Here is a 113,452-nt window from a genome sequence, read left to right as displayed (position 1 = left end):
CTGGGTGAAGACAACGGCCTCGATGTGCTGGCCCAGATGCGTATCCAGGCACCCTGGATGCGGGTGGTGATTGTCACCGCGCACTCAGCCGTTGACACGGCGGTGGATGCGATCCAGGCCGGTGCCGCCGACTATCTGGTCAAACCGTGCAGCCCGGATCAATTGCGGCTGGCAACCGCCAAGCAACTGGAAGTGCGGCAATTGTCGGCGCGCCTGGAAGCCCTGGAAGGTGAAGTGCGCAAGCCCATGGATGGTCTGGACTCCCACAGCCCGGCCATGAAAGTGGTACTCGAAACCGCCCGCCAGGTTGCCACGACCGATGCCAATATTCTGATTCTTGGTGAATCCGGTACCGGCAAAGGCGAACTGTCCCAAGCCATTCACGGCTGGAGCAAACGCGCGAAGAAATCCTGCGTCACGATCAACTGCCCGTCGCTGACCGCCGACCTCATGGAAAGCGAGCTCTTCGGCCACAGCCGCGGCGCTTTCACCGGTGCCAGCGAAAGCACCTTGGGCCGAGTCAACCAGGCTGACGGCGGGACGCTGTTTCTCGACGAGATCGGCGACTTTCCTCTGACATTGCAGCCGAAGTTGCTGCGTTTTATTCAGGACAAGGAATATGAGCGCGTCGGTGATCCGGTGACCCGCCGCGCCGATGTGCGCATCCTTGCGGCCACCAACCGCAACCTTGAGGACATGGTCCGCGACGGTCGTTTCCGTGAAGACCTGCTCTATCGCCTGAATGTCATTACCTTGCACCTGCCGCCACTACGCGAACGCCGCGAAGATATTCTCAACCTCGCCGATCGTTTCCTGGCGCGCTTCGTCAAGGAATACGCCCGTCCCGCGCGCGCCTTCAGCGACGAGGCCCGGGAAGCGCTGCTGAGCTATCGCTGGCCCGGCAACATCCGTGAGCTGCGCAACGTGATCGAGCGGGCGAGCATCATCTGTCCGCAGGAGCGGGTCGAGATCAGTCATCTGGGCATGGCCGAAACCCCGGTCAACAATGCACCGCGCATCGGCGCGGCACTGAGCCTGGATGAGCTGGAAAAGGCCCACATCGGCGCGGTCCTTGCCACCGCCGACACGCTGGATCAAGCGGCCAAAATCCTGGGCATCGACGCCTCGACGCTGTACCGCAAACGCAAGCAGTACAACTTGTGAGCAATAACCGATGAAACTGGCGATGAAATTGCGGACCCGGCTTTTCCTGAGCATCTCCGCACTGATCACCGTCGCGTTGCTTGGGCTCTTGCTCGGGCTGGTCAGCGTGATGCAGATGGCCGGCAGCCAGGAAGTGCTCATCCGCAACAACTTCGTCACTCTGGACCTGGGGCTCAAGCTGCGTCAGACCCTGGGTGATCAACTGATCATCATGCTCAGCGAGAAACCTGACTCCGCCGCTTTCGCCGCCTCGAAGCAGCATTACTTCGAACTGCTGGAGGAAGGCATCGCCCAGGAACCGGCGGAGACCGGCAGCGAGTACGGCTTCAGAAAAGCCAAGGCCGACTACGAGCGCTTTATCCAGGCTTATGAAACGTCCCCGGACCCGTCGAATGTGCTCAGCAGCCACGACAATCTGACGGAAAAATTCAACGCGCTACGCAATGGCCTGATCGCCGAGCACAAGCGCGCACTGGATAACATTAACGATACCGAGCGCCAGGCCCGAGAGCGGGCACTGCTGATTGCCGGGTTGCTTGGCCTGGTGGGGCTGGCGGTGCTGATCATCGGCTTCGTGACCGCGCAGGCCATCGCCCGGCGCTTCGGGGAGCCCATCGAGGCATTGGCCAAGGCGGCGGACAATATCGGCCAAGGCAATTTCGATGTCACCCTGCCGATCTCTTCTGCGGTGGAGATGAACCAGCTGACCCGGCGTTTCGGGATCATGGCCCAAGCGCTGCGTGAACATCAGGCCACCAACGTTGATGAACTGCTGGCCGGGCAGCAGCGTTTGCAGGCCGTACTCGACAGCATCGACGACGGACTGCTGATGATCGACCGTCAGGGCCATTTGGAACACCTTAATCCCGTGGCCCAGCGCCAATTGGGCTGGGAGTCCGATCGCCTGGGTCAAGGGTTGGGTGCGGCGCTGGAGCGCCCCGAACTCGATGAGCAGCTGCATCTGGTGCTGCGCGGCGGCACGCTGGAACGGGCGCCGGAAGACCTGAGTATCGAAGTCGACGGCGAGTCGCGACTGCTGACCTATAGCCTGACCCCGGTCAGCCATACCCAGGGCCATATTCTCGGTGCCGTGATGGTGCTGCATGACGTCACGGAACAGCGGGCCTTCGAACGGGTGCGCAGCGAATTTGTATTGCGCGCCTCCCATGAATTACGCACACCGGTCACCGGCATGCACATGGCATTCGGATTGTTCCGTGAGCGCGCACACTTTGCCCCGGATTCCCGGGAAGCCGACCTGCTCGATACCGTGAATGAAGAGATGCAGCGGCTGATGCAGTTGATCAATGACCTGCTGAACTTCTCCCGCTACCAGAATGGCTTGCAGAAACTCAGCCTGGCACCGTGTTCCATCGAGACTTTGCTGGAACAGGCCCAGGCACGCTTTGCCACACCGGCCCAAGAGAAGGAAATCAGTCTGCTGGTGGAAGTGCAGGGGCCATTGCCGCGGTTGCAGGCCGACCAGCCACAATTGGACCGGGTACTCGACAACCTGCTCGACAACGCCTTGCGTCACACCGGTTCCGGCGGACGGATACGCTTGCAGGCCCGGCGCCATGGCGACCGGGTCATTATCAGTGTCGAGGACAATGGCGAAGGCATTGCCTACGGTCAGCAGGGGCGGATCTTCGAGCCGTTCGTGCAGGTTGGACGCAAGAAGGGCGGGGCCGGACTCGGCCTGGCATTGTGCAAGGAAATCGTGCAATTGCATGGCGGGCGGATGGGCGTCTATTCACGGCCGGGGCAGGGTACTCAGTTCTACATGGCACTGACCGTTTAGGTCACCGTCACGCTTCGTCATCCAGGCGCCGGCCGGCCAGACGCCGCCCCCGGGTAATCAGTTCAATGAACTGCACTGCGCTCAGCGCGCGGGCGAACAGCCAGCCCTGGCCGAACTTCACGCCTTCACTGCTCAGGAACTCGGCCTGGGCCTCATGTTCAATGCCTTCGGCAATCACCTTCAGGTGCAGTGACTGGGCCATGTGAATGATGTGCGGGGCCACACCGCTGCTGGCGGCGTCATGACCCAACGCATCAATGAACGCCTTGTCGATTTTCAGGCAATCCACCGGCAGGGTTTGCAAATAAGCGAGACTGCAATAGCCGGTACCAAAGTCGTCGATCAACACCTGGTGCCCGACATCCCTCAGCGATTGCAGGTTTTCCCGGGCTACCACCACATCGACCAGCCCGCGCTCGGTGACCTCAAAGGCAATTTGCCGCGCGGCGACGCGGTGCAGGGTCAGCAGCCGCGCCATCACCTGGCCGATCCGCGGAACCATCACGTCACACGCCGCGAGATTGACCGAGATGTACAGTTGCGGATTGGCACGCAGCAACTGTCCGAGCTGCTCGAGCAGGCGTTGCAGGACGAAGTCTGTCATCTGGCGAATTTGCCCGGTGTTCTCCGCCATCGGAATGAACAGGTCAGGACTGGTCAGGGTGCCGTCTGGTCTGCGCCAGCGCAGCAGCGCTTCAGCCCCGACACAGTTGCGGCTATCGAGGTCGAAGATCGGTTGATACAGCACCTGCAACTCGCCACGGCGAATCGCGCCGGCCAGTTCGGCGTCCAGCGACTGCCGCTGGCGCACCAGCAGAAACACCAGGAACCCAACGCACGTGCCCAGCGCGATGCTGGCCGGCAGCAACCACCACCAGACCGTCGGGATATGCATGCCGCTGCGCGGGCTGATCAACACCAATTGATACTCCGGGTTGTCGGTGGGCATGCGGTAAATCAGGCGTGTCTGGGTGATTTGTAGCGCATCGCGGTTTTTCGGTGGCCAGACCTTGGCCGGCGGCCAAACCTGAGAAACACCCAGCACCGGAATCGCCCGGGCGCCATGGTCAAGGACCACCAGCAGGCTGCTGCCCGGCGACAGGTCGACCATATCGGTCAAATGCCCGCGAGAGGTCGCGACCCGGAAATTCCCGCGCCCGAGCATCAGTGCGGCGCGGTTTTCATCGGGTTCGGTGGTGGTGTTGAGCCAATAGCTGTAAGTCGGGCCTTTGATGTCTGGTGACCGACTCAGCGACAGCCCTTCCTGACGAGGGCGATTGGAGCAGATTCGCGAGGAGTCCATGTAGGCGGCTTCGTAGACGAAGCGATAATTGAACGAAACCTGTTGCAAGGTTGCGATCATTTCAGCATCGCAACCGCGCAACGGTTGCGCTTCAAGATCGTCAAGGCTTTCACGCAGTTGCCCGAAGAGCTGTTCCAGGCGGGCGAGAAAGCGTTCACCCTGAGCATTCATTTCTTCGCTTTCGTTTTGCTCGACCTGGTGTATGGCGACGAACAGGCTGCCGGCCATCAATAACGTTGCGCTCAGGGCAGTAGACATCAGCCCCAGGAACCAGGGGCGATGGAACCAACTACGGAAGGTCTCTCGAGCAGCAGTCATTGTGGAATATCCGAAGGATTACCAATGAGTTATAGCTGCTGATTGGGAAAACGCCCGGACCGTCGGGCGGGCGTCATTATTTTGTCTGATTCAACACCAAAAGAATTGCTGCAGTTTGCGCATCCGGAGTGCCATCGAAGCGCGCCGGGCGAAAATGCATCTGGAATGCCGCTATCACATGTCGTGTCGCGACATCGAGCTCGCCGGTTTGTGGCGAGGCATAACCCAGGTGGGCCAATTGCGCCTGAAACCAGCTGATGCTCGGCAACTGTTCGGCGAACTGCATTTGCTGGCGCGCCACCGACTGTTCGTTCGGCCAAATGCCCAAGCCTTCGGCGGCCAGACGCTTCCAGGGGAACAGCGGCCCCGGGTCCAGCTTGCGAAACGGTGCAATATCGCTATGGCCAACGATGTCGCGCGGCCTTATGCCATGACGCTTGCTGATGTCCTTGAGCAACACGATCAACGACTGGACCTGATCCTCGGTGTAGGGATACCACACGCGTCCAGTCGGGGTGTCCTTGAACCCTGGATTGACGATTTCGATACCGATGGAACTGGAATTCAGCCAGGTCCGGCCATTCCACTCGCTCTCCCCGGCGTGCCAGGCCCGCACATTTTCATCCATCAGCTTATAGATGGTGGCGCCCTTGTCGTCGCCGATCAGGTAATGGCTGCTGACTTCACCGTGGGTCAGCAATTGCAACGAACGCTCCAGCGAGGCATTGGTGTAATGCACCACCACAAATTGCACGCGGCTATCGTAATTGGCCGATGGGTGGCTGGTGTCATAACGGGGACCGCTGGTACAGCCGGCCAGCATTATCAGTGACACGATCAGAGCAAAATATTTCATGGCGGAAGGCAGTACACACAAGACAATAATGCAACAGTGTAACGTAATGCCTTGCGGACTGACGGCAATCGCATCGAATTAAACAAAATAGAACAAATGATACTCAGCCCGGTTCCACCCGGTTTCGGCCTGCATTTTTTGCGCGATACAGTGCCTGATCGGCTCTTTTAAGCGCTTGATCGCCATGCTCACCCGACCTGAACGCCGTCATTCCGATAGACACGGTGATGGTCACCGGCTCTCCCTTGAAGTGGAACGGGCAGGCCTCAATGGAGGCACGCAAGCTTTCCAGCAACTTCAGTCCCGCCGCCGGCACTGTGGCTGGCATCAACAGTACAAACTCTTCGCCGCCAAACCGGGCAATGAAATCCGTCCCGCGCAGACGCTTGCGCAACACGCTGGCGATGATTTTCAACACTTTGTCACCTGCCAGGTGCCCGTAGTTATCGTTGATGCGCTTGAAATGATCGAGGTCGAGCATGGCCAGCAGCAGCGTGTTGCCATGTTGCTGCCATTGTTTGACTTCATGATCCAGGCGCTCGCTCCAGGCCGCGCGGTTGGGCAGCCCGGTCAACGGGTCGACCAATGCCTTCTGACGTTGCTCTTCAAGGTGCTCGCGGTAACCCTGGGCCTCCTGCTCCATATGGGCGACGCGCTCGGCCAGGCTGTGCAGGCGCGCGCCGACCTCTTGCTCGCGCTCATCGCGCTGTTTCTGGTGCTGGTCCATGGTACCCAGCAAGCCTTCGAGATGGTTTTCCAGGACGTGCTTGAGATCTTCCAGGTCCGCGGCTTCCTGCATGCTGCTTTGCAAGCCATCGACCTGTTCGCGGATCTGCGTGTCCATCTGCCGCGCGGCCGACCGATTGTCGGCGTGTCCTGCGGTGGCGGCCTGCAAGTTGCTCTGGAACGATTCGAGGCGCTCGTTCAGTCGTTGCAGATAGGCTTCGAACTCATGCTGGCCGCTGTCGGTAATGGCCAGCATCAACGTGGCGAAATCGTCGAGGATCGGCAGCAATTCGTACCAGTTCAGACCGTTCTTCAGACGATCGCGCATGGATTCGGCTTGCGGGCGATGACGCTCGGGCAATGTCAGGTCGTCGAGCAGCCCCAGCAGCGTGTCTTCGATGTGACTGGCCACCGAGCTGTAGGAGGGCTCGGGGGAGTCCGGGAGTGCGTAGAGAATGTCGTGTTCGGATGGCGCCTGATCGACGACGGCCACATCCACTGTCGGAGTCGGAGGTAAGGGCACGTTATCTGGCGATGCTTGCGCGGTCAGCTCGTCAGGGTTTGTTTCCCACTCAGGGGGCGCCGCGACGGTTTCCGGGGTCGGTTGCTCGGCCGATTCGATTTCTGCCACGACTGCCGGAGCAGGCGCAGCCACGGCTGGCTCGGTCGGTGCGCAGGTGTCTTCAGCTCGCTCAGCAGCGGGCACCTCGCAGATTGCCGGCTCTACCACGACCGGGGTCGACTCGATAATCGCCGCAGGGTTCTCAGCTACAGGGGCAGCCGGCGCTGATACCAACTGCGAGGCTGAGGCCTGGACAGGAGAAGTAGCCGTTGTGGCCACCATCTCCTCCGCTTCACGACCGCCGAACAACCGCTGCAGCAAGCCCGGCCGACCGTGCTCCGTCGGGGTCTCCAGCTGGTTCAAGGCCTTGCCTTGCAAGCCACTCAGCTCGCTGAGCAACAACGGTATCTCACGTGCCTGACTGACCCGCGCATCCAGTTGCCTGGCGAAAGTCTTGAGTGGCCGGCTCACATCCCGTGGCAGCGGCAATGTTTGCAACTGAGTGACCAGCGCATTCAGGGCGGCACTGGTCTGGTTGATCCGGGTTTCCCGACGCTGCTCGGAGTCGAGCACGGCTTTTTCCAGGCGTGGAATCAGGGCGGCCAGGCCGGCGTCCATGTCATCGGTGCGCACGACCTCACGCATTTCCTTCATGCATTGGTCAACTGCGCGGTCAGTCCCTTCCGCCGCCAGGGTACTGCGCACCAGCCCACGGCGCAGCAAGTCGAGCCGCGCGTCCCAGCGACGTTCGAGCTTTTCCTGTTGTTCGATGCTTTTGAGGTATTTCTCTTTCCAGCGCTGTGCTTCGTCGCTCATTCATGGGATCCGCGAAGGGCAGGACTCAACGCGGGCAATGCATCGGCCGTGAGCGAACCCGGCAGACGAATTTCTACCGCGACCGGCAGGTGATCGGAAATGGGCTGTGCCAACACCTCGACTTTTTCCAGGGTCAGGCTCGGGCTCAGCAGGATATGGTCCAGGCAGCGCTGTGGGCGCCAGCTGGGAAATGTCGCCTCCATTTGCGGCGCAAGCAGACCGAGATCGCGCAACGCGGAGTTTTGCAGAAGGTCACTGGCATGGGTGTTCATGTCGCCCATCAGTACCTGGTGTTTGTATTCGCCAATCAACTCGCGGATGTAGGCCAGTTGCAGGCTGCGCGCCCGGGCGCCCAACGCCAGGTGCATCATCACCACTACCAGCGCTTCCGGGCCTTCGCCGAACCTTACCAGAATGGCTCCGCGCCCCTTTGGCCCCGGCAACGGATGATCTTCAATGGCCCACGGGCGCAATCGGCTGAGCACGCCATTGCTGTGCTGGGCCAGGCGACCGAGATTGCGATTGAGTTGTTGATACCAGTAGGGAAAGGCGCCGAGCTGGGCCAGGTGTTCGACTTGATTGACGTAGCCTGATCGCAGGCTGCCGCCATCGGCTTCCTGCAAGGCGACCAGATCGAAGTCGCCCAGCAGATTGCCGATTTTCTGCAGATTGTCGGCTCGCCCGGTGTGCGGCAACAGATGCTGCCAGCCCCGGGTCAGGTAATGCCGATAGCGCTCGGTACTGATGCCGACCTGGATATTGAAACTGAGCAAGCGCAGACGACTGTCTGCGGGCAGGCCCGTGGACTCCAGATGATGCTCGTTGACCCGCGGATCATGCAGGCCAACGATGCGTTCAGTACCCCATCGGCGCATGGCAGTGACTGCCCTTAGTTGACGGCAGCCTTGTTAGCCGCTCGCTCTTTGTCGATCAGTTTGTCGGCCAGTTGCAGGGCCTGTTCGGCACCGCCGGCGGAGCCCACGTCAAAGCGGTACTTGCCGTTGACGATCATGGTTGGAACGCCGGAGATTTCGTACTTCTTCGCCAGCTCTTTAGCCTTATTGATCTGGCCCTTGATGGCGAACGAATCGAAGGTGGCCAGGAACTTGTCCTTGTCCACGCCTTGGGTAGCGAGGAAGTCGGCCATGTCATCCTTGTCGGTCAGTTTCTTGTGTTCTTTCTGAATCGCGTTGAATACCGCGGCGTGAACGTTGTGCTCGACACCCATGGCTTCAAGGGTCAGGAACATCTGGCCGTGAGCATCCCACGCGCCACCGAACATGGCTGGGATGCGCACGAAGTTCACGTCCGTAGGCAGCTTCTCGACCCACGGATTGATCACCGGCTCGAAGGCGTAGCAATGCGGGCAGCCGTACCAGAACAGCTCAACCACTTCGATCTTGCCAGGCACGGCGACCGGAACCGGATTGCTCAGCTCGACAAAAGGTGCGGCGGGGGCTTCAGCGGCCTGGGCAGTCATGCCGAACAGGCTGGCAGCGGCAAAAACGGCGCTGATGATCAGATTACGCATGCTTTACTCCTGGACAAATTTTATCGCCTCGCGCGACTTGTTTTCAGACAGATCCTGACGGGCTTGAGTTCTGTAGTGTAACGGCAGCGGCCACAAAAAAGGGCGGCCAAAGCCACCCTTTTTATACTCGTTGCAACGGATTAATCGAGCGTTAACATTGCAGGCGATAAGCACCCAGTCCAACGCCCGAACCGCCGGCCTTAGTGCAGGCCTTGAATGTAGCTGGAGACCGCGGCGATGTCTTCGTCGCTCAGCCGCTTGGCGATGGTCTGCATGGTTTTGGCATCGCCATCGTTGGTGCGGCCACCGTCTTCCTTGCGGAAATCGGTCAGTTGCTTGGCGACGTATTGAGCGTGCTGGCCACCCAGGTGCGGGAAGCCGGCAGCCGCGTTACCTGCGCCATTTGGCGAGTGGCAGCCGGTGCAGGCTGGCAGGCCCTTGGCCATGTCACCGCCACGGAACAAATTCTCGCCGCGCTTGACCAGCTTCTCGTCGGCGGCCCCGACGCTGCCTTTCTGGCTGGCGAAGTAGGCGGCGATGTCCGCCAGATCCTGATCGCTCAGGTTGGTCAGCAGGCCGGTCATTTCCAGTACGGTGCGCTTGCCCGACTTGATGTCGAGCAATTGCTTGGTCAGGTAGCGTTCACCCTGACCCGCCAGTTTCGGAAAATTTGGCGCCATGCTGTTGCCATCCGGACCGTGGCAGGCGCCACATACGGCGGCTTTTGCCTGGCCAGCTGCTTTGTCACCAGGTTTTACTGGCTCACCTGCAGCATGGGCCATGCCGGAGATGCCCACGGTCAACAGCAGACTCACGATCAATTTGTTCATCAGCTAATCCAACTACGGCTAAGGGTTAAGAGTTATGGACCGGGCTTACTCGCTCATCCAAAGGATGATGGCTTGGTAATCCTCGGCACTGCAGTCCATGCACAAACCACGCGGCGGCATCGCCTTGAAACCCTGGGTCACGTGTTGCACCAGCGTCTCCATACCTTTCGCCAACCTCGGCGTCCAAGCTTCCTGATCGCCTTTTTTCGGCGCCATGGGGAGTTGGCCGGAATGACAGGCACCACAAACACGGTTGTACACAGCTTCCGGATCCTGTGTAGCCTGAGCGCTGTAAAGCGGCATCAAGACACCGGCAGCTAGCAGCCATTTCGTCATAAAACGACCTTTCAGGGTTGAGAGCGAGCTGCGTTCTAGTGCGCAATCAAGGTCTGTCGCTCTCGTGAACTTCATCCTACGCTGGGACAAAGCGCACACAAAATCTGCGGCATTATATACTGGCGTCACTGAAACGGAAGCGACACTGCTTGCCGCGCCCATTCCTGGCGCCGCCCACATCGGAAATCCCATGCAACTCAAGAATCCCATCCTCGGTCTGTGCCAACAGTCCACCTTCATGCTCAGCGCCGCCAAAGTCGACCAATGTCCGGATGACGAGGGCTTCGAAGTCGCCTTCGCCGGGCGTTCCAACGCCGGCAAGTCGAGTGCCTTGAACACCCTGACTCATGCCAGCCTGGCGCGCACCTCGAAAACCCCGGGGCGCACACAGCTGTTGAACTTCTTCAAGCTAGACGATGAACGCCGTCTGGTCGACCTGCCGGGCTACGGTTATGCAAAAGTACCGATCCCGCTCAAGCAACACTGGCAGCGTCACCTGGAGGCGTACCTGGGTGGGCGCGAGAGTTTGAAAGGTCTGATCCTGATGATGGACATCCGCCATCCGATGACCGATTTCGACCTGCTGATGCTCGACTGGGCCGTGGCTGCCGGCATGCCGATGCACATTCTGCTGACCAAAGCGGACAAGCTGACCTATGGCGCAGCCAAGAACACGCTGCTCAAGGTTCAGGCGGAAATCCGCAAGGGCTGGGGCGATCTCGTGACAATTCAGCTGTTCTCGGCCCCAAAACGTATGGGCCTGGAAGATGCCTACACAGTGCTGGCAGGCTGGATGGAACTGGCGGACAAGGGTGCCGAGGTAGAAGCCCAGTAAGCCACGAAAACTGTCTGGGACGTCCCCCAGGCAGTTTTCTGCGGGCAAAAAAAACCCCGGACTTCTATGGGGAGGGGGAAGTTCCGGGGTTCAAGCTCTAGACCGCTAGGGCGGGGTCCAGATATCTGCCAACACTTAACACAACATAGGAGCATCGAAGGGCTTCACCAGCCATTCAGTAACTCTGAGTGGTGGTTCGCAAGATTAGTTCAGATTTTTTTCAAATGGCTTTGGAATAACTCTGATAATTTTCCGGACCATGCGATTTGCGCCCTTCTGCCGCGGCACTATGCCGCAGCAGAACACGACATTTTTCTGTAGGAGCGAGCTTGCTCGCGATGGAGTGTCAGACACATCGATTTCGACTGAGATTCCATCGCGAGCAAGCTCGCTCCTACAGGAAGGCTCAGTGAGCCTCATCCCAGTTATTTCCAACACCCACTTCGACCAGCAACGGCACATCCAGTTTCGCGGCTTCGCTCATGTGCACGCGAATTTCATCGCGAACCTGGTCGACCAGGTCTTCTCGCACCTCAAGCACCAGTTCATCGTGCACCTGCAAGATGACTTTGGCGTCAAGGCCAGACGCGGTCAGCCAGTTATCCACCGCGACCATGGCTTTCTTGATGATGTCCGCAGCGGTGCCTTGCATCGGGGCGTTGATCGCCGTGCGTTCGGCGGCGGCACGTTCCTGCGGCTTGTTGGAATTGATATCCGGCAGGTACAGGCGACGGCCGAAGAACGTCTCGACATAACCTTGCTCGGCGGCCTGGGCGCGCGTGCGGTCCATGTACTGGCGAACGCCGGGGTATCGGGCGAAGTACGTATCGATGTAGGCCTTGGCGGTCTTGGTGTCGACGCCGATGTCCTTGCCGAGCTTCTGCGCACCCATGCCATAGATCAGGCCGAAGTTGATCGCCTTGGCGCTACGGCGCTGGTCGGAGGTCACGTCGGCCAGTTCGACCTTGAACACTTCCGCGGCGGTCGCGGTGTGCACGTCAAGATTGTGGCGGAAGGCGTTCATCAGCCCTTCATCCCGGGACAGATGCGCCATGATCCGTAACTCGATCTGCGAGTAGTCCGCCGCCAGCAGCTTGTAACCGGTCGGGGCCACGAAGGCCTGGCGGATGCGACGCCCTTCGGCGGTGCGCACGGGAATGTTCTGCAGATTTGGATCGCTGGAGGACAGGCGCCCGGTGGATGCCACAGCCTGATGATACGAGGTATGGATCCGCCCGGTACGCGGGTTGATCTGCTCCGGCAGTCGATCGGTGTAGGTGCTTTTCAGCTTGCTCATGGTGCGGTATTCCATGAGCACCTTGGGCAATCGATAGTCGTCTTCCGCCAGTTTGGCCAGCACTTCTTCGGCAGTGGACGGCTGGCCCTTGGCGGTTTTCTTCAATACCGGCAGGCCAAGCTTCTCGTAAAGGATCACGCCAAGTTGCTTGGGCGAACCGAGGTTGAATTCCTCGCCGGCAATCTCGAAGGCCTCACGCTCCAGCGCTACCATCTTGTCGCCCAGTTCGATGCTTTGCACGCCCAGCAAGGCGGCGTCGACGAATGCGCCTTGGCGCTCGATACGCGCCAGCACCGGCACCAACGGAATTTCAATGTCAGTCAGTACGCTGGCCAGGCTCGGAATGGCCGAGAGCTTTTCGAACAGGGTCTGGTGCAGACGCAAGGTGATATCCGCATCTTCGGCGGCGTAAGGCCCGGCCTGCTCCAGGGCGATCTGATCGAACGTCAGCTGTTTCACGCCTTTGCCGGCGATGTCCTGGAAGCTCACCGTGGTGTGGTCCAGATACTTCTGCGCGAGGCTGTCCATGTCATGGCGCGTGGCCGTGGAGTTGAGCACGTAGGACTCAAGCATGGTGTCGAAGGCGATGCCGCGCACGGTGATGCCGTTGTCCTGATCACCGCCGATGGCGCAGTTGGCCAGGATGTTCATGTCGAACTTGGCGTGCTGGCCGACCTTGAGCTTGTTCGGGTCTTCCAGAATCGGCTTGAGCGCGCGCAGGACCGTGTCACGATCCAGCTGCTGCGGCACGCCGATGTAGGAATGGGTCAACGGGATGTAGGCCGCTTCGTTAGCCTGAACCGCGAACGACAGGCCCACCAGTTGTGCCTGCTGCGCGTCGATGCCGGTGGTTTCGGTGTCGAAGGCAAACAGCTTGGCGTTGTTCAGTTTTTCCAGCCAGGCATTGAACCGCGCCTGATCGAGAATGGTTTCATAGGCGGCTTCAGCAGGGGCGGCCGGTGCTTCGGCCTCTGATTCGCTGAACAGATCGGCGGCCGGCGCAGGCTCGGCGGCAGCGCTCAGTTCCAGGCGTTTGGCGTCGCGATCAAGGTCGTTCAGCCAACTCTTGAACTCCAGCAGGCTGTACAACTCGTAGAGTTTCGCCTGATCTTCCTCGCCCATTTGCAAGTCGTCGAGGCCAATATCCAGCGGCACGTCAACCTTGATGGTCGCCAGTTGATACGAAAGGAAGGCCATTTCCTTGTGCTCTTCGAGCTTGGCCGGCAAGGTCTTGGCGCCGCGAATCGGCAGGGTCGGCACGATGTCAAGCTTTGCATAGAGCTCGGTCAGGCCGCCGTTCACACCGACCAGCAGGCCTGAAGCCGTCTTCGGGCCGATACCCGGAACGCCCGGAATGTTGTCGGAAGAATCGCCCATGAGCGCCAGATAATCGATGATCTGTTCGGGAGCGACGCCGAATTTCTCCTTCACGCCCTCCACGTCCATGCTGCTACCGGTCATGGTGTTGACCAAGGTAATGTGGCCGTCGACCAGTTGCGCCATGTCCTTGTCACCGGTGGAGATGATCACCGGACGATCCGCCGCCGCGCTACTGCGGGCGAGAGTGCCGATTACGTCATCGGCCTCGACGCCTTCGACACACAGCAATGGGAAGCCCAGGGCGATCACGCTCTGGTGCAGCGGCTCGATCTGTACGCGCATATCGTCAGGCATGCTCGGACGGTTGGCCTTGTATTCGGCGTACATGTCATCGCGAAAAGTCCCACCCTTGGCGTCGAACACCACGGCGAACGGACTGTCCGGATATTGCTTGCGCAGGCTCTTGAGCATGTTCAACACGCCCTTGACCGCGCCGGTCGGCAGGCCTTTGGACGTGGTCAGCGGCGGCAGCGCGTGAAAGGCGCGGTACAGGTAAGAAGAACCGTCCACCAGGACGAGGGGGGCTTGGCTCATGAGCAGGATCAACCTTTTCGGCGGGTCCGGCGCTAGAATAGCGGGACCGTTGACGACAAAGGGACAAGGTTATCATGCGCACACCAAATCGCCTGTTGCTGGCTGGCTTGTTTGCAATCGCCCCATTGGCCGTCATGGCGGCGGACGATGCGCCGACACCGGAGCCAGATGTCACGATCCGCACGGAAGGGGACAAGCTCATCCAGGAATACCGCCAAAACGGCTTTCTGTATGCGATCAAAGTCACGCCCAAAGGCGGCAAGCCGTATTTCCTGGTACGCGCCGACGGATCAGAAGGTAACTTCATCCGCTCTGATTACCCGGATATGCTGATTCCGGCGTGGGAAATTTTTAAGTGGTAAGTCGTCCTTAACTTTAATCGGCGCTGGCTCAACAGCAGCGCCCGTACTGGCAGTTTAAACATGTCTGTGTTCACCCCCCTGGCTCGGCCCGAGCTGGAAGCTTTTCTCGCCCCTTATGGCCTCGGCCGCCTGCTTGATTTCCAGGGGATTGCCGCCGGTAGCGAAAACACCAATTTCTTTATCAGCCTGGAGCAGGGCGAATTTGTCCTGACCCTGGTCGAGCGCGGTCCGGTTCAGGAAATGCCGTTCTTCATCGAGTTGCTCGACGTGCTGCACGGCGCCGACCTGCCGGTGCCTTACGCCTTGCGCACCACCGACGGCGTGGCCTTGCGCGAACTGGCGGGCAAACCTGCATTGCTGCAACCGCGCCTGGCCGGCAAGCACATCAAGCAAGCCAACGCGCAACATTGCGCGCAGGTCGGTGGGTTGCTCGGCCATCTGCACCTGGCGACCCAGGCCAACATGATCAAGCGCAAAACCGATCGCGGTCTGGACTGGATGCTGGAAGAGGGTACGCAGTTTTTGTCGCACCTCGGTGCCGAGCAGAAAGACCTGCTGCAGCGGGCACTGGAAGAAATCACCCGGCAGAAAGAAAAAATCCTGGCACTGCCGCGGGCGAACATTCACGCCGACCTGTTCCGCGACAACGCGATGTTCGAAGGCACACACCTGACCGGGCTGATCGATTTCTACAACGCCTGCTCCGGGCCGATGCTCTACGACGTGGCGATTGCCTTGAACGACTGGTGCTCGGACGACGATGGCGTGATCGATGGACCGCGAGCGCGGGCCTTGTTGGGTGCTTACGCGGCCTTGCGACCGTTCACCGCTGCCGAAGCCGAGTTGTGGCCGACCATGCTGCGGGTGGCTTGCGTACGGTTCTGGTTGTCACGCTTGATCGCGGCGCAGGCGTTCGCCGGGCAGGATGTGCTGATTCACGATCCGATGGAGTTCCAGTTGCGCCTGGCGCAGCGGCAGACGGTCAATACGCCGTTGCCTTTCGCCCTTTAAAGGCTTTGACCTGTGGGAGCGAGCTTGCTCCCACAGGGTTTGGTGTCGGTTACAACGACTCCAGGCACCCCGCCAGATCATTCCCCAATTTCTCCAGCACCTGCTCATAGCCCTGGGCAGTCGCCGGCGTGTACCCGCCCAGCGCATCCAGTTCAGCCAGCTTCACCGGCAAACCCGCCACCAGGGTTTCCGCCAGGCGCGGACGCAGCGGCGGTTCGCTAAACACGCAGGTCTTGCCGACTTCCTGCAAACGCGCGCGCATCGCCGCGACATGCTGGGCACCGGGCTGCACTTCGGCCGCGACGCTGAACACACCCGCGTGCTTGAGGCCGTAGGCATCTTCGAAGTAGTCGAAAGCTTCGTGGAACACGAAGTAGGGTTTGCCCTGAACATCGGCCAGGCGTTTCTTCAGGCGCGCATCCAACGCATCGAGGCGCTCGTCGAAGGCTTTCAGATTGCGTTGATAGCGCGCGGCATTGTCAGGATCGGCGGCACTCAGGTCAGCGGCCATTTTCGTGGCGATGACCTGGGCGTTAACCGGCGACAACCACAGGTGTGCATCCAGGCTGCCAGGACGGTGATCGTGGTCATGTTCGTCGGCTTCTTCGGCGTGGGAGTGGCTATCTTCGGCAAAGCGGCGCAGCTTCATACCTGGCAAGTCCTGCACGGCGACGCTGGGCAGCGCACGACCATTGAGCACGCGTGGCAGAAAACCTTCCATGTCCGGGCCGATCCAGTACAGCAGGTCCACCGATTGCACCTTACGTACGTCGGAAGGGCGCAACGCATAGTTATGCGGCGAGGCACCCGGTGGCAGCAAAACTTCAGGAATCGCCACACCGTCCTGCACCGCTGCGGCGATCAACTGCAGAGGCTTGATGCTGGTAAGGACCTTGACCTCGGCCTGCGCCGAACCGATCAGCAGAAAACTTGCGATAAATGCGACAAAGATAGAAAAAAGTCGGGACACGATGACCACTCGAAGAGGCGAGAACGGGTAACATAATAACGTCTCTCACAAAACTCGTCGCCGCTCATGCTAAAAACACCGATTGCCAGCCGCCCCCACGACCACTCACATTGCGTTCACAGCGCTTTGTCCGAGGCCGATGCCCTGTGCGCACGTCAAGGCCTGCGCCTGACCGCATTGCGCCGGCGGGTGCTGGAACTGGTGTGGCAAAGCCACAAGCCCCTGGGCGCCTACGACATTCTCGCGGTCCTCAGCGAGCAGGACGGCCGCCGCGCCGCGCCGCCGACGGTGTATCGCGCGCTGGATTTCCTGCTGGAAAACGGCCTGGTCCATCGGATTTCCTCGCTCAACGCCTTCATCGGCTGCAATCACCCGGAACATGCTCACCAGGGTCAGTTCCTGATCTGCCGCATGTGCCACGCCGCGATCGAACTTGAGCAAAAATCCATCAGCGACGCGATCATCGCCAGTGCCAGGGATGTCGGGTTTATCGTCGAAGGCCAGACCGTCGAAGTGATCGGTCTCTGCTCGGGTTGCCAGGGGGCTTGATGAGCAACGCGCTGATTCGTCTTGAGCAGGTTGCGGTCACGTTCGCCGGGCAACCGGTGCTGGACAACATCGAGCTGAGTGTCGAACCGGGGCAGATCGTGACCCTGATCGGCCCCAACGGCGCCGGCAAAACCACACTGGTGCGTGCCGTGCTCGGCCTGTTGAAACCAGACAGCGGCAGCGTCTGGCGCAAGCCGAAACTGCGGGTTGGTTACATGCCGCAAAAACTTCACGTCGATCCGACCCTCCCGCTGTCGGTCCTGCGTTTCTTGCGTCTGGTGCCGGGCGTGGACCGTGCGATGGCCTTGGCGGCACTCAAGGAAGTCGGTGCCGAACAGGTAATCGACAGCCCGGTGCAAAGCGTTTCCGGTGGCGAAATGCAACGCGTGTTGCTGGCCCGTGCCTTGTTGCGCGAACCGGAACTGCTGGTACTCGACGAACCGGTACAGGGTGTCGACGTGGCCGGCCAGGCTGAGCTGTACAGCCTGATCACCCGCCTGCGTGACCGTCACGGTTGTGGCGTGCTGATGGTCTCCCACGATTTGCATCTGGTGATGAGCACCACGGACCAGGTGGTTTGTCTCAATCGTCACGTCTGCTGTTCCGGCCATCCCGAGCAGGTCAGCGGCGATCCGGCTTTCGTCGAGCTGTTCGGAAAGAACGCACAAAGCCTGGCGATTTATCACCACCATCACGACCACGCCCACGACCTGCATGGCTCGGTGGTCAAGGCGCCCGCGTCGGGCCAACCCCATGTACACGGAGATAGCTGCAAACATGGCTGATTTTCTGCTCTACGCCCTGCTTGCAGGCTTGGCCCTGGCCGTCGTCGCAGGCCCGTTGGGGTCTTTCGTGGTCTGGCGGCGCATGGCCTATTTCGGCGATACCCTGTCCCACGCCGCATTGCTCGGTGTGGCCCTGGGCTTCCTGCTGGATGTCAGCCCGACCGTTGCCGTGACCGTTGGCTGCTTGCTGTTGGCGGTGTTGCTGGTGACTTTGCAACAACGCCAGCCACTGGCATCCGACACACTTCTGGGAATTCTTGCACCCAGCACGCTCTCCCTGGGCCTGGTGGTACTAAGCTTCATGCACGAAGTGCGGATCGACCTGATGGCCTATCTGTTCGGCGACCTGCTGGCGATCAGTCCGACCGATCTAGCCTGGATCCTGGGCGGTAGCGCTGCGGTACTGGTCTTGCTGGTTGCGTTGTGGCGCCCATTGCTGGCGATCACTGTGCATGAAGAACTGGCCAGGGTCGAAGGTTTGCCCGTGGCGGGATTGCGCCTGGCCCTGATGCTGTTGATCGCCGTGGTGATTGCCGTGGCGATGAAAATCGTCGGCGTATTGCTGATCACTTCATTACTGATCATCCCGGCCGCTGCGGCACAACGTCACGCCCGCTCGCCGGAACAGATGGCACTGGGCGCGAGCTTGCTGGGCATACTCGCCGTGTGTGGCGGGCTGGCGCTGTCCTGGTTCAAGGACACCCCGGCCGGCCCGTCAATTGTAGTCACGGCCGCCGTGCTGTTTCTGCTGAGTTTTGTTCTGCCCCGTCGAGGGGTGTAGACTTGCTCGTTTTTTGCGCAAATAGAGAGTCGCAGGAATGAAGTCGTTCGCCTCCCGTTATCTGCTCCTTGTCGCATTTTCTTTGCTGCTGGGCGCCTGCCAAAGCACGCCACCGGCGGCCACCGAGGCCGCCGATGCACGGGCCACGGCCATCGTACAGCTGGAACAAAACATCGCCAGCGATGAACTGGCCACCGCCGAAGACCAGTTGGCAGCCTTGCAGGCCGAATCGCCCAACGATGCGTCCCTTGAGCAATACCAGCGGCAACTGGCCGAAGCCTACCTGCGCCGCAGCCAGATCGTGCTGCAAAAGGGTGACGTGGATGCCGCAGCGACCGCCCTGAGCCGTGCCCGCGCGTTGATGCCCAAGGCTCCGGCATTGACCGGCGGAGTCAACGGCTCGATTGCCGAGGCGCGCAAGGCCGAGCTGGAAAAGGCCGAAGCCGCCCTCAAGGCTGCCGAAGCCAAGCCCAAAGCCAAGGTGATCGATCTGACGGCTGAAAGCACCACAGTCGCGCTGAACATCAACGATATGGGCAAACTGCGTCGCCAGCTGGATGCCATCGCCGCCGATGTGGTGAATTTTCAGTGCGACGTGAGCATTCAGGCGCCGCGCACCAACGATTACCCTTGGCTGGCTAATTTGCTGACTAAACGGGTGAACAAGCTCGATCCTGAGTTTGATCTGAAGCTGGAGCGGCAGATTTTGCGCAGTGTTCCGGCACAGATGGTTCTGACGCCTCGCAAATCTTAAAAACATCGTCGGAGCGCCGCCCGGAGCAAGCTCGCTCCCACAGGGTTTCGGGTTGCACACACCTTTTGTGACCAGCACTTCTCTACTGTGGGAGCGAGCTTGCTCGCGATGGCGGTCGCTCTAGCTCCGCAGATTTTCCGACCGGAATCGCCTTAGCCTTCGCCTCCCCTCCCCCAAATTTAGCCGTTACTTTTTTCTGACCTTTGATCGCGTTATTGCCAAATGACAGGACAAATGCGAAATAAATGCTAAGAACCTCTATACGGACAGGCTAAAATGCGCGCCCGGCTAACCGCTGATCCTTTTCTAACGCGCCCCACAAGGTTCGCTACGTGATCGAGTTTCAAAACGTCCACAAAACCTACCGCGTCGCCGGTAAGGAAATCCCCGCCCTGCATCCGACCAGTCTGACGATTGAGAACGGGCAGGTTTTTGGCTTGATCGGTCATTCCGGTGCAGGAAAAAGTACCCTGCTGCGTCTGATCAATCGCCTGGAAAACGCCAGTGGCGGCAAGATCACCGTCGACGGTGAAGAAGTCACCGCTCTCGACGCCAACGGCCTGCGACGTTTCCGTCAGCAGGTCGGGATGATTTTCCAGCACTTCAACCTGCTGGCCTCCAAGACCGTCGCCGACAACGTCGCGCTGCCACTGACCCTGGCCGGCGAGCTGTCGCGCAGCGAGATCGACTCCCGCGTGGCCGAGTTGCTGGCACGGGTCGGCTTGTCCGACCACGCGAAAAAGTACCCGGCGCAATTGTCCGGCGGGCAGAAGCAGCGTGTCGGCATTGCCCGCGCCCTGGCGACCAAGCCGAAAATTTTGCTGTGCGATGAAGCCACCAGCGCCCTCGACCCGCAGACCACCGCATCGGTTCTGCAATTGCTGGCCGAGATCAATCGTGAGCTGAAACTGACCATCGTGTTGATCACCCACGAGATGGACGTGATCCGCCGGGTCTGCGACCAGGTCGCGGTGATGGACGCCGGCGTGATCGTCGAGCAAGGCTCGGTGGCCGAGGTGTTCCTGCATCCGAAGCACCCGACCACCAAGCGCTTCGTGCAGGAAGACGAGCAGATCGACGAAAACGAACAGCGTGACGACTTCGCTCACGTACCGGGGCGCATCTTGCGCCTGACCTTCCAGGGCGAAGCGACCTACGCGCCGTTGCTGGGCACCGTCGCCCGGGAAACCGGTGTGGACTACAGCATCCTGGCCGGTCGCATCGACCGCATCAAAGACATCCCTTACGGGCAACTGACCCTGGCCGTCACTGGCGGTGACATGGAAGCGGCGTTCGCCCGCTTCACCGCAGCCGACGTTCACATGGAGGTGCTGCGCTAATGGAAGCCCTGACAAGTTTCTTCGCCAATATCGACTGGTTCGAAATCTGGCTGGCCACTGGCGACACCTTGCTGATGCTTGGCGGTTCGCTGTTGTTCACCGTGCTGCTCGGCCTGCCGCTGGGCGTGCTGCTGTTCTTGTGCAGCCCGCGCCAGTTGCTGGAAGCCAAAGGCGTCTACGCGATGTTGTCGCTGGTGGTGAACATTCTGCGTTCTCTGCCGTTCATCATCCTGTTGATCGTAATGATTCCGTTCACCGTGTTGATCACCGGCACGTCCCTCGGTGTCGCGGGGGCGATCCCGCCGCTGGTGGTGGGTGCCACGCCGTTCTTCGCCCGTCTGGTGGAAACCGCCCTGCGTGAAGTGGATCGCGGCATCATCGAAGCGACCCAGGCCATGGGTGCAACCACACGGCAGATCATCACCAATGCCTTGCTGCCGGAGGCTCGTCCGGGCATCTTCGCGGCGATTACGGTGACAGCCATTACACTGGTGTCCTACACAGCGATGGCCGGTGTCGTGGGCGCCGGTGGTCTGGGTGACCTGGCGATCCGCTTCGGTTATCAGCGTTTCCAGACCGATGTGATGGTGGTGACAGTGGTGTTGCTGCTGGTTCTGGTCCAGGTACTGCAAACCGTTGGCGACAAACTGGTTGTGCATTTCTCCCGTAAATAAGACATGAGCCGGCCATTCGCTGGCAGGCGCCGCAAGTCGGCGCCGCACAAGGAGTTAGCTGAATGAAAAAACTACTCGTGGCCTTCGCGGCCGTTGCCGCGTTCTCTGCCCACGCTGAAACCCTGACCGTCGCGGCCACCCCGGTGCCACACGCCGAGATCCTCGAATTCGTGAAGCCAGCCCTGGCCAAAGAAGGTGTGGACCTGAAGGTCAAAGTCTTCACCGACTACATCCAGCCGAACGTACAGGTCGCGGAAAAGCGCCTGGACGCCAACTTCTTCCAGCACCAGCCGTACCTGGATGAGTTCAACAAGGCCAAGGGTACCCAGCTGGTTTCCGTGGCTGGCGTGCATCTGGAACCCCTGGGCGCTTACTCCAGCAAGTACAAGACCCTCGCCGAGCTGCCTGGCGGTGCCAACGTGGTCATCCCGAACGATGCCACCAACGGCGGCCGCGCACTGTTGCTGATGGCCAAGGCCGGCCTGATCAAGTTGAAGGATTCGAACAACATCCTGTCGACCGTGAAGGACATCACCGAGAACACCAAGGATCTGAAAATCCGTGAGCTGGAAGCCGCGACCATCCCGCGCGTGCTTACCCAAGTCGACCTGGCGCTGATCAACACCAACTACGCGCTGGAAGCCAAGCTCGATCCGGCCAAAGATGCGCTGGTGATCGAAGGCAGCGACTCGCCGTACGTGAACATCCTGGTTGCCCGTTCGGACGACAAGGACAGCGATGCGATGAAGAAACTGGTTACTGCCCTGCACAGCCCGGAAGTAAAAGCCTTCATTCTCGAGAAGTACAAAGGCGCGGTGGTGCCGGCGTTCTGACCGACTGAAAGCAACAAAAAAGGGGCGCATCGAATGCGCCCCTTTTTTGTGCCAGAAACACCGCCACTTGTAGGAGCGAGCTTGCTCGCGAAGGTGTGTCAGCCACTGTAATGTCGACTGACACTCCATCGCGAGCAAGCTCGCTCCTACAGAGGGATTGTGGCGCTTAATTGCGTTTGAGCATCACCGGCAACTGCGCCACCAGCTTCGCATTATTCAATGGCGCCCGAATAAACCCGCGCTGGGTGCCATCCGGCCCGATCACCGCGAGGTTACCGCTGTGGTCAACGGTGTAGTTCGGCTTGCTGGTGTCCGCCGGAATGTACGGAATGCTCACCGCGTTGGCGACCTTTTGCAGCTCTTCGGTCGACGCCGGAGTCAGGCCGATGAACTGCGGGTCGAAGTAGCCCAGGTACTGCTTGAGCTGCTTGGGTGTATCACGATTGGGGTCGATGCTGACCAGCACGATTTGCAGTTTATCCACGGCCTCTGGCGGCAACTCGCTTTTGATCTGTCGCAGTTGGGCGAGGGTGGTCGGGCAGATGTCCGGGCAGAAGGTGTAGCCGAAGAACAGCAGGCTCCACTTGCCCTTCAACTCATTGATCGTGATCGGCTGGCCGTCCTGATTGGTCATCGTCACGTCTGGCAGATTACGGCTCTGCGGCAGCAAAATGATACCGGCGTCGATCAGCGCCGTCGGATCGCCCTGGTTTTTCCCGGACAGTACCTTGTTGACGGTCAGGCCCAGGATCAGCGCGATCAGGGCGACGAGTATGAAGACGGTTTTCTGGGTTCGAGTCATAGGTTCAACAGTAAGTAGTGGTCTACGAGCAGGGCGATAAACAGCAGGAACAAGTAGTAAATAGAGTACTTGAACGTGTTGATCGCCGCGTGCGGCCGAGTGCCACGGTACAGCACCACGGCCCAATGCAGAAACCGCGCGCCCAGCCCGAGCGCGCAGACCAGGTAGAGCGTGCCGCTCATGTGGATCACATAAGGCATCAGGCTGACGGCGAGCAGCGCGAAGGTATAAAGCAGGATATGAACCTTGGTGTAGTGCTCGCCATGGGTGACCGGCAGCATCGGGATGTCGGCCTTGGCATATTCCTCCTTGCGATGGATCGCCAGCGCCCAGAAGTGTGGCGGGGTCCAGGCGAAGATGATCAGCACCAGCAGCAGCGGCTCGGCGCTGACGTGACCGGTGGCGGCGGTCCAGCCGAGCAATGGTGGCGCGGCACCGGCCAGACCACCGATGACGATGTTCTGCGGAGTCGCGCGCTTGAGGAATCCGGTGTAGATCACCGCATAGCCAAGCAACGAGGCGAGGGTCAGCCACGCGGTCAGCGGGTTGGTAAACGCCAGCAGCATGGCTTGCCCGAGGGCGGCCAGTACCAGCGCGAACGTCAACGCGGCGGTCGGCGAAACCCGGCCTTCGGCGAGCGGCCGTTTGTGGGTGCGCGCCATGATCGCGTCGATGCGCCGGTCCACCACATGATTGACCGCCGCCGCGCCACCGGCACACAGGGCGATGCCCAGGTTGCCGAAGATCAGCACCGTCCACGGCACCCCGGCGCGGGTTGCGAGGAACATCCCCACCAGTGAAGTGATGAGCATCAGCACCACGACTTTGGGTTTGGTCAGTTCCAGGTAGTCACGCCAGATCGCCTGACTGGGACGTTCGCCGATCAGAATCGCCATGGCATCTCTCCTTTTATTGTTATGGGCCCGGCTGAGTGTTTACGCGGGCTGAAGTGCCAGCGCGCTTGCTTGACCCGGACCAGACTGGTTCGGGCGTGATAATTAACCAGCACCATGGTCAGCAACAGCGCCGCGCCGCCCGCGTTATGTGCGACGGCCACCGGCAGCGGCAGATGGAACAGCACGTTGCTGATACCCAAAGTGATTTGTGCGCCAAGGGCGATCAGCACCAGGCCGGCCAGGCGCGTCATGCCGACCGCCTTCAATTGCCAGGCCAGTCCGAGCAATACCAGGGTGACCAGCAACGCGCCGATGCGATGGGTCAGATGAATGGCCGTGCGGGCGTCGCTGTCCAGTTGCCCGCCGAGGTAATTCGGGCCGATGTGTTGGGTCAGGTGAAACCCGTTGGCGAAGTCGGCGGGCGGCAACCACTGGCCGTGACAGGTCGGAAAGTCGATGCAGGCCACGGCGGCGTAGTTGGAACTGACCCAGCCACCGAGGGCGATTTGCCCGATCACCAGCAGCAGCCCCGCCGTCGCCCAGTACTGCAAGCGTCGTGGCACGGTCAGCGCTGGCAGTACGCCGGACAGGCGCAAGGTCAGCAGAAACAACAGGCTCAAGGTCGCAAAGCCGCCAAGCAAATGCCCGGTGACCACCTGCGGCCAGAGCTTGAGCGTTACCGTCCACATGCCGAACGCGGCTTGGCCAAGGACCACCGCCAGCAAGAACAACGGCAGCTTCACCGGTTGCCCCGGATGGCGGCGATGCACCCACGCACGACCGGCCAACACCGCGATCAACATCCCCAACGTACCGGCGAAGTAGCGGTGGATCATCTCGTTCCAGCCCTTGTGGGCCTCGACCGGCGCGTCCGGGAAGTGCAATTCGGCATGGGCCAGCTGGACTTCGCTTTTCGGCACGCTGATGAAGCCATAGCAGCCAGGCCAGTCCGGGCAGCCGAGGCCGGCGTGGGTCAGGCGGGTGTAGGCGCCGAGCAACACCACAATCAGTGCCAGTAAGGTGGCAAACAGCGCGAGGCGAAATCCAGGTTTGGCCATGACGATGCCCTTATCCGATGTTCGACAGTTTCAGCAGGTGACGCAGGTCGTTGAGCAGGTCCTTGCCCTTCACCGACGGGTCGTAGCGCAGCACCAGATTGCCGTGAGGGTCGATGATCCAAAGGTGCGGCGCGTCATTGGTCTGAGCGCCTTTAGTGTAGGTCGGCAAGTCCAGTGAATAGCGTTGCAACTGCGGGTACTCGCGTTGAAGTTTAGTCTCGTAATCGCTGTTCAGCGTCTGCGCGGCGGCCAACGCATGGCTGGCGCGGGACGCATCGCGACCGAGGCCGATCTGGATCTGCCGCGCCAGATACACCAGTTGCTGGCAGTCCACCGCGCAATCCTTGGGCGCCGTCACCAGCATCTGCCAGCGATCGTCCTGCGCCTGCACGCCAATATCGGCGCGGGTCTGGCCGTTGCCGATCAGTTCGCCGTGATAACTGCGGCCCTCAGGCACCCAGAAATTCAGCTTGTACATACCGGTGGCGAGGATCATCGGACCGATCACCCCGAAAAGTATCAGCAGCAGTTGCAAGCGGCCCTTGCGGCGGTTCACCGACGGATTCGCCTCAGACATGCTGGGTGGATTCATGGCCGCTCCCATGGTGTTTCTCCTTTGCGTTGTGCCAGCCGAGATAGAGATAAAGACCGAACAGGGCAATCGCCATGGCGAACCACTGCACGGCATAAGCGATGTGTTTTTCCGGGCCCGTGGCGACCACCGGCCAGTCGGCTTGATAGGTGGCGGGGCCGGTTTCGGCGCGTAGTTCGTAGGCAAAGCCTTCGCGGTTCAGTGCCGTCCAGAGCCTGGTTGGCTCAACGGCCGTAATCAGCTTCGGCCATGTCAACGTTGTGGGATCCGCGTGCAATTGGAACGTCGCACCGGGGGAGACGTAGACCCACGCGTCGAGGCTGACTGCTTCGGCAGGCGTCTTGAATTGCGGAGGTGTGCGGCGGTCCGGCCAGGGCAACCAGCCGCGATTGACCAGCAGCCAAAGCCCGGTGGCCTGATCGTGAAACGGTTGCAACAGCTCGACGCCAACCTTGCCATTGCGTTGACTGTTGTCCAGCAACAGGCTGTGGGCGGCATCGAACTCGCCATGCAGGCGAACCCGGCGGAAGGCCGGGTCCTGAGTATGTTGCAGCTCGGAGCTGGCCATCGGCTCGGCGGCGCGGCGTTCGGCGTAGGTTTGCAGTAGCGCGCTTTTCTCCGCGCCCCGGCTCAATTGCCAGAACCCCAGGGACACCAGCAGCGGCAGCAACAGCACCACCATCAGCGTTGGCACGATTCCCGGCCGAAAGCGCTTCATGGCATTGCCAGAAAGTCGGTCATCGCGATAGCTATACTTAAGAGCATCGCTTGTCCCCCCGGAGTCTCACCATGCTCAAAGCAGCCATCGTCCTGATGCTGATTGCCACGGTTGTCAGCCTGTTCAGCGGCCTGTTTTTTCTGGTCAAGGACGACAGCCGCTCAAACCGCCTCGTCATTGCCTTGAGTGTTCGTGTGACCTTGGCCGCCATTACCCTCGGTTTGATCACCTGGGGCTTTTTCAGCGGCCAGTTGGTGTCGCACGCCCCCTGGTAGCCGTGTAGGAGCCAGCTTGCTGGCGATGGTGTGTCAGACACGTTGATTTCGACTGACACACCTTCGCGAGCAAGCTCGCTCCTACAGTACGTAGACGAAAACGAACAGTCCGATCCACACCACATCCACGAAGTGCCAGTACCAGCTCGCCGCTTCGAAGCCGAACTGGTGATCGCCGTCGAAGTGCCCGCGCATGATCCGCATCAGCATCACGAACAAGATGATGGTGCCGATGGTCACGTGGGCACCGTGGAACCCGGTGAGCATGAAGAACGTCGCGCCGTAGATGCCCGAACCCAGGGTCAGGCCCAGTTCGCGGTAAGCGTGCATGTACTCTTCAGCCTGGAAAGTGAGGAACCCGCAGCCCAGCAACACGGTGATCGCCAACCACAATTTCAGTGCGCCGCGATGGCCCTTTTTCAAAGCATGGTGGGCGATGGTCACGGTCACGCTGGAGCTCACCAGCAACACGGTGTTGAGCAGCGGCAGACCCCAGGGGCTGATGACCTCCTTGGGTGGCGGGAACAGTTTCGAGTCGGGGTTGTTCAGCAGCGGCCAGGTGAACTGGAAGTTCGGCCACAGCATGTGCGCGATGCCCTTGGCGCCGTCACCGCCGAGGGCCGGGCCGGAGATGTTACGCACATAAAAAAGTGCACCGAAGAAGGCGATGAAGAACATCACCTCCGAGAAAATGAACCAACTCATGCCCCAGCGAAACGAGCGATCCATTTGCGGGCTGTACAAACCGCCGCGACTTTCCTTGATCACAGTGCCGAACCAGCCGAACAGCATGTAGGCCAGCAGCAGCCCGCCGACGAAAAAGATCAGCGGCCCGTGGGATTCCGGGCGCGCCGCTTTCAGATCGTTGAACCAGGTAGCCAGGCCGTACACGGTGGTGACCATGCCGAGCGTGGCGATGATCGGCCATTTGCTCTGGGCGGGAACGTAATAATGTTCATGAGTTGCCATTTATTGTTCTCCTTATCGGGCACGCTCAGCCGCCAGTGTTTACAGCTACCGGTGGATGTCGGGCGGTGATATCGAACAGCGTGTAAGACAGCGTCAGGTGCTTCACATCCTTGGGCATGTCACGGTCAACGATGAAACGTACCGGCATCTCGATCCGTTGACCGGGCTGCAGCACTTGCTGGGTAAAGCAGAAACATTCGGTCTTGTGGAAGTACGCCGCCGCCGCGCTGGGCGCGATGCTCGGCACTGCCTGGGCGCTCATAGGGCGGTCGGTGGGGTTATGCGCAATGTAGATCATCTCGTTCACTGCCCCTGGGTTGGCCGTCAATTCCTCGCCCTTGGGGTAGAAATCCCACGGCATGTCGGCGGAATTGGTCGAAAGAAACTGCACGCGCACCTGCCGCGAGGTATCGACCGTCTGCTCACCCTCGTACTGCCCGGCGGTCTTGCCATTGATGCCGAAGGCCTTGCACATCACGTCGTAGATCGGCACCAGGGCAAACCCGAAGACAAACATCGCCACCACCACCAACAACAGGCGGGTGACCAGTTTCTTCAACGAAATCGAATCAGCCATGATTTCGAACCTCCACACCAACCCCTGTAGGAGCGAGCTTGCTCGCGAAAAACCTGAGAGCGCCGCGGGGCGTCAGGCTTCCAGCGTTATCGTTCACGACCATCGCGAGCAAGCTCGCTCCTACAGTCATTTCACTTCCGGCGGCGTGGTGAAGGTGTGATACGGCGCCGGCGACGGAATACTCCACTCCAGGCCTTCAGCCCCGTCCCACGGTTTGGCCGGTGCTGGCGGACCGCCGCGAATGGTCTTGATCACGATGAACAGGAAGAAGATCTGCGTGGCGCCGAACATGAATGCACCAATCGACGACACCATGTTGAAGTCGGCGAATTGCAGGTTGTAGTCCGGAATTCGCCGCGGCATGCCCGCCAGTCCCACGAAGTGCATCGGGAAGAAGGCCATGTTCATGCCGATGAACGACAGCCAGAAATGCAGCTTGCCGAGGGTTTCGTCGTACATGTGGCCGGTCCATTTCGGCAGCCAGTAGTAGGCCGAGGCGAAGATCCCGAAGATCGCCCCCGGCACCAGTACATAGTGGAAGTGCGCGACCACGAAGTAGGTGTCCTGGTACTGGAAATCCGCCGGGGCGATGGCCAGCATCAACCCGGAGAACCCGCCGATGGAGAACAGGATCACGAACGCCACGGCGAACAGCATCGGCGTTTCGAAGGTCAGCGAGCCTTGCCACATGGTGCTGGCCCAGTTGAACACCTTCACGCCCGTTGGCACCGCGATCAGCAGCGTGGCGTACATGAAGAACAGCTCGCCCACCAGCGGAATGCCGACCACGAACATGTGGTGCGCCCAGACGATGAACGACAGGAACGCGATACTCGCCGTGGCGTAGACCATCGATGTGTAGCCGAACAATGGCTTGCGCGAAAAGGCCGGAATGATCGAGCTGACGGCACCGAACGCCGGCAGGATCATGATGTACACCTCGGGGTGGCCGAAGAACCAGAACACATGCTGGAACAGCACCGGGTCACCGCCACCGGCGGCACTGAAGAAGCTGGTGCCGAAGTGGATGTCCATCAGCATCATGGTCACGCAGCCCGCCAGTACCGGCATCACCGCGATCAGCAGGAACGCGGTGATCAGCCAGGTCCAGACGAACAACGGCATTTTCATCAACGTCATGCCGGGGGCGCGCAGGTTGAGGATGGTGGCGATCACGTTGATCGCCCCCATGATCGAACTGATCCCCATCAAGTGAATGGCGAAGATGAAGAAGGTCACGCTTTCCGGCGCGTAGGTCGTCGACAGCGGTGCATAGAAGGTCCAGCCGAAGTTCGGCCCGCCGCCGGAGGTGAACAGGGTCGAAACCAGCAGCAGGAACGCTGCCGGCAACAGCCAGAAGCTGAAGTTGTTCATCCGCGGCAGGGCCATGTCCGGCGCGCCAATCATCAGCGGGATCATCCAGTTGGCGAGGCCGACGAAGGCCGGCATTACCGCACCGAAGACCATTACCAAGCCGTGCATGGTGGTCATCTGGTTGAAGAATTCCGGCTGGACGATTTGCAGCCCCGGCTGGAACAGCTCGGCGCGAATCACCATCGCGAACGAGCCGCCAAGCAGGAACATCGAGAATGCAAACCACAGGTACAGCGTGCCAATGTCCTTGTGGTTGGTGGTCAGCACCCAGCGCATCAAGCCTTTGGCGGGGCCGTGGGCGTGGTCGGTGGCGGTATGAACATGTTCATCGATTACAGCAGTCATGTCCTGTCTCCTGCAAACAGATGGGCTGGGCAGGCCGGGGTGCATAGCCCCGACCGGTTCCGTACGTGCGCAATAGACCGGGTCATTTGCTTTCCGCCTGTTTCAGCTCCAGCACTTCTTTAGGCGTGACCATGTCGCCTTTGTTGTTGCCCCAGGCATTACGTTCATAGGTCACGACCGCCGCGATATCGACTTCCGAGAGTTGCTTGCCGAACGCCGCCATCGCGGTGCCAGGCTTGCCGTGGAAGACAATGCTCAGGTGAGCCTCTTTCGGCCCGGTGGCGATTTTCGAACCCTTGAGTGCCGGGAACATCGGCGGCAGGCCCTGGCCTTCGGCCTGGTGACAGGCCACGCAGGTGGTGTGATAGATCTTGTCGCCGCGATCCTTGAGCTCGTCGAGCGTCCATTCCTTGCTGGTCAGCTCTTTGAGCTGTGCGGCCTCGACCTTGCGATCGGCCAGCCATTTTTCGTAATCGGCCTTTTCCTTGACCTCGACCACCGTCGGCATGAAGCCGTGATCCTTGCCGCACAACTCGGCGCACTGGCCACGGTAGATGCCGGGCTTGTCGATGCGGGTCCAGGCTTCGTTGACGAACCCGGGAATCGCGTCGCGCTTGACCGCGAAAGCCGGCACCCACCAAGAGTGGATCACGTCGGCGGAGGTCACCAGAAAGCGCACTTTGGTGCCGACCGGAAGCACCAATGGCTTGTCGACTTCGAGCAGATAGTGCTCGCCCTTGGCTTCCTTGTTGTGGATTTGATCTTGAGGGGTGGTCAGGTTGCTGAAGAATTCGACGTCCTGGCCCAGGTATTTGTAGTGCCACTTCCACTGGTAGCCAGTGATCTGGATATCGATTTCCGGCTCACTGGCGTCGTACATCTTGATCAGGGTCGCGGTAGCGGGAACCGCCATGGCCACCAGGATCAGGAAGGGCACGATGGTCCAGAGGATTTCGACAGTGGTGCTTTCATGAAATTTGGCAGCCACCTGCCCGGTCGAGCGGCGGTGGAGAATCATCGACCAGAACATGGCACCAAAAACGATGATGCCGATCACCACACAGATCCAGAAAATGGTCATGTGCAGGTCGAATACTGCGTGACTGATTTCAGTCGCTCCAGGCGCCATATTCACAGTCCAGGCCGCTTGCGCCTGACTGAAAATCGACCACAACAGGAGGCCCATCCAGACATGTGGATGTCGCATCATTGCGGGTTCCCCTTATCGTTCTTGTTATCCCGCCGGCTTTCACCTGCGGCAAGGGAGCGGCTGCATCAGACTACGAACTTGAATCGCCGTGCCTTGCTGCATATGCAGTCGGGCGTCATCAGCTAACTCCATTCCAACCCGAGTATAGACAGCACCTCTGACCTCGCAACGCGAAGGCGTAAATCATCTGAAACAGCATTAACTTGCTTTGCAGGGCACGAATGGAGAAGGATGCAGACGAGTGGTGGCCAATCGATATAACGGGACCGTCTCAAGGATGAAATAATTATGACAAATGCGTCTTAGCATTTTTCGTAAGCCAGCTAAGTTATGTCTTCCCTATTTCATTGCCTTGTTTCCTGGAGTTTTCATGAACACCGCCGCATTGCGCGAGCAGATCCAAAAAGCCCAACAACACGAAGCCGAGACCGGCCTGCTGACGCGTCAGCTGGAAAGTAAACTGCCTCACCTACACCCGGCGATCCAACTGCCGGAAGCGGACGCCAATGGCGTGCTGACGCGTTTTGTCGCCGCCTACATCGAAGAAGTGCCCGATCTGCTGGATGCAGCCAATGAAGTCGCCAGGGAAGCGGGCATTGAGTCACAGATCAAACCGGTGCTGAAAATCGCCGAACAGTACTTTCTCCAGCCGCCAGCCATCATGGCCGGCCATGTCGGGCTCGACAGCCTGCTGGATGAAGCCTATCTGGCGCACCGGTTTGTCGAAGAGGTCAACGACCTGTACATCAAGCATTTTGGCCAGCCACTGATCCCATTGGACATGACTGTCGCCAACCTGATTGCTCACCAATTGATCGGTGAGTCGTTCGCCAACCAACTGGACGAAGCGGTGCATCACGCCATCGACGAAATGCTCAACGAAGAGAGTTTTGCGCTGGAGTCGGTGGAAACCTACCGCGACAAGCTCAGCAGCCCGGACACCGGTGCCGCATGGAAACGCTGGCCGTGCATGTCCCGCCGTTTGGGCGTAGGCCTGGAGCTGGATCAGCCGGCGGCTTGATCCCTGAAACCTGTGGGAGCGGGCTTGCTCGCGAATACGGTCAATCATTCAACGTTGATGTCGACTGACACGCCGCTTTCGCGAGCAAGCCCGCTCCCGCACAGGTACCTCAGCCGGCCGCACCTATACCTGTATTCGTGCGCACCCGCCCCTCGAGCCTGCGCTTCAATCCCCGCGCTTCAATCAGCAGCTTCGAACCCTTGGCCGCATTCGCCCGACCCCACTCCTCCAGCAGCTCCAGACAGGAGTGATCGATGTAGCTCAAATTGTTGAGTGGCACATGCACCGTAGTGCCCGGCGCAATGCTGCCCAGTACCTGGGTCAGCGCCGGCACTTTGAGGAAGGTCGCCGCGCCCACCAAGCGCAATTCCATTTGCCCTTTCTGAGGCAGGTCGATCAGGCTGATTTTCAATCGCGAAGCTTTCAGCGCCAGTTTCACCAGCGTCAGGCCGAAGCCAATCAACACGCCGGTCAGCAGGTCCGTGAAAACGATGGCCAGCGCAGTTGCCGCGTAAGTGAACATCGGCGCCCGGCCATACCGGCCCAAGCCACGAAAGACCTTGAGGTCCACCAGTTTGAAACCGGTGTACACCAGCACGCCCGCCAGGCTCGCCACCGGAATGCTTTGCAGGACACTGGACAGCAACAACACGAACACCAGCAGCCACAGTCCGTGGAAAATCGTCGAGTAACGGGTAGTGGCGCCTGCCTGGACATTAGCCGAGCTGCGCACGATCACGCCCGTCATCGGCAGTGCGCCGAGTAGGCCGCAGAGCATGTTGCCGACACCTTGCGCCGACAGTTCCCGATCGAAGTCCGAGCGCTGGCCGCTGTGCATCCGGTCTACTGCGGCAGCCGAGAGCAGGGTTTCGGCGCTGGCGATGAAGGCCACTGCAAAGGCGGCGATGAGCAGGGCAGGGTCTGCCAGATTGAGCAAATCTGCCGGTCGCAGCCAATCAATGGCTTCAGCCAGATTGGCCGGCACTTCCACCCGCTTGACCTGCAACGACATGAGCAGACTGGCGGTAGTGGCAAGACCCACGCCGAGCAAGGCGCCCGGAATAAAACGCAGGGAATGCGGGCGCAGTTTTTCCCATAGCCACATCACGGCGATGGTCGATAACCCGAGCAGACCGGCCTGCCAGCCAACGGATGGCAAGGCCTGGGCTACTGCGGCCGGGAAGCTCGCGAGGTTATCCAGCCCTGAGGGTTTTGGCGCCGCATCGAGCATCACGTGTACCTGTGACAGGACGATCAACACACCGATTCCGGCAAGCATGCCGTACACCACCGCCGGCGCCGTCACCCGAAACCAGCAGCCCAGCTTCAAGCGACCGGCCAACAGTTGCAGCAAACCCGCCAGCACCAGAATGGGCCCGAGCATGGCGATGCCGTGTTGGCGGACCAGTTCGAATACCAGAACCGCCAGGCCCGCCGCCGGGCCGCTGACTTGCAACGGTGAGCCGGCCAACCAACCGACTACCAGACCACCGATGATGCCGGTGATCAGACCTTTGGCCGGGGGCAGTCCCGAGGCAATCGCAATGCCCATGCACAGGGGCAGGGCGACCAGAAACACAACCACCGAAGCCAGCAGCTCCCGTGGCAGAACAGCTTTGAGTCGAGCAGCACGCATGGTGAGTCTCCCGAAGTTTTCTTCAGGCATGGCAAGGCCAGGCTGCCTGAACGGCAGCCTCGGCTGAACCACACAACGATTTAGGGGGATTTAGAAGCGCGCTTTGGGCGTCGCCACGGGAATTGGCAGGCTGCCATTGAGCGGCAGGAAACAGCCTTTATCGGCGTCGTAGGCTTTGATTTCGCTGGTTTCGATGTTGTAGACCCAGCCGTGGATAAACAACTGACCGTTGGCCATGCGCGAGGCCACCGACGGGTGAGTGCGTAAATGCTGCAATTGGGCGATGACATTCTCTTCGGTGAGGATGTGCATGCTTTCGCTTTCGCTAGAGCAGTTGCAATTCTCCTGCACCATGGTCTTGGCCACTTCGGCATGACGCAGCCAGGCTTTGACCGTGGGCATTTTTTCCAGGCTCTGGGGGTTGAGTACCGCGCGCATCGCGCCGCAGTCGGAGTGCCCGCAGATGATGATGTGGTGCACACCGAGGGCCAGCACGGCGTACTCGATTGCCGTGGAAACACCACCGTTCATTTGCCCGTAAGGTGGTACGACGTTGCCGACGTTACGCGTGACGAACAGGTCGCCGGGGGCGCTTTGGGTGATCAGTTCAGGAACAATGCGCGAATCGGCGCACGCGATGAACATGGCTCGCGGCCGTTGGGCGGTGGCGAGTTTTTTGAAGAGTTCTTCCTGTTGCGGAAAGATCTCATGATGAAAATGCAAAAAGCCGTCAACGATATGCTGCAACGCTGCATCGGCGGTTTCCGCCTCGGGTTCGGGCGAAGCCGATGCAGCCAACGGCTGTTTATCCTTATCACTCATGATTCATCCTCATTGACGGGCTCAGGGAGCCATCCCGTGTTGTCCGGTGTGAAGCCAGTGGCTGGTTGAAAAACATCCAGGTCAAACAGCTCGACCCATCAGTCACTCGATGAACAAGTTAGCGGTTGAATCTTAATTGAAACTGAATGAAACGCTCTAGGACGTGTGTTCCAGGTCACAAAAAACGTGACCAGCCTAATGCGTGAGCGCGCTCCTCAGTACTCAACCATAGGCCAATTGTCCTCAAATCAACGACATCTGGCGACCCGGCGGACAAAAGGCGTCGCAATCCAGGTTAAAGCCTTCCCGTCGATTGAGCCCCAGGCGCTTGATGGTTTTGGCAAAGCGCTGCGCCAGCAGGTCGGCGAAGGGGCCTTCGCCACGCATTCGAGCGCCAAAGCGGCTGTCGTAGAGCTCACCGCCACGGCTCTGGCGAATCAGGCTCAGCACATGCGCCGCCCGTTGCGGATAGTGGGCGCCCAGCCATTCTTCGAACAGCGGCGCCACTTCCAGCGGCAGGCGCAACATCATGTAAGCAGCGCTTTGCGCCCCGGCTACATGGGCCTCGGTGAGCAGGCTTTCGAGCTCACTGTCGTTGATCATCGGAATCATCGGTGAACACAGCACACCCACCGGAATGCCTGCATCGCGCATGACCCTGATCGCCCGCAACCGGGCCTTGGGCGCTGCAGCGCGTGGTTCGAGGATGCGCTTGAGTTCGTCGTCCAGGGTGGTCAGGCTGATCATTACCGCCACCAGTCTTTGGCTGGCAAGCTCGGTCAACAGGTCCAGGTCGCGAAGAATCAGCGAGCCCTTGGTGACGATTGTCACCGGGTGCCGGTATCGCAGGAGTACCTCGAGGGTTTGCCGGGTGATCTTGTATTCACGCTCGATCGGCTGATACGGATCGGTGTTAGAACCGAGGTTGATCGGTGCACATTGATAGCCACGCTTGGACAGCTGCTCCTCCAGCACATCCGTGGCGTTGGTCTTGGCGATCAGTTTTGTTTCGAAATCCAGCCCTGGTGACATGTCCCAATAGGCGTGACTGGGGCGTGCATAGCAATAAATACAGCCGTGCTCGCAGCCGCGATAGGGATTGATCGAACGGTCGAAGGGCAAATCCGGCGATGTGTTACGGGTAATGATGGTTTTCGCCGTTTCAATGCGCACCTCGGTGCCTTGGGTGAGGGGTACTTCCTGGTACCAGCCGTCGTCCTCTGCCACCGAATGGCTGGGGGCGAAGCGGTTGTGCGGGTTGGTCGCGGTGCCGCGGCCACGGGGGGGCAGAGAGCCAATCATCGGCGTATTCCTGTACCTGTATATCAATACAGTAACCGACGTCGCACCTGGCGACCAGTACCGCTCAGCCCTTCATTTGACAATTGGGCTGTTGTCATGAACTTACTTGTCCAATAAACGAAGGGAAAACTAAGGAAACATATAGTCAGTGGCTGGATCCAATACCCGCCCGTATATTCAACCCAACAAGCAACACCCTCAACAGCAAACAAATAAAAGGATTTATTAATGTCTTTCTTCAATCAGCGCGGCATCTTCCTGCAACTTATGCAACCAAGCCCTTCGGAGCCCGATACACTTGTTTCGTTGCAACTTGCTCGCAAGGAATCAAGTTGGGATGCGGAAAATGAACAACAAGTTGAAAAACTGGTCGACTCGGTTTTTTTCACGGCCACTTCTACAGACCTGGGTGATTCTTTCAGTATCAGGACTGTCGGAAAGGATGTAGACGGAGACGGCGTCATTGGCGCATCGGACAAAGCCAAGCTGCAGGCGCTGGCCAAGGCCTACGCCAGCATCGTCAACCCTTGATTCCTGACCGTTGATACCGGCTGTCAAAGAGTCGTTTCGGATGCATGTGGACGACCGCATGCATTCAAGAAAATCGCGAGGATAAAATGCCAATATTCACCAAAACAGGCGCTTTCTTGCAACGAATAGAAACATCAAACGATGTACAAATAATTATAAAACTAGTAAGACAAAACAACTATTCCGACGCAACAAATCAACCAAACCGCGATACCCTCACCCACGCACCAACTCTAACACTCCATATAAACGATGACGGAAAAACAGTAAAGCTGGACTTTGACCCTTGGTCTGACATCAATGTTAATTCAGACAGTAACATTGACGAAAAAGATATCGGCATCGTGACAGATCTCGCGCTCGCCTATTATCATCAAACAATAATAACTTCTGAATTCGCAAGCTATCTCTATCGCCTTCCCGCTGACCCGCCCGAGTTTCGAATAGGCGTCGAGATATTGGAGCTTGATGAAGATGATCAAAAATTCTACAGCTACGATGTTCTCGAAACCGAGTCTCTGGATTCCGGCGCCCGGTTTCAAGGCGCGCGTCGTAACCCTCAGACTGGAAAGGTTTATGAGTACGGGACGGCCCTGGAGGCATTGCTCAAGGCATTCATCAAGTTGGAACTGTAGGTTCGGTCAGGCGTAGCGACTTCCAGGCAGGGACTTCACGATTCTTTGACGGTCCGCTCACAGGCCTTTGACCGCGCATGGCTGATCCTTGTCAGCATCTTCCCGTCCCTTTCTGAACGGTCGCTCAAGCATGCCTCTATCACGATTTTTATCTGCAATATGCCTGTCGCTGGTCGCACTCGTTAACCTGACACCGACATTTGCTGACGACAGCACGATGCACCGTCCGGCAGACTGGGCTCAACCGATCGAGAAGCAATACAACCTCTTTCAAATGTCGCCAACCCTCTATCGCAGCGCCTTGCCGGACAAAGGGGCGGTGCCACTGCTGGAGAAGCTCCAGGTCGGAACGGTGATCAACTTCCTGCCGGAAGCGGACTCCAGTTGGTTGTCCACGCCGGGCATCACTCAAGTACAGCTGCCTTATCGCACCAACCATGTGGATGACGCCGATGTGCTCAAGGCCTTGCGCGCCATCAAGTCTGCAGAAGCCAAAGGCCCGGTACTGATGCATTGCAAACACGGTTCCGACCGTACTGGCCTGATGGCGGCCATGTACCGGGTTGTCATCCAGGGCTGGACCAAGGAAGAGGCCCTTAACGAAATGACCCAGGGCGGCTTTGGCGACAGCACCCATTTCAAGGACGGAATTCGCTACATGATGCAGGCCGACGTGGAAAAACTGCGCACGGCCCTGGCCAATGGCGATTGCAGCACCAGTCCGTTCGCCGCGTGCTCGATGAAGAGCTGGTTCAAGTCCGCTCATGTCGAATAAAAAGCCCCCGTTGCATTGCGCAACGGAGGCTTTTTTTCACTCAGTGCTGTTCGTCAGGCTTTTTCTTCAGTTTCGGGTTCGGGAAGAACTGAACCGCCTGAACCTTGGTGTCCGCTGGCTTCGGCGCAGTCGCATTGACCCGCGTACCTAGCTCCCTGGGCACCGACAGCCCTTGTTCATTGAGTGTGTCGGAGTAACCGCAGGCCACGCACTCTCGGTGCGGGACCTGGTCTTCGTTCCACATCATCAACTTGTCCGGCTCGCTGCATGCCGGGCAGACCGCCCCGGCGATAAAGCGTTTTTTCGTAATCACAGGTCCCTCACTCATGCTGCTGCGTCCTCACTCAGGCCGCTGTGGCGCAAGAGTGCGTCAATCGATGGCTCACGGCCACGGAAGTCGACGAACAGCACCATCGGTTCCTGGGAACCGCCACGCGCCAGGATCGCTTCGCGGAACGCACGACCGGTGTCGGCGTTGAGCACGCCTTCTTCTTCAAACTTCGAGAACGCATCGGCCGACAGCACTTCAGCCCATTTGTAGCTGTAGTAACCCGCGGCATAACCGCCGGCGAAGATGTGCGCAAAGCTGTTGGGGAAGCGGTTGTAGGCCGGCGGACGCATGACCGAAACCTCGTCGCGCACGCCTTCGAGCACTTGCAGCACACTGCGACCATCGCCGTGGGTGGCGTGCAGTTCGAAGTCGAACAGCGAGAATTCCAGTTGGCGGACCATCATCAGGCCAGACTGGAAGTTTTTCGCCGCGAGCATTTTCCCGAGCAGGTCCTGAGGCAGTGGTTCGCCGGATTCATAGTGACCGGAAATCAGCGCCAGACCTTCAGGCTCCCAGCACCAGTTTTCCATGAACTGACTTGGCAGTTCGACCGCATCCCAGGCCACACCGTTGATGCCGGACGCGCCAGCATGCTCGACGCGGGTCAGCAGGTGATGCAAGCCGTGACCGAACTCGTGGAACAGGGTGGTGACTTCGTCGTGGGTCAGCAGCGCAGGCTTGCCGCTGTCGGCCGGGGTGAAGTTGCACACCAGGTTGGCCACCGGACTTTGCAGTACACCGCCGGCGGTGCGGCGACGGTCGCGGGCGCCATCCATCCAGGCACCACCGCGCTTGTTGGCGCGGGCGTAGAGGTCGAAGAAAAAGCGGCCGACATGCTGGCCGTTTTCCTTGATTTCAAACAGACGGACATCCGGGTGCCAGGTGTCGAAACCTTTGAGCTCGGCAATCTCGATGCCGTACAGACGCTGGACGATGGCGAACAGGCCGCTGAGCACCTTGTCGATCGGGAAGTAGGCGCGCAGGGCTTCCTGGGCAACGCTGTAACGCTGTTCACGGAGTTTTTCGCCGTAGAAACCGCTGTCCCAGCTTTGCAGATCCGGGCAGCCTTGCTCGGCTGCATAGGCCTTGAGCTGTTCCAGGTCCTGAGTGGCGAATGGCTTGCTGCGCTTGGCCAGGTCGCGCAGGAAACTCAGCACCTGATCGCTGGATTCGGCCATTTTGGTCGCCAGGCTCAGCTCGGAGAAATTGCTGAACCCCAAGAGTTTTGCCAGTTCCTGACGCAAGTCGAGGATCTCTTCCATGACCGGACCGTTGTCGTTCTGGCCGGCATTCGGCCCCTGGTCCGACGCACGGGTGCAGTACGCGGCATAGACCTCTTCACGCAGTGCGCGGTCCTGGGCGTAGGTCATCACCGCGTAATAGCTCGGGAATTCCAGGGTGATCAACCAGCCGTCCAGATCCTTGGCCTGAGCTGCGGCGGCCATTTGCGCCTTGGCCGAATCGGTCAGGCCGGCGAGGGCGGCTTCATCGGTGATGTGCTTGGTCCACGCCTGCGTGGCGTCGAGCAACTGGTTGGAGAAACGGCTGCCCAGCTCGGACAGCTTGCTCTGCACTTCGGCGTAACGCTTCTGTTCGGCTTCCGGCAGGTCGATACCCGACAGACGGAAGTCACGCAGGGAGTGTTCCAGGATAGTTTTCTGCGCCACGTCGAAACCGGCGGCTTGCGGGCTGCTGGCCAGGGCTTCGAAGGCCTGGAACAGTTCGCGGTTCTGGCCCAATTCGGTGGCATAGGCGCTCAACGCCGGCAGGCACGACTCGTAGGCTTCACGCAGTTCGGTGCTGTTGCACACGGCGTTGAGGTGACTGACCGGGCTCCAGGCGGCGCCCAGGCGGTCGTTGAGTTCATCCATCGCCAGCACCAGGCCAGCCCATGTTGGCTGTTTGGCCTGGGTCTTGAGGATCTCGACGATGGCGGCACGGTTGTCAGCCAGGATCTGTTCAATGGCCGGTTGTACGTGTTCGGCGCGGATGGCGGAGAACGGCGGCAGGTCGTAGGACTGCAAAAGAGGGTTGTTCACGCTCACGGTTGATACCTTGGCTGGAGAAACATGCAGCCATCTTAATTACAATCGGCACTCACCGCAGCTATCAGCGACAGAGAGAAACCCTATCGTGAACCTTCGCAAGTATCAGAACCACACGCCGCTGCTTGGCAAAAGCGCTTTTGTCGACCGCTCGGCGGTGGTGATAGGCGACGTTGAAATCGGCGAAGACAGCTCGGTCTGGCCGCTGACGGTGATCCGTGGCGACATGCACCGCATACGCATCGGCGCGCGCACCAGCGTGCAGGATGGCTGCGTGTTGCACATCACCCACGCCGGGCCGTTCAACCCCGATGGCTTTCCGTTGCTGATCGGCGATGACGTGACCATCGCCCACAAGGTCATGCTGCATGGCTGTTCGGTGGGCAGCCGGGTGTTGATCGGCATGGGCAGCATCGTCATGGACGGCGCGGTGGTCGACGATGATGTGATCATCGGTGCCGGCAGCCTGGTGCCACCGGGCAAGCACCTGCAAAGCGGCTTCCTGTATGTGGGCAGCCCGGTGAAGCAGATCCGTCCGCTGACTGACAAGGAGCGTGCCTTTTTCACCTACAGCGCGGCGAACTACGTGAAGCTCAAGGACCTGCATCTGGCCGAAGGCTACGACCAGCTTTGACCCAGCCTCCTTATTCAGGATTCAACATGCATTACCAAACCGTTTTGTTCGACCTCGATGGCACCCTGACCGACCCACGCGAGGGCATCACCCGTTCTATCCAGTTCGCTTTAAGCAAACTGGGTATCGATGAGCCGGACCTGACCAAACTCGAACACTTCATTGGCCCTCCGCTGTTGCAGGCGTTCATGCAGTTCTACGACTTCGACGAAGCCCGCGCCTGGGACGCGGTGAATTTCTACCGCGAGCGATTCAAGGTCACCGGCCTCTACGAAAACCGCGTGTTCGATGGCGTCACACCACTGCTGGAAACCCTGGTCGGACAAGGGCGACAGCTGTACATCGCCACTTCGAAGCCGTGGGTGTTCGCCCGTGAGATCGCCCGGCATTTCGATTTTGCCAGGCACTTCAAAGTGATTTACGGCAGCGAACTGGATGGTACCCGGACCAACAAAATCGAGCTGATCGCACACCTGATGGCCGAAGAAGGCCTGGACCCGGCCAACACCCTGATGATCGGCGACCGCAAGCACGACCTGATCGGCGCACGCAGCAATGGCCTGGACGCGGCGGCGGTGGGTTACGGGTTCGGCAGCCACGAAGAGTTGAGCGCCGAAGCGCCGGCGTATCACTTTGAAACGCTGGAAGAGCTGCATCGGGCGTTTTTGCGCTGATACGACGTCTCCCTGTAGGAGCGAGCCTGCTCGCGATGGTCGTGAACGATAACGCTGGAAGCCTGACGCCCCGCGGCGCTCTCAGGTTTTTCGCGAGCACGCTCGCTCCTACAAAGGAATTGCGCAGGCCTTCATGGCCGAGGTGGCGGGGCCAGTCTCTGTCCTTGCTCAACCGCCCAGTTCACCACCTGCGCGGTCAACTGATCGTTCGCCTGACCAAACCCGGCCACCACCGCCGGGACCTTCACATCGCTGAGTGGCTGGCGCACTTCAAAGCGACGGCTGGCGAGGATGCGCTGGTCGTAGCTGCGCACCAGCAACGCATCCAGACGCACGACCGCGCTGGCATTCGTACCTTGGTATTCAGTCTGAAACGCCTGCAGGCTGCCGCCCAATTCAAGATCGGTCTGGAAAATGCTGTCATCGGTGCTCAACAGCGGCACCCGCCCGTCATCCTGAAAACCGTCCAGCAGGCGATTGCGCACCAGCACCGGCGCCGGGTCGCTCCAGCGCGCCCCCTTGTAGTGGCTGATCACATCGCCCTGGGTAATCACTGCAATGTTCGGACTGTTCAACGCTTCGCTGGACTGGAATTTGCTCAGGCGCAGCGACCAGCGCTGCGGCATGCCGTGACTGGCCGATGCGCTCTGGGCCGACGGCAATCGATAGACTTCGAAGGGCTCGGGCTTGGGCAGGATCGAGCACGAACTGATCAGCGTGAAGCCAGCGAGGAGGGCAATCCGAATCAGCTTCATGGCGTGAATTCCTTGGTCTTTTCACTGCCCAGCAGGTAACCGCTGGGGTTGGCCTCCAGACGTTTGGTAATGACGCGCAACGAGGACAGGGTTTCGCGCATCTCGCGCACGGCCGGGCCCAGGCCATTGAGGCCTTGCATGCCGCTGTTGAGGGAGTCCTGATTGGCGGTTATCAATTTGTTGAGGGTGGCGCTGCTTTCCTGCAGCGACTTCATCGCCTGCTCGGCGCTGCCCAGCGCCTCCTTGCCGTGCTCGTTGAGCAGCCCGTTGGCATTGCGCATCAGCGCCGTGGTCTGTTCCAGCATGTTGTTGGCCTGTTTACCGACCGAGGCCAGTTGCTGCATGGCCTGGCGGATATCGCCGCGCTGCTCGGCAATGGTCCCGGTGGTTTGCTCCAGATGCTCCAGGGTGTTGCTGATGCGCTCGATGTTTTCCGTGGAGAACATCAGGTTGGCGTTATGCATCAGCGTGCTCACCCCGGCCATCAGGTCTTCGCTGTCATTGAGCAGGCGGGCGATGGGCGACGGCGATGCGACGATGGTCGGCAGGTTGCCGTCCTTGCCCTTGAGCGTCGGGCTCTGTGGCGTACCGCCGCTGAGCTGGATGATCGAGGTCCCGGTGACACCGGTCAGGGCCAGCTTGGCATTGGTGTCTTCCTTGACCGGGGTATCGCCGGCCAGGCGAATTCGCGCCAGCACCCGGCGCGGGTCTTTGGGGTCCAGGCGCAGCGAGATCACGTCGCCGACCTTGATCCCGCTGTACTGCACCGAACTGCCCTTGGACAAACCGCTGACCGCCTCGTTGAACACGACTTCGTAGTCCTTGAACTCGGTGTCGACACTGGACTTGGCCAGCCACAGGCCGAACAGCAGTGCGGCCGTCACCACAATCACGGTGAACAGGCCGATCAACACATGATGGGCTCGGGTTTCCATGTCAGACCTCTTTGAGCTGTTGGGCGGCCGTCAATGCCGCGCGGCCGCGAGGGCCATGGAAGTATTCGTGAATCCACGCATCGTCGGTTTCCGACACCTTGTCGATGGCGTCCGCCACCAGCACTTTTTTCTGCGCCAGCACCGCCACCCGGTCGGTGATGGTGTAGAGCGTGTCGAGGTCGTGGGTCACCAGAAAGACACTCAGGCCCAGGGCATCGCGCAGGGTCAGGATCAGCTGGTCGAACGCGGCGGCGCCAATCGGATCGAGACCGGCGGTGGGTTCGTCGAGAAACAGGATGTCCGGGTCCAGGGCCAATGCCCGGGCCAGTGCGGCACGCTTGATCATGCCGCCGGACAGCGATGAGGGGTACTTCTCCGCCGCCGACAGCGGTAACCCGGCCAGGGCCATTTTCACCGCCGCCAGGTGCTCGGCGTCGTTGCGGCTCAAACCGGCGTGTTCGATCAGCGGCAGGGCGACGTTCTCGGTCACCGTCAGCGAAGAGAACAGCGCGCCCTTCTGGAACAGCACACCAAAGCGTCGCTCCACCAGCGAGCGCTCGTGCTCGGACAAGGTCGGCAGGTTTTTCCCAAAGACTTTCACCACGCCTTCGCTGGGCTGGCGCAACCCGACAATGCTGCGCAGCAGCACCGATTTGCCACTGCCAGAGCCGCCGACCACGGCGAGGATCTCGCCTTTGTACAAGTCCAGGTCAAGGTTCTCGTGCACGCTCTGGCGGCCAAAGCGGTTGCACAACCCACGTACCTCAATCACCGCCTCGGAGGGCGCTCGGGGGATACGACTCACCAACCCATCTCCATGAAAAACATCGCGGCTATCGCATCCATCACGATCACCACGAAAATCGACTGCACCACGCTCGACGTGGTGTGGGCACCGACGGACTCGGCGCTGCCGCTGACCTTGAAGCCTTCGAGGCAACCAATCGCGGCGATGAGGAAGGCAAAAACCGGCGCTTTGACGATCCCCACCAGAAAGTGCTGAACGCCGATGTCGGTTTGCAGCAGCGATATGAACATCGCCGGAGAGATATCCAGCGCCACGGCGCAGACCACGCCACCGCCGATAATCCCCGACAGCATCGCCAGGAAGGTCAGCATCGGCAGGGCGATCAGCAACGCCAGGACCCGCGGCACCACCAGCAATTCCACGGGGTCGAGGCCCAGGGTGCGAATGGCGTCGATTTCTTCGTTGGCTTTCATCGAACCGATTTGCGCCGTGAACGCACTGGCGGTGCGCCCGGCCATCAGGATCGCGGTCAGCAGCACACCGAATTCGCGCAGGAAGGCGAATCCCACCAGGTCCACGGTAAAGACTGTGGCACCGAAAGTCGCCAGCACCGTCGACCCGAGAAATGCCACGACGGCACCCACCAGAAAGGTCAGCAGAGCAACGATTGGGGCGGCATCGAGGCCGGTCTGTTCGATGTGCGCGATCATCGGTGTGACGCGCCAGCGTTTCGGCCGGAACAGGCCGCGGGCGATGGTTTCGATGATCAGGCCGACGAAACCCAGCAGTTGCAGGGTGTCCTGCCAGACGGTGTCCACCGCGCGGCCAATGCGGGTCAGCAACTGAATGGCAACGCTGACTTCCGGTTCCTTGATCGGTACACAGAAATCGGTCAACGAACAGTAGACGGTTTGCAGCAACGCCCGGTCGGCGGTGGAGAGCGTGCAATCCGGATGTTCGGCGGAGCGGCCCAGACGCTCGGAGCCGAGCAACTCGACCAACAGCGAGGCGCCGGCGGTGTCCAGGGCGCCCAGTCCGTTGAGGTCGATGGGGGTGTTGGCGTCGTACTGGCCGTGGAGTTTTTCGCTCAACAGCTTGAGGTCAGCGTAATGGGCAAGCGTCCAGTCGCCCGTCACCCGCAACCGCGCAGGGGTAAGCGACGTATCTAATCTGGCGTTGCCGGCCATCGTGCTGCTGATCATAAGCTCCGTGCTTGTTCAGTGATTACGCAGCTCTACGTAATAGCACGAACCGGACTACTTTTCTTTGATCGCTGTGCTGTCCGTGACTTCGAAACGCAGCACACCGATGACCTGGCCATCTTCGGTCAGCACCCGGACCTGCCATTTGCCGGCCGGATTGCCCGTGAAATTCTGCTTGTGGGTCCAGGCCCGGTAACCTTCCTTGCGCCCGCCACGGATATCCAGGGGAATACGGTCGACCTCTTTACCGTTGAATTGCCAGACGTGATAAATCCGCTCATCCAGGCCACGCGGGGCATTGATCGCGGTGTACGCGTAGAGCCCGCCATTGCGAATCTGCTCGGCGCTGACTTCGTCGAGGCTGGCGCCTGGCGTACGGTCCTGCATTTGCGTGCTGATGGCCACATCGGTCATCCACAGCGTCGCCGGTGGCACCCACGAGCGCAGTTCCCAACCAACGAAACCGATGCCCAGGGTGATACTCAAAATCGCCAACGCACTGCGTACGGTACGAATCGGGAAGATCGACGCCAGGCTCGGGAACGACAACAGTACCGAGATACCCAGCGCCCATTTGAAACTTTGCGCGGTCGTCAGGTGCATGATCACCGGCAACGCGGTGAGCAGCGCGGCAAACAAGGTCAGGGTGTGCAGGGCCAGAAACGCCCAGCGCCGTGGCGCCAGCCATTTGTAGTAGAGCGGGTCGATAATCGAAATCAGCGCCGCGATACCCAACAGCCCGGTGAACACCAACTGGCCGCTGTTCCACGTTGTGGTGATGAAAAAGAACGGCAGGACAAAAAACAGGCTTTCCTGATGGATCATCTGCGTCGCGTAACGCAGCAACGGCTCCGGGATTTCTCGTTTGAATATGCGCGTGAACAGCTTGGTCAGGCTGTTTTCCAGCATCAACCAGATCCAGCTGATCAGCATGATTGTGGTGATCCAGCTCGCCAGGCCTTGCTGGCGATCGACCAGAATGAAACTGCACACCCCGGAGATGAAACCACCGAGCGCGATGACCCCAGGGTAGCGCTTCATCAATTCGAGGATGCGCAGTACGAAAAGGGTCAGGTTTTGCATTCGGCGGGTTCACAGTCGTCGTAGGAAAAAACCTCGACAGGGTACAGTTGGCGCGGCGCTGTGGCGAGGGTTCACGGTCAGTGACACCACGCAACCTGTGGGAGCGAGCTTGCTCGCGATGGCGGCGGATCAGTCAACTTTGATGTTGAATGACATGGCCTCATCGTCGGAACGCCGCCCGGAGCAAGCTCGCTCCCACAGGGGGATTGTGTTACCCACAAGGAGTTTTCCTGCCAAACAGTGTGGTTACTTCCTGCGATGCAAACGCCAGCCCACCACACTCAACACCAGCAACCCCGCCACCCCGACCACCAACCACATCAATTGGTCATAACTGAACAAAGGCTTCTCGATCCGCAAATATCCCGGTTGCAGGAGCAACTCACGCACAGCCTTGTTCGCTTCTTCCAGCGTCACCCCTTCCAGCTCCCGGGCCGGGTTGGCGAAACGGCCGTCCTGGTAATCGCCGATGGCGCTCCAGTAGTAGTCGGCCAACGCACTGTTGCCTTGTACGGCCCAGGCCTGACGGGCAATCGCGGCCTGTTTGAGGCGGTTGAAGGTGTCGGCATTGAGGCCGTCCTTGAGCAGTTCGGCCTTCAAGTCATCGAGCACGTGTTCGGCAGCGGCCACGTCGTCGCGCTCAAGATCGGCATTGAGGCTCATGAAACCCACGCCGCCGAACACCTCGCGTTCCGCCCACGGGCCGTAGGACAAACCGTGAGCCAGGCGCAGCTGGCGATAGAGCGCCCAATCCAGATAATCCTTGAGCAAATCGAAGGTTTCGTCGTGTCCATCTTCCAGCACTGGCTCCGGCACCAGCCAGTGCAATTTGGCGCCGTTGCCGACCAAACCGTGGGGCAGGGTGCGCTCGTGGGCGGCGCTGACCTGGATTTGCGGCAGCGGCGGATGCTCGCCGGGGGTAATCGCTTCCAGCCCGCCATACGCCCGCTCCAGATAGGCCGGCAGCAACTTGTCGAGGTCGCCGACCACAATCAGGGTCATGTTGTTCGGCGCATACCAGTCCTTGCGCACCCGCTCCAGTTGCTCACGGGTCAGGTCATCGACTTGCGCACGCTCCGGGCATTTGAGGCCCAGCTCCACGGCCAGCTGGTTGCTGGCGGTGTGGCCCAGGTCCTGACGATCGAGCCAACGCTGCAGGTGCGAGTAGTGGCCGCCGTCTTCACGCTCGACCACTTGCTTGGCAGCGTTGATGGCATAGTCGTCGAAGCGGGTCTGGGTCAGCAGCGCCAGCAGCAGGTCGAGCACCTTGCGCTGGTTTTTCGCCGGGGCCTCGATGACGAAGGTCGTATCGGCGTTACTGGTGTAGGCGTTCCACTCACCACCCAAGGCCTGCATGCGTTCTTCCAGGCCACCTTCGCCGCTGGCGTCGATGCCGCTGAACAGCAGGTGCTCCAGCAGATGCGGCAACTCCTTTTCTTCGCAGTTGAAATCGTCCAGGCCAACGCCGACCACCAGCCGGATTGCCACATGCCCATGGTCGGTGCCGGGCTTGAGCAGCAACTGCAAACCGTTGCGCAGGGTGTAGCCCTCGACCTGAAAGCGATCCAGGGCGAATGACGGGAATGAACCAAGCAACAGGCAGGCGAGCAACAGACAACGCATAACGGGTTCCATACGGCCAGCGTAAGTTCAACAGACTTCAGGCAACTGTGGACGTTCAGGGTGAATGAGTGATGTCACTCAAATCGTCGACCACCAGCGCGCCGGTGTCCGATGTTTCCAGCACTACGTAGGCACTGCTGCAAAACAGTGAATTCAGACGCTTCATGTCGGCGATCAGCTCCAGGTGCAACGAACTGGTTTCGATACTTTGCACGATTTTACGTTGCAAGCGGCTGACATGAGCATGGGCCAGGCGCCGTTCCTGTGCACGGAAACGACGTTTTTCACGCACCAGCTGCCGGGCACTTTCCGGGTCGCCGCTGAGAAACACCGACATCCCGAGCCGCAGGCTGGAAATCAATTGAGTATGCAGCCCGGTCAACTCGTCCAGCCCGACTTCTGAAAACGACCGGCGCTGCGAGGTTTTCTGCTGCTGAATCTTGCGCAGCATGCGTTCGATCAAGTCGCTGGCGAGTTTCAGGTTGATCGCCAGTTCGATGATTTCCGCCCAGCGCCGGCTGTCCTGATCGCTGAGATCTTCCCGGGGCATTTGCGCCAGATACAACTTGATCGCGCTGTAGAGCGCTTCCACATCGTCGGTCAGGCGGCGAATTTCCTGGGTGACGGCGGTTTGCTTGCCGCGCAATACGTCGAGCATGGCTTCGAGCATGCTGTCGATCAGATCGCCCACGCGCAGGGTTTCCCGGGCCGCGTTGGCCAGTGCCAAACCGGGCGTAACCAACGCAGTGGGGTCAAGGTGCCGGGGCTTGGCCATGCCGTTGGCCTGCAGGCGCTCCGGCAGCACCCAGGCACAAAACCTGGCCATCGGATCGATGCTGGGCAGCAGGATCAGGCAGCGCGCGGTGTTGTAGAGCAGGTGAAAGCCAATGACCATTTCCTGAGGGCTGAAATCGAAGCCATCGAGCCAGTGCACCAGCGGATCGAGCACCGGAATGATCAATAAAAGACCAATCAGTTTGTACAGCAGGCTGCCCAGCGCCACTTGGCGCCCGGCGGCGTTCTGCATGCTGGTGCTGAGGAAGGCGAGTACACCGCTGCCGATATTGGCGCCGATCACCAGCCCGATGGCCACCGGCAGACTGATCACGTTGGCACCCGCCAGGGTCGCGGTCAGCAGTACAGCGGCCAGGCTGGAATAGGAAATCATCGCGAACAGCGCGCCAACCAGGGCGTCGAGCAGGATGTCACCGGTAAGCGAGGCGAAAATCACCTTCACGCCTTTGGCATGGGTAATCGGATGCGCCGCTTCGACAATCAGTTGCAGCGCCAGAATGATCAACCCCAAGCCAATGGCGACACGGCCCATCTGGCCGAGTCGGGTCTGCTTGCGCGACAGAAAGAAAATCACCCCGACAAAAATCAGCAACGGCGACAGCCACGACAGATCGAACGTCAGCACCCGCGCCATCAGCGCCGTACCGACGTCCGCGCCAAGCATGGTGGCCAGCGCCGGGGTCAGCGCCATCAGGCCCTGGCCGACAAAGGAAGTGACGAGCATGGCAGTGGCATTGCTGCTCTGGACCATCGCCGTCACGACGATTCCGGAGACGAAAGCCAACCAGCGTTTGGACACGTTCTGGCCAATGACATGGCGCAGATTGGTACCGTAGACCCGCAGGATGCCGGTTCGGACGATGTGCGTGCCCCAGATCAGCAGGGCCACGGCAGAAAGCAAATTGAGCAGGGTGAGCATACAGGCCCCCTGTGGTGTAGCGCTCCAAAGGAGCAAGTTGACGGTACCGCGCGACGTTCTACGTTCTTCGTTCTGTACTTAAGCTGTAGTTGGCTAACGGTCTGCGCGCCAGCATCGCATAGCCAAAGAAGGGATTGAAACAAAACCGTCATGAAATCGTGTTCACGCAGGCATGAAAAAGGGGCCCGATGGCCCCGATTTTATGTAGGAGCGAGCTTGCTCGCGATGGTCGTTAACGAAAACGCGTGTTTACGAGGTTAACGCGGAGCGCTCGAGTCAATCGCGAGCAAGCTCGCTCCTACAGGGTTACTGCCCCGGAATGTCCTTGCGCAGTTTCACCGGCTCCGGCTCCTGCTGCTTCTTCTTTTTCGCAATCGCGGTGCGCATCCTGATGTTGATCGCTTCCACCGCCAGCGAGAACGCCATGGCGAAGTAGACGTAACCTTTAGGGATATGCACGTCGAAGGATTCGGCAATCAGCACAGTACCGACGATCAACAGGAACGACAGCGCCAGCATCTTCAGCGACGGGTGCTTGTCGATGAACTCGCTGATGGTGCCAGATGCCCACATCATCACCAGCACCGCCACGATGATCGCCGCGACCATGACCGGTACGTGGGAAACCATGCCGACCGCGGTGATCACCGAGTCCAGCGAGAACACGATATCGATGATCGCGATCTGGATGATGGTGTAGAGGAAGTTGCCGCCCTTGCCGCTTGGCTCGTCGCTGGTTTCGTCTTCACCTTCCAGCGCGTGGTACATCTCTTGCGAGCTTTTCCACAGCAGGAACAGACCACCGAAGAACAGGATCAGGTCGCGCCCGGAAATACCCTGGCCGAACACCTCGAACAGGTCCGCCGTGAGGCGCATGACCCAGGTGATCGACAGCAGCAATAGAATCCGCGTGACCATCGCCAGCGCCAGGCCGAAAATCCGGGTGCGCGCCTGCATGTGCTTGGGCATGCGGCTGACCAGGATCGAAATCATGATGATGTTATCGATACCCAGGACGATTTCCAGGGCGGTCAGGGTAAAGAAGGCAACCCAGATTTCAGGGTTGGTCAGCCATTCCATGTGTATTCCTTTGAGCGATTGTTAAACCACAAAGGGTCCAGGCTTCAAACAGCGAAGCCTGGACCCTTTGTGGTGAGTCTTGGGCTTATAGAGTGCTGAACATCGGGAAAGTCCCCAACAGCAGTGCAGCAATCAGTATGCAGATACAAACCAGCACTGCCCACTTCAGGGTGAAGCGCTGGTGGTCACCGAAATCGATGCCGGCCAGGGCCACCAACAAATAAGTCGATGGAACCAGCGGGCTCAACAGGTGGACGGGCTGACCGACGATCGAGGCACGTGCCATTTCCACCGCGGTTATACCGTAATGGCTGGCGGCCTCGGCAAGAACCGGTAACACGCCGTAATAAAATGCATCGTTCGACATGAAGAAGGTGAACGGCATGCTGACCAGCGCCGTGATCACCGCCAGGTACGGGCCGAGGAAGTCCGGAATCACCGCCAGCAGGCTTTTCGACATGGCGTCGACCATCCCGGTGCCGGTCAGGATACCGGTGAAGATACCGGCCGCAAAGATCAGCCCAACCACCGCCAGCACGCTACCGGCGTGAGCCGCAACGCGATCCTTCTGCTGTTGCAGGCAAGGATAGTTGACGATCATGGCAATACTGAACGCCACCATGAACAGCACCGGCAACGGCAGCAGGCCGGCGATCAGGGTGCCCATCAGGGCCAGGGTCAGGGCGCCGTTGAACCAGATCAGATTCGGACGACGGGCATCCGGGAACTGCGAAACGCTGATTTCGCTGTGGTCGATTTCATCGCCCACCAGGTGCAGTTCACCCAGGCGCGCACGTTCACGCTTGCCGTAGAAGTAGGCAATGACCAGGATCGCCACCACACCGGCCAGCATCGCAGGAATCATCGGTACGAAGATGTCGGACGGATCCACATGCAACGCACTGGCAGCGCGAGCGGTCGGGCCACCCCATGGGGTCATGTTCATCACGCCACCGGCGAGGATGATCAGGCCGGCCATGATCCGCGGACTCATGCCGATACGGCTGTAGAGCGGCAGCATGGCGGCCACACAGATCATGTAAGTGGTCGCGCCGTCACCATCGAGGGAAACGACGAGCGCCAGTACGGCGGTACCGACCGAAACTTTCAGCGGGTCGCCCTTGACCAGTTTGAGGATCTTGCGCACGGCCGGGTCGAACAGGCCGGAGTCGATCATCAGGGCGAAGTACAAAATAGCGAACATCAGCATCACGCCGGTTGGCGCAAGCTTAGTGATGCCTTCGAGCATCATCGGGCCAATCTTCGGCGAAAAACCGCCAAACAGAGCGAAAATGATCGGGATGATGATCAGGGCGATCAGCGCGGACAGGCGCTTGGTCATGATCAGGAACATGAACGTGATGACCATGGCGAAGCCAAGGAAAGTCAGCATGGGAATACTCCAGGCGTAGCGCGGCTAGGGAATGGGCGGATCGGGCGTGATCAGCGCAGAACGGAAAGCACGAGGCGTACGGGTGGAGTTGCGGCGAAGCGGCGGGTAGAAGAGGACATCAGAATCACCATTGTTGTTGTTAAATGGGCTGTGCGAGCGATAACACGCTGGCATTGGCCAACCGGTCTGTTGCCGGTAGTGGGGGCGATCCTAATCGGGGAAGCTTTCAGCCAGCTTTCGGTGATGAAAGCTTTGACCGGATGCACGACCGGTCGTCGGACCGGGGCTGGGAGGCGAACCGGGTTACAGCCTTCGCGAGCAAGCCCGCTCCCACATCAGCTTTGTGTACGACACAGATCCAGTGTGGGAGCGGGCTTGCTCGCGAAGGCGTCAGTAATGACGCATCAGGAGGAATGCCATGAACAAAACTCACACCGGCGGCTGCCATTGCGGGCAACTGCGCTATCAATTCAGCGGGCCGCTGCACGATATCGTCCACTGCCATTGCTCGATTTGCCGACGGGTCAGCGGCGGCATCGTGACCACCTGGATCACCGTGCCGGCATCCGCCTTTCAATGGTTGGCCGGGACACCGTCGCGGTACGACTCCTCATCCACCTGCGCGCGATACTTCTGCGGCCACTGTGGAGCGCAACTGGCGGTGGTGACGCACCTGAGCCCGGAAACCATCGACCTGACCATCGCCACCCTCGACCATCCCGAGCAAGCACCGGCCGAGCGGCACATCTGGACCGACAGCCGCTTGCCGTGGCTGCACCTGGACGAACACTTGCCCGGCGAGGCTGAAGAAACACTCTGATCAAAAAATAGACAGATCCAGCGGCCGAATCGCGCCCATCCAGATCGCGTGCTCGGTGTGGTCGAGCAGATCGTCGCCGGTGTCCGGGTGCAGGAATACCACCAGACCCTTGCGGTTCAGCGCCAGCCACGGCAGCACGTCGCCCAGAACCTGCGGTTCGAACGCCAACTGGCAGCTCCAGTCCGGGTGCGGACCGACCGGACGCTCGTGCACGCGGCCCATTTTCAGTGGAAACAATTGCGCCGCCTGTTCACACAAGGCTCGCGCTTGATCGATGGTGCTGGCGTCGAAATAGACATGGGCGTGGTAGCCCGTTATGTGTTGCATTTGAAATCCCCTATATCCGGTCGAGCAGATCACGCGGCACAGGTTGCGATCGTTTCACGTTTCACACCGCAATCGAAGGCAATGACAACCCCGACAACGACTCCGCACTGCTGGCCTGCTCGGCCATCAACCAATCCACAAACTGCTGGATCAAAGCTCCACGCCGTTTGCGCTGGGGCAGAACCACGTAGTAACCCAGCCTCGACATCACAGTTTCGCCGATCGGCCGACACAACAACCCTTGCGCGAGCAAGTTATCCACAAGGTGCCGCCAACCAATGGCCACGCCCTGACCGCCAATCGCGGCCTGAATCAGCAGGGTGTAGTTGTCGAAGCGCAACTGTCCGGGCGCCGGGGGCGAGGTGATGCCCAACTCGCGGAACACACCACTCCAGTCAAACCAGTTACTGCTGTGTTCCCCACGCAGGTGCAGCAATGGAAACTCCAGCAATGCCTGGGCCGGCAAAGGTAAGGTCCGCTCGCTCAACAACTGCGGGCTGCACACCGGAAACACTTCCTCGCTGAACAGCCAATGGCTTTCACCCTGCTTGAAGCGGCCATCGCCAAACAGCACCGCCACATCGATATCAGTACGTAGCATGTTATGACTGCGTTCACTGGTGACCAGGCTGACATCCACCTGCGGATTGGCCGCGTGAAAGCGGTGCAGACGCGGCATCAACCAATAGGCTGCGAAGGCAAAATCCGTGGCAACTTGCAGCACTTCATGCTGTTGCTGTGCGCTGATTGCACTCAATCCTGCGTCGATATTCTGCAATCCGAGCTGAACCTGCTCAAAAAGAATCTGGCCGGCCTCGGTCAGTTCGATTCCACGATAAATGCGGTCGAACAGGCGGGTCGCCAATTGTTCTTCCAGGCGCTTGATCTGCTGGCTGATGGCCGGTTGCGTCGTGCCCAGTTCAACCGCCGCTGCGGTGAAGCTGCGCTGGCGGGCCGCCGCTTCGAAGGCGCGAAGCAAATCCAGTGACAGGTCACCAAGGGCGTCATACATAAGCTGTGCTTATCCTAGTCATTGCCGCGCATGGGCTTTACCGCAAGGTGCGAGGGTTTCATTCTCGAAGCCAGCACTCTCGCATAAACATCCACTATGGAATGCCGCGATCACATGAAGCGCAAGAACATTCTTTTCATCATGGCCGATCAAATGGCCGCGCCAATGTTGCCGTTCTACGGCCCGTCGCCCATCAAGCTGCCCCATCTCAGCCGCCTCGCCGCACAAGGCGTGGTGTTCGATTCTGCGTATTGCAACAGCCCCCTGTGCGCGCCGTCGCGATTCACCCTGGTCAGCGGCCAGTTGCCGAGCAAGATCGGCGCCTACGACAACGCCGCCGATTTCCCCGCCGACGTACCGACTTATGCCCATTACTTGCGCCGCCTCGGCTACCGCACCGCCCTGTCGGGCAAGATGCATTTCTGTGGACCGGACCAGCTGCATGGCTACGAAGAACGCCTGACCAGTGACATTTACCCGGCCGACTACGGCTGGGCAGTGAACTGGGATGAACCGGACGTGCGCCCGACCTGGTATCACAACATGTCGTCGGTGCTGCAAGCCGGCCCGTGTGTGCGCACCAATCAGCTGGATTTCGACGAAGAGGTGGTGTTCAAGGCCCAGCAATACCTGTTCGATCATATCCGCGAAGATGGAGACCAGCCGTTCTGCCTGACCGTTTCGATGACTCACCCACACGACCCGTACACCATTCCCAAAGCCTTCTGGGATTTGTACGACGATGCCGACATCCCGCTGCCTACAGCCCCGGATCAGCATTCACTCGATCCACACTCCCAGCGTTTGCTCAAGGTTTACGACCTGTGGGACAAGCCACTGCCTGTGGATAAGATCCGCGATGCCCGCCGGGCCTATTTCGGAGCGTGCAGCTATATCGACAGCAACGTCGGCAAACTCCTGCAAACCCTCGAAGATACCGGGTTGATCGACGACACCATCATCGTATTCTCCGGCGACCACGGCGACATGCTCGGCGAACGTGGCCTCTGGTACAAAATGCACTGGTATGAAATGGCCGCACGGGTGCCGCTGCTGATCAGCGCACCGGGGCAATTCGGTGCCGGTCGGGTCAGCGCCAGCGTTTCGACCGCCGACCTGTTGCCGACCTTCGTTGAACTGGCCGGAGGCACTCTGGAACCTGGCTTGCCGCTGGATGGCCGTTCGCTGGTGCCGCACCTGCAAGGGCAGGGCGGTCACGACGAAGTGTTCGGCGAATACATGGCCGAAGGCACCATCAGCCCGTTAATGATGATCCGCCGCGGTGCCTACAAATTTATCTACAGCGAAGACGATCCCTGCCTACTCTTCGACGTACACAACGACCCTCGCGAACTGGAAGAACTCAGCCATTCGCCGCAACATCGCCAGCTGTTCGACGACTTTCTCGCTGAAGCGCGGACCAAATGGAACATCCCGACGATTCACCAGCAGGTGCTCGCCAGCCAGCGGCGTCGACGTTTCGTGGCCGAGGCGCTGACCCTCGGCAAGCTGAAGAGCTGGGATCACCAGCCGCTGGTGGACGCCAGTCAGCAATACATGCGCAACCACATCGACCTCGACGATCTGGAGCGTAAAGCACGTTATCCACAACCCTGCCAAAACCAATAATGTTAAGGGGAAGTCCATGCAAAGGTTATCCACAGTACTGACGGTCGGGCTCCTGGCTCTGGGCAGTGCATCGGCGTTTGCCGATCAGAGTTGCGAGACGGTAAAGATGGCCGACCCGGGCTGGAGCGACATTGCCGCGACCAATGCCATCACCGGGTTTCTGCTGGACGGCATGGGCTACAAGGCCAAGGTCGACACTCTCGCGGTGCCGATCACCTTTGGCGGGCTCAAGGATGGCCAGGTCGATGTGTTCCTGGGTAACTGGATGCCGGCGCAGCAGGGCTTCTACGACAAATTCGTCGCCAGCGGCGATGTCACCCAGTTGGCGAAGAACCTCGACGGCACCGAATTCACCCTCGCTGTTCCGGACTACGTGTGGGACGCGGGTGTGCATGACTTTGCCGACCTGAACAAATACGCCGACAAGTTCGACCGCAAGATCTACGGCATCGGCTCCGGCGCGCCGGCGAACATCTCGCTGCAAGAGATCATCAAGAAAAACGATTTCGACATGGGCCAGTGGAAACTGGTCGAGTCCAGCGAGCAGGCAATGCTGGCGGAAGTGTCCCGTGCGGTGAAAAAACAGAAGTTCGTGACCTTCCTCGGCTGGACCCCGCACCCGATGAACGTGCAGCTGAAAATGCATTACCTCAAGGGCGGCGAGAAATACTTCGGCGACACCGGCAGCGTTCATACCCTGACCCGCAAAGGTTATGCACAGGCCTGCCCGAACGTTGGCAAGCTGCTGACCAACCTGAGTTTCACCCAGGACATGGAGAACAGCATCATGGCCGAGGTGGTGAACAAGAAAGTCAGCAATACCGACGCGGCCAAGGCATGGATCAAGGCCAACCCCGCAGTTCTGGACAAGTGGCTCGATGGGGTGAAGACCGTGGATGGGAAGGATGCGTTGCCGGCGGTGAAAGCCAAGTTGTAACGTTCAAGGACGCCATCGCGGGCAAGCCCGCTCCCACAGGTTTTCGGAGATCCTTGTGGGAGCGGGCTTGCCCGCGATGGCGTCCTTGCACAACTGGTTCTGACCCACCACCCTGACATTTTCGCCGTTTATTCACCGAGAGGCCCCATGGCCCTGCCAAGCCGCCATTCACTCTTTCCATTCCTCAGTTGGTTGCCCAAGCAAACCCGCGCCAGCGTCGGTCGTGACCTGATTGTCGGCCTCAGCGGCGCGATTCTGGCGTTGCCGCAATCCATTGCCTACGCGCTCATCGCTGGTCTCCCACCGGAATACGGCCTGTACGCGGCAATCATCCCGGTGTTGATCGCTTGTCTCTGGGGCTCATCGTGGCATTTGATCTGCGGTCCTACGGCGGCCATCTCGATTGTCCTGTACGCCAGCGTCAGTCCTCTGGCCGTTCCGGCAACGCAGGACTACGTCATGTTGATCCTGTTGCTGACGTTTCTTGCCGGCATCTTTCAGTGGCTGCTGGGTTTGCTGCGGTTTGGCGCGCTGGTGAATTTCGTCTCGCACTCGGTGGTACTCGGCTTCACCCTGGGTGCTGCCGTGGTGATTGCCATCGGTCAATTGCCTAACCTGCTGGGGCTGGACTTGCCCAGCCAAGCCACCGCGCTGGATAGTTTCATCACGTTGTTGCGCCATCTCGGCGAAGTGGACAAACCTTCGCTGGCGCTGGGGCTGGCGACAGTGGTGGTGGGCGTGATCCTCAAGCTGTGGTTGCCACGCTGGCCGACGCTGTTGATCACCCTGATCCTTGGCGGATTGCTCGTCTGGCTCTGGCCATCGATGTTCGGGCACGTGCAGCTGGTCAACGCATTCATTGGCCAATTACCGCCCTTCAGTCCGTTGCCGCTGGACCTCGACCTGATCCTGCGCCTGCTACCCAGCGCGGTGGCGGTCGGAATGCTCGGGCTGGTCACCAGCCTGTCGATTGCCCGCTCGATTTCTGCACGTTCGCAGCAATTACTCGACGCGAATCAGGAAGTTCGTGCCCAGGGCTTGTCGAATATCGTCGGGGCGTTTTTTTCCGGATCGCTGTCGGCCGGCTCCTTCACGCGCTCAGGCCTGAGCTATGAAGCGGGGGCCTGTTCGCCACTGGCCGGGATCTTTTCGGCATTGTGGGTGGCGCTGTTTGCGATCTTCGGTGCGAGCCTGATCGCGCACATCCCGATTCCGGCCATGGCCGGCAGCATTCTGTTGATCGCCTGGGGACTGGTGGACCATCGCGGCATTCGCGCGTTGTTGCGGGTCAGCCGCGCTGAATTCGTGGTCATGGCACTGACCTGCGTCGCCACGCTGCTGCTGGAATTGCAAACGGCGATCTACGCCGGCGTATTGGCCTCGCTTTTTTTCTACCTCAAACGCACATCGCAACCCCGGGTGCAGCATGTACGAGATGGCGAGGAGGATATTCTGCGGGTGGGCGGTTCGATCTTTTTCGGTGCCAGCCACTACCTGCAAGTGCGTCTGCAACGGATGCATGGCGTGCGGGTGGTGATCGAGGCGCAGCAGATCAACTTCATCGATTATTCAGGGGTGGAAATGCTGCATCAGGAAGCGCGGCGCCTGTTGCGTCAGGACCGCAGCCTGACCTTGCGCCGGGCACGGCCGCAGGTGGTGGAAGAGTTGAGGAAGCTCGAAGGGGCGGAGAAATGCCCGATCCGGTTTGAGGATTGAAACACCGCCCCCTGTAGGAGCGAGCTTGCTCCGGGCGGCGCTCCGACGAAGGTCGTGAACGAAAACGCGCAAAACCAGATGCCTAAGGTGCCCTCGGGTTTTTCGCGAGCAAGCTCGCTCCTACAGTAGGTTATAGGGCCAGCTGCCGACGCAACTCCGCCAGCACCGGCGCCGTATTCGGTCGCACCCCGCGCCACAAGAAGAAAGCTTCCGCCGCTTGCTCGGCAAGCATCCCCAAGCCATCCATCGCCACCGCCGCGCCGTGTTCGCTGGCCCAGCGGCAAAACGAGGTCGGTTCCTTGCCGTACATCATGTCGTAGCACACCGTTTTGCCCGGTTCGATCAGGCTGGGTGCAATCGGCGGCACATCGCCCGTCAGGCTCGCCGACGTCGCGTTGATGATCAAGTCCACCGACTCCTGCAACCAGTCGTAACCGCTGGCCGACACCGGCCCCAGATCGCCGAACAATTCCGCCAGCAGCTCGGCCTTGTCCACCGTGCGGTTGGCGATGATCACCGACGCAGGTTGCTCGGCCAGCAACGGCTCCAAAGCACCGCGCACCGCACCGCCGGCTCCGAGCAGCAGAATGCGTTTGCCCTTGAGGCTGAATCCGGCGTTGACCGTCAGATCGCGCACCAGCCCGGCACCATCGGTGTTGTCGCCCAGCAGACTGCCATCGGCCAACTTGCTCAGGGTATTGACCGCGCCCGCCCGCTGCGCCCGCGGGGTCAGGTTGTTCGCCAGCCGATAGGCCTCTTCCTTGAACGGTACCGTCACATTGGCGCCGCGTCCTTCGAGGAAAAACGTCCGGGCACAGGTGGAAAAGTCGTCGAGTGGCGCCAGCAACGTGTTGTAGTCCAGCTTCTGCGCGGTCTGCTCAGCAAACAGGCGATGGATCAGCGGCGACTTGCTGTGGTCAATCGGGTTACCGAATACGACATAACGGTCCATCAGGATTCCTCGTTCAGGCTTCGGCCAACCAATCGCGGTCTTGCAGGAAGTACTCTGTCAGGCGCGCTTCTTCGCTGCCAGGCTCGGCCTTCCAGTCGTAACCCCAGCGCACTTGCGGCGGCAGCGACATCAAGATCGACTCGGTACGCCCACCCGATTGCAGGCCGAACAACGTGCCGCGGTCGTAGACCAGGTTGAATTCAACGTAGCGGCCACGGCGGAATTCCTGAAACTCACGCTGTTGGGCGGTGAACGCATCGTTCTTGCGGCGCTGCACGATTGGCAGGTAGGCGTCGATGTACGCATCACCGATGGCGCGCATGAAAGCAAAGCTGGTATCGAAATCCCACTCGTTCAGGTCGTCGAAAAACAGCCCGCCGATGCCACGCGGCTCGTGGCGATGCTTGATTTGGAAGTAGCTGTCGCACCAGGCCTTGAAACGCGGGTAAACGTCAGGACCGAACGGCGCGCAGGCCTGTTCGGCAACGCGGTGCCAGTGGATGCAGTCTTCTTCATTGCCGTAGTAAGGCGTCAGGTCGAAACCGCCACCGAACCACCAGACCGGCTCTTCGCCTTCTTTTTCGGCGATGAAAAAACGCACGTTGGCGTGGGAAGTCGGCACATGCGGGTTGTGCGGGTGAATCACCAGCGACACGCCCAGGGCTTCAAAGCCACGGCCCGCCAGCTCTGGCCGGTGGGCGCTGGCAGACGGTGGAAGACCGCTGCCGAAGACGTGGGAAAAGTTGACGCCGCCCTTTTCAATCACCGCGCCGTTTTCAATCACGCGGGTGCGACCGCCACCGCCGGCCGGCCTGGTCCAGGCGTCTTCGACGAATTGCGTGCCACCGTCTTCGGCTTCCAGAGCGGCGCAAATACGGTCTTGCAGGTCGAGCAGGTAGGCCTTTACGGCCTCGGTGCGGGTCGTCATGTCATCACCTTGAATCGGGCAAAACTACGCGGTGCTCCCTTGGAGCTCAGCCTGCGCAAATGGGCCCGTAGCATACCATCGCAAGTCGACCCGTCGCAGTTGACGAAGATCAAGCTTAGGAGTCCGATAGGGAGCTTGGTAAAACGACCTATGGAGAGTTCAGATGGCAAAGCGTATCCAGTTCCGCGCCCATGGCGGCCCCGAAGTGCTCGAATATGTGGACTACCAGCCCGCCGCGCCAGGTCCGAAGGAAGTGCGCGTGACCAACAAGGCGATCGGTCTGAACTTCATCGACACCTATTACCGCAGCGGTCTGTATCCGCCGCCGTCCCTGCCATCGGGTGTCGGCTCCGAAGGCGCGGGCGTGGTCGAAGCGGTGGGCAGCGACGTGACCCGCTTCAAGGTCGGCGATCGCGTGGCCTATGGCAGCGGCCCATTGGGCGCCTACAGTGATGTTCACGTCTTGCCCGAGGCCAATCTGGTGAAACTGCCAGACGCTATCAGTTTCGAACAGGCCGCCGGCGTGATGCTCAAGGGCCTGACCGTGCAGTACCTGCTGCGTCAGACCTATGAACTCAAAGGCGGCGAAACCATCCTGTTCCATGCCGCGGCCGGTGGGGTCGGTTCCCTGGCTTGCCAATGGGCCAGGGCCTTGGGCGTGAAGCTGATCGGCACGGTCAGCTCGGCGGAGAAAGCCGCACTGGCCAAGGCCAACGGGGCCTGGGCGACCATCGACTACAGCCATGAAAACGTCGCACAACGCGTGCTGGAATTGACCGACGGCAAAAAAGTCCCGGTGGTGTACGACGGTGTCGGCAAGGACACCTGGCTGACTTCACTCGACTGCGCCGCTCCGCGGGGGCTGGTGGTGAGCTTCGGCAATGCGTCCGGCGCAGTGGACGGCGTGAACCTGGGGATTCTCGCGGGCAAAGGTTCGCTGTACGTGACCCGGCCAACCCTGGGCACTTATGCGAACAACGCCGAGAACCTGCAACGCATGGCCGACGAGTTGTTCGAAATGATCATCAGCGGCAAGTTGACCGTGGACGTCAGCCAGCGTTATCCACTGGCTGACGCGGCGAAGGCGCAGACCGAGTTGTCGGCGCGGCGTACAACAGGCTCGGTTGTTTTGTTGCCCTGACTGACGTCATCGCGAGCAGGCTCGCTCCCACATTGGTTATGTGTCGAACACAAATCCCCTGTGGGAGCGAGCCTGCTCGCGATGGGCGCACCTCGGTCTCAATCCGGGCGCACAACCTTGCCGGTCGCCAGATCGCGAATCACGCTCGGGTTCTTGCGTCCGCCCAGATTGCCACCCAGCACCAGATCCACCTGGCCACGGAAATACTGCTCGACGCGAATCCGCGTACGCGCCGCCGGACGTCCCTGCGGGTTGGCCGACGTCGACACCAGCGGCCCGACCAGCGCGCACAAATCCCGTACCAGCGGGTGATCGCTGACCCGCAGCGCCACGGTTTCATGCACGCCGGTAATCCACTGCGGCAGCAGGTTCTGGTGTGGCACCAGCCAGGTGTTCGGCCCCGGCCAGGTACTGGCCATGCGGTCCATCCACAACTCGGGGAAGTCTTCGAAAAGGAAATCGAACTGACGGATGTTGTCGGCGACCAGAATCAAGCCCTTGTCCACAGACCGACCCTTGATCAGCAGCAAACGCTCCACCGCTTCTTCGTCCCACGGGTCGCAACCCAGGCCCCAGACTGCTTCGGTTGGGTAGGCAATCACCGCCCCGGCGCGAATTGCTTGCGCGGCTTGTTGCACACGCCAACTGTTGACCATGAAAAACACTCCAGAATAAGGCTCTGCGCAGTTTACCGATCTTGTTTATAAAACCTAGCTCACCCGTGCAAACCAGCGCCCGCTTTCGCAAACGGCACGACCGTCCATTTCCAGTTCCGTCAACGCCACCAGCACTTTCGGCAAGGCCCAGCCGCTTGCATCGGCCAGCGCTTCACTGGTGTGAGGCGCGGCATGCAGTAACTTCAACAGCGGGTGAGTCGTTGCAGGGGTGCAGGTTTGTGTGGATAACGACAGTCGTTGCCAGCCTCGCAAGGCTTCGAGGATGTGTTCGATGGTTTCCACCAGCACCGCACCGTCACGGATCAATTGATGGCAGCCGCGGGCGCCGGGATGATGGATCGACCCGGGCATCGCAAACACCTCGCGCCCCTGTTCCGCCGCCAGCCTCGCGGTGATCAGTGAACCGCTGGCGACACTGGCTTCGACCACCAGCACCCCGAGCGACAAACCACTGATGATCCGGTTGCGCCGAGGGAAGTTGCTGGCGCTGGGGCCTGCATCCAGCGGAAACTCCGAAAGCACCGCACTGCCCGAAGCGATCATGGCGTCCGCCAGGCGTCTATTTCGCTGTGGATAAAACTTCTCAAGCCCCGTACCAAGCACACCGACCGTTTGCCCGCCGACATCGAGCGCGGCCTGGTGCGCGGCGGCGTCAATGCCCAGGGCCAGGCCGCTGGTAATGACAAAACCGGCACCCGCCAGGCTGCGGGAAAACGCGGCAGCGGTGTCCATCCCTGGCCGGGACGCGCGACGACTGCCGACCATCGCCAGCTGTGGTTTTTCCAGAATGTCCGGATCGCCAGCGACAAACAACAGCGGCGGTGCATCGCTGATTTGTGCCAGCAGTGCCGGGTAGTCCGGCTGGTCCCACATCAGTAAATGCTGACCCGGACGCTCCAGCCAGGCCAATGCATGGCTCGCGCCATCGCGAATATCAGCGCAACGGCGAGCCTGCGAACACGCCAGCGGCAGGCCCAGTGCACGCCAGGCACTGGCGGGCGCACTGAGAGCTTTGGATGCCGAACCGAAGGCCTCGAGCAATTTCTTGAAACGCGCGGGACCGAGTTCCGGCAGTCGATGCAAACGCAAGCGGGCTTCCAGTTCCGCAGGGGAAACCGGTGTAACGGCAGACAGCGACATGGATCATCCTTGATCGTTATGAGCACCCGTACAAACGGGAATAAGCTGTGGATAACTCTGTTGGTAACTTGTGAAGCACACTTACGGATTTCGCACCTTGTCCATGACCGCCAGCGAGCGCGATGCATTGAGCACCAGCCCGTAGCTGAGTTTGTCGTAGGTACGGAAAACCATCAGCAGACCGGCGCGCTCATCGGGAGTTTTCAACGGCTGGCCAGTGATCCGGTCGCGCACGGTTTCGCCGGTCTTCATCACCGCAAGCACATTGCCTTCGGCCAGGCCGTCGCGTTGCCCCTTGTTCAGCGTGACCACGTCCAGTGCGCCTATCTGCGTGACCCCGCGCGGCACATCGATAATCAAGCCGTTGATCTCGGTGCCCGGCGCGTTGGGCATGAAGGTCGAATTGATCGAGCGCTCTTCGCCGCTGAACAGGCGGTCGCCGATGCGGACTTCCTGGGTCGTGCGTTGCAACGCCAGGGTGGCGACGTCACCTTCGATGGCCACGACCTCGCCGCCGCCGATGTCGTCGGCATTGATCCCCAGAATTTCCTTGCTCTGCGGATCGGTGTAGACCTTGCCTTGGCGGAAGATGCCGTACACCGGTTGCGCCGGATCGAAATGGCCGCGGGCAAAGATGCGGTCACCGGCGCCGCTGAGCACGCGCTCGGCATCGCCGGCGACAATGTAGGGTGCCTTGTCGAAATCCTCGGCCTTGTCGACGATGCGGTTGCTCAGCAGAAAGCTGTTGATCGATTTCAGCGCAATACTGGGGATTGTCTCGGTCACCGGGCTGCTGCGCACCTGGGGCGACAGCTTTATGGTGGGAATATCTTCCCTGAGCGGCACTTGCCCGTGGGCCAAACCGGCCGAGGCCAGGAGTAGCAGGGCGAGTAGTGATTTCCTCATGCGGTGAATCCCTTTATTATGTACGTTCGCGTGAAACGCCAGAGCCCTCAGTGGCTCGCTCCCGGCTTGCTTGTCAAAACTTGCTTGTCAACAGAAGGGAGCTACGTTTTACAACGGTAGCCTGCATTTCTTCGGACCCGCCAGGCCATCGACCCGACCTTACTTCACACGTGCACTAATCAAGCTTATGGCCATTTTAAACATCCTCGAATTCCCTGATCCGCGTCTGCGCACTATCGCCAAGCCAGTGGCCGTAGTGGACGACGAAGTGCGTCAGTTGGTCGACGACATGTTTGAAACAATGTATGAAGCGCCTGGCATCGGCCTCGCCGCGACCCAGGTCAACGTGCACAAACGTATCGTCGTGATGGACCTCTCTGAGGACCGCACCGAACCGCGAGTGTTCATCAACCCCGAGTTCGAACCGCTGACCGACGAAATGGGTCAGTATCAGGAAGGCTGCCTGTCGGTGCCAGGCTTCTACGAAAACGTCGATCGCCCGCAACGGGTCAAGGTCAAGGCGCTGGACCGCGACGGCCAGCCTTACGAACTGATCGCCGAAGATTTGCTCGCCGTGTGCATCCAGCACGAATGCGACCACCTCAATGGCAAATTGTTCGTCGATTACCTGTCCACGCTCAAACGCGACCGCATCAAGAAGAAACTGGAAAAGCTACATCGCCAGAACGCCTGATGCCCATCTTCAAAGGCTTGCTGCGGCAAGCCTTTTTCTTTTCAAGAGACGTCACCCATGACTGAGCCACTGCGCATTGTCTTTGCCGGCACCCCGGAATTCGCCGCCGAACACCTCAAGGCCCTGCTGAGCAGCCCTTACGAGATCGTCGCGGTCTACACCCAACCGGATCGTCCGGCAGGTCGCGGGCAAAAACTGATGCCAAGCCCGGTCAAGCAGCTGGCGCTGGAAAACAATATCCCGGTGCTGCAACCGCCGACCCTGCGCAACGAAGATGCTCAGGCTGAACTGGCTGCACTGAATCCGGACTTGATGGTGGTGGTCGCCTACGGCCTGATCCTGCCGCAAGTGGTGCTGGACATTCCGCGCCTGGGTTGCATCAACAGCCACGCCTCGCTGCTGCCGCGCTGGCGCGGTGCTGCGCCGATCCAGCGCGCCGTGGAAGCCGGCGATGCGGAAAGCGGCGTGACCGTGATGCGCATGGAGGCCGGCCTCGACACCGGGCCGATGCTGCTCAAGGTCGCCACGCCGATCAGCGCCGAAGACACCGGCGGTAGCCTGCACGATCGTCTGGCCGAAATGGGACCGTCGGCCGTGGTCCAGGCGATTGCCGGCCTCGCCGCCGGGACCCTGGCAGGCGAAGTGCAGGACGACAGCCTGGCCACCTACGCGCACAAATTGAACAAGGACGAAGCACGCATCGACTGGAGTCGCCCGGCGGTTGAGCTGGAGCGTCTGGTCCGTGCCTTCAACCCGTGGCCGATCACCCACAGCACCTTGAATGGCGAAGCACTGAAAGTGCTAGCCGCCAACCTCGCCGAAGGCAAAGGCGCCCCGGGTGAAATCCTCAGTGCCAGCAAAGATGGCCTGATCGTCGCGTGCGGTGAGCAGGCCTTGTGCCTGACCCGTCTGCAATTGCCCGGCGGCAAGGCGCTGAACTTCAGCGATCTGTTCAACAGCCGCCGCGAGAAATTCGCCACCGGCACTGTCCTCGGTCAAGCGGCGGACGCTCAATGAATCCGCGTCTGGCCGCCGCCAAGGCACTCGCTGCTGTCCTGAACAGAAAAGCCTCCCTGAACAGTTCTCTGCCCACGCAGATGGACAAGGTCGAGGACCGTGATCGCGGCTTCACCCAGGACCTGGCGTTCGGCACCGCACGCTGGCAGCCACGGCTGTCGGCGCTGGCGGCCAGGCTGCTGCAGAAACCGTTCAAGGCCGCCGACGCCGATGTCGAGGCACTGTTGCTGGTCGGTCTCTATCAGTTGCTCTACACCCGTGTCCCGGCCCATGCCGCCATCGGTGAAACCGTCGGTTGCGCCGACAAGTTGAAAAAGCCTTGGGCCAAGGCATTGCTCAACGCTGTGCTGCGTAACGCTCAACGCGAAAGCGAAACGATTTTCGCCGAACTGGAACGCGATCCGGTGGTGCGCACCGCCCACCCACGCTGGCTGCAGAAATCCCTGAAGGCGTTCTGGCCAGAGCAATGGGAAGCCATTTGCGCTGCCAACAACGCACATCCGCCGATGATTTTGCGGGTCAACCGTCGCCATCACACCCGGGATGTCTACCTCGGTTTGCTGACTGACGCGGGTATCGCCGCCACACCCTGTGTCTACAGCCGCGACGGCATCGTGCTCGACGCCGCCGCCGATGTGCGCAGCCTGCCGGGTTTCGCCGAGGGCTGGATCAGCGTGCAGGACGAAGCCGCGCAACTGGCCGCTGATCTGCTCGACCTGGCCCCCGGTCAACGGGTGCTCGACGCCTGCTGCGCGCCAGGCGGCAAGACCTGCCATATTCTCGAAGCCGAGCCAAAACTGGCCGGCGTCGTGGGGGTAGACCTGGAAGCCAAGCGGCTGGTGCGGGTACGGGAAAACCTCGAACGCCTGAAGCTGAGCGCCGAACTGATTGCCGCCGACGGCCGTGACACTCAGGCGTGGTGGGACGGCAAGCCGTTCCAGCGCATCCTGCTGGACGCACCATGCTCGGCCACCGGCGTGATTCGTCGTCACCCGGACATCAAGCTGACCCGCCAACCCGACGACATCGCCGCGCTGGCGTTGCTGCAAGGCGAACTGCTCGACGCCATGTGGAACACGCTGGAAGTGGGCGGCATCCTGCTGTACGCCACCTGTTCCACGCTGCCGACCGAGAACACCGAAGTCATCGAAGCCTTCCTCGCCCGCACGCCGGGCGCCCGTGAGCTGGACCTCGCCACGACGGCCGGCATCAAGCAGCCCCATGGTCGCCAGTTGCTGGCCCAGGAAGGCGGCCACGACGGGTTCTACTACGCCAAGCTGATCAAGATCGCCGCCGCTCGCGGTTAAATGGATTCAATGGAGTGACTGGATGAAAATCATCATCCTCGGAGCAGGGCAGGTCGGCGGTTCGCTGGCGGAACACCTGGCCAGCGAAGCCAACGACATCACCGTGGTCGACACCGATGGCGAACGCCTGCGTGATCTCGGCGACCGCCTGGACATCCGCACCGTACAAGGTCGCGGCTCATTCCCGACCGTGCTGCGCCAGGCCGGGGCCGATGACGCCGACATGCTGGTCGCCGTGACCAACAGCGATGAAACCAACATGGTCGCCTGCCAAGTCGCCCACACCTTGTTCCACACACCGACCAAGATCGCCCGGGTTCGCGAAGCCGCGTACCTGACCCGCGAAGAGCAGTTGTTCCAGAACGAAGCGATTCCGGTGGACGTGCTGATCAGCCCCGAGCAGGTGGTCACCAACTACATCAAGCGCCTGATCCAGCATCCCGGCGCCTTGCAGGTGATCGACTTCGCCGAAGGCAAGGCGCAACTGGTGGCCGTGCGGGCTTATTACGGCGGGCCGCTGGTGGGCCAGCAACTGCGGCAGTTGCGTGAACACATGCCGAACGTGGAAACCCGCGTCGCGGCGATTTTCCGTCGTGACCGGCCGATCCTGCCCCAGGGCGACACGGTGATCGAGGCCGACGACGAGGTATTTTTCATCGCTGCCAAAGCGAACATTCGCGCAGTTATGAGCGAAATGCGCCGTCTCGACGAGACTTACAAGCGCATCGTCATTGCCGGTGGCGGGCAGATCGGCGAGCGCCTGGCCGAGGCCATCGAAAGCCGTTATCAGGTAAAGGTTATCGAGATGAATCCGGCACGCTGCCGCCATCTCTCGGACCATCTCGACAGCACCGTGGTGTTGCAGGGCAGTGCCTCGGACCGCGACCTGCTGCTGGAAGAAAACATCGCCGATGCGGATCTGTTCCTCGCCCTGACCAACGACGACGAAGCCAACATCATGTCGTCGCTGCTGGCCAAGCGCCTGGGTGCGAAGAAAGTGATGACCATCATCAACAACCCGGCCTATGTCGATCTGATCCAGGGCGGCGACATCGACATCGCCATCAGCCCGCAACTGGCGACCATCGGCACCTTGCTGGCCCACGTGCGCCGTGGCGACATCGTCAGCGTGCACTCACTGCGTCGGGGCGCGGCAGAAGCCATCGAGGCGATTGCCCATGGCGATGCGAAATCGAGCAAAGTGATCGGCAAGGCCATCGAGAACATCGGCCTGCCACCGGGCACCACCATCGGCGCGATCATCCGCGATGAGGAAGTAATCATCGCCCATGACGACACCGTGATCGAAACCGGCGACCATGTGATTCTGTTCCTTGTGGATAAAAAGCATATTCGCGATGTGGAGAAGTTGTTCCATGTGGGGTTGAGCTTCTTCTGATCCGGTTTTTTCGGTGATCAGACTGGCCTCATCGCGAGCAAGCTCGCTCCCACAGGGTTCTCGGTCGCACACAGCATTTGTGTTTCTGAAGATCAACTGTGGGAGCGAGCTTGCTCGCGATAGCGGATTTCCAGATCCCGGACATCTTCCTGACACACCTCAAAAAGGAATCCACCGATGATCGAATCCCTGGAAAAAATGCTCGCCAAGGGTGTGGATAACTCTTTGCTACGCTTCGGCCTGGGCAAGGGCTATCTGGATCTGGGGGAGAACGCCAAGGCTGTGGAGCATTTTCAGCGCTGTGTCGAATTCGATCCGAAGTATTCGGCGGCGTGGAAACTACTGGGCAAGGCCCATCTGGCGCTGGCGGACTTTGCGGCCGCGCGGCAGGCTTGGGAACAAGGCCTGGAAGCTGCTCGCGGCCATGGCGACAAGCAGGCAGAGAAGGAAATGACGGTGTTCCTGAAGAAGCTCGAGCGTCAGGCGCACTGATCAAAGATAACGCAAACCGATGCCCTCGGCATCCACCAGCACCACTTCCATGCGCACCCGCGGCGCGCCTGTGGGTAAGTCCTGCACCTGCCCGTAGACCACCGCGCCCCGGGGCAGCGCCGACAGTAGGGGATGCTTGACGTAAACGCCGGTGGTCGACAGGTTGCGCGTCTGCCCCAGGCAATCGCCGATGCTTTCGTGACTGATCTTGATGCGCAATGACTTGCGGTGTTCGGACATCTTCTGCGCCCTTGAGAACGGGTTGTGGATACGCGTAGGAGCGAGCTTGCTCGCGATGGATGCAAGGGCGCCGCGTTCAGCTAGGCAGCCCGCATCATCGTTAACGTCCATCGCGAGCAAGCTCGCTCCTACAAGGTTATCCACAGAGTGTGCCAAGTAAGTCAGTACCAGCGCTCTTCACCCGGTGGCCGCTTCTTGAAGCGCTTCATGCTCCACATGTACTGGCTCGGGTAGGCCCCGACATAACGCTCGACCACTTTACTCATGGCCGCACAGGATTCCGCCGTATCGGTGCTGTACATGGCCTCTGGCGCGGCTTCGAGGATCACTTTGTAGCCTGAACCGTCGGGCAGGCGCAGGGCGTGCAGGAACACGCCGACCGCTTTGCCGCCGGCCAGCATGTTCGGCACGAACTTGCTGGTCAGCGCCTGGGTGGCGAAGAACGGCACGAAGATCCCGGCGGACTCGGCCGGTTCCGGGTCAGCGGGAATGCCCACTGCACCACCTTTGCGCACTTCCTTGATGACGCTGAGGATGCCTTCCTTAGTGGAAGCGGCGACCTTGTTGCCCAACTGCACCCGCTGCTTTTGCAGCAATTCATCCACTGCCTTCAACTTCGGTGGACGATAGAAAATGATCGGTTTGCACTGGCTGCAATAGAAGTGGTTGAGCACTTCCCAGTTGCCCAGGTGGCTGGTGATGCCGACCACACCTTTGCCGGAAGCGAGGGCGTCTTTCAACACATCGAGGCCTTCGACTTCGCGCACCAGGTCGATGGAACGCTGGGCCGGCCAGATCCACGCGCAGGCGCTTTCGGTCAGGGACTTGCCGATGTCTTTCAGGCTCTGGCCCACCAGGCGCTCACGCTCGGCAGCATCCATCTCCGGAAAGCACTTGGACAGATTGATCCGTACCACGTCGCGGGAACGGTTCGGGGTTTTCCACATGACCCAGCCAATCGCCGAGCCCACGGCCTGCACGGCCCACCACGGAAGCAGGGCAAACAGCCGCAGAGCGCCTACCAGCAAGGCGCCTTTCAACTTATCCACAGTTCACTCCTGATCTTGTGCTGTGCGCGAGGCGGCCATTCTAACCGCCGTTCGCCAGCTGCGCGTAGCGGTCGCAGTCCCGGGTGTGATCCATGACCATGCCCGAGGCCTGCATCAACGCGTAGCAAATGGTCGGCCCGACGAAGGTGAAACCGGCTTTTTTCAGGCCTTTGCTCATCTCGACGGCGATCGGCGTGACGGCCGGTACTTCGCTGCGATCCTTGAAATGATTGATCACAGGCGTGCCACCGACAAAGGACCAGAGAAATCCCACCGGGTCCTCCAGCGCCAGCCAGGCCTGGGCATTGCGCCGGGCAGCGTTGAGCTTGAGGCGGTTGCGGATGATGCCCGGATCGAGCATCAATTCGTCGATTTCGGCATCGCTCATCTGCGCCACGCGCTGGACATCAAAACCGAACATCACCTGACGATAATGCTCGCGTTTGCGCAGCACGGTGATCCAGGAAAGCCCGGCCTGGAACCCTTCGAGCAAAAGTAACTCGAACAATCCCTGCGCATCGCGTAGCGGCGTGCCCCACTCCTTATCGTGATAAGCCATGTACAGCGGATCTTCGAAACACCAAAAGCAGCGTGGCATAAGGCTCCAGGGGGCGTGCGCAGCAATGAATCGGGTATACTCCCGCTCTTTAAATCGCAGCCCAAGAAACAGGTGAATTTCGTGAGCCAGCCTACGCCAGCCGTGCGTACCTTCCAAGACTTGATCCTCGCCCTCCAGCAATACTGGGCCGAGCAAGGTTGTGTGGTACTTCAGCCCTACGATATGGAAGTAGGCGCCGGCACTTTCCACACTGCAACATTCCTGCGCGCCATCGGCCCGGAAACCTGGAACGCCGCCTACGTGCAGCCAAGCCGTCGTCCGACTGACGGCCGCTACGGCGAAAACCCGAACCGTCTGCAGCATTACTACCAGTTCCAGGTCGTCCTGAAGCCGAACCCGGACAACTTCCAGGAGCTGTACCTGGGCTCGCTCAAGCACGTTGGTCTGGACCCGCTGGTCCACGACATCCGCTTCGTCGAAGACAACTGGGAATCGCCGACCCTCGGCGCCTGGGGTCTGGGCTGGGAAGTCTGGCTCAACGGCATGGAAGTGACCCAGTTCACCTACTTCCAGCAAGCGGGCGGCATCGAGTGCTACCCGGTAACCGGTGAAATCACTTACGGTCTCGAGCGTCTGGCCATGTACCTGCAAGGCGTGGACTCGGTCTACGACCTGGTCTGGGCTGACGGTCCGTTCGGCAAGGTGACCTACGGCGACGTGTTCCATCAGAACGAAGTGGAGCAATCGACCTACAACTTCGAACACGCCAACGTCGAGAAACTGTTCGAACTGTTCGATTTCTACGAAAGCGAAGCCAAGCGCCTGATCGAACTCGACCAGCCGCTGCCGTTGCCGAGCTACGAAATGGTGTTGAAGGCCTCCCATACCTTCAACCTGCTGGATGCGCGCCGGGCAATCTCGGTGACTGCGCGTCAGCAATACATCCTGCGTGTACGCACCCTGGCGCGTTCCGTTGCGCAAGCCTACCTGCTGGCTCGCGCCAAGCTGGGCTTCCCGATGGCGACCCCGGACCTGCGTGATGAAGTACTGGCCAAGCTGGAGGCTGCACAATGAGTGCTCTGGATTTTCTGGTTGAACTGGGCACTGAAGAACTGCCACCCAAAGCCCTGAACACCCTGGCCGAGGCGTTCCTCGCCGGTATCGACAAGGGCCTGCAAGCCGCCGGCCTGAACTACGAGACTAAAAGCGTTTATGCCGCGCCGCGCCGCCTGGCCGTGCTGATCACCGCACTAGCCACCCAGCAGCCGGATCGCAGCATCAACCTCGACGGTCCGCCACGTCAGGCGGCATTTGATGCCGAAGGCAACCCGACCCAAGCGGCACTGGGTTTTGCCAAGAAGTGCGGCGTCGAGCTAAGCGAAATCGATCAGAGCGGCCCGAAACTGCGTTATAGCCAGCGCATCGCCGGCAAGCCGACCGCGAGCCTGCTGCCGACCATCGTCGAAGATTCCCTGAACGACCTGCCGATCCCGAAACGCATGCGTTGGGGCGCGCGCAAGGAAGAGTTCGTTCGTCCGACCCAATGGCTGGTGATGCTGCTCGGTGACCAAGTCATCGACTGCACCATCCTCGCCCAGCAGTCCGGCCGCGATTCCCGTGGTCACCGCTTCCATCACCCGGAAAACGTGCGCATCGGTTCGCCGTCCAGCTACCTGGCCGACCTGCGTGCTGCCTACGTGCTGGCCGATGCCAACGAGCGTCGCGAGATCATCAGCAAGCGCACCGAAGAACTGGCCACCCGCCAGGAAGGCACGGCTATCGTTCCGCCAACGCTGCTCGACGAAGTGACAGCGCTGGTCGAATGGCCAGTGCCGCTGGTGTGCTCGTTCGAGGAACGCTTCCTCGATGTGCCGCAGGAAGCCCTGATCACCACCATGCAGGACAACCAGAAGTACTTCTGCCTGCTGGATGCCGACGGCAAGTTGCTGCCACGTTTCATTACCGTGGCCAACATCGAAAGCAAAGACCCGCAGCAGATCATCGCCGGTAACGAGAAAGTGGTTCGCCCACGCCTGACCGACGCCGAGTTCTTCTTCAAGCAAGACAAGAAGCAGAAACTCGAAGACTTCAACCTGCGCCTGCAAAACGTGGTGTTCCAGGAAAAACTCGGCAGCGTCTACGACAAGGCCGAACGCGTATCCAGACTGGCTGCGTTCATCGCTCAGCGCATCGGCGGCAACGCTGCGTGGGCTGCTCGTGCGGGCCTGCTGTCGAAGTGCGACCTGGCGACCGAGATGGTCGGCGAGTTCCCGGAAATGCAAGGCGTCGCCGGTTACTACTACGCCCTCAATGACGGCGAGCCGGAAGATGTCGCCCTGGCCCTGAACGAGCAGTACATGCCGCGCGGTGCCGGCGCTGAACTGCCGTCCACCCTGACCGGTGCGGCCGTGGCCATTGCCGACAAACTGGACACCCTCGTGGGTATCTTCGGCATCGGCATGCTGCCGACCGGCAGCAAAGACCCGTACGCCCTGCGCCGTGCAGCGCTGGGTGTGTTGCGCATCCTGATCGAGAAGCAACTGGACCTGGACCTGACCGACGCCGTGGCCTTCGCCGTGGACGCGTTCGGTGCCAAGGTCAAGACGGCCGGCCTCAATGACTCGGTGCTGGAGTTCATCTTCGACCGACTGCGTGCCCGTTACGAAGACGAAGGCGTGGATGTCGCGACCTACCTGTCGGTACGTGCCCTGAAACCAGGCTCGGCCCTGGACTTCGACCAGCGCGTACAAGCGGTAGAAGCTTTCCGCAAATTGCCGGAAGCCGCTGCCCTGGCCGCGGTGAACAAGCGTGTATCGAACCTGCTGAGCAAACTCGAAGGTTCGGTGCCTACCGTCGTGGAAGCCAAGTACTTCGACAATGCCAACGAGTTCTCCCTGTACTCGGCGATCCAGCAGGCTGACCAGGCTGTGCAGCCAATGGCCGCCTCGCGTCAGTACAGCGAATCCCTGGCACGCCTGGCCGCCCTGCGCGAGCCGGTGGATGCGTTCTTCGAAGCCGTTATGGTCAACGCGGAGGACGCAAAGGTCCGCGCCAACCGTTATGCATTGCTGGCGCGTCTGCGTGGGCTGTTCCTCGGCGTCGCCGACATTTCGCTGCTGGGTTGAGGGACTGCTGTTGAAACTGCTGATTCTCGATCGGGACGGAGTGATCAATTACGACTCCGACGCTTACATCAAGTCGGTGGAGGAGTGGATTCCGCTCCCCGGTTCGATCGAAGCCATCGCGCAGTTGAGCAAGGCCGGCTGGACGGTGGCGGTCGCTACCAACCAGTCGGGCATCGCTCGCGGCTACTACGACCTCGCCACCCTGGACGCCATGCACGAGCGCTTGCGCGCGCTGGTGGCGGAGCAGGGTGGTGAAGTCGGCCTGATCGTCTACTGCCCGCACGGGCCGGACGAAGGCTGCGATTGCCGCAAGCCGAAACCCGGGATGTTGAAAAGCATCGCCGCACATTACAACGTATCGCTGACTAATCTATGGTTCGTCGGCGATAGCCTTGGTGACCTGGAAGCCGCTAAAGCCGTCGATTCACAGCCAGTTTTGGTTAAGACCGGAAAAGGCGAAAAAACCTTGGGCAAGACCTTACCGGCAGGCACCTTGATTTTTGACGATCTGGCGGCGATTGCCGCAGAACTTATCCACAATTAGAGCGTTTTCGAGACTCCTGACCAGGGAGTTATCGGGAGTGCGCTTTATATAGACGGGCATAGCCCGCACGGTAACCGTCACCATGTCGATACTGCAGGCCATCAGAACCTTCCTCTTTTACCTGCTGCTGGGCACCAGCTCCTTGCTGTGGTGCAGCCTGAGCTTTTTTATCGCGCCGTTTCTGCCCTTCAAGGCACGTTACCGCTTTATCAACGTGTACTGGTGCCGCTGCGCCTTGTGGCTGAGCAAAGTGTTTCTGGGTATCCGCTACGAAGTGAAGGGTGCCGAGAACGTACCTGAACAGCCTTGCGTCATTCAGTCGAACCACCAGAGCACGTGGGAGACGTTCTTTCTCTCTGCCTACTTCTCGCCACTGAGCCAGGTGCTCAAACGTGAATTGCTCTATGTGCCGTTCTTCGGTTGGGCCATGGCCATGCTGCGACCGATCGCCATCGATCGCGACAACCCGAAAGCAGCACTCAAGCATGTAGCGAAGAAGGGCGATGAACTGCTCAAGGACAATGTCTGGGTGCTGATCTTCCCCGAAGGCACGCGCGTTCCTTTTGGCACCATCGGGAAGTTCTCGCGTGGCGGCAGCGCATTGGCGGTCAACGCCGAGTTGCCGGTGCTGCCGATTGCACACAACGCTGGCAAGTTCTGGCCGAAAACCGGTTGGGCGAAGAAGCAGGGCGTCATCACTGTGATCATCGGCGCACCGATGTATGCAGAAGGCTCCGGGCCGCGAGCCATTGCTGAATTGAACGACCGGGTCCAGGCGTGGAATGAGCAAATGCAACGGGAAATGGGCTCGCTGCCACCGGCTCCGCAAGCGCCGGTTTCAAACGATCAGCTGGCTGTCTGAGATTCTGTGGATAACCTGTGTACCGTTTCATTGAAAACTGTTGTTTTTTGTACGTAACCTTATGATTTTTTTACATATTTCTTCGAATGATAAAAACCATAAAAACGTGCATAAGTTTTTTTCGGACGTAAAAAAACCGGCTGATATAGCCGGTTTTTTTATGCCCGGAGCAATCGCTGACTGTCGACATGACAGGGCCACCTGGATCGCTCGCTTTCATTCTGTAAACAGTGGAAATTGCAGCCTGAATGTCGTGCCCCGACCCACCTTGCTCTGACACTCGATTCGCCCGCCATGTCGATCCACTACGGCTTTGACCATCGACAATCCCAACCCCACGCCATCGATACCCTGAGCGGAAGAAAAGCGCCGGTATTGGCTGAACAATTCGGGTAACTCCTCAGCGGCGATGCCTTTGCCCTGATCGATGAGCTCACAGATCAGCCAGCCGTCGCATTGACTGACGCGCAAACGGATACGAGTACCTGAAACACTGTACTTGATGGCATTTTCCAGCAGATTGAACAACGCCCGGGTCAGCAGCGCCTGATCCGCCAGAACCAGACTTTCCTGTGCCTCTTCTTCCATTTGATGAACCAGTTCGATCTGTTTCAACTGCGCGATGGGCAGCGCCTGATCGAACACATCCAGCACCAGCATCGCAAACAGACTCGGCTGAAACTGATAAGCCTCGGACTCTGCCCTCGCCAGTTGAGCGAAGCCATCGGTCAGCTCCAGTGCCCGGCGCACCTGCCGTTCGATTTGATCGAGGAGTTGCAGATCACCGCCCACCTGATGGCGATGCACATCGAGTAGCGCGAGAATGGCCGAGTGGGGCGCCCGCAGGTCATGGGACAGAAAACGCAACAGAACGGCACGCTGCTCTTGCGCATCACGTTCGACACTCAGGTCAGTCAGGCTCCACAACCAGCCGACGTGGGTTTCCCCGTCTACCGGTAACAACTCGGCGCGCTCCAGTCGCAGGCTGCGTTCCTTGAGGTCGCGAAACTCCATCAGTGGCAGCGTCGACAAAGGCGAACACGGCTCGCGGGTCAAATTCGGGTAGCCAAGCTCTACCAGGCGCTCCAGCACATCATCGCCGACCAACTCTCCACCAAACAGGTCCCGGGCCTTACGGTTGCCCAGCAAAATCTTTCCGCGGGGATCGCTGATCATCGTGGCCACCGGCAGGTACTCCAGGCCGTCGGAGATGAACCGATGTGTATCGCGAGCCCGGCTCATGGCTTGTTCGAGGGCGATGATCTGCTTTTGCAGGTGATCGCCACCGGGAAACAGAGCCCGACGGCGCTCCGGAAAAACCTTCGGCTCACTGTCCAGTCGCGCGAGCTCCCAACCGAAGTAGGTCAGCACCACACTAAGGCGACGCCAGTTCCAGATCAGATAACCGAACAGCATGCCCAACGCCGCCGGTGTCGGCGACCACCATCTCTGCAGCTCCGCGAGGCCGGTGCTGGTCAGCAACGTACAAGCGATGCCAATCAACGTCAGCCAGAGCGCCAATCGCGGGCGCCACAGCAGCAACCCGAGAACGCACGTCAGCAAGCCAATCGACAGCAACGCGCTCAAGCCTGGCGAGGCGTCATGCAGGTTGACCTGAGCGCGATAGGACAACAGCGCAGTCAGTGGCAGCAGTACCAGGCTTATCCACAACCATTCGCGCACCAATTGCCGAAACAACCGCTCAACCTGGCTCGGCTCACGACTTTCAGGGGGGCGTAGGTTATCCATGGGTAATAGGGCAGGGCGGGATAAAGGGGTTCATGGATTGCCGGTTAGAGGACATAGACCCCAAAAAGCATAGCGGAGGTCGACCAATGGCGGACCGCATACTTTCACTGTGTCGATTGAGCCGCTATCGTCGATAAAGAGCTGCCCAAGCGACAAGGAATCACCGTGTATGCGCGTTGCGATTCTGGACGATGAGCCCGCAGAACTGCGCCGGGTTGAACAAACCCTGCAACAGATGGCCGAAGCCGGGGAACAGCCGTGGTCGCTGCACAGCTTCGAACGGGCCGAAGACCTGTTGCGCCAACTGCGTCGGGAAACCTTCGACCTGCTGATCCTCGACTGGCAACTGCCCGACCTCACGGGTTTGTCACTGCTGCTATGGACCCGCGAACACATGGAAGCGCCGCCTGCGGCCATCATGCTCACCAGTCGCGATGGCGAAAGCGATATCGTTCAGGCCCTGAATGCCGGCGCCGATGACTACGTCAGCAAACCGTTCCGCCCCAATGAACTGAAAGCCCGTGTTGGTGCGGTCCTGCGTCGACACGGCCAGCAGCGCGCGGCTGCCGACGGGTTGAGCTTCAATGACCTGGTGTTCGACGACGCCGAACTGACCGTCACCCGCGACGGCAAACCGATCGTCATGACCGAACGCGAATACCGCCTGGCGCATTGCCTGTTCAGCAACCTCGGTCGACCGCTGTCGCGGGATTACCTGTACGAACGATTCTGGCCCCATGAAGAAATGTCGTCGTCCCGGCCGCTGGACACCCACATCTATCGCCTGCGCAACAAGCTTGGGCTGACGGCAGATCGTGGTTGGCAGTTGCTGACGATTTATGGGTATGGGTATCGGTTGGAGAGTGTGGCACCGGCGAGCGAGTAAAACGCAGGCAATAAAAAAGGCCAACGCAATGCGTTGGCCTTTTCGTTGCCGTCGACCGGGATCAGAAGTCCAGATTGGATACCGCCAGGGCGTTGCTTTCGATGAAGTCACGGCGAGGTTCGACCGCATCACCCATCAGGGTGTTGAAGATCTGGTCCGCGCCAATGGCGTCTTCGATGGTCACTTTGAGCATGCGGCGCGAGCCCGGGTCCATAGTGGTTTCCCACAGCTGATCCGGGTTCATCTCGCCCAGACCTTTATATCGCTGGATGGTGTGGCGCTTGGTGCTTTCGGCCATCAACCACTCAAGGGCTTCCTTGAACTCGGTGACCGATTTACGGCGTTCGCCACGCTGGATGTACGCGCCGTCGTCCAGCAAGGTGCTCAGTTGAGCGCCCAGGGAAACCACGGTCTTGTAATCGTTGCTGCCGAAGAAGTCGCGGTTGAAGGTGACGTAGTTCGACAAGCCGTGGGAGATCAGTTCGACCTCTGGCAGCCAGACGTTTCGCTCACGGTCTTCACGCAGGCTGGCCTTGTAGACCAGACCCGACTTCTCGACGGTGCGCAGGCGCACTTCGTACTGGGCTAGCCAATCCTGCATCGCTGCGTGATCGGACAGTTGATCCATGCTGACCGCCGGCAGGTAGATGAAGTGCTCGGTCAGTTCCTGCGGGTACAGGCGCGACAGGCGCTTGAGGGTCTTCATCACCAGACGGAAGTCATTCACCAGACGCTCAAGGGCTTCGCCGGAGATACCCGGTGCTTCCTCGTTCAGGTGCAGGCTCGCATCTTCCAGGGCCGACTGCGTCATGTACTCTTCCATGGCGTCGTCGTCTTTGATGTATTGCTCTTGCTTGCCTTTCTTCACTTTGTACAGTGGCGGCTGAGCGATGTAGATGTAGCCGCGCTCGATCAGCTCCGGCAACTGACGGAAGAAGAAGGTCAGCAGCAGGGTACGGATGTGCGAACCGTCGACGTCAGCATCGGTCATGATGATGATGTTGTGATAGCGCAGCTTGTCGATGTTGTACTCTTCGCGACCAATGCCGCAGCCCAGCGCAGTGATCAAGGTGCCCACTTCCTGGGAAGAGATCATCTTGTCGAAGCGCGCCTTCTCGACGTTCAGGATTTTACCCTTGAGGGGCAGAATCGCCTGGGTCTTGCGGTTACGTCCCTGCTTGGCAGAGCCGCCCGCGGAGTCACCTTCCACGAGGTACAGTTCGGACAGGGCAGGGTCCTTCTCCTGGCAGTCGGCCAGTTTGCCCGGCAGGCCGGCGATGTCCAGCGCGCCTTTGCGGCGAGTCATCTCGCGGGCTTTACGCGCCGCTTCACGGGCACGGGCCGCGTCGATCATCTTGCCGACGACCAGTTTGGCTTCGTTCGGGTTTTCAAGCAGGAAGTCGGAGAAGTACTTGCCCATTTCCTGTTCGACCGCGGTCTTCACTTCGGAAGAAACCAGCTTGTCCTTGGTCTGGGAGCTGAACTTCGGATCCGGCACCTTCACCGAAATGATCGCGGTCAGGCCTTCACGAGCATCGTCACCGGTGGTGGCGACCTTGTGCTTCTTCGCCAGACCTTCTGCTTCGATGTAGGTGTTGAGGTTACGCGTCAGTGCGGAACGGAAACCCACCAGGTGAGTACCGCCGTCGCGCTGTGGAATGTTGTTGGTGAAGCACAACAGGTTCTCGTTGAAGCTGTCGTTCCACTGCAGGGCGATTTCCACGCCGATGCCGTCTTCACGCTGGATGTTGAAGTGGAACACCTGGTTGACCGGAGTCTTGTTGGTGTTCAGGTATTCAACGAACGCACGCAGGCCGCCTTCGTACTTGAACAGTTCTTCCTTGCCGCTGCGCTCGTCCTTGAGGACGATGCCGACACCGGAGTTGAGGAAGGACAGTTCGCGAATCCGCTTGGCCAGGATGTCCCAGCTGAAGTGGATGTTCTTGAAGGTTTCGCTGGAAGCCTTGAAGTGAATTTGGGTACCGGTGGTTTCGGAGTCGCCGACGATTTTCATCGGCTCTTGCGGAACACCGTGGACGTAAGTCTGTTCCCAGATCTTGCCGCTACGGCGAACGGTCAGGACCAGCTCTTCCGACAGGGCGTTGACTACCGACACACCCACACCGTGCAGACCACCGGAAACCTTGTAGGAGTTGTCGTCGAATTTACCGCCGGCGTGCAGCACGGTCATGATGACCTCGGCTGCCGAAACGCCTTCTTCTTTATGCACGTCTACCGGGATGCCACGGCCGTTGTCGCGAACGGTGATGGACTCATCCGGGTGGATGATGATGCTGATGTCGTCGCAGTAGCCGGCGAGCGCTTCGTCGATCGAGTTGTCGACCACCTCGAACACCATGTGGTGCAGGCCGCTGCCATCGTCGGTATCACCAATATACATACCGGGACGTTTGCGTACGGCATCCAGGCCTTTCAGCACTTTAATGCTCGTTGAGTCGTACGTATTTTCTTCGCTCAATGCCTTCACTCCCGATGGTCGTGGGTCTGGGTGATACGGCCCTGTTCCACGTGGAACAGAGCGACTGGCGTTTCCGTCTGCCAGCCTTCCCTCAATAATTCGTGATCTACACAGGTGATAAATACCTGGCAGCGTAAGTCTTCCAACAAGCGGCAAAGGGCGCGACGGTGGTGCTCGTCCAGCTCGGACGGCAAGTCATCCACCAGATAAATACACTGACCGCGTCGAGCCTGGCTGACCAAGTGCCCTTGGGCAATCCGCAATGCGCAAACCACCAACTTCTGCTGGCCACGGGACAAGATGTCCGCAGCGTTGTGCGCGCCCAGTCTGAGACGCAAATCAGCACGTTGTGGTCCGGCCTGGGTATGCCCCATTTGCTGGTCCCGCTGCAAAGACCCGGCGAGCACAGCACTCAGTTCACGGTCCTTGTCCCAGCCGCGGTAATAGCTGAGCGTCAAGCCTTCAAGCTCAACCAGATCGCTCAAGGTTTGTTCAAAGACTGGTTTCAAGGCTTTGATATAAGCGCGGCGGTATTCATCAATTTCAGCGCTGGCCTGGCACAGTTCCCTGTCCCAAACCGCTTGCGAAACGGCGTCAAGTGTACCATGCCGCAGCCAAGAGTTTCTCTGGCGCAGGGCCTTCTGCAAGCGCTGCCAGGTTGACATGAAGCGCGGTTCCACGTGGAACACACCCCAGTCGAGAAACTGTCGGCGAATCTTCGGCGCACCTTCCAGCAATCGAAAGCTGTCCGGATTGATCAGCTGCAGCGGCAGGATCTCGGCCAGTTGCGCGGCGCTGCGCGCGTTCTGTCCATCGATACGGATCTGAAATTCGCCTTGGCGATCACGGGAAATGCCCAAGGCGCTATGCCCACCCTCCGCCAGCTCAACCTGGCCAAAGACCGTGCACGCCAGTTGTTCGTATTGAATGACCGGCAACAGGCGGGTGCTGCGAAACGAACGGGCAAGCCCCAGCAGATGGATGGCTTCCAGAACACTGGTTTTGCCGCTGCCGTTGGCGCCGTAAAGAATATTGATGCGGGGGGAAGGGGAGAAGGTCACCGGGTGCAGATTGCGCACCGCGGTGACCGAGACACGACTTAAGGACATCTAGCTTCTGCTGAACATGATTACAGACGCATCGGCATGACAACGTAGGCCGAGTCGTCGTTATCCGATTCCTGCACCAGCGCACTGCTGTTGGAGTCGGACAGGATCAGACGAACCTGCTCGGTGGTCATCACGCCCAGCACGTCGAGCAGGTAGCTCACGTTGAAGCCGATTTCCAGAGAGCCGCCGTTGTATTCAACGCCCACTTCTTCTTCCGCTTCTTCCTGCTCCGGGTTGTTCGCCTGGATCTTCAACTGACCGCTAGCCAGTTGCAGACGGATACCGCGGTACTTCTCGTTGGACAGAATCGCGGTACGGCTGAACGCTTCGCGCAGAGCCTGACGATCACCCAGAACCAGCTTGTCGCCACCTTTAGGCAGAACACGCTCGTAGTCCGGGAATTTACCGTCGACCAGTTTCGAGGTGAAGGTGAACTCACCGGTGGTAGCACGGATGTGATGCTGACCCAGAACGATGCTGACATTGCCGTCCGGCTCGGTGAGCAGGCGCGCCAGTTCGAGGATACCTTTGCGCGGCACGATGACCTGGTGACGATCCGGCTGACCGATATCGGCCTGCATGGAGCACATGGCCAGACGGTGACCATCGGTGGCTACGGCGCGGATCACGCCAGCGGACACTTCAAGCAGCATGCCGTTGAGGTAGTAGCGCACGTCCTGCTGGGCCATGGCGAAGCTGGTGCGTTCGATCAGACGACGCAGCTTGCTTTGCTCCAGGCTGCAGGTCAGCGAGCCCGGGCCTTCTTCCACGGTAGGGAAGTCGTTGGCCGGCAGTGTAGACAGGGTGAAGCGGCTACGGCCGGCTTTGACCACAAGCTTCTGCTCATCGACCTTGATGTCGATCAGCGCATCGTTTGGCAGGCTTTTGCAGATGTCCATCAGCTTGCGCGCTGGCACGGTGATGGAACCCGGATCCGCCGGCTCTTCGAGTTGAACACGACCAACCAGCTCGACTTCCAGGTCGGTACCGGTCAGCGACAATTGCTGGCCTTCGACAACCAGCAGCACGTTGGAGAGCACCGGCAAGGTCTGGCGGCGTTCGACGACGCCTGCGACCAGTTGCAGGGGTTTCAACAGGGCTTCGCGTTGAATGGTGAAATGCATGGTCTAGTCCCTTGCCTTAATAAGCTGCGCTGGTGTTCATCAAGTGGTCAGAGTACGCAGCAGGTTCTTGTAGTCCTCGCGGATGTCCGCGTCGGATTCCTTAAGTTCGTTGATCTTGCGGCACGCGTGCAAAACCGTCGTATGGTCGCGTCCGCCAAACACATCGCCGATTTCCGGCAGGCTGTGGTTGGTCAATTCCTTGGACAACGCCATGGCGACCTGCCGTGGACGAGCGACCGAACGCGAACGGCGTTTGGACAGCAAGTCGGAGATCTTGATCTTGTAGTACTCGGCGACAGTGCGCTGAATGTTATCCACAGAGACCAGTTTATCCTGCAACGCCAACAAGTCCTTCAGGGATTCGCGAATCAGCTCGATGGTGATATCGCGGCCCATGAAGTGCGAGTGGGCGATCACGCGTTTGAGCGCGCCTTCCAGCTCACGGACGTTGGAGCGAATGCGCTGGGCAATGAAGAACGCGGCGTCGTGAGGCAACTCGACTTTGGCCTGATCGGCCTTCTTCATCAGGATCGCCACCCGGGTTTCCAGCTCCGGCGGCTCGACCGCTACGGTCAGGCCCCAGCCAAAGCGGGATTTGAGGCGTTCTTCAAGGCCTTCGATTTCTTTCGGGTAGCGGTCACTTGTGAGAATGACCTGCTGGCCACCTTCGAGCAGGGCGTTGAAGGTGTGGAAAAACTCTTCCTGGGAACGCTCTTTGCGGGCGAAGAACTGAATGTCGTCGATCAGCAACGCATCCACCGAACGGTAGAAGCGTTTGAACTCGTTGATTGCGTTCAGTTGCAGGGCCTTGACCATGTCGGCCACGAAACGCTCGGAATGCAGGTACACCACCTTGGCATTCGGGTTCTTCTTTAATAGATGGTTACCCACAGCGTGCATCAAGTGGGTTTTACCCAGGCCAACGCCACCATAAAGGAAGAGCGGGTTGTAACCGTGCTTGGGGTTGTCCGCCACCTGCCAGGCGGCGGCGCGCGCCAACTGGTTGGATTTACCTTCAACGAAGTTCTCGAAGGTAAAGGTACGGTTCAGGTAACTGGTGTGCTTGAGCGCACCTTCGACCTGCACGGTACGTTGCTCGGCGCGCACAGGAGCCTGTTGCGAACTGGCGCCGGCCATTGGATCGAAGCTGTCACGGGAAGGTTCTTCCTCGGTGACCTCTGTCACTTTTTGCGTGGCACGTTTGGTCGAAGCGGCGGCTGGTGCTGACGGCGGCGGACTGGCGGGCGCTTGAGCAGCCTGAGCCTGGGATGCCGCGGCAGCCAGGGGAGCATTTGGCGCAGCACGGGGTGCCGAACTGCGTTTGCTGCCTATTAACAAGGAAAGCGCAGGCGCCATGCCATTGCCGTGCTCATCGAGCAGTTCGAGAACACGCCCCAGGTATTTTTCGTTGACCCAGTCCAGAACAAAACGATTGGGCGCATAGACACGCAACTCGTCGCCTTCGGCTTCGACCTGTAGTGGACGGATCCAAGTGTTGAATTGTTGGGCAGGCAGCTCATCGCGCAAAAGCTCCACGCACTGCTGCCAAAGTTCCACTGACACGGATATCCCCTAAGTTGAAAGCCGGTGAGGCAAAAACAAGCGGCCATTGTAGCGACCAGACGCCGACTTATCCACACGAAGGTGGTTCATCGACCAAGAAGAATCGTCGTTTTATACGCAAAAAAGGCGACCAGTGGTCTGTGCATAAGCTCTGTGGATAACCAGGCTTAAGGTCATTGCACAAGTGGGGGCGAAACTCGGTGGATAACCTGCCTGTGGATAAACCGACCTTCCACACACAGGTTATCCGACAGCGCAGCACAGGCTGAACACTGTTTTCCACTGTAGTTGTCATTCTCTGTACATCAGGTAAAACAAGGGCCTGATCGAGTTATCCACAGAAAAGTGCGGGCCTAGCTTTTATAAGCTTTACAGAAAAGCTTTAAATACTTTCCTTTCTTATTTCTATATTTACCGACGGTTCGTACAGCGCAAAACGTCTGGAGATCTATTTATAAGGAAACGTTGGTTGGAAATTGACCTGAAGGCTTGCTTTCTCTAGAATCCCCGGTCTCTTAAAACGGGGGCCATTCCGGCCCGTTGTGGACGAACCAGGTAACACGACAATGAAACGTACTTTCCAACCAAGCACTATCAAACGCGCTCGTACCCACGGTTTCCGTGCTCGCATGGCTACCAAAAACGGTCGTGCCGTACTGTCGCGTCGTCGCGCCAAAGGTCGTGCGCGTCTGGCAGTTTGATAAGCCGGCACTGGAGGTGAGTCAGGACTTCAGTCGGGAAAAGCGTCTGCTTACTCCCCGGCATTTCAAGGCAGTCTTTGACTCCCCTACCGGCAAGGTTCCGGGGAAAAATCTCCTGCTCCTTGCGCGCAACAACGATCTTGATCACCCCCGTCTCGGGTTGGTTATCGGGAAAAAGAGCGTAAAGCTCTCCGTCGAGCGCAATCGCCTCAAACGTCTGATGCGCGAATCGTTTCGCCTGAACCAGGATTCGCTGGTCGGTTGGGACATCGTTATCGTCGCGCGCAAAGGTTTGGGTGATGTAGAAAACCCCGAATTGATTCAGCATTTCGACAAACTCTGGAAGCGCCTGGCTCGCAGTTCGCCGGTACCAGCAGTCAAAACCGAAACTGTAGGGGTAGACAGTCCAGATGCGTAAACTGGCACTCGTTCCGATCCAGTTTTATCGCTATGCCATTAGTCCCCTGATGGCCAGTCACTGTCGTTTCTACCCCAGTTGTTCCTGCTACGCGTTAGAAGCCATCGAAAATCATGGCCTTCTTCGCGGTGGCTGGCTGACCTTTCGTCGTTTAGGTCGCTGTCATCCGTGGAATCCCGGTGGTTATGACCCGGTTCCACCTATCCCTACCTCCCGTTCTTCTTCGATGGCCGAGTAATCATGGATATCAAACGCACGATCCTGATCGTCGCCCTGGCAATCGTGTCCTACGTTATGGTTCTTAAATGGAACCAGGACTATGGTCAGGCTGCCCTGCCGACTCAGAATGTTGCCACCAATACGACTGCATCGGGCCTGCCGGATACGGCATCTGGCTCCAACACTTCTGCCAGTGACGACATTCCACGTGCTGCAAGCGACACCAGCGCACCTGCCGAAACTCCGGTGGCTGTGAGCAAGGACCTCATCCAGATCAAAACGGATGTACTGGACCTGGCTGTCGACCCACAAGGTGGCGATGTTGCCCAGCTGACCCTGCCGCTGTATCCGCGTCGTCAGGATCACCCGGAAATTCCGTTCCAGCTGTTCGATAACGGCGGCGAACGTACTTATCTGGCGCAAAGCGGTCTGATCGGCAGCAACGGTCCGGATGCAAATCCTGCCGGTCGTCCGGTTTATTCCTCGGAGAAGAAGGTTTATCAGCTGGCTGACGGTCAGGACCAATTGGTCGTGGACCTGAAGTTCAGCAAGGACGGCGTCAACTACATCAAGCGTTTCACCCTGAAACGCGGCCTGTATGACGTAACCGTTTCCTACCTGATCGACAACCAGAGCGCTCAGCCCTGGACGGGTGCGATGTTCGCGCAATTGAAGCGTGACGCCAGCGCCGATCCTTCGTCGACCACGGCTACCGGCACCGCGACTTACCTGGGCGCTGCCCTGTGGACAAGTTCCGAGCCGTACAAGAAAGTGTCCATGAAGGACATGGACAAGGCGCCGTTGAAGGAAACCGTCACTGGCGGTTGGGTTGCCTGGTTGCAGCACTACTTCGTGACCGCATGGATTCCGGCCAAGGGCGAAAACAACGTCATCCAGACCCGTAAAGACAGCAAAGGCAACTACATCATCGGCTACACCGGCCCATCGATGAGTGTTGCGCCGGGTGCCAAGGCTGAAACCAGCGCTGTTCTGTACGCCGGTCCGAAAAGCCAGGCCGTGCTGAAAGAGTTGTCCCCAGGTCTGGAATTGACCGTCGACTACGGCATTCTGTGGTTCATCGCCCAACCAATCTTCTGGTTGCTGCAACATATCCACGCCATTGTGGGTAACTGGGGCTGGTCGATCATCTTCCTGACCATGCTGATCAAAGGGCTCTTCTTCCCGTTGTCGGCTGCCAGCTACAAATCCATGGCGCGCATGCGTGCAGTGGCTCCGAAACTGGCCGCGCTGAAAGAGCAACATGGCGATGACCGACAGAAAATGTCGCAAGCCATGATGGAGCTGTACAAGAAAGAGAAGATCAATCCGCTGGGTGGTTGCTTGCCAATCCTCGTGCAGATGCCGGTTTTCCTCTCGCTGTACTGGGTTCTGCTGGAAAGCGTTGAAATGCGCCAGGCGCCGTTCATGCTGTGGATTACTGACCTGTCGATCAAGGATCCGTTCTTCATTCTGCCGATCATCATGGGTGCAACCATGTTCATCCAGCAGCAGCTGAACCCGACTCCTCCGGATCCGATGCAGGCCAAGGTGATGAAGTTGATGCCGATCATCTTCACCTTCTTCTTCCTGTGGTTCCCGGCAGGTCTGGTGCTGTACTGGGTAGTGAACAACTGCCTGTCGATCGCCCAACAGTGGTACATCACTCGTAAGATCGAAGCGGCTACTAAAGCAGCTGCCTGATTTACACTGTGGATAACCACTCAAAACGCCCCCTAGTGGGGCGTTTTGCTATCTGTCACTTTTGTCTGGATACCGGTTTATGAGCGTTCCTCGTGAAACCATCGCCGCCGTCGCCACCGCTCAAGGTCGCGGCGGTGTAGGCATCGTGCGTATTTCCGGGCCGTTGGCCAGCATTGCGGCCAAGGCCTTCAGTGGTCGCGAGCTCAAGCCGCGATTTGCTCACTACGGTCCATTTTTCGGTGAAAACGACGAGGTGCTGGACCAGGGCATTGCCTTGTATTTCCCTGGCCCGAACTCGTTCACTGGCGAAGATGTGCTGGAGTTGCAAGGCCATGGCGGTCCGATTGTTCTGGATATGTTGCTCAAGCGCTGCCTGGAACTGGGTTGCCGGCTCGCTCGACCGGGGGAATTCAGTGAGCGCGCCTTCCTGAACGACAAACTGGACCTCGCCCAGGCCGAAGCCATTGCCGACCTGATTGAAGCCAGTTCTGCCCAGGCTGCGCGAAACGCGTTGCGCTCCCTACAGGGGGCTTTCTCGTCACGTGTGCATAACCTCACCGAGCAACTGATCGGCCTGCGGATCTATGTCGAAGCGGCCATCGATTTTCCGGAGGAGGAAATTGACTTCCTTGCCGATGGCCACGTCCTGAGCATGCTCGACAAGGTGCGCGACGAGTTATCCACCGTCATGCGCGAAGCCGGGCAGGGCGCCTTGCTGCGTGACGGCATGACCGTGGTCATTGCCGGTCGTCCGAATGCCGGTAAATCCAGCCTGCTCAATGCCCTGGCCGGGCGTGAAGCGGCGATCGTGACCGAAATTGCCGGCACCACCCGCGATGTGCTTCGTGAACATATCCACATCGATGGCATGCCGTTGCACGTTGTAGATACCGCCGGTCTGCGCGATACCGATGATCATGTGGAAAAAATCGGCGTCGAACGTGCCTTGAAAGCCATCGGCGAAGCGGATCGGGTACTGCTGGTGGTCGATGCCACGGCACCGGAAGCCCTCGATCCATTCGCACTCTGGCCGGAGTTTCTGGAAATCCGTCCCGATCCCGCGAAAGTCACCCTGATCCGCAACAAGGCCGACCTCACGGGCGAAGCCATTGCCCTGGAAGTCAGTCAAGACGGTCACGTCACCATCAGCCTGAGTGCCAAATCTGGTGGTTCAGGCCTGGAGTTGCTGCGTGATCACCTCAAGGCCTGCATGGGCTATGAACAAACGTCCGAAAGCAGCTTCAGCGCTCGCCGGCGACACCTTGAGGCGCTACGTCATGCCAGTGCTGCCCTCGAGCATGGTCGTGCCCAATTGACCCTGGCCGGTGCGGGCGAGTTGTTGGCCGAGGATTTGCGCCAGGCTCAGCAATCGCTGGGAGAAATTACCGGCGCTTTCAGCTCCGATGATCTGTTGGGGCGAATTTTTTCCAGCTTCTGTATCGGTAAATAGCCCTCCTGTTGTTCACAGACAGGCCATTCGTGCCTGTCTGCTCTCTCCTTTTCAGAATAAACCCTCCAGTGCCGAGCTGACTTTGTCTGCTTGAGCGGAATTCCTGTACCTGAATTTCGAGCAAACGGCATTTTTCTGTGGATTAAGCCCTGTGAATAACCGCCGCTAAGGTCAGTTGATAACAGGGCTCGAAAACTGAATACAACCACCTCTGTGGATAACAACCCCTTTCATCCACAGGCTTACACCGGTTATCCAAGGGCCTCATTGGCACATGACCACAGGGTTTTGAATCTCTGTACACATTGAAAACAAAGGCCTGTATAAATCTATCCACAGAAAGGCAGGTGCATAGAAATAAACATAAAAACAGAGATTTAATAAATTTCTCTCTTTTTAATTTCTATAACTCCGACTTTTCCACAGCTGGTTAATTTTTGTGCAAAGGGTTCTTTAGGAAGGGCGAAGTCCCTATACTTGTCGACCAGGTCCAAAAACCTGAGCTCAAACTATTCCTGAATTACCTACTTAAGCAGGCACGAGGTGCGTGGTGGATTTCCCTTCCCGTTTTGAAGTGATCGTCATCGGCGGCGGTCATGCCGGTACCGAGGCAGCACTGGCCTCAGCACGTATGGGGGTCAAAACCCTGTTGCTGACGCATAACGTGGAAACCCTCGGTGCCATGAGTTGCAACCCGGCCATCGGCGGGATCGGCAAAAGCCATCTGGTCAAGGAAATCGACGCCTTAGGTGGCGCGATGGCCATGGCTACCGATAAAGGCGGCATCCAGTTTCGCGTGTTGAACAGCCGTAAAGGCCCGGCGGTGCGAGCAACCCGCGCACAGGCAGACCGGGTTCTGTACAAGGCCGCTGTCCGCGAAATCCTGGAAAACCAGCCGAACCTGTGGATATTTCAACAAGCTGCTGACGATCTGATCGTCGAGCAGGAACAAGTCCGTGGTGTTGTCACCCAAATGGGCCTGCGTTTCCTCGCCGACTCGGTGGTTTTGACCACCGGCACCTTCCTCGGTGGACTTATCCACATTGGTTTGCAGAATTTCTCCGGTGGTCGCGCTGGTGATCCGCCGTCGATTGCCTTGGCACACCGTCTGCGTGAACTTCCTCTGCGTGTCGGTCGCCTGAAAACCGGTACTCCACCGCGTATTGATGGCCGGTCTGTTGATTTCTCGGTAATGACCGAGCAACCGGGCGATACGCCGATCCCGGTGATGTCGTTCCTCGGCAACAAGGAACAACATCCACAGCAAGTCAGTTGCTGGATTACCCACACGAACGCCCGTACCCACGAAATCATCGCGGCGAACCTCGACCGTTCGCCGATGTATTCCGATGCAGGCGAGATCGAAGGCATCGGTCCACGTTATTGCCCGTCGATCGAAGACAAGATCCATCGCTTTGCCGATAAGGAAAGCCATCAGGTGTTCATCGAACCGGAAGGTTTGACGACGAACGAGCTGTATCCGAACGGGATATCCACAAGCTTGCCGTTCGACGTGCAATTGCAGATCGTGCAATCGATCCGCGGCATGGAAAACGCGCACATCGTGCGTCCGGGCTACGCGATCGAGTACGACTACTTCGATCCACGCGATTTGAAATACAGCCTGGAAACCAAAGTCATCGGCGGCCTGTTTTTCGCCGGGCAAATCAACGGCACCACCGGTTACGAAGAAGCCGGCGCCCAGGGTTTGCTGGCCGGGACCAACGCCGCACTGCGTGCGCAAGGCAAAGATGCCTGGTGCCCGCGTCGCGACGAGGCCTACATCGGCGTGTTGGTCGACGACCTGATTACCCTCGGCACCCAAGAGCCGTACCGGATGTTCACGTCCCGTGCCGAATACCGTCTGATCCTGCGCGAAGACAACGCCGACCTGCGCTTGACCGAAAAAGGTCGCGAATTGGGCCTGGTGGATGACGTGCGTTGGGCCGCTTTCTGCAAAAAACGCGAAAGCATCGAACTGGAAGAGCAGCGCCTGAAAAGCACCTGGGTACGCCCGGGCACCGAACAAGGCGATGCGATTGCCGAAAAGTTCGGCACGCCGCTGACCCACGAATACAACCTGCTGAATCTCTTGAGTCGTCCGGAAATCGACTACGCTGGTCTGATTGCCGTGACCGGTGGGGGCGCAGAAGATCCACAAGTCGCCGAACAGGTCGAAATCAAGACCAAGTACGCCGGCTACATCGATCGTCAACAGGATGAAATCGCACGCCTGCGCGCCAGCGAAGACACCAAACTGCCTGTGGATATCGATTACACGAACATTTCCGGTCTCTCCAAAGAGATCCAGAGCAAGCTCGGTGCGACCCGTCCAGAGACTTTGGGCCAGGCGTCGCGCATCCCGGGCGTTACACCGGCAGCCATTTCGCTGTTGATGATTCATTTGAAAAAACGCGGCGCGGGCCGTCAGTTGGAGCAAAGCGCTTGAGTTCGTTGGTCACTTCGCAACACGCAGAAGAGTTATCCACAGGTGCTCGCCAACTCGGTGTCACGCTGACAGAAACCCAGCACGCACAACTGCTGGGTTACCTGGCCCTGTTGATCAAGTGGAACAAGGCTTACAACCTCACCGCCGTGCGTGATCCGGACGAAATGGTTTCCCGTCACTTGCTCGATAGTCTGAGTGTGATGTCTTTCATCGAAAACGGTCGCTGGCTCGACGTCGGCAGCGGCGGCGGCATGCCCGGCATTCCGCTGGCCATCCTGTTTCCCGAGTCCCAGGTGACTTGCCTGGACAGCAACGGCAAGAAAACCCGCTTCCTGACCCAGGTAAAACTCGAACTCAAACTGGATAACCTGCAAGTTATCCACAGTCGCGTCGAAGCGTTCCAGCCTGCCCAGCCGTTCAACGGGATCATTTCCCGGGCGTTCAGCAGCATGGAAAACTTCAGCAACTGGACTCGCCACCTCGGCGATAGCGAAACACGCTGGCTGGCAATGAAGGGCGTTCATCCGGCCGATGAGCTGGTAGCATTGCCGGCAGACTTCCACCTCGATAGCGAACACGCCCTGGCCGTACCTGGTTGCCAAGGCCAACGCCATCTGCTGATACTGCGCCGCACGGCATGATTGGGAACACAAGCAAGAATGGCTAAGGTATTCGCGATAGCGAACCAAAAGGGTGGCGTGGGCAAAACCACCACCTGCATCAACCTCGCAGCATCCCTGGTCGCGACCAAGCGCCGGGTGCTGTTGATCGACCTTGATCCACAGGGCAACGCCACCATGGGTAGCGGTGTGGATAAACATGGCCTGGAAAACTCGGTCTACGACCTGCTGATCGGCGAATGTGACCTGGCCCAGGCCATGCACTTCTCCGAACACGGTGGTTACCAGTTGTTGCCGGCCAACCGCGACCTCACCGCGGCCGAAGTGGTGCTGCTGGAAATGCAGATGAAGGAAAGCCGTCTGCGCAGCGCGCTGGCGCCGATCCGGGAAAACTACGACTACATCCTGATCGACTGCCCGCCGTCGCTGTCGATGCTGACATTGAATGCACTGGTTGCCGCCGACGGGGTAATTATCCCCATGCAATGCGAGTACTTCGCTCTTGAAGGCTTGAGCGACCTTGTGGATAACATCAAGCGCATCGCCGAACTGCTGAATCCGAACCTCAAGGTCGAAGGCCTGCTGCGTACGATGTACGACCCGCGCCTGAGCCTGATGAACGATGTCTCGGCGCAGCTCAAGGAACACTTCGGCGAGCAGCTCTACGACACCGTCATTCCGCGCAACATCCGTCTGGCCGAAGCGCCAAGCTACGGCATGCCGGCGCTGGCGTACGACAAATCATCGCGGGGCGCCGTTGCCTATCTGGCATTGGCGGGCGAAATGGTTCGTCGTCAACGCAAAAACTCACGCATCGCCGCTGCTCAGGCAACTTAAGGAATCCCCATGGCCGTCAAGAAACGAGGTCTCGGACGTGGACTGGATGCTCTGTTGAGTGGTCCGACTGTCAGCTCGCTGGAAGAACAAGCGGCGCAAGCCGATCAGCGTGAGCTGCAACACCTTCCCCTGGATCTGCTCCAGCGCGGCAAATACCAGCCGCGTCGTGACATGGATCCGCAGGCGCTCGAAGAACTGGCGCAGTCGATCAGGGCCCAGGGCGTCATGCAGCCCATCGTGGTTCGCCCGATCGGCAGCGGCCGCTTTGAAATCATTGCCGGCGAACGCCGCTGGCGCGCCAGCCAGCAAGCGGGGCAGGAAACCATCCCGGCGATGGTTCGCGATGTACCCGATGAAACCGCGATCGCCATCGCGCTGATCGAGAACATCCAGCGCGAAGACCTGAACCCGATTGAAGAAGCGGTGGCCCTGCAGCGTTTACAGCAGGAGTTCCAGCTGACCCAGCAACAGGTGGCCGAGGCAGTGGGCAAGTCCCGGGTGACCGTGGCTAACCTGCTGCGCCTGATTTCCTTGCCGGAAGTCATCAAGACCATGTTGTCCCACGGCGACCTGGAAATGGGTCATGCCCGCGCATTGCTCGGTTTGCCGGAAAATCAACAGGTTGAAGGGGCGCGACATGTTGTCGCACGCGGACTGACCGTGCGCCAGACTGAGGCACTGGTTCGCCAGTGGTTGAGTGGCAAACCGGAGCCTGTCGAACCGGCAAAACCGGACCCGGATATCGCTCGTCTCGAACAGCGCCTGGCCGAGCGCCTAGGCTCTGCGGTGCAGATTCGCCACGGTAAGAAGGGTAAAGGGCAGTTGGTGATTGGTTACAACTCCCTCGATGAGCTTCAAGGCGTACTCGCACATATCCGCTGAAACATTTCCTCATGTAGCGTGCAGACGGAAATCACTACCTGACAGTTGAATAGGGGCAGAACCGCCCCTATACTCTGCGCGCATTTTGTCGGCACAAATTATGCCAAGTTATTGAATTTCGGCAGCCGACCATTGGAGAGCAAAAGTGATGGAAACCCGCACGCCAAACCGCTTGCCGTTCCATCGCCTGGCAGTTTTTCCGGTGTTAATGGCTCAATTTGTCGTTCTGCTCATTGCCGCTTTGGCGCTCTGGCAACGGTATGGAGTCGTTGCCGGGTACTCGGGACTTTGCGGGGGCCTGATAGCCTTGCTTCCCAATGTTTATTTCGCTCACAGGGCATTTCGGTTTTCCGGCGCCCGGGCAGCTCAAGCCATCGTCCGGTCATTTTATGCCGGCGAGGCGGGCAAACTGATTTTGACGGCGGTGCTTTTTGCATTGACGTTCGCAGGTGTGAAGCCATTGGCGCCGCTAGCTGTATTCGGCGTCTTCGTGCTGACCCAACTGGTCAGCTGGTTCGCTCCCCTGCTGATGAGAACAAGACTTTCGAGACCTTAGGGCGTTTGAGGCAACCATGGCAGAAACAACCGCTTCGGGCTATATCCAGCACCACTTGCAGAACCTGACCTTCGGTCAGCTCCCTACCGGCGGCTGGGGCTTTGCCCACACCGCAGCAGAAGCCAAGGAAATGGGCTTCTGGGCTTTCCACGTCGATACCCTCGGCTGGTCGGTCGCATTGGGTCTGATCTTCGTTCTTCTTTTCCGCATGGCGGCCAAGAAAGCGACTTCGGGTCAGCCAGGTGCTTTGCAGAACTTCGTTGAAGTTTTGGTCGAATTCGTCGATGGCAGCGTGAAAGACAGCTTCCATGGCCGTAGCCCGGTGATTGCACCGCTGGCACTGACCATCTTCGTCTGGGTGTTCCTGATGAACGCCGTTGACCTGGTACCGGTCGACTGGATTCCTCAGCTGGCCATCCTGATCTCCGGCGACCACCATATCCCGTTCCGCGCCGTGTCGACCACCGACCCGAACGCTACTCTGGCCATGGCCTTCACGGTGTTCGCGCTGATCATTTTCTACAGCATCAAGATCAAGGGCCTCGGCGGCTTCATCGGCGAGCTGACTCTGCACCCGTTCGGCAGCAAGAACATCTTCGTTCAAGCCCTGCTGATTCCGGTGAACTTCCTGCTGGAATTCGTGACCCTGATCGCCAAGCCGATCTCCCTGGCTCTGCGTCTGTTCGGCAACATGTATGCCGGCGAGCTGGTGTTCATTCTGATCGCTGTGATGTTCGGCAGCGGCCTGCTCTGGCTGAGCGGCCTGGGCGTTGTTCTGCAGTGGGCGTGGGCTGTGTTCCACATCCTGATCATCACCCTGCAGGCGTTCATCTTCATGATGCTGACCATCGTCTACCTGTCGATGGCGCACGAAGAAAACCATTAAGACCAGTCTCGACTAGTCTGATGTCCTTCCCGGTCAAACGGGAAGGGGCTCTTCACGGGGCCTCTGAAACGATTTGTTTTACCGCTTTAATCTAAAAAACCTAAACCATACGACGTAAAAGTCGGGAGGAAAGATGGAAACTGTAGTTGGTCTAACCGCTATCGCTGTTGCACTGTTGATCGGCCTGGGCGCACTGGGTACCGCAATTGGTTTCGGCCTGCTGGGCGGCAAGTTCCTGGAAGGCGCAGCGCGTCAGCCAGAAATGGTTCCAATGCTGCAAGTTAAAATGTTCATCGTTGCCGGTCTGCTCGACGCCGTAACTATGATCGGTGTTGGTATCGCTCTGTTCTTCACCTTTGCGAACCCGTTCGTTGGTCAAATCGCTGGCTAATTACTCGGATCTTCCGGGTAATTTGGTGTGATGGACAACGTAACTGCGAGGTGTTGGCGTGAACATTAATGCGACCCTGATTGGCCAGTCCGTTGCGTTCCTGATTTTTGTACTGTTCTGCATGAAGTTCGTATGGCCTCCGGTCATTGCGGCACTGCACGAACGTCAAAAGAAGATCGCTGATGGTCTGGACGCTGCCAGCCGAGCAGCTCGTGACCTGGAGTTGGCCCAAGAGAAAGCGGGTCAGCAACTGCGCGAAGCGAAAGCTCAGGCAGCTGAAATCATCGAGCAAGCCAAGAAACGCGGTAATCAGATTGTCGAAGAGGCTGTTGAAAAAGCCCGTGTCGACGCTGACCGTGTGAAGGTTCAGGCTCAAGCCGAGATCGAACAGGAACTGAACAGTGTCAAAGACGCGCTGCGTGCCCAAGTGGGCTTGCTGGCAGTCGGCGGCGCCGAGAAGATCCTGGGTGCCACAATCGATCAAAACGCGCACGCAGAGCTGGTTAACCAACTGGCTGCTGAAATCTAAGCGAGGGCGATCATGGCAGAACTGACCACGTTGGCCCGACCTTACGCTAAGGCGGCCTTCGAGCACGCTCAGGCCCACCAGCAACTGGCCAATTGGTCAGCCATGCTCGGCCTGGCAGCACTGGTGTCGGAAGACGACACCATGCAGCGTGTGCTCAAGGCCCCGCGACTGACGAGCGCAGAAAAGGCCGCCACGTTCATTGACGTGTGCGGCGACAAGTTTGATGTGAAGGCACAGAACTTCATCAATGTCGTTGCCGAAAACGACCGTCTCCCGCTGTTGCCGGAGATCGCCGCTCTGTTCGACCTGTACAAGGCCGAGCAAGAGAAGTCGGTAGACGTTGAAGTGACCAGTGCTTTCGCATTGAACCAAGAACAGCAAGACAAACTCGCCAAGGTTCTCAGTGCACGACTCAACCGGGAAGTGCGCCTGCAAGTTGCGGAGGACGCTGCCCTTATTGGTGGTGTCGTCATTCGCGCCGGCGACCTGGTTATCGATGGCTCGATTCGCGGAAAAATCGCGAAACTTGCCGAAGCATTGAAATCTTGAGTTTGAAGGGGCAGCAGAGCAATGCAGCAACTCAATCCTTCCGAAATAAGTGAAATTATCAAGGGCCGCATCGACAAGCTCGATGTGACCTCCCAAGCCCGTAACGAAGGCACTGTCGTCAGCGTATCTGACGGTATCGTGCGGATTCACGGTCTGGCCGACGTAATGTACGGCGAGATGATCGAGTTTCCGGGCGGCGTCTTCGGTATGGCCCTCAACCTGGAGCAAGACTCCGTAGGTGCCGTTGTATTGGGCGCATACCAGTCTCTGGCTGAAGGCATGAGCGCCAAGTGCACTGGCCGCATCCTGGAAGTTCCGGTTGGTAAGGAACTGCTGGGTCGCGTAGTCGACGCACTGGGTAACCCTGTTGACGGCAAAGGTCCACTGGGCAACACCGAGACCGACGCGGTCGAGAAAGTTGCTCCAGGCGTGATCTGGCGTAAGTCGGTAGACCAGCCTGTACAGACTGGCTACAAGGCTGTCGATGCCATGATCCCTGTCGGCCGTGGCCAGCGTGAGCTGATCATCGGTGACCGTCAGATCGGTAAAACCGCTCTGGCGATCGACGCGATCATCAACCAGAAAAACAGCGGCATTTACTGCGTCTACGTAGCGATCGGTCAGAAACAATCGACCATCGCCAACGTGGTTCGCAAGCTGGAAGAAAACGGCGCCCTGGCCAACACGATCATCGTGGCTGCCAGTGCTTCGGAATCTCCTGCGCTGCAATTCCTGGCACCGTACTCCGGTTGCACCATGGGTGAATTCTTCCGCGACCGCGGTGAAGACGCGCTGATCGTTTATGACGATCTGTCCAAGCAAGCAGTGGCTTACCGCCAGATTTCCCTGCTGCTGCGCCGTCCACCAGGCCGTGAAGCTTACCCAGGCGACGTGTTCTATCTCCACTCCCGTCTGCTGGAGCGCGCATCCCGCGTTTCGGAAGAGTACGTAGAGAAGTTCACCAACGGTGCAGTGACCGGCAAAACCGGTTCCCTGACTGCACTGCCGATCATCGAAACCCAGGCTGGCGACGTTTCCGCGTTCGTTCCGACCAACGTGATTTCCATCACCGACGGTCAGATCTTCCTGGAATCGGCCATGTTCAACTCGGGCATCCGTCCTGCAGTTAACGCCGGTGTTTCGGTATCCCGTGTGGGTGGTGCCGCTCAGACCAAGATCATCAAGAAGCTGTCCGGTGGTATCCGTACCGCTCTGGCTCAGTACCGTGAACTGGCGGCATTCGCCCAGTTCGCTTCTGACCTGGACGAAGCGACCCGTAAGCAACTTGAGCATGGTCAGCGCGTTACCGAGCTGATGAAGCAGAAGCAATACGCACCAATGTCGATCGCCGACATGGCGCTGTCGCTGTATGCCGCTGAGCGTGGGTTCCTGACTGACGTTGAAATCGCCAAGATCGGCAGCTTCGAACAAGCGCTGATTGCTTTCTTCAACCGCGATCACGCCGACTTGATGGCGAAGATCAACGTGAAGGGTGACTTCAATGACGAAATCGACGCTGGCATGAAAGCCGGTATCGAGAAGTTCAAGGCCACCCAAACCTGGTAAGCCGCAGCGGGAGCCGCAAGGCTCCCGCTTGCTAACCTGATAGGTGTTACATGGCAGGCGCAAAAGAGATTCGCAGTAAGATTGCGAGCATCAAAAGCACGCAAAAAATTACCAGCGCCATGGAAAAAGTGGCGGTCAGCAAAATGCGCAAGGCACAAATGCGCATGGCTGCTAGCCGTCCTTATGCGGAGCGCATCCGCCAGGTTATTGGCCATCTGGCCAACGCTAACCCGGAATATCGCCACCCGTTCATGATCGACCGTGAAGTAAAGCGCGTCGGTTATGTCGTAGTGAGCAGTGACCGTGGTCTGTGTGGTGGCTTGAACACCAACCTGTTCAAGGCTTTGGTCAAGGACATGGCGGTAAACCGCGAAAACGGCGTCGAGATCGATCTGTGTGTAGTGGGTAGCAAGGGTGCGGCCTTTTTCCGCAACTTCGGCGGCAACGTCGTAGCAGCTATCAGCCACCTGGGTGAAGAGCCGTCGATCAATGACTTGATCGGCAGCGTCAAGGTGATGCTGGATGCCTACCTGGACGGCCGTATTGACCGCCTGTCCGTGGTATCCAACAAGTTCATCAACACCATGACGCAACAGCCTACCGTGGAGCAATTGATTCCACTGGTGGCAACCCCGGATCAGGAACTCAAGCACCACTGGGACTATCTCTACGAACCGGATGCCAAAGAGCTGCTTGACGGCTTGATGGTCCGCTACGTTGAGTCGCAGGTCTACCAGGCGGTGGTCGAGAACAACGCGGCTGAACAAGCTGCGCGGATGATCGCGATGAAGAACGCTACCGACAACGCCGGTGATTTGATCAGCGATTTGCAGCTGGTCTACAACAAGGCGCGTCAGGCTGCGATCACCCAAGAGATCTCGGAAATCGTCGGCGGCGCTGCCGCGGTTTAACGGTTCAAATATTCAGAGGATCCAGCTATGAGTAGCGGACGTATCGTTCAAATCATCGGCGCCGTTATCGACGTGGAATTCCCACGCGACAGCGTACCGAGCATCTACAACGCGCTGACAGTACAAAGCGCGGCCGGGACCACCCTGGAAGTTCAGCAGCAGCTGGGCGACGGCGTGGTTCGTACCATTGCGATGGGTTCCACCGAAGGCTTGAAGCGCGGTCTGGAAGTTACCGACTCTGGCGCAGCCATCTCCGTACCGGTCGGTAAAGCGACTCTGGGCCGGATCATGGACGTTCTGGGCAACCCGATCGACGAAGCTGGCCCTATCGCCACTGAAGAGCGTTGGGGCATTCACCGTCCAGCGCCTTCGTTCGCTGAACAAGCAGGCGGCAACGACCTGCTGGAAACCGGCATTAAGGTTATCGACCTGGTTTGCCCGTTCGCCAAAGGCGGTAAAGTCGGTCTGTTCGGTGGTGCCGGTGTAGGCAAGACCGTAAACATGATGGAACTGATCCGTAACATCGCCATCGAGCACAGCGGTTATTCCGTGTTCGCCGGTGTGGGTGAGCGTACTCGTGAGGGTAACGACTTCTACCACGAGATGAAGGACTCCAACGTTCTGGACAAAGTGGCACTGGTTTACGGTCAGATGAACGAGCCGCCGGGTAACCGTCTGCGCGTAGCTCTGACCGGCCTGACCATGGCCGAGAAGTTCCGTGACGAAGGTAACGACGTTCTGCTGTTCGTCGACAACATCTATCGTTACACCCTGGCCGGTACTGAAGTATCCGCACTGCTGGGCCGTATGCCTTCGGCAGTAGGTTACCAGCCGACCCTGGCTGAAGAGATGGGCGTTCTGCAAGAACGTATCACTTCGACCAAGGAAGGTTCGATCACTTCGATCCAGGCGGTATACGTACCTGCGGATGACTTGACCGACCCGTCGCCAGCGACCACCTTCGCCCACTTGGACGCTACCGTCGTTCTGTCCCGTGACATCGCTTCCCTGGGTATCTACCCGGCGGTCGATCCACTCGACTCGACTTCGCGCCAGCTGGACCCGAACGTGATCGGCCAGGACCACTACGACACCGCTCGCGGCGTTCAGTACGTTCTGCAGCGTTACAAAGAACTGAAGGACATCATTGCGATCCTGGGTATGGACGAGCTGTCGGAAGCCGACAAGCAGTTGGTAAACCGTGCTCGTAAGATCCAGCGTTTCTTGTCGCAGCCGTTCTTCGTGGCTGAAGTCTTCACCGGTGCATCGGGTAAATACGTTTCCCTGAAAGACACCATTGCTGGCTTCAAAGGCATCCTCAACGGTGACTACGACCACCTGCCAGAACAAGCGTTCTACATGGTTGGCGGCATCGAAGAAGCGATCGAGAAAGCCAAGAAACTGTAATCCCGGCGCCCGGCAACGGGCGCTAATTTAGGTTGAGGCAATCAGATGGCTATGACAGTCCATTGCGATATCGTCAGCGCGGAAGGAGAAATCTTTTCCGGGCTGGTCGAGATGGTGATTGCGCACGGTGCACTGGGTGATCTTGGTATCGCCCTGGGTCACGCGCCGCTGATCACTAATCTGAAGCCAGGTCCGATCCGCCTGGTCAAGCAGGGCGGGGAAGAGGAGGTGTATTACATCTCCGGTGGTTTCCTCGAGGTTCAGCCGAACATGGTCAAGGTTCTTGCCGACACCGTGCAACGTGCTGCCGACCTGGACGAAGCCGCAGCTTTGGAAGCCGTCAAGGCTGCCGAGAAAGCCTTGCATGAGCGAGGCGCGGAATTCGATTACGGTTCTGCTGCCGCACGTCTGGCCGAGGCTGCAGCTCAGCTGCGCACCGTCCAGCAGATCCGCAAGAAGTTCGGCCACTAAGGCTGCACTTGTTGTGTGATTGATTAAAAAGGGTAGCCTCGGCTACCCTTTTTTCTTTTCCGATTTTTACAACCTGGTCGCAGCCGCTGACCACCCAGGATTGGTAGCCAGTCATGTCTCTTGAAATCGTTATTCTCGCTGCTGGCCAAGGCACGCGCATGCGTTCCGCTTTGCCGAAAGTTTTGCACCCGATTGCCGGCAACTCCATGCTCGGCCATGTTATCCACAGCGCCCGGCAACTTGATCCACAGCGTATCCACGTGGTGATCGGTCATGGTGCCGATGCAGTGCGCGAACGCCTGGCGGCGGATGACCTGAACTTCGTTCTGCAGGATAAGCAGTTGGGTACCGGTCACGCCGTTGCTCAAGCCGTGCCGTTCATTCAGTCCGACACCGTGCTGGTGCTCTATGGTGATGTGCCGTTGATCGAGGTCGATACCCTGCAACGTCTGCTCAAGCAGGTGGGGCCAGAGCAATTGGCCTTGCTGACCGTCGAGCTGGATGACCCGACCGGTTACGGCCGCATTGTTCGTGATGTGCAGGGCAAGGTCACGGCCATTGTCGAGCAGAAAGATACCAATGAAGCCGAGCGCAAGATCACCGAAGGCAATACCGGCATTCTGGCGCTACCGTTTGCCCGTCTTGGCGACTGGATGAGCCGACTCTCCAATAACAACGCCCAGGGCGAGTACTACCTGACCGACATCATTGCCATGGCAGTGAGCGATGGTCTGGTAGTGGCCACCGAGCAACCGCACGACGCCATGGAAGTGCAGGGTGCCAATGACCGCAAGCAGCTTTCTGAACTGGAACGGCATTATCAATTGCGCGCCGGTCGTCGTTTGATGGCTCAAGGTGTGACGCTGCGCGACCCGGCACGATTCGATGTGCGCGGAGACGTGACAGTGGGCCGCGACGTGCTGATCGACATCAACGTGATCCTCGAAGGCAAGGTCATCATCGAAGACGACGTGGTGATCGGCCCGAACTGTGTGATCAAGGACAGCACCCTGCGCAAAGGCGTGGTCATCAAGGCCAACAGCCATATCGAAGGTGCCATTCTGGGTGAAGGCAGCGATGCCGGCCCGTTCGCGCGTCTGCGTCCAGGTACCGTGCTGGAAGCCCGGGCGCATGTGGGTAACTTCGTCGAGTTGAAAAACGCGCACCTGGGCGAAGGCGCCAAGGCCGGTCACCTGACTTACCTGGGCGATGCCGAAGTCGGGGCGCGCACCAACATTGGTGCTGGCACCATCACCTGCAACTACGACGGCGCCAACAAGTGGAAAACCGTGTTGGGCGAAGATGTGTTCATTGGTTCCAACAACTCGTTGGTGGCGCCTGTGGATATCCTCGCCGGTGCGACCACGGCGGCCGGCTCGACCATTACCTCGACTGTGGATAAATCCCAGCTGGCCATCGGCCGTGCTCGTCAGAAAAACATCGACGGCTGGAAGCGACCGGAGAAGATCAAGAAAGGCTGAGTTATCCACAACTCTCTTGTAGGAGCGAGCTCGCTCGCGATGGACGTGAACGATGACGCATTCTTTCTGGAAAAATGCGTAGCTCTCTTATTTCTCGCGAGCAAGCTCGCTCCTACAAGTTATCCACAGCTCTTTTTGTCGCATGGCGCTTGACGAAGTTTCGCCGATAGGTTTTGATTGCTTCCGTTATCTTTCGAATCGAAACTTACCAGCTCATGTCGAAGCGCAACACACCTCAACGTCGTCACAACATCCTCGCCTTGCTCAATGAGCAGGGCGAAGTCAGTGTGGATGAGTTGGCCAAGCGCTTCGAAACGTCTGAAGTTACGATTCGCAAGGATCTGGCGGCACTTGAAAGCAATGGCCTGTTGCTGCGTCGTTACGGCGGGGCGATCACCATGCCTCAGGAACTGGTCGCGGACCTTGGTCAGCCGGTTTCCAAATACAAACAAGCCATCGCCCGTGCCGCCGTCGCGCGGATTCGCGAGCATGCGCGCATCATTATCGACAGTGGCAGTACCACCGCCTCCATGATCCCGGAACTCGGCCAACAACCCGGCCTGGTGGTGATGACCAACTCGCTGCATGTCGCCAATGCCCTGAGCGAACTTGAGCACGAACCGGTGCTGTTGATGACCGGTGGTACCTGGGACCCGCATTCCGAGTCCTTTCAGGGGCAGGTTGCCGAGCAGGTACTACGCTCCTACGATTTCGACCAGCTGTTTATCGGTGCCGATGGCATCGATCTGGTTCGCGGTACAACCACCTTCAACGAACTGCTCGGACTGAGCCGGGTCATGGCCGATGTCGCCCGCGAAGTGGTCGTGATGGTGGAGGCCGACAAGATCGGCCGCAAGATTCCCAACCTGGAGCTGCCATGGAGCAGTGTCCATACCCTTATTACCGATGAACGCCTGCCGCTTGAGGCTCGCGATCAGATTCAGGCCCGCGGCATCACTTTGATTTGCGCGGCTGTCAGTCAGGAGAAATAGCATGTGTGGAATTGTCGGCGCAGTCGCAGAACGTAACATCACCGCCATCCTCGTCGAAGGCCTGAAACGTCTCGAATACCGTGGGTATGACAGCGCTGGCGTGGCGGTCTACACCAACGATGAAAAACTCGAGCGCCTGCGTCGTCCGGGCAAGGTCAGTGAGCTGGAGCAGGCGTTGGCCGCCGAGCCGCTGGTCGGTCGCCTGGGCATTGCCCACACGCGCTGGGCCACCCACGGTGCACCGTGCGAGCGCAATGCTCACCCGCATTTCTCCGGTGACCTGGCGGTGGTGCACAACGGCATCATCGAAAACCACGAAGCCCTGCGTGAACAACTCAAAGCCTTGGGCTATGTGTTCACCTCGGACACCGACACTGAAGTCATCTCCCACCTGCTGAACCACAAACTCAAGGATCTGCGCGATCTGACCGTGGCCCTCAAGGCGACCGTCAAAGAGTTGCACGGTGCGTACGGCCTGGCGGTGATCAGCGCGCAGCAACCGGATCGCCTGGTGGCGGCCCGCAGCGGCAGCCCGTTGGTGATCGGCCTGGGCCTTGGGGAAAACTTCCTGGCATCCGACCAGTTGGCCCTGCGTCAGGTCACCGACCGTTTCATGTATCTGGAAGAAGGCGATATCGCTGAAATCCGCCGCGACAGCGTGCAGATCTGGGACGTTGACGGCCAGGCTGTCGAGCGCGAAGCCGTGCAGTATCGCGACGGCGCGGAAGCCGCTGAAAAGGGCGAGTTCCGCCACTTCATGCTCAAGGAAATCCACGAGCAACCGTCCGTGGTGCAGCGCACGCTGGAAGGTCGCTTGAGCCAGAACCAGGTGCTGGTACAGGCATTCGGCCCGCAGGCCGCCGAGCTGTTCGCCAAAGTGCGTAACGTACAGATCGTCGCGTGTGGCACCAGTTACCACGCCGGCATGGTTGCGCGTTACTGGCTTGAAGAGCTGGCCGGCATTCCTTGCCAGGTCGAAGTCGCCAGCGAATTCCGCTACCGCAAGGTGGTGGTGCAGCCGGACACCTTGTTCGTGACTATTTCCCAGTCCGGTGAGACCGCCGACACCCTGGCCGCGCTGCGCAACGCCAAGGAACTGGGCTTCCTCGCCAGCCTGGCGATCTGCAACGTCGGCATCAGCTCGCTGGTGCGTGAATCCGATCTGACCCTGTTGACCCAGGCCGGTCGCGAAATCGGTGTGGCTTCGACCAAAGCGTTCACCACGCAATTGGTTGGCCTGTTGTTGCTGACGCTTTCCCTGGGCCAGGTTCGTGGCACTTTGGCCAAAGGCGTCGAAGCGACGCTGGTCGAAGAACTGCGTCGTTTGCCAACCCGTCTGGGCGAGGCGCTGGCCATGGACGGCACCGTGGAAAAAATCTCCGAGCTGTTCGCCGAGAAACACCACACGCTGTTCCTCGGCCGTGGCGCGCAATTCCCGGTGGCGATGGAAGGGGCACTCAAGCTCAAGGAAATCTCCTACATCCACGCTGAAGCCTATCCGGCCGGCGAGCTCAAACATGGCCCGTTGGCGCTTGTGGATAACGACATGCCAGTGGTGACCGTGGCGCCGAACAACGAGCTGCTGGAGAAGCTGAAGTCAAACCTTCAGGAAGTCCGCGCCCGTGGTGGCCAGTTAATCGTTTTCGCCGACGAGAAGGCCGGCATGACCAACGGTGAAGGCACTCACGTGGTGCACATGCCGCACATCCACGACATCCTGTCGCCGATTCTCTACACCATCCCGCTGCAGCTGCTGTCGTACTACGTTGCTGTGCTCAAAGGTACCGACGTTGACCAGCCGCGCAACCTGGCGAAGTCGGTTACTGTGGAATAAGTTATCCACAACGAAAAGCCCCTCTTGTAGCTTTGGATTAGTCAGCACGCTTAGGATGCTGCGCGGCGGATATGGCTGAGCCGAAGGGACGCCGCGTCCCTTCGGCTCAAACTACTGCGCAACCGGGGCGCGCACGAGTGAGATAGCTTCCTCAAGTCACAATTGCCGCCGCATTGATGATGGCGACATCGACGGCGTTGTACAGATCGACTTCCGTCTGTTGGGTCTTGATCGAAACGACCAGGCTGTATCTCACGTCATCGTTGAAGCGCCGCTGTTTGACCAGTGTTTTCCACCACCCCGGGGCTGGATAAATGCCGATCATCCCCAATCCCGCCAGATCAGAGGCAGGCCCTCGCCAGATGTCAGAGTGGAGCGACCCCTTGTGGCGCCCTCGTGTACCTATCAGCCAGCGCGGATCTGAAGGACTACTCAGGTAGGGGTTTTCATCATCTTCTTCTCGGGCTCGCTTGTTGATGCGGTGACGGAACACGGTCGCATCCTCGCCAGATCGACTGACCTCGAATCGCAACCCGTGGGATTCATATCGATAGCGCCCTTTGAGCCCGCGTTCCGCTACACCTGGATTCGGCTCAATAAAGTAAGACAGGGTTACTCGCATCTCGACATCCTCGTTTCCGAGATTCAGCAACTCCTGCTGGGGCCATGGAAGTAAATGAAGATGCATGTCACGAGCTGTTGCGGGTTTAGATCCCTGCCTGGTGAATGGGCGAAGAGAGTCTTCTACCACCAATGTCAGAGAGTTGGATGCACTCCACAGTGCTCGCCCGATATCGGGGACACCAAAACCACAGGTGCGAACCAGTGCTTCATAGTCTGACTTGGCGTCGCCGGCCAGAAAGTCGGCTTTCATCCGCTCCGTCCACTCGGCGGAATGCACCACTAACGCGCGTACCGTCTCCGGCCAAAGCTCTGGATATGCAGAAGAGATTTGGGCAGCCATACGAGAGGCGAGTGCGGATGCGGCACTGGTGGCCCATGTGGTGGTGAACAGGCGATTCTGCGGTTGATGTGACGTTGTCAGGAGTGAAAGAGAGGTGTGGCTAAAAATGCCGTGAGCGTCCCGAACCAGATTTCCTCCCTCGAAGACGACATCCGGTTTCAACGGCCAAGGTGTTCTCGTCCAAGTACAAGACGTGGTGCTGTAAGGGCTGAGGCTGCCATTGGCAGCAAGAACAGATTCTCCCGGAATCACCGGATCCAGCGTGACCTTCTGGGTATACGCACCCACGCATATCGCGTTCCATGATTGGCCGGGGTCATGAATACCATCGGATTGATTGCTGAAGGGATAACGAACGTATTGTTCCGCGTTGGCATTTCCAGCGGAAACGATCATCAGACGTGGCTGTGCCCGCCCACCCAGTGCATCGGAGGTCAGAAGATCCACCGCTGCCGACCAGGCCGAAGGTCGGCCTCTGTCACGATCATCAAGGCTTGTGATAGCCATGCTGAACACGCGCTGCTTGTCGGGTTGAATAATTTCTGGCCGCGCTACTGCGTTCATCGTCAACGAACCATAAGATTCGCGCTGGTAGCCCTGCGCGCCAGGTAACAGCTTTACGGACTCGATTCGGTGGGAAATGGACACCGGCCCCGGTGCCGACAGTGGATCAACCAGATCGCCGTAGAGGGCAACCCCGGCAAGGCCGGTGCCATGGCCTACATCATCCTGAACCCCCCAGTCGTCATCAACAGTGTGCAGATCTGCCATCCCGATATGGTTGCACAGCAGGGGATGACCAGAGTTCACACCGGTATCAATCAGGCAGATACGAACGCTGTTATCGTCGCCACCGGAGGTGCGCTCTAGCAGCTCGTCAGCCCATTCGCGTTGTTCGGCAGGACTAAGTGCATCGAAGAACTCCGCCGTTTCCTTGGCTCGGCGAATTTCAGCAACCTCATTGAGCAGTGCCATCGATGCGGTGATGGCCGCTTGTGTGCCGTACACGTTGATGACCGTTCGCTCTGGAAAAATCAGCGCTTCATGTGAAATCTGGAACTCAAGCACCTCCGCAATCGTACGGAATCGCTGAAGAACGGCGGCTTGGTTGTCGCGGGCGGGCAACCAGAACTCCCACCAGATCGGCTCATCAGGAGAGCTTGGAAGAGCCTCTGGGCTGTCAGTCCACAGTGCACTGAATGTTGCAGTTCGGATTTCAAGAATGGGATTTAGAAGAGGGGAATTACGCGGAATGCCTTTACTGGTGTTGACGCGCAGGTACTGCGTCACCAGACCTTCAAACGCGCTCAGCTTCCCGTCTGGAACGAAGACCGTCGCGAAATGAGTTTGGGTGGCTCCGTCGTAGCGAACGTTCAACAACTCAATTCGCTGCTGGCCTCGGGCTAATCCCTCAAATGCCAGTTCAAAGCCTGGCTCACTTACAAACTCAAGCTGCAAGCCAAAACCGCCGTCTTGGCCTTCAGAGCGTTGCAGTTGAACCGCTTGCACCATCTGTGTTCCGAACTGCTCCAGCTGGCTCAGCAGTCTCGCGCCATGTCCTGTCCGGTCACGTCGAGGGTAGACGGGATCTCGGGTCGGGGACGCGGTTGACTGGTACCGTTCCGGCCGCCCTGTATGTTGTAAGTGAAAGTGTCGTCGCTGCCCTGCGTTCGGTTCCGTCATCGAAAAGCTCTACCGGCTTATAATCGTTGTTTTCCGTGGAAAGCCTTACGTTCTTCGAGATGCTTTGCCACGTCCCTAGCGTCTACATCGACGCGATCATGAATGATCGCGTCCTTAATGGCGTCATCTGCTGCCCGAACCAGTTCTGCGTAGCTCAGGCCACTCGCTACAGTTGTGAGCTTATCCCAGCTTTTTATCGATTTCGAAAAATTGACGAGCCGCGTTTTCAGCACGGCTTGGATCTGTTCCTGATTAGGCAGCCCGTACTCGATAACATCATCAAAGCGCCGGAACAAGGCATAGTCGAGAATTTCCGGATGGTTCGTTGCTGCAATGATCAAGCTATTTGACTGGTCTTGCTCAATCATCTGCAAAAAGCTGTTGAGCACCCGACGAATCTCACCAACGTCATTGGCCAGGCCACGCTGAGATCCAATCGCGTCAAATTCGTCGAAGAAGTAGATCCCCCGAGTATCTCGAATGGCGTCGAAAATCTGCCGAAGCTTGGCCGCTGTTTCACCCATGAACTTGGTAATCAGGCTATCAAGGCGCACGATGTACAATGGGATGCCGAGTTCTCCGGCCAGGGCGGAAGCGGTCATTGTTTTACCCGTTCCAGGTGGGCCGACCAAAAGCAACTTACGGCGAGGTGAGAGACCGTGGGCACGTATTTTTTCGAAGTTGCGTTGCTCGCTGATGATGCGGGCAAGCCGGCCATGCGTGGCGTCGTCCAGAATCATTTCTGAGAAACGAGTCTGTGGAAGAGCAACAGATAGCAGATTGCTCAGTTCCCCTCTGGGCTGACCGATGGGAACCGGTTGGGCAGACGGCATTAGCTTTCGCTTGGACTGGGCAGAGTCGATCAGCGTGCGTAAATCCTCAGCAAGCTTTCCATGTCCTTGCTTGGCCTCGTGTGCAGCCATCTGCATGGCAACGGCAAGGAAATGACTGTCATCTCCTTTGATGTGTGAGCGCAAAAGCGCTTTTAAATGCTCGCCGCTAGCCATGTTTTTCTACCTTTTTCATCCAATTAGTTTAATCGCTAAGACCTGTTGATACCCTTAAGTACGCCGTTAAATGTGTGGCCGTTGGTCAGTAGCGCCGCCTCCATTGCGTAATCCACCGTAGATGTCGGCCTTGCTGACAGCAATAGCCATCCAGGTGGGTAGACTAGCCCGAACAGAAGAAAGAGCCTCCCATTGGGAATCTGAAAGCTGGCTATGAAGCTGTGACGCAGTATGCTCAGCGCAATCTGCTCCCATCCAGGCCAATGCTCGAACCGCATCGCCGGCCCTTGTACTTCCCAGTGCCAACATCCAATAAGGTGCATGTTGCAGTGAGGCCTTTGCCGCGCCCACGGTCAGCTGTTTGCTACGGCCTGTAGTTAGAAAAGTCACTTCATCCGGAACTCGCGAGATCAGTCCAAACGATTTTGCAGCTACAGCGCCACTACCTGTAATCGCCACCTTTCCCTTCGCAGCAATCGACAGTGCGACAGCCTCTGTCCGCGAAACTTGCGTTTCCGCTTCCCCCTGTGCGGGAGCAACGTAGATACCACGGGCGACGCGCAAGAGGCTTCCGGCCTTGGCCAAACGCGAAAATGCCTGATCCACGGCGGCTCGACTACCCAAATGCAGAAACTCCTTTGGGCTCAGTACGTGGCCTTTAGGCAGGGCGTGGCTTCTTTCCAAAATCACTACAGGTAGAGAGGGCATCGATAGGTTCGCTTGATGGCTATGTCAGATATTTAATACTTTATCTGACATCCACTCAAGACGTTATTTGTACACCGTCGACCCATTAGCCTTTCGATGGTGTAGAAGGCAGAGCTAGAACGGGTTCTCGAACGAGTCTCCTGGACGGGATCCTCAAGACCCCGCCATCAATCTGACAGGAATAGAAATCGAGCGCTGCCTGATGGGTGTGCTGATGGGCGTAGCCTGGCAGGACGCTTCTATCTCAGGTTTATCAGGTTTCTAGCAGTGATCTTCTGTCGCATCCCATTTCCGAGCAGGACAAGGGATTGTTTCTAGGAGAGCGTAATTCGCCGTTGCCGCCGCGTGTCCAGCAAATACACCATCACACAGGCATACAAAGTCACCAGAATGAACAGCCCCATGCGTATGGCGAAGGCGGTGTAGACGTCCTTGCCCGCTGCGCTGTCCTGTACCGATTGGCCGAGCAGAATGATCAGGGTCGCCAGGCTGTTGAGCCAGAAACTCGGTGGTTGTCGAGTCATGGCCAGGCCGTAGAGTTTTCTGGCCACCAGCAGGCCGAACAGCAACATCCATAGAAAGAACATCCACAGGTTGACGAACAGGCTCAACGCGCACCAGAAAAGAATCGCCATCAGGCCGCCGAGCAGGGTTGAGCCGAGCAATTCCTGGCCGGCGGTGCGGGCGCTGGTCGCGCAGCTTTGTTGGCCGAGGCTGACGGCTTTCATGATGATCGGCAGGTAGCTGGCCGGGTCGACCATGGCCAGCAGGAACGTCGGCAGCACCACCAGCGTGGCCCGTAGCGCCAGCCAGCTGCTTTCGCTGGGCGTAAGGCTCGGGCCGGGTTTTGCTGCGGGGGCACTGGCAGGGTCGGGAAACAGCCAATGGCTGATGGTCAGTGTCGTGACGGCCAGGAACAGTCCCTTGACCAGGGCCACGATCACCTCCAGTGCCAGGGCGAATTCAGCGGTTCCGGCCGCACTGATCAAGGTCAAGCCCACCACCAGGAACGTCGCCACCAACGGGTTGCCGCCGCGCAGGCCGTAACCAAACGCCATGAACAGGCACAGCCCGACCAGCAAAACGCCGCTAAGCGGGTAGTAACGCAGCAGAGGAATGAGCAGCAGGCCGGTCCCGGTGGTCAACATCAGGATCAGGATCAGACCCAGGCTGGCCTTGAACGGCAACGGTCGGTTCATTGCCGCCAGCATCATCAGCGCCAGCATCGGCGCGAGGAACGGGATGGGCAGGGCCAGACCGAAGCTCGCCGCCAGGCACAGCGCCGTGCCGAAGCCCAGGCGCAAGGCGCGCTGAACCCGGGCCGGGCGCTCAATACGCATAGGACATCCAGCTCATCAGACGCAGGAACAGGCGACCCAGAATATTCAGCGGGTTACCTTCACTCGGGAACGCCATGACTTCGGCTTGCCCGCCGGACCGGATACCTTGTGGGCTGGTCAACTCGCCGGGCTCGAACTCGATGATGACCGGAAAGCGCTGGGCAGGGCGTAGCCAATCGCGGCTGTTCTCCACTTTCGGCAGGCTGCCCGGCTGGGTGGTCTGGCCGACATCGACGCCATAGCCGACGCTGCGCACATGGCCTTTGAAAATTTTCCCTGGCAGGGCGTCGAGAACGATGGACACCGGCGTCCCGGGCTGGACGCTTCCCAGGTTGTTTTCGGTCATGTCGGCGCTGATCCACACATCGTGGATGGCGATCAGAGTCATCACCGGAGCACCGGCGCTGGCGAACTGGCCGACATCGGTGCGCAGATCGGTGATCAGGCCGGCCGAGCGCGCGTGGACCTTCGTATTGCTCAAGTCCAGCTCGGCTTTTTCAAGGTTGCTGGCGGCGCTGAGCATCTGGGCGTTGTCTTCTTCATTACCACCCTGTTGTTCCCGTGCCCGTTGCACTTCGGCCTTGGCTGCAGCGACCTGGCTGATGGACTCTTCCAGAGTGGCGCGGGATATCTCCAGGCGTCGCAGGGAGATGGTGCCCGGGTCTTCGCGGTACAGGCGTTCAAGCCGCTGGATGTCCTGGCGTGCCTTGAGCTCGTTGGCCTGGGACGCGCGCAGGGACGCTTGCTTGGAGTCGACGCCGGCGGTGTTGGCGCCCACCTGGCGACGGGTCGACTCAAGGTCGGCACGGGCGCGATCGACGGCAATCTGGTACTGCTCTGGATTGACTTCAAACAGCAATTCGCCGGCCTTGACGTCCTGGTTATTGCGTACATGCACCTTGGTCACCCGGCCCGATACCTCTGCCGCCACCGGCACAATGAAGGCCTGCACCCGTGCCTGTTGCGTGTAGGGCGTGTAGCGATCGGCCAACAGGTACCAGACCAGGCTCAGGATGATCAGCAACACCACCCAGTTGATCGCTTTTCTGGCCGGGTCGGCGGGTACCGAGGCGTTCTCGACCGGTTGTTGGCTGTCAGTCATGGGCACTTTCCTTCGGTTCGTCGAGCAGATCGCCCCAATCGGTCCGTTGTTGCATCTGTTGGCGGGTGGCCGGGTCGATCATCGGTCGGTCGCTGTACCAGCCACCGCCCAGGGCCTTGTACAGGGCAATCAGGCTGTTGACGGCGGTGCCACGGTTGACCAGGTAGATATCCTGCTGGGCAAACAGGGCGCGCTGGGCATCCAGCACGCGCTGGAAATCCGAATAGCCTTCGCGGTATTGGGCATTGGCCAGGGTCACCGAACGTTCGGCGGCCACCGATGCTTCGCTGAGGATCTGGTCGCGCTCCAGCGCCTTGATCAAGCCGGTCGCGGCATCGTCGGCCTCGCGCGCGGCCTGGCGCACGCTGTCCTGGTAGATAACGATCAATTGCTGCAAGCGGGCATCCTGCACGCGGACATTGTTGGTGATCCGGCCATGGTCGAAGATGTCCCAGCGCAGACTGGGGCCGGCCACCAGGTCGAGGGTATTGGATGCACCGTTGAGCGAGCTGGCAGACCAGACGATGCTGCCCAGCAGACTGATGGAGGGGTACAGGTCGGTCTCGGCCACACCGATCAACGCCGACTGCGCCGCCACTTGCAACTCGGCAGCGCGAACATCGGGGCGCCGCACCAGCAGGTTGGCAGGCACATCCTGCAAGACCGCGGTATCGAGCAGTGGCACCACCCCGGTGTAGCGATCAAGATCAGGGATCGTGCCGGGTGGCTGGCCGATCAGGGTGGACAACGCATTGCGCAAGCTCGCCACCTGGCTTTCGAAATCCGGGATGGTACTCAGGGTGCCCAGGTACTGGGTCTTGGCTTGTTGCAGATCGAGTTCGGCTTCGGCCCCGCTTTTGAACAGGCGCTCGGTGATCTCGAAGCTGCGTTTTTGCAATGCAGCGTTACTGCGGGCGATGTGCAGGCGCGCCTCGGCGGTGCGCAAGGCGTAGTAGGTTTGCGCCAGCTGCGCGTGCAACAGCACCAGGGCATTTTCATAGTTGGCCTGGGCGGCAAACCAGGACGCGTCGGCTGACTCGATGGCACGGCTGAAACGCCCCCAGAAATCCAGCTCCCAACCAATATCGAAACCGGCGCTGTATTGCCAGAAATGCGTGTCCTGAGGGTTGGTACCGCCCGATTGTCGACGGTTCAGGTAGAGGCTGTCGGCGCTGGCCTGCTGCAATTGCGGGTAGCGTCCACTCAGGGCGATACCCAATTGCGCGCGGGATTCCATGACCCGCAGGCCAGCAACCAGCAGGTCAGCGTTGTGGGCATCGGCTTCGGCGATCAAGTGGTCCAGCACCGGGTC

At 59.3% G+C, this 113,452-nt stretch carries 108 protein-coding genes and 2 pseudogenes (2 of these 110 cut by a window edge); 56 read left to right on the top strand and 54 right to left on the bottom strand.

Going from position 1 to position 113,452, the window contains the following annotated elements:
• Both algB and ACEN8Z_RS03175 read left to right on the top strand, forming a co-directional pair.
• Positions 1-1,164, top strand: partial view of a sigma-54-dependent response regulator transcription factor AlgB gene (gene algB / locus ACEN8Z_RS03180; protein ID WP_495596746.1) — the 3' portion only. The gene continues 183 nt to the left of window position 1, outside the view; only the last 1,164 of its 1,347 coding nucleotides appear in the window; the start codon falls outside the window, past its left edge; it ends in the stop codon at positions 1,162-1,164.
• A 10-nt stretch (positions 1,165-1,174) separates the two neighbouring features.
• On the top strand, positions 1,175-2,965 hold the full coding sequence (locus tag ACEN8Z_RS03175; protein ID WP_495596745.1) for a KinB sensor domain-containing domain: 1,791 nt from the start codon (positions 1,175-1,177) through the stop codon (positions 2,963-2,965).
• 7 nt (positions 2,966-2,972) lie between these two features.
• On the opposite strand, the gene ACEN8Z_RS03170 is transcribed toward ACEN8Z_RS03175, so the two are convergent.
• The 7 genes from ACEN8Z_RS03170 to ACEN8Z_RS03140 all read right to left on the bottom strand — a co-directional run bounded on the left by ACEN8Z_RS03170 (position 2,973) and on the right by ACEN8Z_RS03140 (position 10,243).
• The gene (locus ACEN8Z_RS03170) at positions 2,973-4,586 is read right to left on the bottom strand and encodes an EAL domain-containing protein (RefSeq protein WP_495596744.1); all 1,614 of its coding nucleotides are present in this window, start codon (positions 4,584-4,586) and stop codon (positions 2,973-2,975) included.
• Between the two features lie 76 nt (positions 4,587-4,662).
• Positions 4,663-5,442: an N-acetylmuramoyl-L-alanine amidase gene (locus tag ACEN8Z_RS03165; RefSeq protein ID WP_495596743.1), complete on the bottom strand. Its 780-nt coding sequence runs from the start codon at positions 5,440-5,442 to the stop codon at positions 4,663-4,665.
• A gap of 103 nt (positions 5,443-5,545) precedes the next feature.
• On the bottom strand, positions 5,546-7,546 hold the full coding sequence (locus ACEN8Z_RS03160; protein ID WP_495596742.1) for a GGDEF domain-containing protein: 2,001 nt from the start codon (positions 7,544-7,546) through the stop codon (positions 5,546-5,548).
• Positions 7,543-8,421 (bottom strand): endonuclease/exonuclease/phosphatase family protein, encoded by an 879-nt coding sequence (locus ACEN8Z_RS03155; RefSeq protein WP_495596741.1) that lies wholly within the window; start codon positions 8,419-8,421, stop codon positions 7,543-7,545. The genes ACEN8Z_RS03160 and ACEN8Z_RS03155 overlap by 4 nt, the downstream gene beginning before the upstream one ends.
• A gap of 14 nt (positions 8,422-8,435) precedes the next feature.
• The gene (locus tag ACEN8Z_RS03150) at positions 8,436-9,077 is read right to left on the bottom strand and encodes a thiol:disulfide interchange protein DsbA/DsbL (RefSeq protein WP_495596740.1); all 642 of its coding nucleotides are present in this window, start codon (positions 9,075-9,077) and stop codon (positions 8,436-8,438) included.
• A gap of 200 nt (positions 9,078-9,277) precedes the next feature.
• Positions 9,278-9,907 (bottom strand): c-type cytochrome, encoded by a 630-nt coding sequence (locus tag ACEN8Z_RS03145; RefSeq protein ID WP_007989426.1) that lies wholly within the window; start codon positions 9,905-9,907, stop codon positions 9,278-9,280.
• Positions 9,908-9,952: 45 nt separating this feature from the next.
• Positions 9,953-10,243: a c-type cytochrome gene (locus tag ACEN8Z_RS03140; RefSeq protein ID WP_008002190.1), complete on the bottom strand. Its 291-nt coding sequence runs from the start codon at positions 10,241-10,243 to the stop codon at positions 9,953-9,955.
• A 190-nt stretch (positions 10,244-10,433) separates the two neighbouring features.
• On the opposite strand from ACEN8Z_RS03140, the gene yihA reads away from it, so the two are divergent.
• Entirely contained in the window at positions 10,434-11,078 is a 645-nt protein-coding gene (gene yihA, locus ACEN8Z_RS03135; protein ID WP_008002192.1) for a ribosome biogenesis GTP-binding protein YihA/YsxC, read from the top strand.
• 406 nt (positions 11,079-11,484) lie between these two features.
• On the opposite strand, the gene polA is transcribed toward yihA, so the two are convergent.
• Positions 11,485-14,289 carry a DNA polymerase I gene (polA, locus tag ACEN8Z_RS03130; RefSeq protein WP_495596739.1) on the bottom strand — a complete coding sequence of 935 codons (2,805 nt, stop codon included), beginning with the start codon at positions 14,287-14,289 and terminating at the stop codon, positions 11,485-11,487.
• Between the two features lie 74 nt (positions 14,290-14,363).
• Between polA and ACEN8Z_RS03125 the strand changes: the two genes are divergently transcribed.
• Together ACEN8Z_RS03125 and ACEN8Z_RS03120 are read left to right on the top strand one after the other, a co-directional pair.
• Positions 14,364-14,651, top strand: a complete 288-nt coding sequence (locus ACEN8Z_RS03125; RefSeq protein ID WP_007989414.1) for a DUF2782 domain-containing protein — start codon at positions 14,364-14,366, stop codon at positions 14,649-14,651.
• A gap of 60 nt (positions 14,652-14,711) precedes the next feature.
• Positions 14,712-15,662 (top strand): homoserine kinase, encoded by a 951-nt coding sequence (locus tag ACEN8Z_RS03120; RefSeq protein ID WP_495596738.1) that lies wholly within the window; start codon positions 14,712-14,714, stop codon positions 15,660-15,662.
• Between the two features lie 49 nt (positions 15,663-15,711).
• Here ACEN8Z_RS03120 and znuA read toward each other — a convergent pair whose 3' ends face one another.
• Positions 15,712-16,632, bottom strand: coding sequence for a zinc ABC transporter substrate-binding protein ZnuA (znuA, locus tag ACEN8Z_RS03115; protein ID WP_495596737.1), 921 nt, complete (start codon positions 16,630-16,632; stop codon positions 15,712-15,714).
• 66 nt (positions 16,633-16,698) lie between these two features.
• On the opposite strand from znuA, the gene zur reads away from it, so the two are divergent.
• The 7 genes from zur to ACEN8Z_RS03080 all read left to right on the top strand — a co-directional run bounded on the left by zur (position 16,699) and on the right by ACEN8Z_RS03080 (position 22,348).
• Positions 16,699-17,181 carry a zinc uptake transcriptional repressor Zur gene (gene zur / locus ACEN8Z_RS03110; protein ID WP_008002200.1) on the top strand — a complete coding sequence of 161 codons (483 nt, stop codon included), beginning with the start codon at positions 16,699-16,701 and terminating at the stop codon, positions 17,179-17,181.
• A complete protein-coding gene (znuC, locus tag ACEN8Z_RS03105) occupies positions 17,181-17,966 on the top strand; it encodes a zinc ABC transporter ATP-binding protein ZnuC (RefSeq protein ID WP_007989407.1) in 786 nt (261 codons plus the stop codon). Before zur ends, znuC begins: the two co-directional genes overlap by 1 nt.
• Complete coding sequence (gene znuB / locus ACEN8Z_RS03100; RefSeq protein WP_204932720.1) at positions 17,959-18,747, top strand: zinc ABC transporter permease subunit ZnuB; 789 nt, start codon at positions 17,959-17,961, stop codon at positions 18,745-18,747. Before znuC ends, znuB begins: the two co-directional genes overlap by 8 nt.
• Positions 18,748-18,784: 37 nt before the next feature.
• Positions 18,785-19,501 (top strand): PA5502 family lipoprotein, encoded by a 717-nt coding sequence (locus ACEN8Z_RS03095; protein WP_495596736.1) that lies wholly within the window; start codon positions 18,785-18,787, stop codon positions 19,499-19,501.
• Positions 19,502-19,833: 332 nt separating this feature from the next.
• On the top strand, positions 19,834-20,841 hold the full coding sequence (locus tag ACEN8Z_RS03090) for a methionine ABC transporter ATP-binding protein (RefSeq protein WP_008002210.1): 1,008 nt from the start codon (positions 19,834-19,836) through the stop codon (positions 20,839-20,841).
• Entirely contained in the window at positions 20,841-21,515 is a 675-nt protein-coding gene (locus tag ACEN8Z_RS03085) for a methionine ABC transporter permease (RefSeq protein ID WP_008002212.1), read from the top strand. Before ACEN8Z_RS03090 ends, ACEN8Z_RS03085 begins: the two co-directional genes overlap by 1 nt.
• A gap of 62 nt (positions 21,516-21,577) precedes the next feature.
• The gene (locus ACEN8Z_RS03080) at positions 21,578-22,348 is read left to right on the top strand and encodes a MetQ/NlpA family ABC transporter substrate-binding protein (protein ID WP_495596735.1); all 771 of its coding nucleotides are present in this window, start codon (positions 21,578-21,580) and stop codon (positions 22,346-22,348) included.
• 166 nt (positions 22,349-22,514) lie between these two features.
• On the opposite strand, the gene ACEN8Z_RS03075 is transcribed toward ACEN8Z_RS03080, so the two are convergent.
• Genes ACEN8Z_RS03075 through ACEN8Z_RS03055 form a run of 5 tightly spaced genes read right to left on the bottom strand, consistent with a single transcriptional unit; the run spans position 22,515 to position 26,414 of the window.
• Complete coding sequence (locus tag ACEN8Z_RS03075; RefSeq protein WP_008002216.1) at positions 22,515-23,150, bottom strand: SCO family protein; 636 nt, start codon at positions 23,148-23,150, stop codon at positions 22,515-22,517.
• Positions 23,147-24,046 carry a heme o synthase gene (cyoE, locus tag ACEN8Z_RS03070; RefSeq protein WP_008002219.1) on the bottom strand — a complete coding sequence of 300 codons (900 nt, stop codon included), beginning with the start codon at positions 24,044-24,046 and terminating at the stop codon, positions 23,147-23,149. Before cyoE ends, ACEN8Z_RS03075 begins: the two co-directional genes overlap by 4 nt.
• Positions 24,034-25,104 carry a COX15/CtaA family protein gene (locus ACEN8Z_RS03065; RefSeq protein WP_495596734.1) on the bottom strand — a complete coding sequence of 357 codons (1,071 nt, stop codon included), beginning with the start codon at positions 25,102-25,104 and terminating at the stop codon, positions 24,034-24,036. The genes cyoE and ACEN8Z_RS03065 overlap by 13 nt, the downstream gene beginning before the upstream one ends.
• Positions 25,105-25,114: 10 nt before the next feature.
• Positions 25,115-25,708, bottom strand: a complete 594-nt coding sequence (locus tag ACEN8Z_RS03060; protein ID WP_495596733.1) for a PA_0111/PP_0108 family redox-active disulfide protein — start codon at positions 25,706-25,708, stop codon at positions 25,115-25,117.
• Positions 25,674-26,414 carry an SURF1 family protein gene (locus ACEN8Z_RS03055; protein WP_495596732.1) on the bottom strand — a complete coding sequence of 247 codons (741 nt, stop codon included), beginning with the start codon at positions 26,412-26,414 and terminating at the stop codon, positions 25,674-25,676. The genes ACEN8Z_RS03060 and ACEN8Z_RS03055 overlap by 35 nt, the downstream gene beginning before the upstream one ends.
• A gap of 71 nt (positions 26,415-26,485) precedes the next feature.
• Here ACEN8Z_RS03055 and ACEN8Z_RS03050 point away from each other — a divergent pair, with 71 nt between their 5' ends.
• A complete protein-coding gene (locus tag ACEN8Z_RS03050; protein ID WP_007969817.1) occupies positions 26,486-26,689 on the top strand; it encodes a twin transmembrane helix small protein in 204 nt (67 codons plus the stop codon).
• Positions 26,690-26,770: 81 nt separating this feature from the next.
• Here the strand turns inward: ACEN8Z_RS03050 and ACEN8Z_RS03045 are convergent, their stop codons facing one another.
• The 5 genes and pseudogenes from ACEN8Z_RS03045 to coxB all read right to left on the bottom strand — a co-directional run bounded on the left by ACEN8Z_RS03045 (position 26,771) and on the right by coxB (position 31,164).
• A complete protein-coding gene (locus tag ACEN8Z_RS03045) occupies positions 26,771-27,658 on the bottom strand; it encodes a cytochrome c oxidase subunit 3 (RefSeq protein ID WP_008002228.1) in 888 nt (295 codons plus the stop codon).
• Positions 27,659-27,683: 25 nt separating this feature from the next.
• Positions 27,684-28,235, bottom strand: a complete 552-nt coding sequence (locus tag ACEN8Z_RS03040) for a cytochrome c oxidase assembly protein (RefSeq protein WP_495596731.1) — start codon at positions 28,233-28,235, stop codon at positions 27,684-27,686.
• A gap of 25 nt (positions 28,236-28,260) precedes the next feature.
• Positions 28,261-28,365 (bottom strand): annotated as a pseudogene (locus tag ACEN8Z_RS03035) (outer membrane lipoprotein carrier protein LolA); the annotation flags it as partial.
• Complete coding sequence (gene ctaD, locus ACEN8Z_RS03030) at positions 28,362-29,954, bottom strand: cytochrome c oxidase subunit I (protein WP_008002232.1); 1,593 nt, start codon at positions 29,952-29,954, stop codon at positions 28,362-28,364. The pseudogene ACEN8Z_RS03035 and the gene ctaD, both read right to left, overlap by 4 nt.
• Positions 29,955-30,036: 82 nt before the next feature.
• On the bottom strand, positions 30,037-31,164 hold the full coding sequence (gene coxB / locus ACEN8Z_RS03025) for a cytochrome c oxidase subunit II (RefSeq protein WP_442098641.1): 1,128 nt from the start codon (positions 31,162-31,164) through the stop codon (positions 30,037-30,039).
• Between the two features lie 370 nt (positions 31,165-31,534).
• On the opposite strand from coxB, the gene ACEN8Z_RS03020 reads away from it, so the two are divergent.
• Positions 31,535-32,185 (top strand): hypothetical protein, encoded by a 651-nt coding sequence (locus ACEN8Z_RS03020; protein ID WP_008002236.1) that lies wholly within the window; start codon positions 31,535-31,537, stop codon positions 32,183-32,185.
• A gap of 109 nt (positions 32,186-32,294) precedes the next feature.
• Here the strand turns inward: ACEN8Z_RS03020 and ACEN8Z_RS03015 are convergent, their stop codons facing one another.
• The 3 genes from ACEN8Z_RS03015 to ACEN8Z_RS03005 form a co-directional block, all read right to left on the bottom strand.
• Entirely contained in the window at positions 32,295-33,821 is a 1,527-nt protein-coding gene (locus tag ACEN8Z_RS03015) for a SulP family inorganic anion transporter (RefSeq protein WP_495596730.1), read from the bottom strand.
• A gap of 90 nt (positions 33,822-33,911) precedes the next feature.
• The gene (locus ACEN8Z_RS03010; RefSeq protein ID WP_495596729.1) at positions 33,912-34,643 is read right to left on the bottom strand and encodes a carbonic anhydrase; all 732 of its coding nucleotides are present in this window, start codon (positions 34,641-34,643) and stop codon (positions 33,912-33,914) included.
• A gap of 243 nt (positions 34,644-34,886) precedes the next feature.
• A complete protein-coding gene (locus ACEN8Z_RS03005) occupies positions 34,887-35,945 on the bottom strand; it encodes a PA0069 family radical SAM protein (RefSeq protein WP_495596728.1) in 1,059 nt (352 codons plus the stop codon).
• Between the two features lie 228 nt (positions 35,946-36,173).
• Here ACEN8Z_RS03005 and ACEN8Z_RS03000 point away from each other — a divergent pair, with 228 nt between their 5' ends.
• The 3 genes from ACEN8Z_RS03000 to ACEN8Z_RS02990 all read left to right on the top strand — a co-directional run bounded on the left by ACEN8Z_RS03000 (position 36,174) and on the right by ACEN8Z_RS02990 (position 37,886).
• The gene (locus tag ACEN8Z_RS03000) at positions 36,174-36,476 is read left to right on the top strand and encodes a hypothetical protein (RefSeq protein ID WP_495596727.1); all 303 of its coding nucleotides are present in this window, start codon (positions 36,174-36,176) and stop codon (positions 36,474-36,476) included.
• 86 nt (positions 36,477-36,562) lie between these two features.
• The gene (locus ACEN8Z_RS02995) at positions 36,563-37,111 is read left to right on the top strand and encodes a hypothetical protein (protein WP_495596726.1); all 549 of its coding nucleotides are present in this window, start codon (positions 36,563-36,565) and stop codon (positions 37,109-37,111) included.
• 130 nt (positions 37,112-37,241) lie between these two features.
• Positions 37,242-37,886, top strand: a complete 645-nt coding sequence (locus ACEN8Z_RS02990; protein WP_495596725.1) for a dual specificity protein phosphatase family protein — start codon at positions 37,242-37,244, stop codon at positions 37,884-37,886.
• 40 nt (positions 37,887-37,926) lie between these two features.
• On the opposite strand, the gene ACEN8Z_RS02985 is transcribed toward ACEN8Z_RS02990, so the two are convergent.
• Entirely contained in the window at positions 37,927-38,214 is a 288-nt protein-coding gene (locus ACEN8Z_RS02985; protein WP_495596724.1) for a YheV family putative zinc ribbon protein, read from the bottom strand.
• Entirely contained in the window at positions 38,211-40,262 is a 2,052-nt protein-coding gene (gene prlC / locus ACEN8Z_RS02980; protein WP_495596723.1) for an oligopeptidase A, read from the bottom strand. The genes ACEN8Z_RS02985 and prlC overlap by 4 nt, the downstream gene beginning before the upstream one ends.
• Before the next feature lie 88 nt (positions 40,263-40,350).
• Here prlC and ACEN8Z_RS02975 point away from each other — a divergent pair, with 88 nt between their 5' ends.
• The 3 genes and pseudogenes from ACEN8Z_RS02975 to ACEN8Z_RS02965 all read left to right on the top strand — a co-directional run.
• Positions 40,351-40,896 (top strand): gamma carbonic anhydrase family protein, encoded by a 546-nt coding sequence (locus ACEN8Z_RS02975; RefSeq protein WP_495596722.1) that lies wholly within the window; start codon positions 40,351-40,353, stop codon positions 40,894-40,896.
• Positions 40,897-40,922: 26 nt separating this feature from the next.
• Positions 40,923-41,570: an HAD family hydrolase gene (locus ACEN8Z_RS02970; protein WP_495596721.1), complete on the top strand. Its 648-nt coding sequence runs from the start codon at positions 40,923-40,925 to the stop codon at positions 41,568-41,570.
• 35 nt (positions 41,571-41,605) lie between these two features.
• Positions 41,606-41,683, top strand: a pseudogene (locus tag ACEN8Z_RS02965) (outer membrane lipoprotein carrier protein LolA); the annotation flags it as partial.
• An 18-nt stretch (positions 41,684-41,701) separates the two neighbouring features.
• Here the strand turns inward: ACEN8Z_RS02965 and ACEN8Z_RS02960 are convergent.
• From ACEN8Z_RS02960 to ACEN8Z_RS02920, 9 genes are all read right to left on the bottom strand, one after another.
• Entirely contained in the window at positions 41,702-42,325 is a 624-nt protein-coding gene (locus tag ACEN8Z_RS02960) for an ABC-type transport auxiliary lipoprotein family protein (RefSeq protein ID WP_495596720.1), read from the bottom strand.
• A complete protein-coding gene (locus ACEN8Z_RS02955; protein ID WP_007992180.1) occupies positions 42,322-43,260 on the bottom strand; it encodes an MlaD family protein in 939 nt (312 codons plus the stop codon). The genes ACEN8Z_RS02960 and ACEN8Z_RS02955 overlap by 4 nt, the downstream gene beginning before the upstream one ends.
• Before the next feature lies 1 nt (position 43,261).
• Positions 43,262-44,065 carry an ABC transporter ATP-binding protein gene (locus ACEN8Z_RS02950; RefSeq protein ID WP_008002262.1) on the bottom strand — a complete coding sequence of 268 codons (804 nt, stop codon included), beginning with the start codon at positions 44,063-44,065 and terminating at the stop codon, positions 43,262-43,264.
• Positions 44,062-45,210, bottom strand: coding sequence for an ABC transporter permease (locus tag ACEN8Z_RS02945; protein ID WP_495596719.1), 1,149 nt, complete (start codon positions 45,208-45,210; stop codon positions 44,062-44,064). The genes ACEN8Z_RS02950 and ACEN8Z_RS02945 overlap by 4 nt, the downstream gene beginning before the upstream one ends.
• 54 nt (positions 45,211-45,264) lie before the next feature.
• Positions 45,265-46,293 (bottom strand): DUF5924 family protein, encoded by a 1,029-nt coding sequence (locus ACEN8Z_RS02940; RefSeq protein ID WP_495596718.1) that lies wholly within the window; start codon positions 46,291-46,293, stop codon positions 45,265-45,267.
• Between the two features lie 246 nt (positions 46,294-46,539).
• Complete coding sequence (locus ACEN8Z_RS02935; protein ID WP_495596717.1) at positions 46,540-47,916, bottom strand: M16 family metallopeptidase; 1,377 nt, start codon at positions 47,914-47,916, stop codon at positions 46,540-46,542.
• 55 nt (positions 47,917-47,971) lie between these two features.
• Entirely contained in the window at positions 47,972-49,630 is a 1,659-nt protein-coding gene (locus ACEN8Z_RS02930; protein WP_007985126.1) for a Na/Pi cotransporter family protein, read from the bottom strand.
• Between the two features lie 306 nt (positions 49,631-49,936).
• Positions 49,937-50,710: a TerC family protein gene (locus ACEN8Z_RS02925; RefSeq protein WP_495596716.1), complete on the bottom strand. Its 774-nt coding sequence runs from the start codon at positions 50,708-50,710 to the stop codon at positions 49,937-49,939.
• Between the two features lie 85 nt (positions 50,711-50,795).
• Positions 50,796-52,103 (bottom strand): CitMHS family transporter, encoded by a 1,308-nt coding sequence (locus ACEN8Z_RS02920; protein ID WP_008002275.1) that lies wholly within the window; start codon positions 52,101-52,103, stop codon positions 50,796-50,798.
• Positions 52,104-52,521: 418 nt separating this feature from the next.
• On the opposite strand from ACEN8Z_RS02920, the gene ACEN8Z_RS02915 reads away from it, so the two are divergent.
• Positions 52,522-52,923 (top strand): GFA family protein, encoded by a 402-nt coding sequence (locus tag ACEN8Z_RS02915; protein WP_008002278.1) that lies wholly within the window; start codon positions 52,522-52,524, stop codon positions 52,921-52,923.
• On the opposite strand, the gene ACEN8Z_RS02910 is transcribed toward ACEN8Z_RS02915, so the two are convergent.
• A complete protein-coding gene (locus tag ACEN8Z_RS02910) occupies positions 52,924-53,250 on the bottom strand; it encodes a DOPA 4,5-dioxygenase family protein (RefSeq protein WP_008002280.1) in 327 nt (108 codons plus the stop codon).
• Positions 53,251-53,311: 61 nt separating this feature from the next.
• Positions 53,312-54,262, bottom strand: a complete 951-nt coding sequence (locus tag ACEN8Z_RS02905; protein ID WP_495596715.1) for a choline sulfate utilization transcriptional regulator — start codon at positions 54,260-54,262, stop codon at positions 53,312-53,314.
• 114 nt (positions 54,263-54,376) lie between these two features.
• On the opposite strand from ACEN8Z_RS02905, the gene betC reads away from it, so the two are divergent.
• The 3 genes from betC (at position 54,377) to ACEN8Z_RS02890 (ending at position 58,544) form a co-directional block, all read left to right on the top strand.
• Positions 54,377-55,891 (top strand): choline-sulfatase, encoded by a 1,515-nt coding sequence (gene betC, locus ACEN8Z_RS02900; RefSeq protein WP_495596714.1) that lies wholly within the window; start codon positions 54,377-54,379, stop codon positions 55,889-55,891.
• A gap of 16 nt (positions 55,892-55,907) precedes the next feature.
• Positions 55,908-56,828 carry a choline ABC transporter substrate-binding protein gene (gene choX, locus ACEN8Z_RS02895; RefSeq protein ID WP_495596713.1) on the top strand — a complete coding sequence of 307 codons (921 nt, stop codon included), beginning with the start codon at positions 55,908-55,910 and terminating at the stop codon, positions 56,826-56,828.
• A 147-nt stretch (positions 56,829-56,975) separates the two neighbouring features.
• Positions 56,976-58,544 (top strand): SulP family inorganic anion transporter, encoded by a 1,569-nt coding sequence (locus ACEN8Z_RS02890; protein WP_495596712.1) that lies wholly within the window; start codon positions 56,976-56,978, stop codon positions 58,542-58,544.
• A 130-nt stretch (positions 58,545-58,674) separates the two neighbouring features.
• On the opposite strand, the gene aroE is transcribed toward ACEN8Z_RS02890, so the two are convergent.
• Complete coding sequence (gene aroE, locus ACEN8Z_RS02885; RefSeq protein ID WP_495596711.1) at positions 58,675-59,496, bottom strand: shikimate dehydrogenase; 822 nt, start codon at positions 59,494-59,496, stop codon at positions 58,675-58,677.
• A gap of 13 nt (positions 59,497-59,509) precedes the next feature.
• A complete protein-coding gene (hemF, locus tag ACEN8Z_RS02880) occupies positions 59,510-60,424 on the bottom strand; it encodes an oxygen-dependent coproporphyrinogen oxidase (RefSeq protein WP_495596710.1) in 915 nt (304 codons plus the stop codon).
• 163 nt (positions 60,425-60,587) lie between these two features.
• On the opposite strand from hemF, the gene ACEN8Z_RS02875 reads away from it, so the two are divergent.
• Positions 60,588-61,565, top strand: a complete 978-nt coding sequence (locus ACEN8Z_RS02875; protein ID WP_495596709.1) for an NADPH:quinone reductase — start codon at positions 60,588-60,590, stop codon at positions 61,563-61,565.
• A 98-nt stretch (positions 61,566-61,663) separates the two neighbouring features.
• Here ACEN8Z_RS02875 and tsaC read toward each other — a convergent pair whose 3' ends face one another.
• The 3 genes from tsaC to ACEN8Z_RS02860 all read right to left on the bottom strand — a co-directional run bounded on the left by tsaC (position 61,664) and on the right by ACEN8Z_RS02860 (position 64,288).
• Positions 61,664-62,221, bottom strand: coding sequence for an L-threonylcarbamoyladenylate synthase type 1 TsaC (gene tsaC / locus ACEN8Z_RS02870; protein ID WP_007985104.1), 558 nt, complete (start codon positions 62,219-62,221; stop codon positions 61,664-61,666).
• Between the two features lie 54 nt (positions 62,222-62,275).
• Positions 62,276-63,382 carry a DNA-processing protein DprA gene (gene dprA, locus ACEN8Z_RS02865; RefSeq protein ID WP_495596708.1) on the bottom strand — a complete coding sequence of 369 codons (1,107 nt, stop codon included), beginning with the start codon at positions 63,380-63,382 and terminating at the stop codon, positions 62,276-62,278.
• 81 nt (positions 63,383-63,463) lie between these two features.
• Positions 63,464-64,288, bottom strand: coding sequence for a peptidoglycan-binding protein (locus tag ACEN8Z_RS02860; protein WP_495596707.1), 825 nt, complete (start codon positions 64,286-64,288; stop codon positions 63,464-63,466).
• Between the two features lie 187 nt (positions 64,289-64,475).
• Between ACEN8Z_RS02860 and def the strand changes: the two genes are divergently transcribed.
• The 5 genes from def (at position 64,476) to ACEN8Z_RS02835 (ending at position 69,197) form a co-directional block, all read left to right on the top strand.
• Positions 64,476-64,982, top strand: a complete 507-nt coding sequence (gene def / locus ACEN8Z_RS02855; protein WP_008002295.1) for a peptide deformylase — start codon at positions 64,476-64,478, stop codon at positions 64,980-64,982.
• Between the two features lie 57 nt (positions 64,983-65,039).
• Complete coding sequence (fmt, locus tag ACEN8Z_RS02850) at positions 65,040-65,999, top strand: methionyl-tRNA formyltransferase (RefSeq protein WP_495596706.1); 960 nt, start codon at positions 65,040-65,042, stop codon at positions 65,997-65,999.
• Positions 65,996-67,306 (top strand): 16S rRNA (cytosine(967)-C(5))-methyltransferase RsmB, encoded by a 1,311-nt coding sequence (gene rsmB, locus ACEN8Z_RS02845; protein ID WP_495596705.1) that lies wholly within the window; start codon positions 65,996-65,998, stop codon positions 67,304-67,306. The genes fmt and rsmB overlap by 4 nt, the downstream gene beginning before the upstream one ends.
• Before the next feature lie 22 nt (positions 67,307-67,328).
• Entirely contained in the window at positions 67,329-68,705 is a 1,377-nt protein-coding gene (gene trkA, locus ACEN8Z_RS02840) for a Trk system potassium transporter TrkA (protein ID WP_008002298.1), read from the top strand.
• A 177-nt stretch (positions 68,706-68,882) separates the two neighbouring features.
• Positions 68,883-69,197: a tetratricopeptide repeat protein gene (locus tag ACEN8Z_RS02835; protein ID WP_008002299.1), complete on the top strand. Its 315-nt coding sequence runs from the start codon at positions 68,883-68,885 to the stop codon at positions 69,195-69,197.
• On the opposite strand, the gene ACEN8Z_RS02830 is transcribed toward ACEN8Z_RS02835, so the two are convergent.
• The 3 genes from ACEN8Z_RS02830 to ACEN8Z_RS02820 form a co-directional block, all read right to left on the bottom strand.
• Positions 69,198-69,437 (bottom strand): hypothetical protein, encoded by a 240-nt coding sequence (locus tag ACEN8Z_RS02830; protein ID WP_033052655.1) that lies wholly within the window; start codon positions 69,435-69,437, stop codon positions 69,198-69,200. It lies immediately after the preceding gene.
• Positions 69,438-69,598: 161 nt separating this feature from the next.
• A complete protein-coding gene (locus ACEN8Z_RS02825) occupies positions 69,599-70,486 on the bottom strand; it encodes a lysophospholipid acyltransferase (RefSeq protein WP_008002301.1) in 888 nt (295 codons plus the stop codon).
• Positions 70,487-70,526: 40 nt separating this feature from the next.
• Positions 70,527-71,084 (bottom strand): DNA-3-methyladenine glycosylase I, encoded by a 558-nt coding sequence (locus tag ACEN8Z_RS02820; protein ID WP_495596704.1) that lies wholly within the window; start codon positions 71,082-71,084, stop codon positions 70,527-70,529.
• Between the two features lie 81 nt (positions 71,085-71,165).
• Here ACEN8Z_RS02820 and glyQ point away from each other — a divergent pair, with 81 nt between their 5' ends.
• From glyQ to ACEN8Z_RS02800, 4 genes are all read left to right on the top strand, one after another.
• Positions 71,166-72,119: a glycine--tRNA ligase subunit alpha gene (gene glyQ / locus ACEN8Z_RS02815; protein WP_003213601.1), complete on the top strand. Its 954-nt coding sequence runs from the start codon at positions 71,166-71,168 to the stop codon at positions 72,117-72,119.
• Complete coding sequence (gene glyS, locus ACEN8Z_RS02810) at positions 72,116-74,170, top strand: glycine--tRNA ligase subunit beta (RefSeq protein ID WP_495596703.1); 2,055 nt, start codon at positions 72,116-72,118, stop codon at positions 74,168-74,170. Before glyQ ends, glyS begins: the two co-directional genes overlap by 4 nt.
• Positions 74,171-74,174: 4 nt before the next feature.
• The gene (gmhB, locus tag ACEN8Z_RS02805) at positions 74,175-74,714 is read left to right on the top strand and encodes a D-glycero-beta-D-manno-heptose 1,7-bisphosphate 7-phosphatase (protein ID WP_177323285.1); all 540 of its coding nucleotides are present in this window, start codon (positions 74,175-74,177) and stop codon (positions 74,712-74,714) included.
• Positions 74,715-74,796: 82 nt separating this feature from the next.
• Positions 74,797-75,576 carry a lysophospholipid acyltransferase family protein gene (locus ACEN8Z_RS02800; RefSeq protein WP_008002306.1) on the top strand — a complete coding sequence of 260 codons (780 nt, stop codon included), beginning with the start codon at positions 74,797-74,799 and terminating at the stop codon, positions 75,574-75,576.
• A 216-nt stretch (positions 75,577-75,792) separates the two neighbouring features.
• Here the strand turns inward: ACEN8Z_RS02800 and ACEN8Z_RS02795 are convergent, their stop codons facing one another.
• A complete protein-coding gene (locus ACEN8Z_RS02795) occupies positions 75,793-77,325 on the bottom strand; it encodes a sensor histidine kinase (RefSeq protein ID WP_495596702.1) in 1,533 nt (510 codons plus the stop codon).
• Positions 77,326-77,494: 169 nt separating this feature from the next.
• Between ACEN8Z_RS02795 and ACEN8Z_RS02790 the strand changes: the two genes are divergently transcribed.
• Positions 77,495-78,211 (top strand): response regulator transcription factor, encoded by a 717-nt coding sequence (locus tag ACEN8Z_RS02790; protein ID WP_495596701.1) that lies wholly within the window; start codon positions 77,495-77,497, stop codon positions 78,209-78,211.
• Between the two features lie 61 nt (positions 78,212-78,272).
• Here the strand turns inward: ACEN8Z_RS02790 and gyrB are convergent, their stop codons facing one another.
• Genes gyrB through dnaA form a run of 4 tightly spaced genes read right to left on the bottom strand, consistent with a single transcriptional unit; the run spans position 78,273 to position 84,486 of the window.
• Positions 78,273-80,690 carry a DNA topoisomerase (ATP-hydrolyzing) subunit B gene (gene gyrB, locus ACEN8Z_RS02785; RefSeq protein WP_007985070.1) on the bottom strand — a complete coding sequence of 806 codons (2,418 nt, stop codon included), beginning with the start codon at positions 80,688-80,690 and terminating at the stop codon, positions 78,273-78,275.
• Between the two features lie 5 nt (positions 80,691-80,695).
• Entirely contained in the window at positions 80,696-81,799 is a 1,104-nt protein-coding gene (recF, locus tag ACEN8Z_RS02780; RefSeq protein ID WP_007985068.1) for a DNA replication/repair protein RecF, read from the bottom strand.
• Positions 81,800-81,819: 20 nt separating this feature from the next.
• Positions 81,820-82,923, bottom strand: coding sequence for a DNA polymerase III subunit beta (gene dnaN / locus ACEN8Z_RS02775; protein WP_007969885.1), 1,104 nt, complete (start codon positions 82,921-82,923; stop codon positions 81,820-81,822).
• Between the two features lie 39 nt (positions 82,924-82,962).
• On the bottom strand, positions 82,963-84,486 hold the full coding sequence (gene dnaA, locus ACEN8Z_RS02770; RefSeq protein ID WP_008002312.1) for a chromosomal replication initiator protein DnaA: 1,524 nt from the start codon (positions 84,484-84,486) through the stop codon (positions 82,963-82,965).
• Between the two features lie 566 nt (positions 84,487-85,052).
• Here dnaA and rpmH point away from each other — a divergent pair.
• The 21 genes from rpmH (at position 85,053) to glmS (ending at position 105,336) form a co-directional block, all read left to right on the top strand.
• Positions 85,053-85,187, top strand: a complete 135-nt coding sequence (gene rpmH / locus ACEN8Z_RS02765; protein WP_003213577.1) for a 50S ribosomal protein L34 — start codon at positions 85,053-85,055, stop codon at positions 85,185-85,187.
• 16 nt (positions 85,188-85,203) lie between these two features.
• Positions 85,204-85,605 carry a ribonuclease P protein component gene (gene rnpA, locus ACEN8Z_RS02760; RefSeq protein WP_277538067.1) on the top strand — a complete coding sequence of 134 codons (402 nt, stop codon included), beginning with the start codon at positions 85,204-85,206 and terminating at the stop codon, positions 85,603-85,605.
• Complete coding sequence (gene yidD, locus ACEN8Z_RS02755) at positions 85,598-85,843, top strand: membrane protein insertion efficiency factor YidD (RefSeq protein WP_010207715.1); 246 nt, start codon at positions 85,598-85,600, stop codon at positions 85,841-85,843. The genes rnpA and yidD overlap by 8 nt, the downstream gene beginning before the upstream one ends.
• Before the next feature lie 2 nt (positions 85,844-85,845).
• Complete coding sequence (gene yidC / locus ACEN8Z_RS02750; RefSeq protein WP_495596700.1) at positions 85,846-87,525, top strand: membrane protein insertase YidC; 1,680 nt, start codon at positions 85,846-85,848, stop codon at positions 87,523-87,525.
• Between the two features lie 79 nt (positions 87,526-87,604).
• Positions 87,605-88,975, top strand: a complete 1,371-nt coding sequence (mnmE, locus tag ACEN8Z_RS02745; RefSeq protein ID WP_495596699.1) for a tRNA uridine-5-carboxymethylaminomethyl(34) synthesis GTPase MnmE — start codon at positions 87,605-87,607, stop codon at positions 88,973-88,975.
• 550 nt (positions 88,976-89,525) lie between these two features.
• Complete coding sequence (mnmG, locus tag ACEN8Z_RS02740; RefSeq protein ID WP_116262426.1) at positions 89,526-91,424, top strand: tRNA uridine-5-carboxymethylaminomethyl(34) synthesis enzyme MnmG; 1,899 nt, start codon at positions 89,526-89,528, stop codon at positions 91,422-91,424.
• Positions 91,421-92,065, top strand: a complete 645-nt coding sequence (rsmG, locus tag ACEN8Z_RS02735; RefSeq protein ID WP_007969895.1) for a 16S rRNA (guanine(527)-N(7))-methyltransferase RsmG — start codon at positions 91,421-91,423, stop codon at positions 92,063-92,065. Before mnmG ends, rsmG begins: the two co-directional genes overlap by 4 nt.
• 18 nt (positions 92,066-92,083) lie before the next feature.
• Positions 92,084-92,881 carry a ParA family protein gene (locus ACEN8Z_RS02730; protein ID WP_008002319.1) on the top strand — a complete coding sequence of 266 codons (798 nt, stop codon included), beginning with the start codon at positions 92,084-92,086 and terminating at the stop codon, positions 92,879-92,881.
• Positions 92,882-92,890: 9 nt separating this feature from the next.
• Positions 92,891-93,763 (top strand): ParB/RepB/Spo0J family partition protein, encoded by an 873-nt coding sequence (locus tag ACEN8Z_RS02725; RefSeq protein ID WP_102700984.1) that lies wholly within the window; start codon positions 92,891-92,893, stop codon positions 93,761-93,763.
• 148 nt (positions 93,764-93,911) lie between these two features.
• Positions 93,912-94,319: a F0F1 ATP synthase subunit I gene (locus ACEN8Z_RS02720; protein ID WP_007985054.1), complete on the top strand. Its 408-nt coding sequence runs from the start codon at positions 93,912-93,914 to the stop codon at positions 94,317-94,319.
• 16 nt (positions 94,320-94,335) lie between these two features.
• Positions 94,336-95,205, top strand: coding sequence for a F0F1 ATP synthase subunit A (gene atpB, locus ACEN8Z_RS02715; protein ID WP_008002323.1), 870 nt, complete (start codon positions 94,336-94,338; stop codon positions 95,203-95,205).
• A gap of 133 nt (positions 95,206-95,338) precedes the next feature.
• A complete protein-coding gene (atpE, locus tag ACEN8Z_RS02710) occupies positions 95,339-95,596 on the top strand; it encodes a F0F1 ATP synthase subunit C (RefSeq protein ID WP_003097235.1) in 258 nt (85 codons plus the stop codon).
• A gap of 58 nt (positions 95,597-95,654) precedes the next feature.
• Positions 95,655-96,125: a F0F1 ATP synthase subunit B gene (locus ACEN8Z_RS02705; RefSeq protein WP_007934339.1), complete on the top strand. Its 471-nt coding sequence runs from the start codon at positions 95,655-95,657 to the stop codon at positions 96,123-96,125.
• A gap of 12 nt (positions 96,126-96,137) precedes the next feature.
• Entirely contained in the window at positions 96,138-96,674 is a 537-nt protein-coding gene (locus ACEN8Z_RS02700; RefSeq protein ID WP_008002325.1) for a F0F1 ATP synthase subunit delta, read from the top strand.
• A 21-nt stretch (positions 96,675-96,695) separates the two neighbouring features.
• Entirely contained in the window at positions 96,696-98,240 is a 1,545-nt protein-coding gene (gene atpA / locus ACEN8Z_RS02695) for a F0F1 ATP synthase subunit alpha (RefSeq protein WP_008045678.1), read from the top strand.
• A 50-nt stretch (positions 98,241-98,290) separates the two neighbouring features.
• Positions 98,291-99,151 (top strand): F0F1 ATP synthase subunit gamma, encoded by an 861-nt coding sequence (atpG, locus tag ACEN8Z_RS02690; protein ID WP_007934344.1) that lies wholly within the window; start codon positions 98,291-98,293, stop codon positions 99,149-99,151.
• A 27-nt stretch (positions 99,152-99,178) separates the two neighbouring features.
• Positions 99,179-100,558 carry a F0F1 ATP synthase subunit beta gene (atpD, locus tag ACEN8Z_RS02685; RefSeq protein WP_008002330.1) on the top strand — a complete coding sequence of 460 codons (1,380 nt, stop codon included), beginning with the start codon at positions 99,179-99,181 and terminating at the stop codon, positions 100,556-100,558.
• 45 nt (positions 100,559-100,603) lie between these two features.
• Entirely contained in the window at positions 100,604-101,029 is a 426-nt protein-coding gene (locus ACEN8Z_RS02680; protein WP_007985046.1) for a F0F1 ATP synthase subunit epsilon, read from the top strand.
• A 113-nt stretch (positions 101,030-101,142) separates the two neighbouring features.
• Positions 101,143-102,510: a bifunctional UDP-N-acetylglucosamine diphosphorylase/glucosamine-1-phosphate N-acetyltransferase GlmU gene (gene glmU, locus ACEN8Z_RS02675; RefSeq protein WP_495596698.1), complete on the top strand. Its 1,368-nt coding sequence runs from the start codon at positions 101,143-101,145 to the stop codon at positions 102,508-102,510.
• A gap of 215 nt (positions 102,511-102,725) precedes the next feature.
• Complete coding sequence (locus ACEN8Z_RS02670) at positions 102,726-103,502, top strand: DeoR family transcriptional regulator (protein ID WP_008002334.1); 777 nt, start codon at positions 102,726-102,728, stop codon at positions 103,500-103,502.
• 1 nt (position 103,503) lies between these two features.
• Positions 103,504-105,336 (top strand): glutamine--fructose-6-phosphate transaminase (isomerizing), encoded by a 1,833-nt coding sequence (gene glmS, locus ACEN8Z_RS02665; protein ID WP_442096435.1) that lies wholly within the window; start codon positions 103,504-103,506, stop codon positions 105,334-105,336.
• 151 nt (positions 105,337-105,487) lie between these two features.
• On the opposite strand, the gene ACEN8Z_RS02660 is transcribed toward glmS, so the two are convergent.
• The 6 genes from ACEN8Z_RS02660 to ACEN8Z_RS02635 form a co-directional block, all read right to left on the bottom strand.
• On the bottom strand, positions 105,488-107,983 hold the full coding sequence (locus ACEN8Z_RS02660) for a S8 family peptidase (RefSeq protein ID WP_495596697.1): 2,496 nt from the start codon (positions 107,981-107,983) through the stop codon (positions 105,488-105,490).
• A 17-nt stretch (positions 107,984-108,000) separates the two neighbouring features.
• The gene (locus tag ACEN8Z_RS02655) at positions 108,001-108,990 is read right to left on the bottom strand and encodes an AAA family ATPase (RefSeq protein ID WP_495596696.1); all 990 of its coding nucleotides are present in this window, start codon (positions 108,988-108,990) and stop codon (positions 108,001-108,003) included.
• A gap of 66 nt (positions 108,991-109,056) precedes the next feature.
• The gene (locus ACEN8Z_RS02650) at positions 109,057-109,698 is read right to left on the bottom strand and encodes a DUF6088 family protein (protein WP_495596695.1); all 642 of its coding nucleotides are present in this window, start codon (positions 109,696-109,698) and stop codon (positions 109,057-109,059) included.
• A 314-nt stretch (positions 109,699-110,012) separates the two neighbouring features.
• Positions 110,013-111,038, bottom strand: a complete 1,026-nt coding sequence (locus ACEN8Z_RS02645; protein ID WP_495596694.1) for a DUF2955 domain-containing protein — start codon at positions 111,036-111,038, stop codon at positions 110,013-110,015.
• Positions 111,028-112,140 (bottom strand): HlyD family secretion protein, encoded by a 1,113-nt coding sequence (locus ACEN8Z_RS02640; RefSeq protein ID WP_495596693.1) that lies wholly within the window; start codon positions 112,138-112,140, stop codon positions 111,028-111,030. Before ACEN8Z_RS02640 ends, ACEN8Z_RS02645 begins: the two co-directional genes overlap by 11 nt.
• Positions 112,133-113,452: the 3' portion of an efflux transporter outer membrane subunit gene (locus ACEN8Z_RS02635; RefSeq protein WP_495596692.1), read on the bottom strand. The gene runs 192 nt beyond the window's last position; the window shows 1,320 of its 1,512 coding nt (coding positions 193-1,512); its start codon lies beyond the right edge, outside the window; it ends in the stop codon at positions 112,133-112,135. Before ACEN8Z_RS02635 ends, ACEN8Z_RS02640 begins: the two co-directional genes overlap by 8 nt.

The organism is Pseudomonas sp. Pseusp10 (genome assembly GCF_059492225.1).
This window is presented reverse-complemented; position numbering and strand designations above follow the sequence as displayed.

What these genes read in the sequence shown, in the direction of transcription:
- ACEN8Z_RS02860 (WP_495596707.1), bottom strand. Translation starts at nt 64,288, where the DNA reads ATGAGGAAATCACTACTCGCCCTGCTACTCCTGGCCTCGGCCGGTTTG.
- ACEN8Z_RS03010 (WP_495596729.1), bottom strand. Translation starts at nt 34,643, where the DNA reads ATGAGTGATAAGGATAAACAGCCGTTGGCTGCATCGGCTTCGCCCGAA.
- ACEN8Z_RS02680 (WP_007985046.1), top strand. Translation starts at nt 100,604, where the DNA reads ATGGCTATGACAGTCCATTGCGATATCGTCAGCGCGGAAGGAGAAATC.
- glmS (WP_442096435.1), top strand. Translation starts at nt 103,504, where the DNA reads ATGTGTGGAATTGTCGGCGCAGTCGCAGAACGTAACATCACCGCCATC.
- ACEN8Z_RS03165 (WP_495596743.1), bottom strand. Translation starts at nt 5,442, where the DNA reads ATGAAATATTTTGCTCTGATCGTGTCACTGATAATGCTGGCCGGCTGT.
- zur (WP_008002200.1), top strand. Translation starts at nt 16,699, where the DNA reads ATGCTAAAAACACCGATTGCCAGCCGCCCCCACGACCACTCACATTGC.
- ACEN8Z_RS02790 (WP_495596701.1), top strand. Translation starts at nt 77,495, where the DNA reads ATGCGCGTTGCGATTCTGGACGATGAGCCCGCAGAACTGCGCCGGGTT.
- ACEN8Z_RS03155 (WP_495596741.1), bottom strand. Translation starts at nt 8,421, where the DNA reads ATGCGCCGATGGGGTACTGAACGCATCGTTGGCCTGCATGATCCGCGG.
- ACEN8Z_RS02915 (WP_008002278.1), top strand. Translation starts at nt 52,522, where the DNA reads ATGAACAAAACTCACACCGGCGGCTGCCATTGCGGGCAACTGCGCTAT.
- ACEN8Z_RS03095 (WP_495596736.1), top strand. Translation starts at nt 18,785, where the DNA reads ATGAAGTCGTTCGCCTCCCGTTATCTGCTCCTTGTCGCATTTTCTTTG.
- coxB (WP_442098641.1), bottom strand. Translation starts at nt 31,164, where the DNA reads ATGATGCGACATCCACATGTCTGGATGGGCCTCCTGTTGTGGTCGATT.
- dnaN (WP_007969885.1), bottom strand. Translation starts at nt 82,923, where the DNA reads ATGCATTTCACCATTCAACGCGAAGCCCTGTTGAAACCCCTGCAACTG.
- atpD (WP_008002330.1), top strand. Translation starts at nt 99,179, where the DNA reads ATGAGTAGCGGACGTATCGTTCAAATCATCGGCGCCGTTATCGACGTG.
- ACEN8Z_RS02725 (WP_102700984.1), top strand. Translation starts at nt 92,891, where the DNA reads ATGGCCGTCAAGAAACGAGGTCTCGGACGTGGACTGGATGCTCTGTTG.
- atpG (WP_007934344.1), top strand. Translation starts at nt 98,291, where the DNA reads ATGGCAGGCGCAAAAGAGATTCGCAGTAAGATTGCGAGCATCAAAAGC.
- dprA (WP_495596708.1), bottom strand. Translation starts at nt 63,382, where the DNA reads ATGTCGCTGTCTGCCGTTACACCGGTTTCCCCTGCGGAACTGGAAGCC.
- ACEN8Z_RS03005 (WP_495596728.1), bottom strand. Translation starts at nt 35,945, where the DNA reads ATGATTGGCTCTCTGCCCCCCCGTGGCCGCGGCACCGCGACCAACCCG.
- ACEN8Z_RS02820 (WP_495596704.1), bottom strand. Translation starts at nt 71,084, where the DNA reads ATGCCACGCTGCTTTTGGTGTTTCGAAGATCCGCTGTACATGGCTTAT.
- ACEN8Z_RS03065 (WP_495596734.1), bottom strand. Translation starts at nt 25,104, where the DNA reads ATGGCCAAACCTGGATTTCGCCTCGCGCTGTTTGCCACCTTACTGGCA.
- yidC (WP_495596700.1), top strand. Translation starts at nt 85,846, where the DNA reads ATGGATATCAAACGCACGATCCTGATCGTCGCCCTGGCAATCGTGTCC.
- ACEN8Z_RS02935 (WP_495596717.1), bottom strand. Translation starts at nt 47,916, where the DNA reads ATGCGTTGTCTGTTGCTCGCCTGCCTGTTGCTTGGTTCATTCCCGTCA.
- ACEN8Z_RS02890 (WP_495596712.1), top strand. Translation starts at nt 56,976, where the DNA reads ATGGCCCTGCCAAGCCGCCATTCACTCTTTCCATTCCTCAGTTGGTTG.
- ACEN8Z_RS02795 (WP_495596702.1), bottom strand. Translation starts at nt 77,325, where the DNA reads ATGGATAACCTACGCCCCCCTGAAAGTCGTGAGCCGAGCCAGGTTGAG.
- def (WP_008002295.1), top strand. Translation starts at nt 64,476, where the DNA reads ATGGCCATTTTAAACATCCTCGAATTCCCTGATCCGCGTCTGCGCACT.
- rpmH (WP_003213577.1), top strand. Translation starts at nt 85,053, where the DNA reads ATGAAACGTACTTTCCAACCAAGCACTATCAAACGCGCTCGTACCCAC.
- ACEN8Z_RS02990 (WP_495596725.1), top strand. Translation starts at nt 37,242, where the DNA reads ATGCCTCTATCACGATTTTTATCTGCAATATGCCTGTCGCTGGTCGCA.
- ACEN8Z_RS02985 (WP_495596724.1), bottom strand. Translation starts at nt 38,214, where the DNA reads ATGAGTGAGGGACCTGTGATTACGAAAAAACGCTTTATCGCCGGGGCG.
- yihA (WP_008002192.1), top strand. Translation starts at nt 10,434, where the DNA reads ATGCAACTCAAGAATCCCATCCTCGGTCTGTGCCAACAGTCCACCTTC.
- ACEN8Z_RS02730 (WP_008002319.1), top strand. Translation starts at nt 92,084, where the DNA reads ATGGCTAAGGTATTCGCGATAGCGAACCAAAAGGGTGGCGTGGGCAAA.
- ACEN8Z_RS02905 (WP_495596715.1), bottom strand. Translation starts at nt 54,262, where the DNA reads ATGTATGACGCCCTTGGTGACCTGTCACTGGATTTGCTTCGCGCCTTC.
- ACEN8Z_RS02955 (WP_007992180.1), bottom strand. Translation starts at nt 43,260, where the DNA reads ATGGAAACCCGAGCCCATCATGTGTTGATCGGCCTGTTCACCGTGATT.
- rsmB (WP_495596705.1), top strand. Translation starts at nt 65,996, where the DNA reads ATGAATCCGCGTCTGGCCGCCGCCAAGGCACTCGCTGCTGTCCTGAAC.
- ACEN8Z_RS02945 (WP_495596719.1), bottom strand. Translation starts at nt 45,210, where the DNA reads ATGATCAGCAGCACGATGGCCGGCAACGCCAGATTAGATACGTCGCTT.
- ACEN8Z_RS03055 (WP_495596732.1), bottom strand. Translation starts at nt 26,414, where the DNA reads ATGAAGCGCTTTCGGCCGGGAATCGTGCCAACGCTGATGGTGGTGCTG.
- ACEN8Z_RS03085 (WP_008002212.1), top strand. Translation starts at nt 20,841, where the DNA reads ATGGAAGCCCTGACAAGTTTCTTCGCCAATATCGACTGGTTCGAAATC.
- ACEN8Z_RS03060 (WP_495596733.1), bottom strand. Translation starts at nt 25,708, where the DNA reads ATGGGAGCGGCCATGAATCCACCCAGCATGTCTGAGGCGAATCCGTCG.
- ACEN8Z_RS02995 (WP_495596726.1), top strand. Translation starts at nt 36,563, where the DNA reads ATGCCAATATTCACCAAAACAGGCGCTTTCTTGCAACGAATAGAAACA.
- ACEN8Z_RS02660 (WP_495596697.1), bottom strand. Translation starts at nt 107,983, where the DNA reads ATGACGGAACCGAACGCAGGGCAGCGACGACACTTTCACTTACAACAT.
- atpA (WP_008045678.1), top strand. Translation starts at nt 96,696, where the DNA reads ATGCAGCAACTCAATCCTTCCGAAATAAGTGAAATTATCAAGGGCCGC.
- ACEN8Z_RS02925 (WP_495596716.1), bottom strand. Translation starts at nt 50,710, where the DNA reads ATGGAATGGCTGACCAACCCTGAAATCTGGGTTGCCTTCTTTACCCTG.
- ACEN8Z_RS03045 (WP_008002228.1), bottom strand. Translation starts at nt 27,658, where the DNA reads ATGGCAACTCATGAACATTATTACGTTCCCGCCCAGAGCAAATGGCCG.
- ACEN8Z_RS02920 (WP_008002275.1), bottom strand. Translation starts at nt 52,103, where the DNA reads ATGCTGACTTTCCTTGGCTTCGCCATGGTCATCACGTTCATGTTCCTG.
- ACEN8Z_RS03170 (WP_495596744.1), bottom strand. Translation starts at nt 4,586, where the DNA reads ATGACTGCTGCTCGAGAGACCTTCCGTAGTTGGTTCCATCGCCCCTGG.
- znuB (WP_204932720.1), top strand. Translation starts at nt 17,959, where the DNA reads ATGGCTGATTTTCTGCTCTACGCCCTGCTTGCAGGCTTGGCCCTGGCC.
- ACEN8Z_RS03075 (WP_008002216.1), bottom strand. Translation starts at nt 23,150, where the DNA reads ATGACTCGAACCCAGAAAACCGTCTTCATACTCGTCGCCCTGATCGCG.
- ACEN8Z_RS02940 (WP_495596718.1), bottom strand. Translation starts at nt 46,293, where the DNA reads ATGCAAAACCTGACCCTTTTCGTACTGCGCATCCTCGAATTGATGAAG.
- ACEN8Z_RS03150 (WP_495596740.1), bottom strand. Translation starts at nt 9,077, where the DNA reads ATGCGTAATCTGATCATCAGCGCCGTTTTTGCCGCTGCCAGCCTGTTC.
- ACEN8Z_RS03160 (WP_495596742.1), bottom strand. Translation starts at nt 7,546, where the DNA reads ATGAGCGACGAAGCACAGCGCTGGAAAGAGAAATACCTCAAAAGCATC.
- ACEN8Z_RS02960 (WP_495596720.1), bottom strand. Translation starts at nt 42,325, where the DNA reads ATGAAGCTGATTCGGATTGCCCTCCTCGCTGGCTTCACGCTGATCAGT.
- ACEN8Z_RS03120 (WP_495596738.1), top strand. Translation starts at nt 14,712, where the DNA reads ATGTCTGTGTTCACCCCCCTGGCTCGGCCCGAGCTGGAAGCTTTTCTC.
- glyS (WP_495596703.1), top strand. Translation starts at nt 72,116, where the DNA reads ATGAGTGCTCTGGATTTTCTGGTTGAACTGGGCACTGAAGAACTGCCA.
- ACEN8Z_RS03140 (WP_008002190.1), bottom strand. Translation starts at nt 10,243, where the DNA reads ATGACGAAATGGCTGCTAGCTGCCGGTGTCTTGATGCCGCTTTACAGC.
- ACEN8Z_RS02970 (WP_495596721.1), top strand. Translation starts at nt 40,923, where the DNA reads ATGCATTACCAAACCGTTTTGTTCGACCTCGATGGCACCCTGACCGAC.
- ACEN8Z_RS03000 (WP_495596727.1), top strand. Translation starts at nt 36,174, where the DNA reads ATGTCTTTCTTCAATCAGCGCGGCATCTTCCTGCAACTTATGCAACCA.
- trkA (WP_008002298.1), top strand. Translation starts at nt 67,329, where the DNA reads ATGAAAATCATCATCCTCGGAGCAGGGCAGGTCGGCGGTTCGCTGGCG.
- atpE (WP_003097235.1), top strand. Translation starts at nt 95,339, where the DNA reads ATGGAAACTGTAGTTGGTCTAACCGCTATCGCTGTTGCACTGTTGATC.
- ACEN8Z_RS03020 (WP_008002236.1), top strand. Translation starts at nt 31,535, where the DNA reads ATGAACACCGCCGCATTGCGCGAGCAGATCCAAAAAGCCCAACAACAC.
- atpB (WP_008002323.1), top strand. Translation starts at nt 94,336, where the DNA reads ATGGCAGAAACAACCGCTTCGGGCTATATCCAGCACCACTTGCAGAAC.
- znuC (WP_007989407.1), top strand. Translation starts at nt 17,181, where the DNA reads ATGAGCAACGCGCTGATTCGTCTTGAGCAGGTTGCGGTCACGTTCGCC.
- ACEN8Z_RS03040 (WP_495596731.1), bottom strand. Translation starts at nt 28,235, where the DNA reads ATGGCTGATTCGATTTCGTTGAAGAAACTGGTCACCCGCCTGTTGTTG.
- betC (WP_495596714.1), top strand. Translation starts at nt 54,377, where the DNA reads ATGAAGCGCAAGAACATTCTTTTCATCATGGCCGATCAAATGGCCGCG.
- ACEN8Z_RS02930 (WP_007985126.1), bottom strand. Translation starts at nt 49,630, where the DNA reads ATGCTCACCCTGCTCAATTTGCTTTCTGCCGTGGCCCTGCTGATCTGG.
- ACEN8Z_RS02830 (WP_033052655.1), bottom strand. Translation starts at nt 69,437, where the DNA reads ATGTCCGAACACCGCAAGTCATTGCGCATCAAGATCAGTCACGAAAGC.
- polA (WP_495596739.1), bottom strand. Translation starts at nt 14,289, where the DNA reads ATGAGCCAAGCCCCCCTCGTCCTGGTGGACGGTTCTTCTTACCTGTAC.
- ACEN8Z_RS02670 (WP_008002334.1), top strand. Translation starts at nt 102,726, where the DNA reads ATGTCGAAGCGCAACACACCTCAACGTCGTCACAACATCCTCGCCTTG.
- ACEN8Z_RS03125 (WP_007989414.1), top strand. Translation starts at nt 14,364, where the DNA reads ATGCGCACACCAAATCGCCTGTTGCTGGCTGGCTTGTTTGCAATCGCC.
- ACEN8Z_RS02655 (WP_495596696.1), bottom strand. Translation starts at nt 108,990, where the DNA reads ATGGCTAGCGGCGAGCATTTAAAAGCGCTTTTGCGCTCACACATCAAA.
- tsaC (WP_007985104.1), bottom strand. Translation starts at nt 62,221, where the DNA reads ATGGTCAACAGTTGGCGTGTGCAACAAGCCGCGCAAGCAATTCGCGCC.
- aroE (WP_495596711.1), bottom strand. Translation starts at nt 59,496, where the DNA reads ATGGACCGTTATGTCGTATTCGGTAACCCGATTGACCACAGCAAGTCG.
- choX (WP_495596713.1), top strand. Translation starts at nt 55,908, where the DNA reads ATGCAAAGGTTATCCACAGTACTGACGGTCGGGCTCCTGGCTCTGGGC.
- ACEN8Z_RS02800 (WP_008002306.1), top strand. Translation starts at nt 74,797, where the DNA reads ATGTCGATACTGCAGGCCATCAGAACCTTCCTCTTTTACCTGCTGCTG.
- ACEN8Z_RS02875 (WP_495596709.1), top strand. Translation starts at nt 60,588, where the DNA reads ATGGCAAAGCGTATCCAGTTCCGCGCCCATGGCGGCCCCGAAGTGCTC.
- ACEN8Z_RS02700 (WP_008002325.1), top strand. Translation starts at nt 96,138, where the DNA reads ATGGCAGAACTGACCACGTTGGCCCGACCTTACGCTAAGGCGGCCTTC.
- cyoE (WP_008002219.1), bottom strand. Translation starts at nt 24,046, where the DNA reads ATGGCGATTCTGATCGGCGAACGTCCCAGTCAGGCGATCTGGCGTGAC.
- fmt (WP_495596706.1), top strand. Translation starts at nt 65,040, where the DNA reads ATGACTGAGCCACTGCGCATTGTCTTTGCCGGCACCCCGGAATTCGCC.
- ACEN8Z_RS02645 (WP_495596694.1), bottom strand. Translation starts at nt 111,038, where the DNA reads ATGCGTATTGAGCGCCCGGCCCGGGTTCAGCGCGCCTTGCGCCTGGGC.
- ACEN8Z_RS02650 (WP_495596695.1), bottom strand. Translation starts at nt 109,698, where the DNA reads ATGCCCTCTCTACCTGTAGTGATTTTGGAAAGAAGCCACGCCCTGCCT.
- ACEN8Z_RS03015 (WP_495596730.1), bottom strand. Translation starts at nt 33,821, where the DNA reads ATGCGTGCTGCTCGACTCAAAGCTGTTCTGCCACGGGAGCTGCTGGCT.
- ACEN8Z_RS02720 (WP_007985054.1), top strand. Translation starts at nt 93,912, where the DNA reads ATGGAAACCCGCACGCCAAACCGCTTGCCGTTCCATCGCCTGGCAGTT.
- ACEN8Z_RS03080 (WP_495596735.1), top strand. Translation starts at nt 21,578, where the DNA reads ATGAAAAAACTACTCGTGGCCTTCGCGGCCGTTGCCGCGTTCTCTGCC.
- ACEN8Z_RS02640 (WP_495596693.1), bottom strand. Translation starts at nt 112,140, where the DNA reads ATGACTGACAGCCAACAACCGGTCGAGAACGCCTCGGTACCCGCCGAC.
- hemF (WP_495596710.1), bottom strand. Translation starts at nt 60,424, where the DNA reads ATGACGACCCGCACCGAGGCCGTAAAGGCCTACCTGCTCGACCTGCAA.
- mnmE (WP_495596699.1), top strand. Translation starts at nt 87,605, where the DNA reads ATGAGCGTTCCTCGTGAAACCATCGCCGCCGTCGCCACCGCTCAAGGT.
- recF (WP_007985068.1), bottom strand. Translation starts at nt 81,799, where the DNA reads ATGTCCTTAAGTCGTGTCTCGGTCACCGCGGTGCGCAATCTGCACCCG.
- ACEN8Z_RS03175 (WP_495596745.1), top strand. Translation starts at nt 1,175, where the DNA reads ATGAAACTGGCGATGAAATTGCGGACCCGGCTTTTCCTGAGCATCTCC.
- yidD (WP_010207715.1), top strand. Translation starts at nt 85,598, where the DNA reads ATGCGTAAACTGGCACTCGTTCCGATCCAGTTTTATCGCTATGCCATT.
- glmU (WP_495596698.1), top strand. Translation starts at nt 101,143, where the DNA reads ATGTCTCTTGAAATCGTTATTCTCGCTGCTGGCCAAGGCACGCGCATG.
- ACEN8Z_RS03145 (WP_007989426.1), bottom strand. Translation starts at nt 9,907, where the DNA reads ATGAACAAATTGATCGTGAGTCTGCTGTTGACCGTGGGCATCTCCGGC.
- ACEN8Z_RS02910 (WP_008002280.1), bottom strand. Translation starts at nt 53,250, where the DNA reads ATGCAACACATAACGGGCTACCACGCCCATGTCTATTTCGACGCCAGC.
- ctaD (WP_008002232.1), bottom strand. Translation starts at nt 29,954, where the DNA reads ATGACTGCTGTAATCGATGAACATGTTCATACCGCCACCGACCACGCC.
- ACEN8Z_RS02835 (WP_008002299.1), top strand. Translation starts at nt 68,883, where the DNA reads ATGATCGAATCCCTGGAAAAAATGCTCGCCAAGGGTGTGGATAACTCT.
- ACEN8Z_RS03050 (WP_007969817.1), top strand. Translation starts at nt 26,486, where the DNA reads ATGCTCAAAGCAGCCATCGTCCTGATGCTGATTGCCACGGTTGTCAGC.